The organism is Brachybacterium vulturis, assembly GCF_043641765.1.
Lineage (GTDB): Bacteria > Actinomycetota > Actinomycetes > Actinomycetales > Dermabacteraceae > Brachybacterium > Brachybacterium vulturis_A.
On sequence record NZ_JBHZRO010000011.1, the window covers coordinates 54,384 to 147,565 of the forward strand.

The 93,182-nt window shown below is 71.0% G+C and carries 82 protein-coding genes; 36 read left to right on the forward strand and 46 right to left on the reverse strand.

The window, feature by feature from the left end; all coding sequences use genetic code 11:
- The first annotated feature begins 183 nt into the window (after window positions 1–183).
- Genes ACHUEU_RS10150 through ACHUEU_RS10160 form a run of 3 tightly spaced genes read left to right on the forward strand, consistent with a single transcriptional unit; the run spans window position 184 to window position 3,520 of the window.
- Window positions 184–1,776, forward strand: a complete 1,593-nt coding sequence (locus tag ACHUEU_RS10150; RefSeq protein WP_394215961.1) for a lactate utilization protein B — start codon at window positions 184–186, stop codon at window positions 1,774–1,776.
- Window positions 1,773–2,558 carry a LutC/YkgG family protein gene (locus tag ACHUEU_RS10155; RefSeq protein WP_394215963.1) on the forward strand — a complete coding sequence of 262 codons (786 nt, stop codon included), beginning with the start codon at window positions 1,773–1,775 and terminating at the stop codon, window positions 2,556–2,558. Before ACHUEU_RS10150 ends, ACHUEU_RS10155 begins: the two co-directional genes overlap by 4 nt.
- Window positions 2,555–3,520, forward strand: a complete 966-nt coding sequence (locus ACHUEU_RS10160) for an aldose 1-epimerase family protein (protein WP_394215965.1) — start codon at window positions 2,555–2,557, stop codon at window positions 3,518–3,520. Before ACHUEU_RS10155 ends, ACHUEU_RS10160 begins: the two co-directional genes overlap by 4 nt.
- Before the next feature lie 97 nt (window positions 3,521–3,617).
- On the opposite strand, the gene ACHUEU_RS10165 is transcribed toward ACHUEU_RS10160, so the two are convergent.
- The 15 genes from ACHUEU_RS10165 to ACHUEU_RS10235 all read right to left on the reverse strand — a co-directional run bounded on the left by ACHUEU_RS10165 (window position 3,618) and on the right by ACHUEU_RS10235 (window position 18,020).
- Window positions 3,618–3,947: a histone-like nucleoid-structuring protein Lsr2 gene (locus tag ACHUEU_RS10165; RefSeq protein WP_394215967.1), complete on the reverse strand. Its 330-nt coding sequence runs from the start codon at window positions 3,945–3,947 to the stop codon at window positions 3,618–3,620.
- A gap of 115 nt (window positions 3,948–4,062) precedes the next feature.
- Window positions 4,063–4,245: a hypothetical protein gene (locus ACHUEU_RS10170; RefSeq protein ID WP_394215969.1), complete on the reverse strand. Its 183-nt coding sequence runs from the start codon at window positions 4,243–4,245 to the stop codon at window positions 4,063–4,065.
- A gap of 1 nt (window position 4,246) precedes the next feature.
- The gene (gene lysS, locus ACHUEU_RS10175) at window positions 4,247–5,755 is read right to left on the reverse strand and encodes a lysine--tRNA ligase (protein WP_394215971.1); all 1,509 of its coding nucleotides are present in this window, start codon (window positions 5,753–5,755) and stop codon (window positions 4,247–4,249) included.
- Between the two features lie 42 nt (window positions 5,756–5,797).
- Window positions 5,798–6,673 (reverse strand): pantoate--beta-alanine ligase, encoded by an 876-nt coding sequence (gene panC, locus ACHUEU_RS10180; protein WP_394215973.1) that lies wholly within the window; start codon window positions 6,671–6,673, stop codon window positions 5,798–5,800.
- The gene (locus ACHUEU_RS10185) at window positions 6,670–7,575 is read right to left on the reverse strand and encodes a Rossmann-like and DUF2520 domain-containing protein (protein ID WP_394215975.1); all 906 of its coding nucleotides are present in this window, start codon (window positions 7,573–7,575) and stop codon (window positions 6,670–6,672) included. Before ACHUEU_RS10185 ends, panC begins: the two co-directional genes overlap by 4 nt.
- Window positions 7,572–9,200 (reverse strand): PH domain-containing protein, encoded by a 1,629-nt coding sequence (locus ACHUEU_RS10190; protein ID WP_394215977.1) that lies wholly within the window; start codon window positions 9,198–9,200, stop codon window positions 7,572–7,574. Before ACHUEU_RS10190 ends, ACHUEU_RS10185 begins: the two co-directional genes overlap by 4 nt.
- Window positions 9,197–9,820 (reverse strand): PH domain-containing protein, encoded by a 624-nt coding sequence (locus tag ACHUEU_RS10195; protein WP_394215979.1) that lies wholly within the window; start codon window positions 9,818–9,820, stop codon window positions 9,197–9,199. The genes ACHUEU_RS10190 and ACHUEU_RS10195 overlap by 4 nt, the downstream gene beginning before the upstream one ends.
- Window positions 9,821–9,914: 94 nt before the next feature.
- Window positions 9,915–10,424: a DUF3180 domain-containing protein gene (locus ACHUEU_RS10200; protein ID WP_394215981.1), complete on the reverse strand. Its 510-nt coding sequence runs from the start codon at window positions 10,422–10,424 to the stop codon at window positions 9,915–9,917.
- Window positions 10,421–11,338 (reverse strand): 2-amino-4-hydroxy-6-hydroxymethyldihydropteridine diphosphokinase, encoded by a 918-nt coding sequence (gene folK, locus ACHUEU_RS10205; protein WP_394215983.1) that lies wholly within the window; start codon window positions 11,336–11,338, stop codon window positions 10,421–10,423. Before folK ends, ACHUEU_RS10200 begins: the two co-directional genes overlap by 4 nt.
- The gene (gene folP / locus ACHUEU_RS10210) at window positions 11,335–12,201 is read right to left on the reverse strand and encodes a dihydropteroate synthase (protein ID WP_394215985.1); all 867 of its coding nucleotides are present in this window, start codon (window positions 12,199–12,201) and stop codon (window positions 11,335–11,337) included. The genes folK and folP overlap by 4 nt, the downstream gene beginning before the upstream one ends.
- 11 nt (window positions 12,202–12,212) lie before the next feature.
- Window positions 12,213–12,779 (reverse strand): GTP cyclohydrolase I FolE, encoded by a 567-nt coding sequence (gene folE / locus ACHUEU_RS10215; RefSeq protein WP_394215987.1) that lies wholly within the window; start codon window positions 12,777–12,779, stop codon window positions 12,213–12,215.
- Between the two features lies 1 nt (window position 12,780).
- Window positions 12,781–14,913, reverse strand: coding sequence for an ATP-dependent zinc metalloprotease FtsH (ftsH, locus tag ACHUEU_RS10220; RefSeq protein ID WP_394215989.1), 2,133 nt, complete (start codon window positions 14,911–14,913; stop codon window positions 12,781–12,783).
- Window positions 14,914–14,917: 4 nt separating this feature from the next.
- Window positions 14,918–15,472, reverse strand: coding sequence for a hypoxanthine phosphoribosyltransferase (hpt, locus tag ACHUEU_RS10225; protein ID WP_394215991.1), 555 nt, complete (start codon window positions 15,470–15,472; stop codon window positions 14,918–14,920).
- A 44-nt stretch (window positions 15,473–15,516) separates the two neighbouring features.
- Entirely contained in the window at window positions 15,517–16,611 is a 1,095-nt protein-coding gene (gene tilS, locus ACHUEU_RS10230) for a tRNA lysidine(34) synthetase TilS (RefSeq protein ID WP_394215993.1), read from the reverse strand.
- Window positions 16,611–18,020, reverse strand: coding sequence for a D-alanyl-D-alanine carboxypeptidase/D-alanyl-D-alanine-endopeptidase (locus ACHUEU_RS10235; protein ID WP_394215995.1), 1,410 nt, complete (start codon window positions 18,018–18,020; stop codon window positions 16,611–16,613). Before ACHUEU_RS10235 ends, tilS begins: the two co-directional genes overlap by 1 nt.
- 67 nt (window positions 18,021–18,087) lie before the next feature.
- Here ACHUEU_RS10235 and ACHUEU_RS10240 point away from each other — a divergent pair, with 67 nt between their 5' ends.
- Window positions 18,088–18,600: an inorganic diphosphatase gene (locus tag ACHUEU_RS10240; protein WP_394215997.1), complete on the forward strand. Its 513-nt coding sequence runs from the start codon at window positions 18,088–18,090 to the stop codon at window positions 18,598–18,600.
- Between the two features lie 127 nt (window positions 18,601–18,727).
- Here ACHUEU_RS10240 and ACHUEU_RS10245 read toward each other — a convergent pair whose 3' ends face one another.
- Window positions 18,728–19,495 carry a hypothetical protein gene (locus tag ACHUEU_RS10245; RefSeq protein WP_394215999.1) on the reverse strand — a complete coding sequence of 256 codons (768 nt, stop codon included), beginning with the start codon at window positions 19,493–19,495 and terminating at the stop codon, window positions 18,728–18,730.
- Window positions 19,496–19,681: 186 nt separating this feature from the next.
- Window positions 19,682–20,365, reverse strand: coding sequence for a peptide deformylase (locus tag ACHUEU_RS10250; RefSeq protein ID WP_394216000.1), 684 nt, complete (start codon window positions 20,363–20,365; stop codon window positions 19,682–19,684).
- A gap of 227 nt (window positions 20,366–20,592) precedes the next feature.
- Between ACHUEU_RS10250 and ACHUEU_RS10255 the strand changes: the two genes are divergently transcribed.
- From ACHUEU_RS10255 to yczE, 3 genes are all read left to right on the forward strand, one after another.
- Window positions 20,593–21,678, forward strand: coding sequence for an ABC transporter ATP-binding protein (locus tag ACHUEU_RS10255; RefSeq protein WP_394216002.1), 1,086 nt, complete (start codon window positions 20,593–20,595; stop codon window positions 21,676–21,678).
- Between the two features lie 164 nt (window positions 21,679–21,842).
- Entirely contained in the window at window positions 21,843–23,084 is a 1,242-nt protein-coding gene (locus ACHUEU_RS10260; RefSeq protein WP_394216004.1) for a DUF4032 domain-containing protein, read from the forward strand.
- A 44-nt stretch (window positions 23,085–23,128) separates the two neighbouring features.
- Window positions 23,129–23,857, forward strand: a complete 729-nt coding sequence (gene yczE, locus ACHUEU_RS10265; protein ID WP_394216006.1) for a membrane protein YczE — start codon at window positions 23,129–23,131, stop codon at window positions 23,855–23,857.
- A 97-nt stretch (window positions 23,858–23,954) separates the two neighbouring features.
- On the opposite strand, the gene rlmB is transcribed toward yczE, so the two are convergent.
- From rlmB to ACHUEU_RS10285, 4 genes are all read right to left on the reverse strand, one after another.
- Window positions 23,955–24,917 (reverse strand): 23S rRNA (guanosine(2251)-2'-O)-methyltransferase RlmB, encoded by a 963-nt coding sequence (gene rlmB / locus ACHUEU_RS10270; RefSeq protein WP_394216008.1) that lies wholly within the window; start codon window positions 24,915–24,917, stop codon window positions 23,955–23,957.
- 21 nt (window positions 24,918–24,938) lie between these two features.
- Window positions 24,939–26,384, reverse strand: coding sequence for a cysteine--tRNA ligase (gene cysS / locus ACHUEU_RS10275; protein WP_394216010.1), 1,446 nt, complete (start codon window positions 26,382–26,384; stop codon window positions 24,939–24,941).
- A 111-nt stretch (window positions 26,385–26,495) separates the two neighbouring features.
- Window positions 26,496–26,978 (reverse strand): phage holin family protein, encoded by a 483-nt coding sequence (locus ACHUEU_RS10280; RefSeq protein WP_394216012.1) that lies wholly within the window; start codon window positions 26,976–26,978, stop codon window positions 26,496–26,498.
- 61 nt (window positions 26,979–27,039) lie between these two features.
- The gene (locus ACHUEU_RS10285; RefSeq protein WP_394216014.1) at window positions 27,040–28,161 is read right to left on the reverse strand and encodes a LacI family DNA-binding transcriptional regulator; all 1,122 of its coding nucleotides are present in this window, start codon (window positions 28,159–28,161) and stop codon (window positions 27,040–27,042) included.
- A gap of 148 nt (window positions 28,162–28,309) precedes the next feature.
- On the opposite strand from ACHUEU_RS10285, the gene ACHUEU_RS10290 reads away from it, so the two are divergent.
- From ACHUEU_RS10290 to ACHUEU_RS10300, 3 genes are read left to right on the forward strand one after another with little or no spacing between them, the layout of a single operon-like run.
- Window positions 28,310–29,632: a sensor histidine kinase gene (locus ACHUEU_RS10290; RefSeq protein WP_394216016.1), complete on the forward strand. Its 1,323-nt coding sequence runs from the start codon at window positions 28,310–28,312 to the stop codon at window positions 29,630–29,632.
- The gene (locus tag ACHUEU_RS10295) at window positions 29,629–30,282 is read left to right on the forward strand and encodes a response regulator (RefSeq protein ID WP_394216018.1); all 654 of its coding nucleotides are present in this window, start codon (window positions 29,629–29,631) and stop codon (window positions 30,280–30,282) included. The genes ACHUEU_RS10290 and ACHUEU_RS10295 overlap by 4 nt, the downstream gene beginning before the upstream one ends.
- Window positions 30,282–31,250: a DUF4097 family beta strand repeat-containing protein gene (locus ACHUEU_RS10300; RefSeq protein ID WP_394216020.1), complete on the forward strand. Its 969-nt coding sequence runs from the start codon at window positions 30,282–30,284 to the stop codon at window positions 31,248–31,250. The genes ACHUEU_RS10295 and ACHUEU_RS10300 overlap by 1 nt, the downstream gene beginning before the upstream one ends.
- Before the next feature lie 101 nt (window positions 31,251–31,351).
- Here ACHUEU_RS10300 and acs read toward each other — a convergent pair whose 3' ends face one another.
- Entirely contained in the window at window positions 31,352–33,331 is a 1,980-nt protein-coding gene (acs, locus tag ACHUEU_RS10305) for an acetate--CoA ligase (protein WP_394216022.1), read from the reverse strand.
- Window positions 33,332–33,550: 219 nt separating this feature from the next.
- Between acs and ACHUEU_RS10310 the strand changes: the two genes are divergently transcribed.
- Together ACHUEU_RS10310 and ACHUEU_RS10315 are read left to right on the forward strand one after the other, a co-directional pair.
- Window positions 33,551–34,657: an NADH:flavin oxidoreductase/NADH oxidase gene (locus ACHUEU_RS10310; protein WP_394216024.1), complete on the forward strand. Its 1,107-nt coding sequence runs from the start codon at window positions 33,551–33,553 to the stop codon at window positions 34,655–34,657.
- Window positions 34,654–35,799 (forward strand): AMP-binding enzyme, encoded by a 1,146-nt coding sequence (locus tag ACHUEU_RS10315; protein ID WP_394216026.1) that lies wholly within the window; start codon window positions 34,654–34,656, stop codon window positions 35,797–35,799. Before ACHUEU_RS10310 ends, ACHUEU_RS10315 begins: the two co-directional genes overlap by 4 nt.
- Before the next feature lie 7 nt (window positions 35,800–35,806).
- On the opposite strand, the gene ACHUEU_RS10320 is transcribed toward ACHUEU_RS10315, so the two are convergent.
- Both ACHUEU_RS10320 and ACHUEU_RS10325 read right to left on the reverse strand, forming a co-directional pair.
- Complete coding sequence (locus ACHUEU_RS10320; protein ID WP_394216028.1) at window positions 35,807–37,201, reverse strand: L-serine ammonia-lyase; 1,395 nt, start codon at window positions 37,199–37,201, stop codon at window positions 35,807–35,809.
- Window positions 37,202–37,254: 53 nt separating this feature from the next.
- Window positions 37,255–38,853: a DEAD/DEAH box helicase gene (locus ACHUEU_RS10325; RefSeq protein WP_394216030.1), complete on the reverse strand. Its 1,599-nt coding sequence runs from the start codon at window positions 38,851–38,853 to the stop codon at window positions 37,255–37,257.
- A gap of 68 nt (window positions 38,854–38,921) precedes the next feature.
- Here ACHUEU_RS10325 and panD point away from each other — a divergent pair, with 68 nt between their 5' ends.
- The 4 genes from panD to ACHUEU_RS10345 all read left to right on the forward strand — a co-directional run bounded on the left by panD (window position 38,922) and on the right by ACHUEU_RS10345 (window position 44,950).
- Complete coding sequence (panD, locus tag ACHUEU_RS10330) at window positions 38,922–39,347, forward strand: aspartate 1-decarboxylase (protein ID WP_394216032.1); 426 nt, start codon at window positions 38,922–38,924, stop codon at window positions 39,345–39,347.
- Between the two features lie 137 nt (window positions 39,348–39,484).
- On the forward strand, window positions 39,485–40,411 hold the full coding sequence (locus ACHUEU_RS10335; RefSeq protein ID WP_394216034.1) for an AEC family transporter: 927 nt from the start codon (window positions 39,485–39,487) through the stop codon (window positions 40,409–40,411).
- Window positions 40,412–40,687: 276 nt separating this feature from the next.
- Window positions 40,688–43,648 (forward strand): leucine--tRNA ligase, encoded by a 2,961-nt coding sequence (leuS, locus tag ACHUEU_RS10340; protein ID WP_394216036.1) that lies wholly within the window; start codon window positions 40,688–40,690, stop codon window positions 43,646–43,648.
- 201 nt (window positions 43,649–43,849) lie between these two features.
- On the forward strand, window positions 43,850–44,950 hold the full coding sequence (locus ACHUEU_RS10345) for a hypothetical protein (RefSeq protein WP_394216038.1): 1,101 nt from the start codon (window positions 43,850–43,852) through the stop codon (window positions 44,948–44,950).
- Between the two features lie 17 nt (window positions 44,951–44,967).
- Here the strand turns inward: ACHUEU_RS10345 and ACHUEU_RS10350 are convergent, their stop codons facing one another.
- On the reverse strand, window positions 44,968–47,604 hold the full coding sequence (locus tag ACHUEU_RS10350) for an ATP-dependent Clp protease ATP-binding subunit (RefSeq protein WP_394216040.1): 2,637 nt from the start codon (window positions 47,602–47,604) through the stop codon (window positions 44,968–44,970).
- 293 nt (window positions 47,605–47,897) lie between these two features.
- On the opposite strand from ACHUEU_RS10350, the gene ACHUEU_RS10355 reads away from it, so the two are divergent.
- Window positions 47,898–49,286, forward strand: a complete 1,389-nt coding sequence (locus ACHUEU_RS10355) for a PrsW family intramembrane metalloprotease (RefSeq protein ID WP_394216041.1) — start codon at window positions 47,898–47,900, stop codon at window positions 49,284–49,286.
- Between the two features lie 19 nt (window positions 49,287–49,305).
- On the opposite strand, the gene ACHUEU_RS10360 is transcribed toward ACHUEU_RS10355, so the two are convergent.
- The 4 genes from ACHUEU_RS10360 to ACHUEU_RS10375 are packed head-to-tail and all read right to left on the reverse strand — an operon-like array spanning window position 49,306 to window position 52,074.
- The gene (locus tag ACHUEU_RS10360) at window positions 49,306–49,734 is read right to left on the reverse strand and encodes an RNA-binding S4 domain-containing protein (RefSeq protein ID WP_394216042.1); all 429 of its coding nucleotides are present in this window, start codon (window positions 49,732–49,734) and stop codon (window positions 49,306–49,308) included.
- The gene (locus ACHUEU_RS10365; RefSeq protein ID WP_394216043.1) at window positions 49,731–51,197 is read right to left on the reverse strand and encodes an amidase; all 1,467 of its coding nucleotides are present in this window, start codon (window positions 51,195–51,197) and stop codon (window positions 49,731–49,733) included. The genes ACHUEU_RS10360 and ACHUEU_RS10365 overlap by 4 nt, the downstream gene beginning before the upstream one ends.
- The gene (locus tag ACHUEU_RS10370) at window positions 51,194–51,709 is read right to left on the reverse strand and encodes a low molecular weight protein-tyrosine-phosphatase (RefSeq protein ID WP_394216044.1); all 516 of its coding nucleotides are present in this window, start codon (window positions 51,707–51,709) and stop codon (window positions 51,194–51,196) included. The genes ACHUEU_RS10365 and ACHUEU_RS10370 overlap by 4 nt, the downstream gene beginning before the upstream one ends.
- Window positions 51,706–52,074 carry a GNAT family N-acetyltransferase gene (locus tag ACHUEU_RS10375; protein WP_394216045.1) on the reverse strand — a complete coding sequence of 123 codons (369 nt, stop codon included), beginning with the start codon at window positions 52,072–52,074 and terminating at the stop codon, window positions 51,706–51,708. The genes ACHUEU_RS10370 and ACHUEU_RS10375 overlap by 4 nt, the downstream gene beginning before the upstream one ends.
- A gap of 24 nt (window positions 52,075–52,098) precedes the next feature.
- On the opposite strand from ACHUEU_RS10375, the gene ACHUEU_RS10380 reads away from it, so the two are divergent.
- Window positions 52,099–52,464, forward strand: coding sequence for a DUF952 domain-containing protein (locus tag ACHUEU_RS10380; RefSeq protein WP_394216046.1), 366 nt, complete (start codon window positions 52,099–52,101; stop codon window positions 52,462–52,464).
- Window positions 52,465–52,499: 35 nt separating this feature from the next.
- Complete coding sequence (locus ACHUEU_RS10385) at window positions 52,500–53,135, forward strand: L-threonylcarbamoyladenylate synthase (protein ID WP_394216047.1); 636 nt, start codon at window positions 52,500–52,502, stop codon at window positions 53,133–53,135.
- A gap of 24 nt (window positions 53,136–53,159) precedes the next feature.
- Here ACHUEU_RS10385 and ACHUEU_RS10390 read toward each other — a convergent pair whose 3' ends face one another.
- From ACHUEU_RS10390 to gcvT, 8 genes are all read right to left on the reverse strand, one after another.
- On the reverse strand, window positions 53,160–54,440 hold the full coding sequence (locus ACHUEU_RS10390; protein ID WP_394216048.1) for an MFS transporter: 1,281 nt from the start codon (window positions 54,438–54,440) through the stop codon (window positions 53,160–53,162).
- A 325-nt stretch (window positions 54,441–54,765) separates the two neighbouring features.
- Window positions 54,766–55,023, reverse strand: coding sequence for a hypothetical protein (locus ACHUEU_RS10395; RefSeq protein ID WP_394216049.1), 258 nt, complete (start codon window positions 55,021–55,023; stop codon window positions 54,766–54,768).
- 64 nt (window positions 55,024–55,087) lie between these two features.
- Complete coding sequence (locus ACHUEU_RS10400; RefSeq protein WP_394216050.1) at window positions 55,088–55,831, reverse strand: gamma-glutamyl-gamma-aminobutyrate hydrolase family protein; 744 nt, start codon at window positions 55,829–55,831, stop codon at window positions 55,088–55,090.
- Between the two features lie 138 nt (window positions 55,832–55,969).
- Window positions 55,970–57,115, reverse strand: a complete 1,146-nt coding sequence (locus tag ACHUEU_RS10405; protein WP_394216051.1) for a glycosyltransferase family 4 protein — start codon at window positions 57,113–57,115, stop codon at window positions 55,970–55,972.
- Window positions 57,116–57,200: 85 nt separating this feature from the next.
- Window positions 57,201–58,412, reverse strand: coding sequence for a cobalamin-independent methionine synthase II family protein (locus tag ACHUEU_RS10410; RefSeq protein WP_394216052.1), 1,212 nt, complete (start codon window positions 58,410–58,412; stop codon window positions 57,201–57,203).
- A 71-nt stretch (window positions 58,413–58,483) separates the two neighbouring features.
- Window positions 58,484–61,426, reverse strand: coding sequence for an aminomethyl-transferring glycine dehydrogenase (gene gcvP / locus ACHUEU_RS10415; RefSeq protein ID WP_394216053.1), 2,943 nt, complete (start codon window positions 61,424–61,426; stop codon window positions 58,484–58,486).
- A 71-nt stretch (window positions 61,427–61,497) separates the two neighbouring features.
- Window positions 61,498–61,869: a glycine cleavage system protein GcvH gene (gcvH, locus tag ACHUEU_RS10420; protein ID WP_394216054.1), complete on the reverse strand. Its 372-nt coding sequence runs from the start codon at window positions 61,867–61,869 to the stop codon at window positions 61,498–61,500.
- Window positions 61,870–61,932: 63 nt separating this feature from the next.
- Complete coding sequence (gcvT, locus tag ACHUEU_RS10425; RefSeq protein ID WP_394216055.1) at window positions 61,933–63,066, reverse strand: glycine cleavage system aminomethyltransferase GcvT; 1,134 nt, start codon at window positions 63,064–63,066, stop codon at window positions 61,933–61,935.
- 236 nt (window positions 63,067–63,302) lie between these two features.
- Here gcvT and ACHUEU_RS10430 point away from each other — a divergent pair, with 236 nt between their 5' ends.
- Window positions 63,303–63,875 carry a GNAT family N-acetyltransferase gene (locus ACHUEU_RS10430; RefSeq protein ID WP_394216056.1) on the forward strand — a complete coding sequence of 191 codons (573 nt, stop codon included), beginning with the start codon at window positions 63,303–63,305 and terminating at the stop codon, window positions 63,873–63,875.
- Window positions 63,876–63,929: 54 nt separating this feature from the next.
- On the opposite strand, the gene ACHUEU_RS10435 is transcribed toward ACHUEU_RS10430, so the two are convergent.
- Complete coding sequence (locus ACHUEU_RS10435) at window positions 63,930–65,162, reverse strand: arginine deiminase (RefSeq protein ID WP_394216057.1); 1,233 nt, start codon at window positions 65,160–65,162, stop codon at window positions 63,930–63,932.
- A 189-nt stretch (window positions 65,163–65,351) separates the two neighbouring features.
- On the opposite strand from ACHUEU_RS10435, the gene ACHUEU_RS10440 reads away from it, so the two are divergent.
- Together ACHUEU_RS10440 and ACHUEU_RS10445 are read left to right on the forward strand one after the other, a co-directional pair.
- Window positions 65,352–66,197 (forward strand): aldo/keto reductase, encoded by an 846-nt coding sequence (locus ACHUEU_RS10440; RefSeq protein WP_394216058.1) that lies wholly within the window; start codon window positions 65,352–65,354, stop codon window positions 66,195–66,197.
- Window positions 66,194–66,973 (forward strand): SIR2 family NAD-dependent protein deacylase, encoded by a 780-nt coding sequence (locus ACHUEU_RS10445; protein WP_394216059.1) that lies wholly within the window; start codon window positions 66,194–66,196, stop codon window positions 66,971–66,973. Before ACHUEU_RS10440 ends, ACHUEU_RS10445 begins: the two co-directional genes overlap by 4 nt.
- 65 nt (window positions 66,974–67,038) lie before the next feature.
- Here the strand turns inward: ACHUEU_RS10445 and epsC are convergent, their stop codons facing one another.
- From epsC to ACHUEU_RS10465, 4 genes are all read right to left on the reverse strand, one after another.
- Window positions 67,039–67,626 carry a serine O-acetyltransferase EpsC gene (epsC, locus tag ACHUEU_RS10450; protein ID WP_394216060.1) on the reverse strand — a complete coding sequence of 196 codons (588 nt, stop codon included), beginning with the start codon at window positions 67,624–67,626 and terminating at the stop codon, window positions 67,039–67,041.
- A gap of 17 nt (window positions 67,627–67,643) precedes the next feature.
- Entirely contained in the window at window positions 67,644–68,573 is a 930-nt protein-coding gene (gene cysK / locus ACHUEU_RS10455) for a cysteine synthase A (protein WP_394216061.1), read from the reverse strand.
- A 157-nt stretch (window positions 68,574–68,730) separates the two neighbouring features.
- The gene (gene trpS, locus ACHUEU_RS10460; protein WP_394216062.1) at window positions 68,731–69,807 is read right to left on the reverse strand and encodes a tryptophan--tRNA ligase; all 1,077 of its coding nucleotides are present in this window, start codon (window positions 69,805–69,807) and stop codon (window positions 68,731–68,733) included.
- A complete protein-coding gene (locus tag ACHUEU_RS10465; RefSeq protein ID WP_394216063.1) occupies window positions 69,804–70,823 on the reverse strand; it encodes a LacI family DNA-binding transcriptional regulator in 1,020 nt (339 codons plus the stop codon). The genes trpS and ACHUEU_RS10465 overlap by 4 nt, the downstream gene beginning before the upstream one ends.
- Before the next feature lie 157 nt (window positions 70,824–70,980).
- Between ACHUEU_RS10465 and ACHUEU_RS10470 the strand changes: the two genes are divergently transcribed.
- From ACHUEU_RS10470 to ACHUEU_RS10515, 10 genes are all read left to right on the forward strand, one after another.
- The gene (locus tag ACHUEU_RS10470) at window positions 70,981–72,261 is read left to right on the forward strand and encodes a sugar ABC transporter substrate-binding protein (protein WP_394216064.1); all 1,281 of its coding nucleotides are present in this window, start codon (window positions 70,981–70,983) and stop codon (window positions 72,259–72,261) included.
- Window positions 72,262–72,383: 122 nt separating this feature from the next.
- Window positions 72,384–73,961 carry an ABC transporter permease subunit gene (locus ACHUEU_RS10475; RefSeq protein ID WP_394216065.1) on the forward strand — a complete coding sequence of 526 codons (1,578 nt, stop codon included), beginning with the start codon at window positions 72,384–72,386 and terminating at the stop codon, window positions 73,959–73,961.
- Between the two features lie 20 nt (window positions 73,962–73,981).
- Window positions 73,982–74,881, forward strand: coding sequence for a sugar ABC transporter permease (locus ACHUEU_RS10480; protein WP_394216066.1), 900 nt, complete (start codon window positions 73,982–73,984; stop codon window positions 74,879–74,881).
- Window positions 74,882–74,984: 103 nt separating this feature from the next.
- Window positions 74,985–76,676 (forward strand): glycoside hydrolase family 13 protein, encoded by a 1,692-nt coding sequence (locus ACHUEU_RS10485; protein ID WP_394216067.1) that lies wholly within the window; start codon window positions 74,985–74,987, stop codon window positions 76,674–76,676.
- 105 nt (window positions 76,677–76,781) lie between these two features.
- A complete protein-coding gene (locus ACHUEU_RS10490) occupies window positions 76,782–78,041 on the forward strand; it encodes a carboxylate--amine ligase (RefSeq protein ID WP_394216068.1) in 1,260 nt (419 codons plus the stop codon).
- 20 nt (window positions 78,042–78,061) lie between these two features.
- The gene (locus ACHUEU_RS10495; protein ID WP_394216069.1) at window positions 78,062–79,336 is read left to right on the forward strand and encodes a carboxylate--amine ligase; all 1,275 of its coding nucleotides are present in this window, start codon (window positions 78,062–78,064) and stop codon (window positions 79,334–79,336) included.
- 55 nt (window positions 79,337–79,391) lie between these two features.
- Window positions 79,392–79,877, forward strand: coding sequence for a YbhB/YbcL family Raf kinase inhibitor-like protein (locus ACHUEU_RS10500; RefSeq protein WP_394216070.1), 486 nt, complete (start codon window positions 79,392–79,394; stop codon window positions 79,875–79,877).
- A 192-nt stretch (window positions 79,878–80,069) separates the two neighbouring features.
- Complete coding sequence (locus tag ACHUEU_RS10505) at window positions 80,070–81,320, forward strand: glycosyltransferase family 4 protein (RefSeq protein WP_394216071.1); 1,251 nt, start codon at window positions 80,070–80,072, stop codon at window positions 81,318–81,320.
- Window positions 81,317–82,006 (forward strand): TVP38/TMEM64 family protein, encoded by a 690-nt coding sequence (locus ACHUEU_RS10510; RefSeq protein WP_394216072.1) that lies wholly within the window; start codon window positions 81,317–81,319, stop codon window positions 82,004–82,006. Before ACHUEU_RS10505 ends, ACHUEU_RS10510 begins: the two co-directional genes overlap by 4 nt.
- Before the next feature lie 13 nt (window positions 82,007–82,019).
- Entirely contained in the window at window positions 82,020–83,150 is a 1,131-nt protein-coding gene (locus ACHUEU_RS10515) for a glycosyltransferase family 4 protein (protein WP_394216073.1), read from the forward strand.
- On the opposite strand, the gene ACHUEU_RS10520 is transcribed toward ACHUEU_RS10515, so the two are convergent.
- The 4 genes from ACHUEU_RS10520 to dnaK form a co-directional block, all read right to left on the reverse strand.
- A complete protein-coding gene (locus ACHUEU_RS10520) occupies window positions 83,134–83,571 on the reverse strand; it encodes a heat shock protein transcriptional repressor HspR (protein WP_394216074.1) in 438 nt (145 codons plus the stop codon). The genes ACHUEU_RS10515 and ACHUEU_RS10520 overlap by 17 nt on opposite strands.
- A 41-nt stretch (window positions 83,572–83,612) precedes the next feature.
- The gene (locus ACHUEU_RS10525; RefSeq protein ID WP_394216075.1) at window positions 83,613–84,620 is read right to left on the reverse strand and encodes a DnaJ C-terminal domain-containing protein; all 1,008 of its coding nucleotides are present in this window, start codon (window positions 84,618–84,620) and stop codon (window positions 83,613–83,615) included.
- A 122-nt stretch (window positions 84,621–84,742) separates the two neighbouring features.
- Window positions 84,743–85,420: a nucleotide exchange factor GrpE gene (locus ACHUEU_RS10530; protein WP_394216076.1), complete on the reverse strand. Its 678-nt coding sequence runs from the start codon at window positions 85,418–85,420 to the stop codon at window positions 84,743–84,745.
- Entirely contained in the window at window positions 85,420–87,285 is a 1,866-nt protein-coding gene (gene dnaK, locus ACHUEU_RS10535) for a molecular chaperone DnaK (RefSeq protein WP_394216077.1), read from the reverse strand. Before dnaK ends, ACHUEU_RS10530 begins: the two co-directional genes overlap by 1 nt.
- A gap of 304 nt (window positions 87,286–87,589) precedes the next feature.
- Here dnaK and ACHUEU_RS10540 point away from each other — a divergent pair, with 304 nt between their 5' ends.
- Genes ACHUEU_RS10540 through ACHUEU_RS10555 form a run of 4 tightly spaced genes read left to right on the forward strand, consistent with a single transcriptional unit; the run spans window position 87,590 to window position 92,790 of the window.
- A complete protein-coding gene (locus ACHUEU_RS10540) occupies window positions 87,590–88,306 on the forward strand; it encodes a TnsA-like heteromeric transposase endonuclease subunit (RefSeq protein WP_394216078.1) in 717 nt (238 codons plus the stop codon).
- On the forward strand, window positions 88,306–90,267 hold the full coding sequence (locus tag ACHUEU_RS10545) for a helix-turn-helix domain-containing protein (RefSeq protein WP_394216079.1): 1,962 nt from the start codon (window positions 88,306–88,308) through the stop codon (window positions 90,265–90,267). The genes ACHUEU_RS10540 and ACHUEU_RS10545 overlap by 1 nt, the downstream gene beginning before the upstream one ends.
- A complete protein-coding gene (locus tag ACHUEU_RS10550) occupies window positions 90,264–91,334 on the forward strand; it encodes a TniB family NTP-binding protein (protein ID WP_394216080.1) in 1,071 nt (356 codons plus the stop codon). The genes ACHUEU_RS10545 and ACHUEU_RS10550 overlap by 4 nt, the downstream gene beginning before the upstream one ends.
- Window positions 91,297–92,790 (forward strand): TniQ family protein, encoded by a 1,494-nt coding sequence (locus tag ACHUEU_RS10555; RefSeq protein WP_394216081.1) that lies wholly within the window; start codon window positions 91,297–91,299, stop codon window positions 92,788–92,790. The genes ACHUEU_RS10550 and ACHUEU_RS10555 overlap by 38 nt, the downstream gene beginning before the upstream one ends.
- The last annotated feature ends 392 nt before the right edge of the window (window positions 92,791–93,182 follow it).

Consider the following 93,182-nt stretch of genomic DNA (forward strand, 5'->3'; position numbering starts at 1 on the left):
AGAGGAGATGGCGCCGTGAACACCAGCGTCGGTCGACGAACTGCGAGGAACGAGCGGGAGGAGATGGCGCCGTGAACACCAGCGTCGGTCGACGAACTGCGAGGAACGAGCGAGAGGAGATGGCGCCGTGAACACCAGCGTCGGTCGACGAACTGCGAGGAACGAGCGGGAGGAGATGGCGCCGTGAACTCAGTGGATCTGGGCATCCCGACCGTGCGCCCGCAGCACGCGTCCCCGAGCTCGCTGCTGCGCGGCGATCGCGGCTTCCCCGAGGCGGCCCGAGCGGAGCTCGGCGACCGGACGCAGCGCGAGCACCTCCGCTCAGCCACTTCGAGGATCCAGTCCAGGCGTGCCTCGGCGGTCCGGGAGGTGCGTGACTGGCAGAAGCTGCGCACTGCCGGCAGTGCCCTGAAGTGGCACGTCACCGACCACCTCCCGGACCTGCTGGAGCAGCTCGAGGCGTCCGTGACCGCTGCCGGCGGGGTGGTGCACTGGGCGCGCGATGCCGAGGAGGCCGGCGAGATCGTCACCCGCCTGGCACTCGAGCGCGGTGCCCAGGAGGTCCTGAAGGTCAAGTCGATGGCGACCCAGGAGATCGGGCTCAACGAGGTGCTCGCCCGCGCCGGGATCCGGGCGATCGAGTCCGACCTCGCCGAGCTCGTCGTGCAGCTGGCCGCGGACACCCCGTCCCCTCACCTGGCCTCCGCGATCCACCGCGGTCGGGCCGAGATCCGGGAGGTCTTCCTGGCGGCCATGCCGGACCTCGAGGAGTCGATCACCGACGAACCGGCCGCGCTCGCCGAGGCGGCCCGTCGTTTCCTGCGCGGGAAGTTCCTGGACCTGCCCGGCTCGGTGGCGATCTCCGGGGCGAACTTCGCCGTCGCCGACTCCGGCACCCTGGTGGTGGTCGAGTCCGAGGGCAACGGCCGCATGTGCCTGACGCTGCCGAGGACCCTCATCTCCGTGGTCGGCATCGAGAAGATCGTGCCGAGCTTCCAGGATCTCGAGGTGTTCCTGCAGCTGCTGCCCCGCTCCTCCTCCGGGGAGCGGATGACTGCGTACACGACCCTGTTCACCGGTGTCCACGAGGGGGACGGGCCCGAGGAGTTTCATCTCGTGCTGCTGGACAACGGTCGCTCCGCAGTGCTCGAGGACCCGGAGGGACGCAGCGCCCTGCACTGCATCCAGTGCTCTGCCTGCCTGAACGTCTGCCCCGTCTACAACCGCACCGGTGGGCACGCCTACGGCTCCACGTATCCCGGTCCGATCGGTGCGATCCTCTCGCCGCAGATGACCGGCATGCACGGCAGCGATGACCCGAACTCGACGCTGCCCTACGCCTCGAGCCTGTGCGGTGCCTGCTACGACGTGTGCCCCGTGAAGATCAACATCCCCGAGGTCCTGGTGCATCTGCGGGCGGAGGACGTCGACCGGCGCCGGGAGACCCGCGGCGACTTCCACAGCACCTGGGACGTGGCGCTCCAGGGTGCGAGCACGCTGATGTCCTCGCCTCGTGCGTACGACCTCGCGGTGCGCTCGGCCGGTCCGCTCAGCTCGGTGCTGCCCGGGACGAACATCGGCAAGCTGCCGGGGGTGCTGCCGCTGCTGCCGGGCTGGACCGACCACCGTGATCTGCCCAAGCCCGGGGCCTCCTTCCGCTCCTGGTGGGACCAGCACGAGAAGGATCGGGCCGCAGCGGGGTCGGCGACCGATGTCGGCACGCCCGAGGACGCGCCGACAGAGTGGCCGGACACCGGGGACGAGGAGAGCTCATGAGCGGATGGACGGACTCCCGCCCCGCCCGCACCCCGGGGATGAGCGCCAAGGAGGAGATCCTCGCCCGGGTGCGGGCCGCACTGGCGGTCCCGCGCCGCGATGAGATCACCGAGGCCGCGGATGTGCCGCGCACCTACCAGCGGGCCGATGACAAGCAGGAGCTCCGTACCGCTCCGAAGAAGGCACGCAATGTGCTGGTCCAGCGGCTCGAGGACAGCTCCGCGACCGTCCGTCGTGCCACCGTGGACACCGCGCCGGCAGTGATCGCCGCCGCGCTGGGCGGGGCGCGCAGCGTGGTGGTCCCCTCCGGTCTGCCCGCCGCCTGGCACGAGCAGGTGGATGCCTCGCTGGTGGTCGACGACGGCACCACCGCGCCGCACCAGCTCGAGGCGATCGATGCGGTGCTCACCGGCTGCCATACGGCGATCGCCCTGACCGGCACCATCGTGCTGCGCAATGATGCCCGGGGAGGTCGCCGGGCGATCAGCCTGCTGCCCGACCACCACGTGGTCGTCGTCGAGCCCGAGCAGGTGGTGGTCGGGGTGCCCAGGGCGATCGAGCGCATGGCGGAGGCCCCCGCAGCGGCCTGGACCATGATCTCCGGTCCCAGCGCGACCAGTGGCATCGACCTCGAACGGGTCGAGGGCGTGCACGGTCCCCGACGCCTCGAGGTGATCCTGATCGAGCCGGAGCCGGAGCCGGAACCTGACCCCGCCACCTCCGCGGTACCGGGGACGACGCCCCGCGCCGCCGCTGCCGACCCCCAGGAGAAGAGCCCATGAACGACGCCGCACCGACTGCTGGCCGCGACCTGCCCGACCGGGGCACCGCCCGGGACCGGGGCGAGCTGTTCGCCCTCGAGGCCGGGACCTACCGCGCCGAGATCTCCGCGGTGGGAGCGACCCTCGAATCCCTCACCGTCGGCGGTCGCGACCTGCTGGTGCGCAACCCCGAGACCGGCCCGATGCAGTTCCACCGCGGGGCGATCGTCGCGCCGTGGCCCAATCGGATCGGCGACGGCACGTACACCTGGGACGGCCAGGAGCTCCGCACCGCGCTCACCGAGCCCGAGCGCGGCAACGCGCTCCACGGCCTGATCTCCTTCCAGGCCTTCACCCCGACGACGCTCTCGGAGGACGAGCTGGTGCTGCGCACCGAGCTCTTCCCCTCCACCGGGTACCCCTTCCACCTGCTGCTGACGGTGCATTATGCGCTGGATCCGCAAGAGGGTCTGCTCACCACGGTGACCTCCCGCAACCTCGGTGCCCGGGACGCCCCCTACGGGGCGTGCCCGCACCCGTATCTGGTCGCCGGGACGGAACCGCTGAATACCTGGTCGCTGCAGGTCACCGCTGGGACCGTGCTCACCGTCAGCGAGGATCGGCTGCTGCCCACCGGCACCGCCCCGGTCACCCCCGGCAGCGACGTCGACTTCCGCACGGCGAAGGTCCTCGGCCCGCTGTTCCTCGACCACGCCTTCACCGATCTCGGCCGGGACGCCCGGGGCCGGGTGGTGGTGACCGTCTCCGCCCCCGGCGGCACGGGGGTCGAGCTGGCCGCGGGACCGGAGTGCCCGTGGCTGCAGATCCACACCGGTGACCGTCCGGAGCCGGAGAACGACCGGCTCGGCCTCGCCGTGGAGCCGATGACCTGCCCGCCCGATGCCTTCCGCAGCGGCACCGATGTGGTGCGTCTGGCCCCGGGCGCCGAGCATGCCGCGTCCTGGACCCTGCGAGGCTGGTGACCGGCGGGCCGGGCCCGGACTGCGCACAGGCCCGTCACCGATCGGTGACGGGCCTGTGCCGTGCGCGGTGCGCACCCCTGTCGGGGAGCGCTCGCGATCACTCCGCGTGGGCCTCCTCATACGCCTTGCGGATGGTGCCGGAGATGCGCCCGCGGTCCGGGACCTCGTAGCCGGCCTCACGGGCCCACTCACGGATCCGTGCGGAATCGTTGGCGCTGGTGCGTGCGGGGGCGGTCCCGCGAGAGCGCCGACCGCCCACCCGGCGCGCCTTCTCCACCCAGCTGCCCAGCTCCTCACGGAGCTTCGAGGCATTCGCCTCTGACAGGTCGATCTCGTAGGCGACTCCGTCCAGGGCGAAATTCACCGTCTCGTCGGCCTTGTCCCCGGTCAGATCGTCGATGAGCTCCACGTAGGTCTTCCGTGCCATAGGGGTTCTCCCTTGCTGGTCTGATGGCTTTCGTCGTGCGAACTCCGGTGAGTTCGCCATCCGTACCCAGTATCAACCGAAAGGGACCGGATTTCAATCCGGTTTCGGTATCGTTTCAGGAGGAGTGATTCTGTTCATCATTGTCGTGCAGTGCACGGTATTCCTGCTCCGCCTCGCGTTCGACCTCGCGTTCATGTCTGTCCGCGCGCATCACCGCACGCATCACGAACCAGAAAAGAAGTCCCACGCCGAGGGAAGGGAGCAGCGCCCCGGCTTCGAACCAGAACCCGGAATCCATCTCACACCTCCGGCTTCACGAGCGGGAAGAGAATGGTCTCGCGGATTCCCAGGCCCGTCAGCGCCATGAGCAGTCGGTCCACGCCCATGCCCATGCCGCCCGTCGGCGGCAGGGCGTACTCCATCGCCTCGAGGAAGTCCTCGTCCAGGCGCATCGCCTCGTCATCGCCCTGGGCGGCGAGCTGTGCCTGCTGCGCGAACCGTTCACGCTGGATCACCGGGTCGACCAGCTCGGAGTATCCGGTGCCGAGCTCGAACCCGCGCACGTAGAGGTCCCATTTCTCGACCACCCCGGGCTGCGAGCGGTGCGCCCGCACCAGCGGGCTCGTCTCGACCGGGAAGTCACGCACGAAGGTCGGTGCGTAGAGATGATCGCCGACGCGATTCTCGAACAGCTCCTCGACGAGCTTTCCGTGGCCGAACTTCGGGTGATCGAGATCGAGATCGAGGCTGCGGGCGATCTCGCGAAGCCGCTGCGGGGAGGTTCCCGGGGTGATCTCCTCGCCGAGAGATTCCGAGAGGGATCCGTAAACGGTGATCTGCGCCCACTCCCCCGAGAAGTCGTACTCCGACCCGTCGGCGAGGGTGACGGTCTGGGATCCGGTGGCATGCTCGGCCGCTTCCTGCACGAGCCGCCGGGTGAGATCACCGATCGTGTCGTAGTCCCCGTACGCCTGATATGCCTCGAGCATCGCGAACTCGGGGGAATGCGTGGAATCTGCGCCCTCGTTGCGGAAATTGCGGTTGATCTCGAAGACCCTCTCCAAACCGCCCACGGCCGCCCGCTTGAGGAACAGCTCCGGGGCGATCCGCAGATAGAGATCCAGGTCGAAGGCGTTCATGTGGGTGACGAACGGCCGGGCCGCGGCACCGGAGGGGATCACCTGCAGCATCGGCGTCTCGACCTCGACGAAGTCGCGATCGTGGAACGAGCTGCGCAGCGCATGCATGACCTGGGCCCGCTGGCGCACGGTGTCCCGCGCCTCCTGGCGCACGATGAGATCGACGTAGCGGTGCCGGACCTGTGACTCCTCCGAGAGACCGGCGTGGAGGACCGGGAGCGGGCGCACGGCCTTGGCCGCCATCTGCCAGGTTTCGGCGAAGACGCTCAGCTCGCCGCGGCGCGAGGCGCCCACCCGGCCGTGGAAGAAGACATGGTCGCCGAGGTCGACGTCGGCCTTGAGATCGGCGAGCCGCTGCTCGCCGATGACCGCCTGCGAGGCCATGATCTGCAGGCGCTCCCCGGCTCCGTCCTGGAGCGTGATGAAGGCGAGCTTGCCGGTGTTGCGCTGGAAGACGACCCGGCCGGCGACGCCGACGACGTCCTCGGTCTCCTCACCGGACTCGAGATGGCCGTACGACGCGCGCACCTCGGCGATGGTGGTGGTCACCGGCACCGAGACGGGGTATGCCTCCTCGCCGCGCGCCAGCAGCCGCTCCCGCTTGGACTTGCGGACCGCGACCTGGTCGGAGGTGTCCGTCGTGTCGAGGGCAGGGGGGTTCTCGCTCATGGGCCGATTGTCTCATCACTGGCGCAGGGAACGCCTCTCGGATCAGGGTGCTGTCACCACCGCCACAGCCGCATCCAGCAGGCGGGTGCCCTCGACGGTCCCGGCGAGCACCACCAGCACCTCCCCGCGGTGCTCGGGGCCGATCGGCTCGAGGGTGACCGGATCCAGGGCATGGGCGTAGTCCCAGTCGATCTCGGCGCTCTCGAGGGCGTCGCGCAGCACGGTCCGGAGCGCGCCCGCCGAGGGCGCGGCGGCACGCGCAGCGGCGATCGTGCGGGACAGCGCCAGCGCCTGCTCCCGGCCCGCCTCGCCGAGATAGGCGTTGCGGCTGGAACGGGCCAGGCCCGACGGCTCGCGCTGGATCTCGACGGGTTCGATCCGCACCGGCAGGTCGAGGTCGCCGACCAGGCGCTGGATGATCGCCAGCTGCTGGGCGTCCTTGCGTCCGAAGACGCTGAGGTGCGGGGCCGTCAGCTGCAGCAGCTTGGCCACCACGGTCACCACGCCGTCGAAGTGGCCGGGCCGGGCCGCCCCTTCGAGGATCCTGCCCGCGGGACCGGCGGTGACCGAGACCATCGGCGGCAGCACCGGGTACATCTCCTGGACCGACGGTGCGAAGACCACGTCGACCAGCCCGTCGACCAGGGCCAGATCCTGCTCGAGGGTGCGCGGGTAGGCCTCGTAGTCCTCGCCGGGACCGAACTGGAGGGGGTTGACGAAGTCGGTGAGGATCACGTGGTCGGCGAGCTCCCGGGCCCGCTGCACCAGCGCCAGGTGGCCGGCGTGCAGCGCTCCCATGGTGAGCACCGCGGCGACGGTGCCGTCCATCGCCGACCGATGCTCTCGCAGCTCGTCCTTGGTGGTGATGAGCCTCGTCGATGCGGGTTCGGCGGTCTCCTGCGGCGGGTCCTGGGTCATGCCTCGTCCTCCCTGGGCGGCTGGGCCTCCAGCAGCACCCGGATCCTCTGCCGGGTGTCCTCCGGGAGTCTGGCACGGGACAGCGCCGCCAGCGCCAGCGCCCGGTAGGTGTCGGAGACGTCGCCCGGCTCCCCCGGCGTCCCGGTGGCGTCGAGGTCCGCCAGCGCGTCGAGGTGCGCGCCGACGGTGCCGGCGTCCCCGCGCACGACGGGCCCGGTCAGCGCCGTCGCACCGTGGCGCAGCGACTCGTCCAGCGCCGCCTCCAGCAGCGGGCGCAGATAGGCTCCGGGGTCCTCGATCCCCAGCCGGGACAGCGCCTCCCGGGCCTGGTCCACGAGCACGACGAGATGATTGGCGGCGTGGGCGAGGCCGGCGTGGTAGAGCGGTCGATCACCTTCGGCGATCACCACGGACTCGCCACCGAGCTCGACCGCGAGGGCGGCGGCGATGGGCAGCAGAGCGGGCGGGGCGGTGATCCCCATCGGGCAGCCGATCAGGCGAGCGAGGTCGGACCGGGTGCCGGTGAAGGTCATCGCAGGGTGCAGGGCGAGGGTCGCGCTGCCGGCCCGGGCCAGCGGCGCGAGCACCGCGGTGCCGTAGCGCCCGGAGGTGTGCACGACCAGCTGCCCGCCGGGGACCATGCCGGTCGCCGCGATGCCGGCGGCCAGCGGCGCCAGCTGGTCGTCGGGCACCGCCAGCAGCAGCATCTCGCTGCGTTCGACGAGGGCGGGGACGTCGAGCAGCGGCACGCCCGGGAGCAGTGCGGCGGCGCGGTCCCGGGAGGAGTCGGAGACGGCGTAGGCGCCGGTGATCGCATGGCCCTCGGCGCGCAGCGCGGCGCCGAGCACGGCCCCCACCCGGCCCGCTCCGATCACCCCGATGCCCAGGCGCGGCGGGGTCACTGCGGTCCCCCGGCCGGTCCCGCCGGGGCGCCGCCGACCGCGAGCGCGGGCTGCGGCCAGTGCTCCCGGTCGCGATAGCGGCGCAGGGTGGCGGCGTCGCGGGCGAGCACGGCGTGGAGGGCGAGGACGTCACGGCGGGGAAGGTCCGACAGCACCATGGTCTCGCCGGCGACGCCGGCCTGCAGGTCCAGGACCCCCAGCTTCCGGGCGAAGGGGCCGTCCTGGACGGTGAGCCCCTGGAGCCGTTCCCGGGGGATGATCTCCAGGCGCCGGGTGAGGACCCCGCTGCGCTGGACGAGCGCTCCCGGCAGGAGCACCGCCACGCGGGTCCGCCGGGAGATCCAGAAGCCGCGGACCGGCGTGCGCAGCCCGTCGATCTCCCGGGCCGGGGCGGAGAGCAGCTGCTCGATGGTCCCGGGATCGTCCGGGGTGCCCAGCGGCGCGGCCAGGTGGCCGAGCGTCGCCCGCAGCTCCTCGCGGGTGCCGACCGGCAGCACGTGCGCGGCCCCGTTCTCCTCACTGTCCTCGATACCGGCGACGGTGACGCTCACCCCGGTCCAGTCGGGGCTGCGCCACAGCAGCGGGCGGCGCAGCTCGAAGCGCTGGATGCGCCCCGCGGCGATGTTGTCGGTGCGGGTGGTGGCCAGCCCGCGCCGCATCCGCAGACCGCGCTCGGTGATGCGGGAGACGAAGCCCCATCCGGATTCGATGCGGCCGAAGACGTACTTCGGGATCGCGATCGCGGTGGGCAGCAGGGCCACGAGGATCGCGAAGGACACGCCGTCCTGCCGGATCGTCAGACCGATCGCCGCCAGCACGCCGACGACGCCCCCGACGATGCTGAGGAGGAAACCCGGGTCGCGCAGCAGGGAATGGACCAGGCGCCGGGTCGGGATCCGCGCGATCAGCTCTCCGTCGGTGACGTCATCGTGGAGGAATCTCTCCAGCGGGTGTCCGGCCGGCCGCTGCGCACTCACCTGCGGATCGGCTGCTCCCGGCCCCTCCGACGGAGCTCTCCGATCCCCCTCCGGCGAGGTGGCCTCCGAGCCGGCCGCCGGGTCGTGCTCCGTCTCACGGGCCGGGGCGGACGGGGCATCGAGCGCGGCGACGTCGAGGATGCCGCGGCGCAGCTGCTCGGCGTCCCCGGAGCGGACGTACTCGATGTCGAGATAGGAGTCGCCGCCGCCGGCGACCTCGACCCGCACCTTCGCCAGGCCCAGCAGGCGGGCCAGCAGCGGCCGCTCGACCGAGACCGACTCGATGCGGGCACGCGGGGCGTACTCCCGTGACCGGCTGATCATGCCGCGGTACAGGGAGACCCCCGCCTCGTCGACCGCGTAGGTGGTGAACCACCAGCTGAGCGCCGACAGGACGATGGCGATCACGACGACCACCACCAGCATGCCCGTCCCGATCAGGGCGCGGGTCACGGTGAAGTCCTCGACCAGACGGGCGATGTTCTGTGCGGTGAGCACGGCGATGACGCCGACCACGATCTTCCATCCGGTCACCAACGGGGTGATCGGGTGGGTGCGGCGGCGCACGGCCGTGGCTCCGGGCTCGGCGGGGGCAACCGGCGCGGATGGGGACTCCGGCTCGGCGCCGCCGTGGTCGGGGGTGCTCACAGCGCCGCCATGGTCTCGATGCCACGAGCGGTCAGCAGCGCGCGCAGTCGTTCCGCCTCCGCCTTCGGCAGTCCCGGCAGGACGACGGTCGAGGCGCCGTTGGCCGTGCTCACCGTCAGCTTCGCGAGCCCGTACCGGCGATCCACCGGGCCCTCGTCGATCTTCACCGACTGCACCCGGCCGTACGGGATGGTCTGGATGGAGCGGAACATGATGCCGCTGGCGATGGTCAGGTCCTCCTCGGCGTCGAGGTAGCCGATGGCCCGCACCCGGCGCGGCGTGAGCAGCAGGTGCTGGAGCAGGATCAACAGCGGCAGCAGGCCCAGCGCGGCGAGCCACCACATCCCGGTCAGCGCGGCTGCCGTGATCGCGCCGGCGATCATCAGCGCCCAGATCACGTCGCCGACGATGCCCGCCACATAGCGGGCAGGGATCAGCGAGGTCGAGACCGGCCGCAGGGCGCCCGCGCCGAGCAGCTCCGCGGGATCGTCGGACAGCGCCGGAGACGGCTCCGCGGCGTCGGGGACGGCCGGCGGCGCAGAGGCCCGCGGAGTGTCCGGCACAGGGTCCGACGCCATGGCCGGGACGGTCGGCGCGGCGGGATCAGGGGTGGAGCTCATGGGCACCATCGTGTCATCTCCGGGCCCGCCCGCACCCCTCGCGGGGTCGGCACCGGATCCACCGAAGGTCGACGATCGGCGGCCGTCTGCCGGCTCAGCTGCCGGCCCCCGCGCCCTCGGGTGTCCCTTCCCCGTCATCGGGCGGCAGCTGGCCCCAGCGCTCGACGACCACGCCCAGCACCCCCAGCACGATCCCGGCGAGAGCGGCCGCAGCGGTGGGCAGGATTCCCCGCCACGGGTCCCCGGTGCCCGTCAGGAGCAGGAACAGTGCCTGCCCGACGAAGATCCCGCCGACCACGGCCCCGGTGTACGCGCAGGCCCGGGCGAGCAGCACGGTGCGATAGGCGGTGGGCAGGTCGATCTGGTGGCGGCGCGGGACGAAGCTCGGATGCTCTCTGCGCTCGGCGCTCTCGAGCATGTAGCGCCGCAGCGGCAGGCCGAACAGCAGCAGCACGGCGCTCAGCACCAGCAGCACCACCGTGGTGAGCCAGCCGGCGATCGGCAGGGAGTGGCCGCGGGCGGCCAGCGCCTCCAGCATCTGCGCCCCGAAACCCGCACCGACCACGAGGATCAGCACCAGGACCGGCACATTCAGGGGTCTCACACGATCCCGTACCCCTCGACCTCGGGGCCGGGACGCAGCCCCTCGCGATCCTCGGCGGCCGTCAGCAGCGCGCTGATCGGTCCGTGCCCCGGCAGCTCGGCGTCGGGACGCGCGGCGTGCCAGGGGGCCAGCACGAAGGCGCGCCGGTGGGCGCGCGGATGCGGCACAGTGAGGGTCTCGTCCTCGCTGGTCCAGTCGCCGTAGGTGATCACGTCCACGTCGAGGGTGCGCGGCCCCCAGCGCACCAGCCGTTCGCGCCGGGCGGCATGCTCCGCGCGCTGCGCCGCTTCGAGCAGCCCGAACGGGCCCAGGCTCGTGCGCACCCCGATCACGGAGTTCAGGAACGCGCCCTGCTCCGCCGGGCCGCCGACGGGAGCGGTCTCCAGCACCGGAGCGGTCCACTCCACCTCGATGCCGTCCGTGCCGGCCAGCAGCTCGAGTGCCCCGTGGAGGTGCCGGGCGCGATCACCGAGGTTCGTGCCGAGCGCGAGCACCGCAGCGACCGGCGCGGCGTCCCGCTGGATGCTCACCGTGACGTCCCCCACGGGCAGCCCGACCGGGGCGGCCGGCTTATGGATCCGGACCCCGACCCGACGCACCAGCGGGTGGCCGGTGTCATGGAGGATCCGCTGGGCGATCCGCTCCGCGAGGGTCTCCACCAGCGCATGAGGGCCGGCGGTGAGCTCCTCATGGACGGCGTGCGCCACCTCGGCGTAGTTCACGGTGCGCGTGAGCGCATCGGTGCGGGCCGCCGCTGCGGTGGACAGGTGCAGGGTGATATCGGCGAGGAACTGCTGACCGAGCTGCGTCTCCGCCTCCAGCACCCCGTGATGGCCCCAGGCGCGGATCCCGGTCACCTCGATGCGATCCAGACGCTCCGGGCCGGCGACCGGCCCTCCCCTCTCCGCGCTCATCGGCGGACGCTCCGGCGCAGTCGGTCGCCGACCCGCACCGCGGCGATGGAGAGGGCGACCTCATGCACCCGCACCGCCCACGCGCCGTGCTCGGCGCTGTAGGCGCTGATCGCCGCGGTCGCCAGATCACGGTCCACACCGAGCGCCCCCACGAAGCGCTTGCGGGAGGCGCCGATGAGGATCGGCAGGTCATGGGAGGCGATCGCGTCCCAGTCTGCCAGCACCTCCCAGTTCTGCTCCCCCGTCTTGGAGAACCCCAGGCCAGGGTCCACGACGAGGAAGCGGTCCTCGACCCCCGCCCCGCGCAGCGCCGCGAGGCGCTCGGCGAGCTCGGCCGCGCTGTCGCGCGCCACGTCCTCGTAGCAGGCCAGCTCGTTCATCACGTCGCTGTGGCCGCGCCAGTGCATCGCGATGAACACCGGCGGGGTGCCCAGGCGGGTGCGGAGCCGTGCCGCCTCGCCGCCCATGTCCACGTCCGCACGCCCGGCGGAGACGTCGTTGACGATCAGGGCGCCCGCCTCGACGCTCGCCGCGGCGACAGCGGCGCGCATGGTGTCCACGCTGACCACGACATCCTCGGCGGCCAGCGCCGAGACGACCGGCAGCACCCGTCGCAGCTCCTCGTCCTCGTCGACGCGCGGGGCACCGGGCCGGGTCGATTCCCCACCGACGTCGACGATCGCGGCCCCCTGGGCCACCAGGCGCCGGCCATGCGCGATCGCGGCGGGCGGGGCGTCGTGCGCACCGCCGTCGGAGAAGGAGTCCGGGGTGACGTTCAGGACGCCCATCACCAAGGTGCCCTCACCGTCCCCGCGGTCCGGGAGCCCGGCGGGGCGGCGGAGCGGACTGCTCGGTGTGCTCATGGCCCGTGCGCTCATGACCCGTGGATGAGCGCCATGGCCTCGCCGCGGGTGCTGGGGTTCTCCCGCAGCATGCCCCGCACCGCGCTGGTCACCGTGCGGGCCCCGGCCGCACGCACGCCTCGCATCGACATGCACATGTGCTCGGCCTCGATCACGACGATCGCCCCGCTCGCGCCGAGCTCGTCCATCAGCGCGTCGGCGATCTGGAAGGTCAGTCGCTCCTGCACCTGGGGTCGTTGGGCGTAGACGTTCACCAGCCGCGCGAGCTTGCTCAGTCCGGTGACCGCTCCCCCACCGGGGATGTAGCCGATGTGAGCGGCACCGTGGAAGGGCAGCAGATGGTGCTCGCACATCGAGTAGAACGCGATCTCGCGCACCAGCACGAGCTCCTGGTGATCGATGTCGAAGGTCGTCGACAGCGGGACGCTCGCATCCTGCTCCAGGCCCTGGAAGACCTCGGTGTACATCCGGGCCACCCGTGCCGGCGTCTCCTGCAGCCCGTCCCGGTCCGGATCCTCCCCGATCGCGGAGAGGATCTCCCGGACGGCGGCCTCGATGCGGGGCTGGTCCACGGCCATCTCAGCGCTCCGTCCCCTCGCCGGTGCCGTAGCCGTACCCGCCGCCGTAGCCGCCACCGCCCTGCCCCGGCTCGCCGCTGTGCGGGGCGCCGGGGATCTGCGGGCCGTCGCCGCCCGGGTGGGGCAGCTCCGGCGGGTTCGGCTGCACCGGTTCGCCCGCGTCATGGGACTCGGTTCCGGTCGCGGTGGTGGTGCTGCCGGCCGAGGGTGCGGCCAGGGCGGGACGCTCGGAGCTCGAGACCCAGACGTCGCGCGGCGGCTGCTTCTTCACGTCGCGGAAGATCTCGGCGAGCTCGTGCTCGTTCAGGGTCTCCCGCTCCAACAGCTCCTCGACCAGGCGGTCCAGCACGTGACGGTTGTCCACGATGACCGACCAGGCCTCGTCCAGGGCGGTGTCCAGCAGCTCGCGGACCTCCTGGTCGACCAGGCTCGCGGTCTCGGCGCTGAAGCGGGGGGCCTGCCCCTGCTGCATGCCGACGAAGACCTCGTCCTGCTCGCCCGAGAGAGCCACCTGGCCGACGGTCCCGCTCATGCCCAGCTGCATCACCATGGCGCGCGCGATCTTGGTCGCGTTCTGCAGGTCCGAGCTGGGCCCGGTGGTGACGTCGTGGAAGATGCTCTCCTCCACCGCGTAGCCGCCCATCGCGTAGGCGAGCCGGTCCAGCAGCTCGTTGCGGGACTGATAGTTGCGGTCCTGGGTGGGCACCACCATGGTGTAGCCGCCGGCCCGGCCGCGCGGCAGGATCGTCACCTTGGTGACCGGGGCGGAGTTGTTCATCGCCGCCGCGACCAGGGCGTGCCCACCCTCGTGGTACGCGGTCATCTGGCGCTCGCGCTCGGTCATCACCTTCGAGTACCGCTGCGGGCCCATGGAGACGCGGTCGATGGCCTCGTCCAGGGCCCGGTTGTCGATGATCTGATTGCCGGAGCGCGCGGTGAGCAGGGCCGCCTCGTTCAGCACATTGGCGAGGTCGGCGCCGGACATGCCGATGGTGCGCTTGGCGACATGCTCGAGATCGACATCGTGCGCCAGCGGCTTGCCCTTGGAGTGCACGCCGAGGATGTGCAGGCGGCCCTTCATGTCCGGTGCCTCGACACCGATCTGACGGTCGAAGCGACCGGGGCGCAGCAGTGCCGGGTCCAGGATGTCCACACGGTTGGTGGCGGCGATGAGGATGACGTTCTGGTTCTCGTCGAACCCGTCCATCTCCACCAGCATCTGGTTCAGCGTCTGCTCGCGCTCATCGTGCCCGCCACCCATGCCGGCGCCGCGATGGCGCCCGACGGCGTCGATCTCGTCGATGAAGATGATCGCCGGCGCGTTCTCCTTGGCAGTGTTGAACAGGTCGCGCACACGGCTGGCGCCGACGCCCACGAACATCTCCACGAAGTCGGAGCCGGAGATCGAGTAGAAGGGCACGTTCGCCTCGCCGGCCACGGCCTTGGCGAGCAGGGTCTTGCCGGTGCCGGGCGGGCCGTAGAGCAGCACGCCCTTGGGGATCTTCGCGCCGACGGCCTGGTACCGGCCCGGGTCGACCAGGAACTGCTTGATCTCGTCGAGCTCCTCGACGGCCTCCTCGGCACCGGCGACATCCGCGAAGGTGACCTTCGGGGCCTCCTTGTTGAACAGCTTCGCCTTGGACTTGCCGAACTGCATCGCCTTGCCGCCGCCCTGGGCGTTCATGATCAGGAACCAGAACAGGCCGATGAACAGCAGCAGCGGCAGGAAGGTGAGCAGGAGCGAGGACCACCAGGAGCTGCTGGCGATCTCGTCGGTGAAGCCCTGCTCGGGCTCCGCCTCCTCGACGGCCTGCACGATCGCCTCACCGCGGGCATCGACGTAGGAGAAGCGCACCTGGGTGCCCTTGTTCTCCTCGCCGTCGACGAAGTCCTCGGACAGGACCAGGTCGACCCGCTGCTGGTTGCCGTCGATGATCTTGGCCTGCTCGACAGTGCCGCCCTGCAGCAGCTCGAGGCCTTGCTGGGTGTCGATCTGCTGGTAGCCGTCCCGCCCGAGCAGGGAGAACATGGCCATGCCCAGGAGCAGGGCGATGATGATCCAGAGGGCGAGCCCGGTGAACGGACGGCGCTTCCTGCTGCCCGCGCGCTTGGGGTTCTTGGCGGAATCTGCCACGGGATCAGTCCTCGTAGATCGAGCGCGAGAGCACGCCCACGTAGGGGAGGTTGCGGTAGTTCTCGGCAAAGTCGAGGCCGTAGCCGATCACGAACTCGTTCGGGATGTCGAAGCCGATGTACTTCACGTCGATGTCGACCCGAGCGGCATCGGGCTTGCGCAGCAGGGCCGCGATCTCGACGCTCCGGGGGCCGCGGGAGCGCAGGTTGGACAGCAGCCACTTCAGGGTCAGGCCGGAATCGATGATGTCCTCGACGATGAGCACGTTGCGGCCGGTGATGTCCCCGGAGAGGTCCTTGAGGATGCGCACGACGCCCGAGGACTTCGTTCCCGAGCCGTAGGAGGAGACCGCCATCCAGTCCATCTCGACCTTGAGGTCGATCTGACGCGCGAGATCCGCCATCACCATCACCGCCCCCTTGAGGACGCCGACCAGGATCGGCGGTTCGTCCGCGTAGTCCTCGGCGATCTGCTCTCCGAGCTCGGCGAGCCGTTCGCGGATCTGCTGCGCGTCCAGCAGCACGCGGTCGACATCGGGGTGGGGGTGCGTCTGGGGCACGCGGATCTCCTCCATGGAACGTGGTGGGGTGCGCGAGCCGCGGGTCACGAATCGATGCGGCGCCACACCAACAGGCCGTCGCGGCGAGCGACCTCGATCCTACCCGGAACGGGCACGGCTGCCTGACCGTGCCATGAGACCACCAGGGCGTCGATCGCCAGCACCTGGCGTCGGAGCAGGGACTTCGCGGACCCCGCGTCGGAGCCCCGGGGTTTTGCGCGGTCAGCGGAACGTGAGGCGTCGCGCAGGATCCGGGTGCGCAGCGGGCCGGGTGCGGCCGCCAGCGCATGGACGTCCAGCAGCAGCAGGTCCCGCTCCTCGCGGAGCTCGCCGCCGTCGCGACGCAGCGCGTCCCCCAGCGCGGCCGCCTCGGCGTCCAGGTGGTCGACGTCAGGCCCCACCAGATCGGCGGTGCGGGCGAGGTTCTCGTCGAGGTGCTCCCCGAGGATCTCCCGCAGCAGCGGCAGGGCGCGATGGCGCACCCGGGAGCGCAGCAGCGTCTGGTCGGCGTTCATCGGGTCCTCCCACCAGTGCAGGTCGTGCAGGCGGCAGATCTCCTCGGTGTCGGCCCGGCGCAGGGCGGTGCTCTCGTCCCGCCCGCTGCCCAGGAACGGTCGCAGCAGGGCGCCGCGGGCGCGGGGGATCCCGGCCAGGGAACGCGGCCCGCCGCCGCGCGCCAGCCCCATCAGCACCTGCTCGGCCTGGTCGTCGAGGGTGTGGGCCATCAGCAGTGCGAGCGCTCCGCGCTCCTCACGCAGCGTCTCGAGCGCCTCGTGCCGCCTCGTGCGAGCGGCGTTCTCGAGCCCGCCGGACGCCTCGGCGTCGACCGTGACGGGCAGGATCCGCGCCTCGGCGCCGAGCTGCTGCGCCTGGATCAACGCCCGCTCCGAGACCTGCGCGGACCCCTCCTGCAGGCCGTGGTCGACGATCGCCGCCTCGGTCTCCAGGCCCATCCGTGAGGCCACCCAGACGGTGGTGGCCAGCAGTGCGAGCGAGTCCGCTCCCCCGCTGAGACCGACCAGCACCCGCGGCGCCGTCCGGCCGACGGCGGTGTCGTCGGCGAGCAGCGCGAGCCGGGTGGTCAGCGCGGCGCGGACGGCGGTGCGGGCGCGGGCGACGACGGGAGGAGGTCCGGGCATCAGTCCACCTGCACCATCTCGGCGGCGACCTGGTCGACCGCCGCGCGGGCGGCGACCGCGTCGACGCCGTCGAAGCCATGCACCGCGATCGAGTAGCCGACGGTCCGACCGTCGGGCAGCACCGTCACGCCCGCCAGGGTCGCCGCACCTCCGAGATAGCCGGTCTTGCCGCGCACGAGACCGCTCGCATCCTCGGTCCCCTCCGCCTCGAAACGATCGGCCAGGGTGCCGGACAGACCCGCGATGGGCACGTCGAAGAGGATCTGCTCGAGAGCGGGCACCTCGCCGGAGGCCACCTCGGCCAGGACCGCCGAGAGCAGCGCGGGCGGCACCCGGTTCTGCCGGGAGAGCCCCGAGCCGTCATGGATCTCGAGCGAGGCGACCGCCTCCGGCGCGACCCCGATCTCCGCGGCGAGCTCCCGGATCTCCGCCTCGACCGCGGCGGCGGCCGCGGCCGGGGTGGTCTCCGCGCCGTGGGAGCGTGCCACCAGATGCGCGAGCAGCTCGGCGGTGGTGTTGTCGGAGATCAGCAGGGTGTGGCGCACCAGCTCGGCGAGCGGCTCGGAGTGGACCTCGACCATCGGCGCCTCCTGGGGCGCCCGGGCACCGGTGATCTCACCGGTGACCGCGAGCCCGGCCTCGCGCAGCAGCTCGGCGAAGCGCTCGGCGGCGTCCCGGGCCGGGGAGGCCGACTTGGGGCCGTACTGCTCTCCGTCGAGCCACCCCTCGCCCAGCGCGAGGGAGGCGGTGGGGGTCACCCAGCCGCCGGCCTGGCCGTTGTTCCCCCAGGCCGGGTTGGGGCCGCCGTCGAGATAGCTGTCGTCCAGGGCCACGGAGACCTCGCTGGTGCCCTGCTCCGCCGCCAGCGCCGCCGCCTGGGTCGCGAGCTCGCGCAGATCGTCCTCACTGAGAGTCATGTCACCGCCGCCGACAAGGGTGACCACGCCGTCCTGGACGGCGGCCCGGGTGTCCAGGACCTCCTCGCCGCTGTACTCGCGCAGCACTGCGGCGGCGGTGAGCAGCTTCAGGGTCGAGGCGGGCACCAGCGCGGTGCCCGCTTCGCGCTCGGCGAGGGTCTGTCCGGTCCCGGCATCGACGACGCTGAACGCCAGGCCTCCGGCGACCACCGGCAGCTCCGCTGTGGCCGCCATGCGTTCTTCGAGGTCAGCCGGATCCACCGGGGCCGCGCCCGGGACCGGGGTCGGCACGGACTCCTCGGCCGCGACCCGCTGCCAGTCCTCGGCGGCCGCGCGTGGTCCGAAGCTCGGCCCCTTCTCCGTGCTCTGCACGGTGAGGATGCCGGGGAAGGCGTCGGTGAGGTCTCCGAGCACATAGAAGCTCGTCGGCACCGCCGCGCACATCACGATCGCGGTGGTGCGCCAGATCCGTTCGGTGGCCCTCGTTCCCATGGTGCCCACGATATGGTGTCACGGTCTTTACCAGTGGCCTTCGGGGCCCGAGCAATGGAGCGGTGTCGTGGAATTCGACGTGACCATCGAGATCCCTCGGGGAAATCGGAACAAGTATGAGGTGGACCACCACAACGGACGCATCCGGCTCGACCGGATGCTGTTCACCGCCACCCGCTACCCGGACGACTACGGGTTCATCGAGGGCACCCTCGGCGAGGACGGCGATCCGCTGGACTGCCTCGTGCTGCTCGAGGAGCCCACCTTCCCGGGCTGCCTGATCCGCTGCCGCGCGCTGGGCATGTTCCGCATGCGCGACGAGGCGGGCGGGGACGACAAGATCATCGCGGTGCCGGTCGGGGATCAGCGTCAGGTGCGTCGCCAGGAGCTGACCGACGTCTCCGAGTTCCACCGCCTGGAGATCCAGCACTTCTTCGAGGTCTACAAGGACCTCGAGCCCGGCAAGAGCGTCGAAGGCGCGCACTGGGAGGGCCGCAGCGACGCGGAGGCGGAGATCCGCCGCTCCTACCAGCGCGCCGTCGGCACGGAGCACGCCAACGACTTCACCCAGGAGGTCTGAGCTCCCCGAGCTCCCGGGCCGGTCCCTCGCGGACCGGGTCCCGGCCCCGCGCGGAGGGTCGGTCCCTGCGGGGACCGACCCTCCGTGCGCTCCGCCGTCGTGCGCAGGGCCGTCGGGCGGGCGATCCTCAGCCGACCCGTGGAACCGCTCTGCCCGCGAGCTCTCCTTGCTGGTCGGTGAGCTCGCCCTCGAGCGTCGCGCCGTGCGCGAAGATCTCCAGCATCGCCTCGACCACGGAGCGGGCGACCGCATGGGCGCCGAGACCGCCGAGCACGGCGCCGAGGCCGAAGGGCAGCAGCCGCGCGAGCCAGAGCCCGCCGGCGCGCGCCATGACGCGGCGGCGCACGTACCGGGAGATCTGCGTGCTGAGCAGGCCTGGCAGGAATCCGGCCCGACCCCCGAGCACGATGTTCCACTGCAGACCCCGCCGACCCATCGCCTTGGCGATGATCTCGGCGCCGCGCTCACCGCTGAGCACCCCCATCAGGACCAGGCGACGGGTGCTGGGCGCCGCCATGTCCACTCCATGGATGTCCGCCGCGGCGAGCGTGAGGAAGGCGCACGCCTCCGCGAAGGACACTCCCTCGCCGATGGTCAGGCCGAGCGCGGCCACGGTGCCGAGCCCCGGCAGCGCCGCGACGCCGCCGATGCCCGCGCCGGTGGCCGTGGCGAGGCCGACGAACCGCTGGGTGACGTGCTCCAGCAGCTGGCGGTCGGTCGCCTCCGGATGCTTCTCCCGCAGCTTCACCACATAGCTGCGCGCCAGCGGCGCCTGCACCCTCAGCGCCGCGTCGAGGACCGAGAGCCAGCGCTCGTCGAGCTGTTCGATGAACTCACCGTCCTCGGTCAGCTCGCTCTGCGGGATGGGCGGGGTGCTCTGGTCGCTCTGGGCCACCGTCTGCTCCGTTCTGTCGGGTCGTGAACAGGGTCAAGGTACAGCGTCCGGCCGTGCCCGGCCTGAGGGCTCTGCCAGGAGCTCGAGCCGGCGCCCACTGGCCGCTCTCCTACCGTTCGTCCCTCACGTCGATCAGCCAGCGCCCACTGGCCGCTCTCCTACCGTTCGTCCCTCACAGCACGTCGATCAGCCGGTCACCACCTCGCCCGGGGGGAGGTCGGCGATCTCACCGGTCAGCCCGAGGCGACGGACCGCCTCGGCGAGGTCGGCGTAGTGTCCGCTGTACGCGGCGGCGATGAAGGAGCGGGGCACGGACACGTCATGGCACAGGGTCCCGGCCAGATGGTCGGTCTCGTGCTGGAGGATCCGAGCGGTCCAGCCCAGATGCTCCTCCTCGACCTCCACCAGTCGGCCGTCCGGCAGCAGCTCCACCGCGCTCAGCCGCACCCGGCGCGCGCGCGGGACGATCGACTGCCAGCCGTCGACGGAGAGGCACCCCTCGAAGGCGAAGACCCGCTGCGTGCCCAGCGGCTCCAGCACCGGATCCAGCAGCGCGCGCAGTGCGAGCGGCCGCCGCTCGAGCAGATCGTCGTCCGCGTCCTCGCCCGGCTCGCTGGCGAAGCCGTCCTCGACCACGTAGAAGCTCAGCGGGAGACCCACCTGAGGCGCGGCCAGACCCACCCCCGGCGCGGCGCGCATCGTCGCGGTCATCGCCTCGGCCAGCTCGCGCAGCAGCTCGAGATCGATCCGTCCGCGGGCGGGCACCGCATTCCGTCGCAGGGCGGGGTGCCCGGCCTGCACGATCCGCAGCGGATCCTCCTCCTTCGCACGACGAGCGAGGATCTTCCGGGTCAGCTGGTTGATGTCCACCGCACCAGTATCCCGCAGCCTCCGCCGCGCTCGACGGGTCCACGCCTCAGAAGTCGGTCCCGACAGCTGAGAAGCGCCGTGCGGCATCACCCGTACAGAGGAGACCTGAGCTACACTTCCCCGAGCCGGTGCGAAGAAGCACCTCCCGTGGGAACGACCTCGAACCGGCCGCTCATCACTTCACAACGGACCGTCCGGCACGTACCTGCCGGTGAAGGAGAACCACCATGGCAACAGTCACGTTCGACAACGCATCCCGCATCTACCCGGGCCAGGAGCGCCCCGCCGTCGACAGCCTCGACATCGAGGTCGGCGACGGAGAGTTCCTCGTCCTCGTCGGCCCCTCGGGCTCGGGCAAGTCGACCGCCCTGCGCATGCTCGCCGGCCTCGAGGAGATCGACGCCGGTCGCATCCTGATCGGCGATCGCGACGTCACCGACGTCCCGCCGAAGGACCGCGACATCGCGATGGTGTTCCAGAACTACGCGCTCTACCCGCACATGAGCGTCGCCGACAACATGGGCTTCGCCCTGAAGATCGCCGGCAAGCCCAAGGCCGAGATCCGCAAGCGCGTCGAGGACGCCGCCGAGATCCTGGACCTCTCCGAGTACCTGGACCGCAAGCCGAAGGCCCTCTCCGGCGGTCAGCGTCAGCGTGTCGCGATGGGCCGCGCTATCGTCCGCTCGCCCCAGGTGTTCCTCATGGACGAGCCGCTGTCGAACCTCGACGCCAAGCTGCGGGTGGCCACCCGCACCCAGATCGCCTCGCTGCAGCGGCGGCTCGGGGTCACCACGGTCTACGTCACCCACGACCAGACCGAGGCGATGACGATGGGTGACCGTGTCGCAGTGCTCAACTTCGGAGTCCTGCAGCAGCTGGACACCCCGCGCCGCATGTACGACCACCCGAACAACGTCTTCGTCGCGGGCTTCATCGGCTCCCCGGCCATGAACCTCTTCGAGGCCCCGCTGACCGATCAGGGCGTCGAGTTCGGCGGCGCGGTCCTCCCCGTCGACCGCTCCACCCTCTCGGACACCGATCAGAAGACGGCCACCGTGGGGGTGCGCCCCGAGGACCTGGAGATCGCCTCCGACAACCAGGGTCTCGCCGTCGAGGTCGACCTCGTCGAGGAGCTCGGCGCCGATGCGTTCATCTACGGCCGTCGCAGCGGCAGCGAGGAGACGGACAAGCCGTTCATCGCCCGGGTCGACGCCCGTCGTCCTCCGAGCAAGGGCGAGACGGTGTACTTCCGTCCCTCGCCGGAGCACGCGCACCTGTTCGACACCAAGAGCGGCCAGCGCCTCGGCGACTGACCGCCTCCGCTGCATCGCGCGACGGGCGTCCGGCTTCTGCCGGGCGCCCGTCGCCGTCGTTCCGCCTCCCGGCGACCACAGGCACGAGGTGACCTTCGCGTCGCGATGACGTGAATTCTGGTCCCGGCGGTGCGAAGCTCCTCGGCTCAGGAGACAATGGCCCCATGGCACCTCTGGAGATCACCGCTTCCCGCGCAGATCCGGCCCTGCTGGACCTGCCGTGGGAGACGCCGCTCGAGCAGTGGCCCGACGAGATCCTCGCCGCCCTCCCCCGCGGCATCTCCCGTCACGTCGTGCGCTTCGCACGCGTCTCGGGACGCGTCCTCGCCCTCAAGGAGATCTCCCACAGCCTCGCGCAGCGCGAATACGACATGCTGCGGGTGCTGGGCCGGTTGGAGATTCCTGCCGTGGAGTCCTTCGCCGTCGTCTCCGGCCGGACCACCCCCTCGGGTGAGGAGCTCGACGCGGTCCTGATCACCCGCCACCTGCAGTTCTCCCTGCCCTACCGCGCCGTGTTCAGCCAGGTCTCGCGCCCCGACACCGCCCATCGCCTGCTCGACGCGCTCGCGGTGCTGCTGGTGCGCCTGCACCTGGAGGGCTTCTACTGGGGTGACGTCTCCCTGTCCAACACGCTCTTCCGTCGCGATGCCGGTGCCTTCGCCGCCTATCTCGTCGATGTCGAGACCGGTTCCCTCCATGAGCAGCTCTCCACCGGTCAGCGTCACTACGACCTCGACCTGGCGCGCACCAACATCATCGGCGAGCTGATGGACCTGCAGGCCGGTGACATGTTCGATCCCGAAGCCGATCCCGTCGCGGTCGGCGACGATCTGATCTCCCGTTACGACGAGCTGTGGGAGACCCTCACCTCCCGCGAACGGTTCTCCGCCGACGAGCGCTGGAGGGTCTCCGCCCGGATCGAGAAGCTCAACCAGCTGGGCTTCGACGTGGGCGAGCTGGAGATCACCACCGATCTCGACGGCACCACGCTGTCGATCATGCCGAAGGTCGTCGACGCGGGGCACCATGCCCGTCGGCTGATGCGGCTGACCGGGATCGACGCCCAGGAGAACCAGGCCCGCCGACTGCTCAACGACCTCGACCAGTATCGCGCCGACACCGAGCAGCAGCTCGAGGACGAGGAGTTCGTCGCGCACGAGTGGCTCCAGCGGCAGTACGAGCCGGTGGTGCGGGCGGTCCCCCGGTCCATGCGCTCCAAGCTCGAGCCCCCTGAGTTCTTCCATGAGATCCTCGAGCACAAATGGTTCCTGTCCGAGAAGAAGGGCCATGACGTCAGCCTCGACGAGACCGTGCGCCACTACATCCTCAACGTCCTCATCCACCGGCCGGATGAGAAGTCCCTGGTGACCACCGAGACCTCGGCCCTGCCGATCTTCGACTCCTGAGGCTCGTGGATGCTCAGGACTCCCGAGAGGAGCTCACCGATTCCATGACCCGCGATCCTCGACCGTCGATCGCCCGCCTGGACAACCTCTCCCTGCGCGACCAGCTGCGCGTGGATCGGCTGCCGCTGCGAGCCCTCCAGATGATGGTGGGGCTGACCGGGTTCGGATTCTCCCTCGCCCTGCTGCTCGAGTCCGGCCTGGGCGGAGCACCGTGGGACGTCCTCCACACCGCCCTCGCCGATCGCCTCGGCCTCACCGTCGGCACCCTCAGCATCAGCGTGAGCTTCGTGGTGCTGCTGCTCTTCCTGCCGCTGCGCGAGCGGATCGGGATCGGGACGATCGCGAACGCGATCTGGGTGGGGGTGAGCATCGACCTGGGCATGCTGGTGCTGCCCGAGGCCCGCGGGGTCCCCCTCGCCGTGGCGATGATGCTCCTGGGAGTGATCCTCAACGGCATCAGCGGCGCGGTCTACATCGGCGCCCAGCTCGGGGCCGGGCCCCGCGACGGTCTGATGACAGGGCTGGGCCGGGTGCTGACACGGCCCGTCGGGCCGATCCGCATCGTGCTCGAGGTGATCGTCCTGATCACCGGGACGCTGCTGGGTGGGGCGCTCGGCGTCGCCACCGTGGTCTACGCGCTCGGGCTCGGGCCGATCATCCAGCTGACCCTGCCGTACGTGACCAACCCGGTGCGCACGGTGAACGGCCGGGAGATCGCGGCGCCGAGAGCTCCGCAGTCGAAGCCGGCACCGGGGCCCGCGCAGCTCCGCTGACCCGCTGCTCTCCTACCGGCTCGTCCCTCGCCAGCACGTCGATCAGCCCCGCTGACCCGCTGCTCTCCTACCGGCTCGTCCCTCGCCAGCACGTCGATCAGCCCCGGCCCTGGCCCTCGCGCACGCCGGAGATCTCGTACAGGGCGATCGCGGCCGCGACCGAGGCGTTCAGCGACTCGGAGGGCCCGGCCATCGGGATCGACACCACCTGATCGCTGATCTCGCGGGCCAGGCGGGACAGCCCCTTGCCCTCGGCCCCGACGACGAGCGCGGTCGGCTGGGTGCCCAGCTCGAGCCCGCGGGTGGTGACGTCGCCCTCGGCATCGAGGCCCAGCACGAACACGCCCTTCTCCTTCAACGAGGTCAGGGTCCGGTTGAGATTCGTGACCTGCGCGACGCGGACCCGGCCGGCCGCACCGGCGGCGACCTTCCACACGCTCGCGGTCATCGAGACGCTGCGGCGCTCCGGCAGGATCACGCCATGGACGCCGAAAGCGTCGGCCGAACGCAGGATCGCGCCCAGATTGCGGGGGTCGGTGATGCCGTCCAGGGCGACCAGCAGCGGTGGCTCGAAACGGTCCGCGGCGATCCGCAGCAGCTCATCGACCTCCGCGTACTCGTACGGCGGGATGGTCAGCGCCACCCCCTGGTGGACGGCATGATCGGTCATGCGGTCCAGATCTGTGCGCGAGGCCTCCGCGACCGGCAGGCCACGAGCGGTGGCCAGGCGCATGATCTCGCCCACCCGCTCGTCGGAGTCCAGGCGGACCATCACCGTCAGCCGGGTGGCGGGCACCTCCTCACGCAGCGCCTCGAGCACGGCGTTGCGGCCGGCGACCTGGTCGCTGCCGGGCGCCTTCCGCGCCCCCTTGCCCCCGCGCCGCGGAGCGGTGCCTGCCGAGGACGAGGCGCCCTTGTACGCCTTGTGGTTCGGACGGTCCTCGGCCTTCGGAGTCGGTCCCCTGCCCTCGAGCCCGCGGCGACGCACACCGCCGGAACCGACGGTCGCGCCCTTCTTGCCCTTGCGCACCGCACCGCGGCGCGCGCTGTTGCCTGCCATCGTTCGTCTCCTCAGTCCTGCTCAGTCTCGGTTCTCGAGGGTCCAGCGGGCGCCGTCGGCCCCATCCTCGATACGGATCCCGGCGTCGCTCAGCGCATCGCGCAGCGCATCCGCCCGGGCCCAGTCCCGCTGCGCGCGTGCCGCCTCCCGGGCGGCCAGCTGCGCGGCGATCAGTGCATCCAGCGCCACGTGCGCGCCCTCGGCGGCGCCATCGTCCTGCCCCCACTGCACGCCGAGCGGGTCCAGCCCCAGGACGTCGAGCATCGCCCGGAGCCGCCCCAGGGAGCCGGAGATCTCCTCCGGGCCCGCAGCGCCCCCCGCGGCCAGCAACGTGTTGAGCGCGGACTGCTCACGGTGGATGACGGCGAGCGCCTCCGGGACGGTGAGGTCATCGTCCATCGCGGCGACGAAGCCCTCGGGCAGCTCCACCGCGGCCAGATCCGCGTCGACCGTGGCGAGGGAGTGCGTGCCGAGCCGCTGGGCGGCCCGCACCGCGGTCGCCCGGAAGCGCTCCCAGACGGTCTCCGCCTCGGCCATCGCGGTCGCGTTGTACTCGACGGTGGCGCGGTAGTGCCCGCTGACCAGCGCGAGCCGCACCGCCGGGGTGGGGTGCTCGGCGAGCGCACGGGCAGCGGTGACGAAGTTGTCCAGGCTCTTGCCCATCTTCAGCCCGTCCACGGTGAGCACACCGGAGTGCATCCAACGACGAGCGAAGCCGTAGCCGGCGGCATGGGACTGCGCCTGCTCGTTCTCGTGGTGCGGGAAGCGGAGATCCAGACCGCCGGCGTGGATGTCGAAGGTCTCGCCCAGGTACTTGCGACTCATGGCGGAGCACTCGAGGTGCCAGCCCGGCCGGCCCCGTCCGAAGGGGGTGTCCCAGGAGGCGGTGTCCGGTTCCGTGGGCCTGGCGGCCTTCCACAGTGCGAAGTCGCGGCGGTCCCGCTTTCCGGGCTCCATCTCCTCCCCGGCATCCTGCATGTCCTCGAGGGACTGGCGGGTGAGCGCGCCGTAGTCCGGATGGGAGGCGACGTCGAAGTAGACCGAGCCGTTCCCGTCCGCATAGGCGTGGCCGCGCTCGACGAGCCGCTGCATCAGCTCGATCATCTCCGGCACGTGCCCGGTGGCGCGCGGCTCGTAGGAGGGACGACGGTTGCCGATGCGGTCCAGCACGTCCTGGAACTCACGCTCGAAGCGGAGTGACCAGGCCCACCATTGGTCCCCCGCCTCAGCGGACTTCACCAGGATCTTGTCGTCGATGTCGGTGACGTTGCGGATGTGGGTGACGTCCAGACCGCTGCGCTCGAGCCAGCGCACCAGCACGTCGAAGGCGAGGAAGGTGCGAAGATGACCCAGGTGAGGGGCTCCCTGCGTGGTGGGACCGCAGACATACAACGACACCGCCCCCTCACGCACCGGGGTCAGCGGTGCGGTGGTGCGGGTGGCGGTGTCGTGCAGATGGAGAGTCACGTGCCCCAGGGTACTGCCAGGTGGGTCGACCGACGGTCCACGGCGCGCACAGCAACCGGTCGCTCGGCGGTGCCTGTCTGGCCCCGCCGCCGCTGCCGGCCCGGTGGACCCTCACTCGGTGCGGGCGCTGACCTGCTTGCCGTAGAGCTCCTCGAAGGTGTCGTCGTAGGTGACGGCATTGTGACGACGCTTGCCCTGGACCGCCTGGACCGCCGACTGCGCGGTCTCGATCGTGGTCTCGGGCGCCTTGAGCTTCTTCGAGACCAGGAACGCGACCAGACCGAGGACGGCGCTGATGACGACGAAGACGCCCGCGACGATCAGGTACGCCCCCCAGTAGGGCAGCCCCAGCGCCTGGAGCCCGGTGGCCGCCGCGAACAGCAGCATCACCCAGGCCGAGAGCAGGAGGAACAGCAGCACCGCCGCGCAGGCGGCGATGATGCCGGCCTTGACCGCAAGGGCGGTGACCTCCTTCTTCGCGATGTCGATCTCGTGGTGGACGACACCGAGGAGCTCGTCGCGGATGGACTGGACGAGCTCGCCGATGGACCGCTGGGTGGGCGGCGTGCTCGGGTCGTTCGTGGTGTTGATCATGGTCGGAGCCTATCGCAGGGAGAAGATCGTTCGCAGGTCGGGCGCTCGGAGCCGTCGACGATCAGTCGACGGAGACCCGTTTGCGCCGGGTGGACTCGGGGCGCGGCCCCGCAGAGGTGGAGCGACGCACCACGATCGAGGGTGCCACGGCCACGTCACGGGTCGTGCCCTCGTGGCCGGAGACGCGCTCGACGAGGAACTGGGCGGCGAGTGCTCCGAGGCGGTCGGAGTTGGGGTCGACGCTGGTGAGCTGGGAGACCCCGGAGGACGCCAGCGAGGTGTTGCCGTAGCCGGCCACCGCGAGCTCCTCAGGCACGGAGTGGCCGGCATCGCGGGCAGCGGAGAGCACCCCCACCGCGGTCACGTCATTGGCACAGGTGACGGCGGTGGGGACCTGGCTGCCGCGCAGCAGCATCGAGCCGGCGGTCTGGCCGACCTGCTCGGTGAAATCGCCGGGCTCGACCCGGGCCAGCTCGCCGAGGCCGTGCCGCGCCATCGCCGCGCGGAAGGCGTCCGCCCGCTCCCGGGCGACGGCCGCACCGACCCCGCCGACATGCGCGATCTCGCGGTGGCCGAGTCCCACGAGATGGTCGACCAGCAGGCCCTGGCCCACCTCGTCGTCGATGCGGACGGTGTCGAACCGGCCGGTGAAGCTCTTCGAGCAGCCGATGCCGACGAAGGGACGGCCGGCGGTGGATTCGAGCACATGGTCCATGTCCGCCAGGTCCGAGACCATCAGGAAGCCGTCGACCCCGAGGTGGACCAGGTCCTCGATCGCATCGGTATCGGCGGCGACCGGGTGCTCGGGGATCCGGCGCCGGGTCGGGACCACCACGGCGGTGCGCCCGGTGGCCGCCAGCTCGATGCGGATGGCGCGGACCAGATCGGAGATCCAGGTGTTGCGCATCGTGTTCACCAGGACGGCGACGACACCTCGATGCTCGGTCTCGGCGCTGAGCTCCTCGAGCGGGAAGCGGAGCCGTTCGGCGGTCTCCCTGACCCGTCGTGCCATCTGGGGCTTGATCTCGTCGGAGCCGCGCAGGGCACGCAGCGCGACCGCGCTGGAGATGCCCAGGGAGTTCGCGACGTCGCGCAGGGTGCCGCGGTCCTCGCCAGCGGCGGAGGATCCGGCGTCGACGGCGGGATCGAGGGAATCGTCGGAAGGAATGGCGTCACTGCTCATCTCCCCATTGAACCGCATCTGTCCGCCGCAGCCTGCTGAATGACCACCGATGTGGGTCACGATTCCGCGCCGCATGGGGGATTTCCCCCACACCCCCGGAGGGCGGACCCGGTGGGAGAGGTCACCCCGCGGGGCCTAGTGTCAGGGGATGACCGCCTCCCTCACCGGGCCCGGGGACCGACCGCGACCCCGGCTGTCCCCCGCCTCGATCGCCTCGGTGGCGATCGGCGGGCTGCTGCTGTGCACCTGGTTCTGGCTCAGCATGGCACTGCTCGTGGCGGGGATCAGCACGCTGCCGGCCCTGGGCAGCGGTCTCCTGCTGCTGCTCCCCTGGCTGCTGCTGATGCAGCTGATCGCGCGCATCGAGCGACGTCGAGCGGTCGCCATCCACGGCCTGCGGGTGATCCTGCCGGCCCAGCGCCGCTCCCGTCGCCGGGGTGCCGCGGGCTGGCTGCAGAACCGCTGGTACGAGCTCGGGACCGGGGCCTTCTGGCGCGGAATCCTGCACCACCACCTGGCGATCCTGGTCACCGGCCTGTTCTTCCTCGCCTTCGTGGCGCTGCTGTGGTGCGGCTGGAAGGGCGCGGAGCTCTCCCTCATCCACGGTCCGGTGGAGCTGGGGTCGCGGGAGCTGTCACGAGTCGCTCTCGCGGCGCTCGCCTCGGTCAGCGTGCTGCTGGCCGCGGTGATGCTCGGCCTGGGGGCGCTGGCCGATCGGGGACTCGCCCGCGTCCTGATCTCCGGCTCGGAGGAGGATCTGCGCGAGCAGGTCGCCGAGCTGGCCGAACGCCGCCAGGGCGCCGTCGACGCCGCCACCCAGGAGCGCCTGCGGATCGAGCGCGACCTCCACGACGGCGTCCAGCCGCGCCTGGTCACCCTCGCGATGACACTCGGGGTCGCCCGGAACGCGATCCGGACCGACCCCGACCGTGCCGAGCGGCTGGTCGGTGACGCACATGCGGAGGCGAAGGCCGTGATGACGGACCTGCGCCAGCTGGCCCGCGGCATCCACCCCGCCGTGCTCACCGATCGGGGCCTGGACGCGGCGCTGTCGGCACTGGCCGCCCGCTCGCGGATCCCGGTCGCGCTGGAGGTGGACCTGAGCACGGCCGAGGGGCCGGTGCTGGATCGGGAGCGGGAGGCCGTGGCCTACTTCGTGGTCGCCGAAGCGCTGACCAACATCGCCAAGCACGCCGGGGCGACGCGGGCCGAGGTCACCGTCACCCGAGGGCCGGAGGTGCTGCACGTGCGGATCCGGGACGACGGGCGCGGCGGGGCACGGGTCCACCGCGACGGGCTCTCGACCGGGCTGGCCGGGCTCACCGACCGGGTCCGCGCCACCGGCGGCGTGCTCGAGCTGTCCAGCCCGCCCGGCGCCGGCACCGACCTCCATGCCGAGATCCCCCTGACCAGCGGACCGACCACCGCCCGTGCCCCGGTCCGACCCACCACCGAGGAGAGGTCCCGATGAGGATCGTGATCGCCGATGATGCCGTGCTGCTGCGCGCAGGTCTCGAAAGGCTGCTGACCGAGGCCGGGCACGAGGTGGTCGCCGCCGTCGGCGACGGCACCGCCCTGGTCTCCGCCATCTCCCGTCACCGGCCCGACCTCGCGGTGGTCGACGTGCGGATGCCGCCGACCTTCACCGACGAGGGCGTGCGGGCCGCGATGCTGATCCGTCGCCAGGATCCGGAGGTGGCGCTGATGGTGCTCTCGCAGTACGTCGAGGAGCGCTACGCCTCCGATCTCATCGCCGACTCGCCGCACGGCCTGGGCTACGTCCTCAAGGATCGCGTCGCCGATGTGGAGGACTTCCTCGGGGTGGTGGCGGATGTGGGAGCCGGCGGCACCTGGCTGGACCCCGAGGTGGTCCAGCAGATCTTCGTGCGCTCGAGGCGCCGCCGGACTCTCGAGGGCCTGACCCCGCGCGAGCGGGAGGTGCTCTCCCTGATGGCCCAGGGACGGTCCAACCAGGCGATCGCCGACACCCTGTTCGTCTCCGCCGGCAGCGTCGAGAAGCACATCTCCTCGGTCCTCACCAAGCTCGACCTGCCACCGGTGGACGGGGAGAACCGCCGGGTGATGGCGGTGCTGCGCTACCTGGAATCCGAGGAGCGATGATGGCCGACGCACCTCCCGCACCGCAGACGGTCGCGGACCCGCGGAGGGGACAGCATCCGGGCCCCGCGCCGGACCGGCCCTCCGCACCGGACCCCCTGCTCATCCCCGGCCACCGCCTGGCGCCGTCGCCCGACGGCGATCGCCGCCTGCGCCGGGCCACCACGCTGGTCGGGGCGGGGATCATGCTCCTGGTCGTGCTGGGGCTCGCGCTGCTCTCGACCGCGACCTGGCTCGCCGGTCGCGGCTTCACCGCGGTGCCTGCGATCTCCGAGCTCGGCAGCCCTGCCGCATTGACCCTGACCTCCGGCACCGGCACCGTGCGCGTCCTGCCGTCGAGCGACGTCGATGAGCTGACCCTGGCCCTGGTCGCACCGGGTGTGACGACGCTCCCGACCGCCGACGCCCAGGTCCCGGCCCGGGTCACGCAGACCGCGGGTGCCGACCGGACGGCGGTTCAGGTGCGTCAGCCCACCCGCTCCTTCAGCCCCCCGTGGTCGGAGGAGACCCGGGACGTCCTGCTGCTCGTCCCGACCGGCCTGGAGCTCGCGCTCGCCGTGCACACCGATGTCGGTGACGTGCTGGTCGACGGGGATCTCACGTCGCTGGACGCCCACAGCACCGCGGGCGACCTCCGCCTGGGACCGCTCTCGGCCCCCGATGGCGTGAGCGCGACCACGGAGGTCGGGAACATCGACCTCGAGCTCGGCTCCCCCGCCCCCGTCGAGCTCGCCGCCGCGGTCGGCGACGTCGACCTGCTGCTGCCCACGGATGCCGGCGGCCAGGTCTCCATCACCACCGATCTCGGCGATGTCGAGGTCGCGGTGCCGGGCACCGCACATTGGCAGATCCGGGCCGAGTCCGAGCTCGGCGAGGTGCACACGGCACCGGGCCTGCTCGATGGCGCCGGCGAGGCGGTCGGCACCCTCACCGTGGACTCCGAGCTCGGGACCATCACCATCACCCGCTGAGGCGCCGTTCCGGGGCGCACCGCGGAGGGGCGGGCGCCCCGATCGATGACCGCAGCGCCCGCCCCCCTGTCACGCCGCGGGGCCTGCCCACGACGTCCGGCTCAGCTCTTGCCGCTCAGCCCCTGCTGGATCAGATCCATCACCGAGGCGTCGGCGAGCGTCTGGGTATCGCCCACCTGACGGTTCTCGGCGACATCCCGTAGCAGCCGCCGCATGATCTTCCCGGACCGGGTCTTGGGCAGCTCGGTGACCAGGAGAACCTTCTTCGGCTTGGCGATCGGGCCGATCTCCTTGCCCACATGGGCGCGCAGCAGCTCGGAGATCTTCTCGTCGCCGCCGGCTGCGGCCAGCTCCTCGTCGTTCCCACCGCGCAGGATCACGAAGGCGACCGGCGACTGTCCGGTGGTCTCGTCGTTCGCCCCGACCACGGCGGCCTCGGCGACCCAGTCGTGGCTGACCAGCGCGGACTCGATCTCCATGGTCGACAGGCGGTGCCCGGAGACGTTCATGACGTCGTCCACGCGACCGAGCAGCCAGATGTCGCCGTCGTCGTCACGCTTGGCACCGTCACCGGCGAAGTACAGGCCCTCGAAGCGCGACCAGTAGGTCTCCTGGAACCGCTCCGGGTCTCCCCAGATGCCGCGCAGCATGCCCGGCCACGGCTTGTCCAGCACCAGATAGCCGCCCTCGCCGTTCGCGACCGACTCTCCCGCGTCGTTGACCACATCCGCGCTGATGCCGGGCAGTGCGACCTGCGCGGAGCCCGGTTTGGTGTCGGTGATGCCCGGCAGCGGGGAGATCATGATCGCCCCGGTCTCGGTCTGCCACCAGGTGTCCACGATGGGGCAGCGATCGCCGCCGATGACGCGGCGGTACCACATCCATGCCTCGGGGTTGATCGCCTCACCGACGCTGCCCAGCAGGCGCAGCGAGGACAGGTCGTACTTGGCGGGGATGTCCTCGCCCCACTTCATCGCGGAGCGGATCGCCGTGGGCGAGGAGTAGAACAGCGAGACCTTGTGCTTCTCGATGATCTCCCACCAGCGGCCCTGGTGCGGAAAGTCCGGGGTGCCCTCGTAGATGACCTGGGTGGAGCGGTTGGCCATGGGTCCGTAGACCACGTAGGTATGACCGGTGACCCAGCCGACATCCGCGGTGCACCAGAAGACGTCCGAGGACGGCTTGAGGTCGAAGACGTTGCGATGGGTGTACGCGGCCTGGGTGAGGTACCCGCCGGTGGTGTGGACGATGCCCTTGGGCTTGCCGGTGGTCCCCGAGGTGTACAGGATGAACAGCGGGTGCTCCGCCTCCACCGCCACCGGGGCGTGCTCGGCCGAGGCGCTCTCGCGCGCCTCGTGCCACCACACGTCGCGGCCCTCGGTCCACTCGACGTCGCCACCGGTGCGGCGCACCACCAGCACCTTCTCGACGCTGGCTGCGCCACCGGCGAGCGCCTCGTCGACCGCGGGCTTGAGCGGCAGCTGCTTGCCGCGCCGGTTCTGCCCGTCGGCGGTGATGACCACGCGCGCCTCGGCGTCCTCGATGCGGGAGCGCAGCGCCTCGGCGCTGAACCCGCCGAACACCACCGAGTGGGGGGCACCGATACGGGCACAGGCCAGCATCGCGAACACCGCCTCGGGGATCATCGGCATGTAGATCGCGACCCGGTCGCCGGTCTTCACCCCGAGATCGGCGAGGACGTTCGCCAGCTTCGAGATCTCGTCCTTCACGTCGGCGTAGGTGAAGGTGGCGTCGGAGCCGTCCTCGTACTCAGCCAGCAGAGCGACCTGCTGACCGTGGCCGGACTCGACGTGGCGGTCCACGCAGTTGTAGGCGACGTTCAGGGTGCCGTCGGCGAACCAGCGGGCGAAAGGCGGAGTCGACCAGTCGAGGGTCTCGGTGAAGGGCGTCTCCCAGCTCAGCAGGCTCGCCCGTGAGCGCCAGAACGCGAGCTGATCCCGCTCGGCCTCCTCGTAGATCGCGGGACGGGCCACCGCGTTCTGGACGAACTCGGTGGGGGGAGAGAAGGTGCGGGTCTCCTGGGAGAGGTTCTCGATCCCGGTGGCGGCGTCGTCGGACATCAGTACTCCTGCTTCGCGGGCCCCGGCTCCCCGGGGCGGATGGACGCGGACACCGTATCGCAAGAGATGCACGTCACGCGTCCCCGGCACACTCCGTGGTCACCGCGGGGCAGGCGCTCGGCGTGCCCGTCCCGGGCCCACCCGGACATCCTCGGCCACCGGGGCCCCACCGGGGGACGTGCAGGCGGGAGCCGGTGGAGGCGGTTACCGTAGGGGACCATGGTCCCCGATCCCACAGACGCCCCGCGTGCCCTCCTGGCCCCGGCACGTCTGGGCACGCTCGAGATCCGCAACCGCATCTGGCTCGCCCCGATGTGCCAGTACATGGTGGAGGAGCAGGACGGGATCCCCACCGACTGGCATCTGGTGCACCTGGGCGCGCGGGCCACCGGCGGCTTCGGCCTGATCGTCACCGAGGCCACCGCCGTCACCGCCGAGGGACGGATCAGCCCGCAGGACACCGGGCTGTGGAACCACGACCAGGTCGCCGCCTGGCGCCGCATCACCGGGTTCTGCCAGGACCAGGGCGCGAAGATCGCCGTCCAGCTCGCCCATGCCGGCCGCAAGGCCTCGACCTGGCCGGCGCTGCCCCGGTTCCGCGGACGGCGCGGCACGGTGCCGGAGTTCGCCGCCGGCTGGCGCGCCGTCGGTCCGACCTCGGACCCGTACCCGGGGCTCGACGCGCCCGATGCCCTGAGCCCTGCGGACATCGCCGGTGTGGTCGAGGACTTCGTCGACGCGACGCGGCGGGCCGAGGAGGCCGGCTTCGATGCGGTCGAGCTGCACTTCGCCCACGGATACCTGGTCCACGAGTTCCTCTCCCCGCTGGTGAACACCCGCACCGACGACTACGGCGGCGACGGTCCGGGACGTCGCCGCCTCGCGCTCGAGATCGCCGCCGCGGTGCGACAGCAGTGGCCGGCGGAGCGTCCCCTCATCGTGCGGCTCAGCGCGACCGACTGGATCGACGGCGGCTGGGACATCGAGCAGTCGGTCGAGCTCGCACGGGAGCTCGAGGGGGTCGGGGTCGATGCCCTCCACGTCTCCACCGGGGGCGCGGTGATCGCCGACATCGCCGTCGGCCCCGAGTACCAGGTCGGCTTCGCCCGCACCCTGCGTGATGCGGTGACGATGCCGGTGGCCGCCGTCGGCCTGATCACCGAGCCGACCGGTGCCCAGGCGGTGCTGGACCGCGGTGACGCGGACTTCGTCGCGGTGGGCCGGGCCGCGCTGCGCGAGCCGGGGTGGCCCCAGCGGGCCGCGCACGAGCTCGGGGTGCGCGATGCCGCGCTGTACCCCGGGGCCTACCGGCGGGGCTCGTGGTGAGCGCACCGGTCGGCCCGCGAGGAGGGCTGGTCCCTGCGGCGGCCGTCCTGCGCGCCCGCGTCGCTCTGCGCCCGCGGACGGTCGTCCTCGAGGACAGCCACGGGACGCTGGACGCGGGCGAGCTGCTCGATCTGGTGCAGCTGCACCGGCGTCGCCGCCGCCGGCCGCACACCGCCCTCAGCGCTCTGCCGACCACCGCACCGCTGCGGCAGGTGCTGGTCACGGTCCTGGCGGGCAACGGCGTGCTCACGCACCGCTCGGACGGCGGCGCCGGTGCTGCCCGCCTGCAACGACGGGGACCGCTCACCCCCGCCCAGCTCCTGACCCTCGCCGATCTCGCCCGCCGCATCGGACTGGCACCGGGACGCCGCGTCGCCTGCCTCACGCCCGGAGTGCACGGTCATGGCCTGCTGGTCGCCCTGGGCGCCCTCGCCATCGGCGCGCCGATGGTGGACCTCAGCCATCTGCCGGGACCCGAGCGGGTCGCGCTCCTGCATCGCGCCTCCCCGGACCTGCTCTCCGGCATCCCCGTGCACCTGAGCGACCTGCTGCGGGCGGAACGGGAGCAGGATCGCGGCCAGCCGCTGCACATCTCCCGCGTGGTCGCGGGCTCCGATGCCCTCTCCCCCGCCCTGCGCGCGGATCTCGCCCGCCAGTTCCGGGCCCGCGTCCACGACGTCTACGGCAGCGATGCGACCGGACCGCTGGCGGTCGACGGCCGGCCGCTGCACGGGGTGCACCTGCGCGAGGTCGACGGCCTCCTCCGCGCCCGGACCCCCTTCACCGGCAGGCGCGAGCTGATCACCGCTCCGGGCACGCTCACCGCCGGGGTCATCACGCAGGTGCTCGACGACCCCGAGGGGGCACCGTCCATGTCGACGATGCCGCCCGACCCGGGCGCGGTGGTGCGCGTCCTGCGCTCCCATCCGGCCGTGACGCAGGCGCACCTGCGGATGGTCGGGGATGAGCGCACCGGGATGCGCCCGATCGCCGAGGTCGAGCTCGCGCCCGCGCTCGAGAGCCGCTCGCTCCCCACTCCGGAGGCGCTGCAGGCGATGGTGCGGGACCGTCTGGGCCCGGCCTCGGTGCCGCGCGAAGTGCGTCTTCGTCGACCGCGGACCCGGTGGACGGGACCGGGATGAGCGGTTCTCAGCAGTCCGGCACGCTGACCGGGACCGCGGTGACCGCGAGCCCGCCCGTCGCGGTCTCCTTGTAGCGCTCGTTCATGTCCTTGCCGGTCAGGCGCATCGTCTCGATGACGGTGTCCAGGGACACGAAGTGCTCGCCGGTGCCGCGCAGCGCGAAGCGCGCCGCGGTGATCGCCTTGACCGCCGCCATGGCATTGCGCTCGATGCACGGGATCTGCACCAGCCCGCCGACAGGGTCGCAGGTCAGGCCCAGATTGTGCTCCATCGCGATCTCGGCGGCGTTCTCCACCTGAGCGGGCTTCCCGCCCATCGCCTCGCACAGGGCCGCCGCCGCCATCGAGCAGGCCGAGCCGACCTCGCCCTGGCAGCCCACCTCGGCGCCGGAGATCGAGGCGTGCTCCTTGTACAGCGAACCGATCGCCCCGGCGGTGAGCAGGAAGCGCACCGCGATCTCGGCGGGGTCCACGCCCTCGATGTACGTGGTGGCGAAGTACAGCACTGCCGGGACGATGCCGGCCGCACCGTTCGTGGGCGCGGTGACGACACGGCCCCCGGCCGCGTTCTCCTCGTTGACCGCGAGGGCCGCGAGGGAGACCCACTCGAAGGCGTTCATCGGCAGGCGCACCGGGTCCTCGGCCGAGAGCGAGTCGTACCAGGAGGAGGCACGACGCTTGACCTCGAGGCCACCGGGAAGGATGCCGCCGGTACGGGTGCCCCGTTCGATGCAGTCGTCCATGGCGCGCCAGATGGTGAGCAGACCCTCGCGGATCTCCTCGTCGCTGCGCCACTGCCGCTCCCGCATCAGCATCGCCTCGGAGACGGAGATGCCCCGGTCCTCGCACACCCGCAGCAGCTCGTCCCCGGTGGTGAAGATGGTCCTGCCCTCGTCCTCGGCGGCGACCTCGGCGATCGACCGCTCCATGTCCGCCTCGTCGACCACGAAGCCGCCGCCGACGGAGAACATCGGCCGCCGCAGCAGCTCCTCGCCGCTGCCGTCCAGGGCGATGAAGGTCATCCCGTTGGAGTGCTGCGGCAGGAAGGTCAGCGGATGCAGCACGATCGAGGAGGGCCGCAGGCTGATCGGGAGCGTCCCGTCCAGGCGCAGCCCGCCCTGCTCCTCGATCTGCGCGACCCGTTCGAGGCCGGCGACGGGGTCGACGGTCTCCGGGTCCGCTCCCTCGAGCCCCATCACCACGGCGTTCAGGGTGCCGTGGCCGGCGGCGGTGGCCGCCAGCGAGCCGTACAGATGGACCGCGACGTCCGCGACGCGCGATCCGAGCTCGGGGTCCTCGAGCACCTCCCGGGCGAACATCGCCGCAGCGCGCATCGGTCCCACGGTGTGCGAGCTCGACGGTCCGATGCCGATCTTGAACATGTCGAACGTGCTGATGCTCATCGCGTGCCTCCTCGGCGTCCCGGCCGCTCGTCAGTGCGCGACCGCTCGTCTCCTCATCGTCCGCCCCGGCGGCGCGGGGCGCGCGACGGCGCGCCCGGGCGACCGCGGCCCTTCCCGGTGCCCGTCGAGCGTCCTCGACCCCCGCCACCGGTCCCCGAGCGCGCCCCGCCCTGCCGCGAACCCGCCGCCGCGGCGCCTCGGCCCCGGCCGCCGCCGGCGGCACCGCGTCCCCCTGCAGTGCCGCGTCCACCCGGCGCGGAGCCACGGCCGCCACCGGGACCGCCACGCCGGCCGCGCTGTTCCCGGCCGTCGGGCTCCTCCTCCCAGGAGGCGCGCCGCTCCTCGTTCGCGCGGCGCTCGTCCGCCTTGCGCGCGTCGGCACCGCGGGTCTTGGTGAGGTCGAGCTTGCGGGGTGCGCCCTTGTACTTCACGGCGGCCGGATCCGCAGCCGGCTCCCCGAGCGGGGCACGACCTCCGAGCTCGGCGAGCGCCGGATGCGCGGCGGAGGAGACGTCCTCGACCCAGCGGGGCTCGACCTCCGCCTCAGCGAGGAGGCGTCGTGAGGAGCGCAGCTGGTGGGGCAGTGCGAGCGTGACCACGCTGCCGGCCGCACCGGCGCGGGCGGTGCGGCCGGAGCGGTGCACGTACTCCTTGACGTCGTCGGAGGGATCGACGTGGACCACCATGGAGATGTCGTCGATGTGCAGACCCCGAGCGGCGACGTCGGTCGCGACCAGCACCGGGAAAGCACCCTCGCGGAACCCGGCCAGCACGTTGGTGCGCAGGCCCTGCTGCTTGTTGCCGTGCAGCGCCGCGGCGGGGACGCCCACCTCGATGAGCTCCTGCGCCACGCGCTCGGCCCCCAGCTGGGTGCGGGTGAACATGAGGGTGCGGCCCTGGCGGGCCCCGAGCTGGGCGGTGACCGTCCGCTTGGCCTCGGGGGCGATCGCGAGCACGTGGTGGTCCATGGTCTTCACGGCGGCGGTGACCGGTGTGGTCTCGTGCGTGACCGGATCGACCAGGAAGGCGTCCACGATTCCCTCGACCTGCCCGTCCAGGGTCGCGGAGAAGAGCATCTTCTGGGTGCCCATCGGGATCGCGGCGAGGATGTCCCGCACGTCGGGGAGGAACCCGAGATCGGCCATGTGGTCGGCCTCGTCGATGACGGTCGTCTCCACCAGGTCCAGCTGGAGGGCTCCCCGCTCGGCGAGGTCGATGAGGCGGCCCGGGGTGGCGACCACGATCCCGACCCCGCGGGCCACGGCGTCGGCCTGCTTCTCGATGTTCATCCCGCCGGAGACCAGTTGCGCGGAGGTGCCCACGGCCCGGGCGAAGGGGTGGATGGTGTCCACGACCTGCACGGCGAGCTCGCGCGTGGGGACCAGCACCACGCCCAGGGGTCGACGCTTGTGGACCTTCCTGCCGCGGAAGCGGGCGGTCATCGCCAGGGTGAACGCCAGCGTCTTGCCGGAACCGGTCTCGGCCCGTGCCAGCACATCGCGCCCGGCGAGGGCATCGGGCAGGATCGCCGACTGGATCTCGAATGCGCGCTCGAGCCCCTGACCGGCGAGGACTCCCAGCAGCTCATCGGGCAGCGCCATGTCCTCGAACCGCTCGGAGCGGTGAGCTGAGCGGCGACGGGCCTTGGGCATGGTGATCCTCCTGACGAATCGGACACCCCCATCATCCAGCATCGACCATCAGTGGGATAATGGAAGCGATGTTGCGCACTCTGATGTCCTCGAAGATCCACCGGGCCACCGTCACGCAGGCAGACCTGCACTACGTGGGCTCGGTCACTATCGACCCCGTTCTCACCGAGGCCGCAGGCCTTCTCGAGAACGAACAGGTCACCATCGTCGACATCACCAACGGTCACCGCCTGGTCACCTACGTCATCGAGGGCGAGCGCGGCACCGGCGTGATCGGCATCAACGGTGCGGCGGCCCATCTGGTGGCGCCCGGCGACCTCGTGATCATCATCGCGTACGGGCAGCTGGACGAGACCGAGATCGCCACCCATCACCCCCGGGTGGTCCACGTGGACCGCGACAACCGCATCGTCGCGCTGGGCGCCGACGGCGCTGAGCCGGTCCCCGGCATGGTCGACCAGATCGACGGTCGCACCTCGCACGGCATGCGGTGACTGCCCCGGGTGCGCACCCCGCAGCCGCAGACCGCACGGCCGGAGAGCGCAGGTCCGGGTGATGACCCCGGGGAAGACCCTTTCCGTCGGCGGGCTAGGATCACTCGGATGATCGCCCGCCGCTGCTCCGCACCGCTGTGACCGGAGTTCTCGCCGGGTTCTTCATCGTCTGGTCCATGATCGGCGTGGGCTGGGTGGTGGGCCGCACCGGTGTGCTCGGACCGCACGGCCGCTTTGTGCTGAACCGGTCCACCTTCTTCATCGCCTCCCCGGCCCTGGTGCTGGTGGGTCTGCTCGAGTCCGATGTGGGCGAGGTGCTCTCGCTGCCGATGGCCGTGGCCGGGATCTCGGGCCTCGCCACCGGCGGCATCGTGCTGCTCCTCGTGTCCCTGTTCACCGCCCGCCGCGGACCCGACCTGGTGATGACGGCCATCAGCGGCTCGGTGGTCAACGGAGCGAACATGGGCTTCCCCATCGCCCTCTACGTGCTGGGCGACATCTCCCACGCCCTGCCCGTGATCCTGTTCCAGCAGGCGGTGTACACGCCGCTGTACCTGTTCGTGCTGCACCGGGTCACCGAGGACGACGCCCCCGGAGCCGGCGGCGTGGTGCGCAGCATCGTCGCCAACCCGACCATCATCGCCTCCGCCGTGGGCCTGCTGCTGGTGGTGGCGGGGGTGAGCATCCCGGACCTGGCGCTGGAGCCCGTGCGCTCGTTCGCGAACATGGCGATCCCTGCGATGCTGCTCGCCTACGGGCTGTCCCTGTACGGCTCGCGACCGCTGGCGAAGGACGACGGCTATCGCGGGCTGATCGCCCTCGCCTCGAGCACGAAGCTGCTGCTGATGCCGATGATCGCGCTGGGGGTGGGGCTGCTGCTGGGCCTGCGCGGCAGCTCCCTGTTCGAGGTCGTGGTGATGGCCGCCCTGCCCACGGCGCAGAACGTCTACGTCGCGGCGGCCCGCTACCGGGCCTCGGAGAACCTCGCCCGCGACACCGTGCTGATCACCACTCTCGGCACCGTGCTGGTGCTGCTGCTGATCTCCGCCGTGCTGGGGGTCTGAGTGCTCGGGGCGCGGGCGCGCGGTGTGCGGGATCCCGGCGTCCGGGCCCGATCCGGGGGCACCGTCCGCGGCGCGGTAGGATGGCCGGGTGACTCGACGGCTCCTGCTTACGCAGCCGCGTCGGACAAGGCCCGCGCCCACCCCGCGCTCCTGAGAGCGTGATTGGTGCGCACGTGAGGCACCGATGCGGCTCCCCTCGCCTGCGCGAGGGTTTTTTCATGTCACGAGACGCCTGGCGGCATCTGCCGCACTGATCCTTCGGAGGACGATTCACCCATGAGCGAGGCCCCGCACCGATACACCGCCGCCGTGGCGGACGAGATCGAGCGCCGCTGGCAGCAGCGCTGGGACGAGGACGGCACCTTCCACGCCGACAACCCCGTCGGCGCGCTGCGGGGCTCGGCCGAGTCGCTCGAGGAGGCCGCAGCCACCTCGGGCGGCGCGGCCGCCGAGAAGATGTACATCATGGACATGTTCCCCTACCCCTCGGGGGCGGGGCTCCATGTGGGGCATCCGCTGGGCTACATCGCGACCGATGTGGTGGCCCGCCACCAGCGCATGCTGGGCAAGAACGTGCTGTACACGATGGGCTACGACGCCTTCGGACTGCCGGCCGAGCAGTACGCCGTCCAGACCGGGACCCATCCGCGCACCACCACCGAGTCGAACATCGCCACCATGCGCCGCCAGCTGCATCGGCTGGGACTGTCGCACGACCCGCGCCGGAGCCTCTCCACCACGGATCCCGAGTTCGTGAAGTGGACGCAGTGGATCTTCCTGCGCATCTTCGACTCCTGGTACGACCCCGAGGCACCGAACGCCGACGGCGACGCGGGCCGCGCGCGCCCGATCGCCGAGCTGCGGGACGCACTGCGAGCGGGCACCGTCGATCCTTTCGTCCTCGCCGACCGGCAGGGCATCGAGCTGCCCGCCGCGTGGACCGATCGCAGCGCCGCCGAGGTTCCCGCGGCCCCCGCCGACGAGATCGCGCAGCTGGCGGACGCCTTCCGCCTGACCTACATCTCCGAGACCCCGGTGAACTGGTGCCCGGGCCTGGGCACCGTGCTGGCCAACGAGGAGGTCACCCCCGAGGGCCGGTCCGAGCGCGGGAACTTCCCGGTGTTCAGGCGGCGGCTGCGGCAGTGGAACATGCGCATCACCGCCTACGCGGACCGCCTGCTCGAGGATCTGGACCGGGTGGACTGGCCGGAGTCGATCCGAGCGATGCAGCGGAACTGGATCGGTCGCAGCCACGGCGCTCAGGTGACCTTCCCCGCCTCCGGCCTGGCGGACGGGGCGGAGGCGAGCTTCGACGTGTTCACCACCCGCGCTGACACCCTGTTCGGTGCGACCTTCTGCGTGCTCTCGCCCGAGCACGCGCTGCTGACCGAGCCGGCGGCACTGCCCGCCCGGTGGCCGAGGGGCACCAAGGACGCCTGGACCGGTGGCGCGGACGGTCCTCGCACCGCGGTCAGGGCCTATCAGGACCGAGCGGCCTCGATGGACGAGGACGAGCGCACAGCGGAGGACCGCGAGAAGACCGGGGTGTTCACGGGGCTGTTCGCGACCAACCCCATGGACGGCCGCGAGCTGCCCGTGTTCACCGCGGACTACGTGCTCACCGGGTACGGCACCGGGGCGATCATGGCCGTGCCGGCCGAGGACGAGCGGGACTTCGAGTTCGCCGCCCGCTTCGACCTGCCGGTGATCCGCACCGTGCGCCCGCCCGCCGATTTCGCCGGCGGCGCCTGGACCGGCGAGGGCGAGAAGATCAACTCCGCCAGCGCCGGCCTGGACCTGAACGGCCTGGACCAGGAGGAGGCGAAGCAGCGGGCCACCGCGTACGCCGAGCAGCAGGGCTTCGGCCGCGCCCGCACCACCTTCCGCCTGCGCGACTGGCTGTTCTCCCGCCAGCGCTACTGGGGCGAGCCCTTCCCCATCGTCTACGACCCGGACGCGCCCGAGGTGCCGATCCCGCTGCCGGACTCGATGCTGCCCGTGGATCTGCCGGAGGTCGCGGACTTCTCCCCCACGACCTTCGATCCGCTGGATGCGGACACCGAGCCGCAGACCCCGCTGTCGCGCGCGACGGACTGGGCCGAGGTCGAGCTGGATCTGGGCGAGGGCCCCAAGCGCTATCTGCGCGAGACGAACTCGATGCCGCAGTGGGCGGGATCCTCCTGGTACCACCTGCGCTACATCGACCCCACCGAGGACGAGGTCCTGGTGCGCCCCGAGAACGAGAAGTACTGGCTGGGCGCCCGTGAGGACGGCGGCGTGGGCGGGGTCGACCTGTACGTCGGCGGGGCGGAGCACGCGGTGCTGCACCTGCTGTACGCCCGCTTCTGGCACAAGGTGCTGTTCGACCGCGGGGACGTCTCCAGCCAGGAGCCGTTCCACCGCCTGTTCAACCAGGGCTACATCCAGGCTTTCGCCTACACCGATGCCCGCGGCGTGCACGTCCCGGCCCAGGAGGTCGTGGCCGAGGCCGACGGCACCTTCACCTACCAGGGCGAGAGCGTCACCCAGGAGTACGGGAAGATGGGCAAGTCGCTGAAGAACGCGGTGGCCCCCGACGACATGTACGAGGAGTACGGCGCGGACACGCTGCGCGTGTACGAGATGTCGATGGGCCCGCTGGATCTGTCCCGGCCGTGGGAGACCCGGGCCGTGGTCGGTTCCCAGCGCTTCCTGCAGCGGCTGTGGCGCCTGGTGGTCGATGAGGAGACCGGTCGCCTGACCCTCTCCGAGGAGCCTGCGGATCGCGCCACGATGCAGGCGACGCACCGCGCCATCGACGGCGTCGCCCGCGATATGGAGCGGATGCACTTCAACACCGCGATCGCGAAGCTCATCGAGCTGGTGAACCAGCTGACCAAGCAGCTGATCGCGACCGGATCCACGCCCCGGGAGGCGGTCGAACCGCTGGTGCTGATGGTCGCCCCGTTCGCGCCGCACCTGGCCGAGGAGCTGTGGACGCGACTGGGGCACTCCGGGAGCATCGCCCGCGTCGCCTATCCGATCGCGGATCCGGAGCTGCTCAAGGCCGAGCGCGTCACCTGCGTCATCCAGGTCAAGGGCAAGGTGCGCCACCGCATCGAGGTCGACCCGGAGATCTCGGAGGCCGAGCTGGAGGCGGCCGTGATGGCCGAGGCACGGGTCCAGGAGCTGTTGGAGGGTCAGACCGTCCGGAAGCTGATCATCCGGGCCCCGAAGATCGTCAACATCGTGGTGTGACCACGGTCTGACCGCGTGCGCGGTCGCCGCGGCCCCGGAGGCTCCGTCGAGCTCCGGGGCCGCGTGCCGTCCGGGCACCGCCAGCAGGTGCCGACGGGCGCCTGGGGTCTGCTGCGGAGACGGTTCCTCCACACCGCTGGGCCGTCCACATTCCCCGGCAGCGCCCGGTGTCCGGGGGCCGCGGGTGCCTACGGTCGCGCCATGAACACTTTCTGGGGATGCGAGACCGAGCGCCTGACCGAGCTGTCCACCGTCTTCGATGCCCGTGCCATACGGCTCCGAACCCTGATCCAGCAGGTGGCGCTGTGCACGCGCATCACCGACTGGTGCGGCCCCGACGCGGAGGAGCACCGCCGGCGCACCATGGAACTCGTCGAGTTCATCATCGATCTCATCGAGAGGCTCCGGGAGCTCGGGGAGCGGCTCGGGGACGAGGCCGCGGAGCAGGACCTCTGCTCCCAGGCGGAAGGGTCCCCCGCCCGGTCCGGGGTCGGGGATCCGCTCGGGGTGCGTGCCGCCCCGCCGTGGGACCTCGACGACGTCGATCCCCTGCCGCACCTGAGCGGCCCGCCTGCGGACGATCCCGGCCCCGTGATCGGCGGCCCCGTCATGGCCGAGGACCCGCAGGAGCTGCTCCGCAGACTGAGATCCCTCCCGGACGGTGAGGACTTCGCCCTGGACCCGGAGATCCTGGCCGAGGCGGAGCGGCAGCGCGAGCTGCTGCTGGGCGAGGTCCCGGTCGTGGGGATCGCTCAGACGCTGATGAGCGGCCATGAGGCGGTCGGCGACCTCTACGACCGGGCGGAGGCCGCCCTCGTGGACAACGGGTACGGCGCCTTCACCCCGTTGGTCTCCCTGGCCCGCGTTCCGCATCACCTCTCCGAGGCGCTGCTGGGCGAGAAGTCCGTGCTCGGACAGGTGACCTCCGCCGTGGACCGCGGACTGGCCAATGTGGCCCAGACCGGTGGGGAAGTGCTCTCCGAGATCGGCGAGGGCGATGCGGGCGGTGCGGTCCGTGCCGTCGAGCGCGGGGGGTTCCGGAACGCCGGGATGTCCGCGGACATCCTGACCGCCACTGCGGGCCCTGCCATCGCGGACACCGCCTCGGATCTGATCGGGACCGGCGCCGATCTGGCGGAGCCGCTCAGCCCCGGGACGGCCGAGACCCTCCGGGAGGCGGAGGAGTCGGTCCGCGAGGTCGGTGAGGGCTGGGAACAGGGCCAGGAAGCGCTCACCGATCCCGAGTTCTACTACGACCTGCGCCGGACGTTCGCGCCGATGCCCTGGGACCCGCAGGCCTGAGCCGCCGTCCCGGAGCCTCACTCCCGCCGGGCGGGCTCCGCGTCGCCGTCGTTCCCGGCCACGACCAGCCGCAGGCCGTCGTCCCGCTCATCGACGGTGACCTTGACGCTCTGTCCGTCCTGCACCTCGCCGCGCAGGATCAACCGGGCCAGACCGTCTCCGATCTCCTTCTGCACCAGGCGCTTGAGCGGACGCGCCCCGTACAGCGGGTCGAACCCCTCCGCGGCGAGCCAGCGGGTGGCGGACTCCTCCACCTCCAGCGAGATGCGGCGCTCGCGCAGACGCTCGGCGACCTCCTGGACCTGCAGCGCGACGATGCTGCCCAGCTCGTCCCGATCCAGGGCGTCGAACATGACGATGTCGTCCAGGCGGTTGAGGAACTCCGGCTTGAAGGAGGCCCGCACCACCTGCATCACCCGCTCGTGCTTCTCCTTCTCGGTGAGGGTCTGGTCCTGCAGCGCGACGGCTCCGAGGTTCGAGGTCAGGATGAAGATCGTGGAGCGGAAGTCCACGGTCCGTCCCTGCCCGTCGGTGAGCCGGCCGTCGTCGAGCACCTGCAGCAGCACGTCGAACACGTCCTGGTGCGCCTTCTCGATCTCGTCGAGCAGCACCACCGAGTACGGCCGGCGCCGCACCGCCTCGGTGAGCTGCCCGCCCTGGTCGTAGCCCACATATCCCGGAGGGGCGCCGACCAGCCTCGAGACGGTGTGCTTCTCGCCGTACTCGGACATGTCGATGCGGATCATGGCCCGCTCGTCGTCGAAGAGGAACTCGGCCAGGGCCTTGGCGAGCTCGGTCTTGCCCACGCCCGTCGGTCCGAGGAACAGGAAGGAGCCGGTGGGCCGGTGCGGATCCGAGATCCCCGCCCGGGCCCGGCGCACGGCGTCCGCGACCTCGGCGACCGCCTGCTGCTGACCGATCAGGCGCCGACCGATGATCTCCTCCATCTGCAGGAGCTTCTCGGTCTCGCCCTGCAGCAGCCGGCCGGAGGGGATCCCGGTCCAGGCCTCGACCACCTCGGCGATGTCATCGGGCCCCACATGATCGGCGACCATCGGTCGCTGCTGCTCGCTGTGCTCCTCGGACTCCTGCTCCTCCGCATCGCGCAGCTGCTCCTTGAGCGCCGGGATGTCCCCGTACAGGATCTTGGAGGCGGCGGTCAGATCACCGTCACGCTGCGCACGGTCGGCCTGCATGCGGAGCTGCTCGAGCTGCGCCTTGAGGTCGCCGACGAGGTTCAGGCCGGCCTTCTCCCGCTCCCAGCGGGCCGAGAGCTCGTCCATCTGCTCGGTCCGGTCGGCCAGCTGCGAGCGCACGGACTCCAGCTGGGCGAGGCTGCCGGGGTCCTCGCTGCCGGCGAGCGCGAGCTCCTCCATCTTCAGCCGGTCCACCTGGCGGCGCAGGATGTCCAGCTGCTCGGGCGAGGAGTCCAGCTCCATCCGCTGCCGGGAGGCCGCCTCGTCGACCAGGTCGATGGCCTTGTCCGGCAGCTGGCGGCCGGAGATGTAGCGCGAGGACAGGGCCGCGGCCGCCACCAGGGCGGCGTCGGTGATGGTGACCTTGTGGTGCGCCTCGTACTTGTCCTTGAGACCGCGCAGGATCGTCACCGTGTCCTCGACGCTGGGCTCGCCCACCAGCACCTGCTGGAAGCGTCGCTCGAGCGCGGGGTCCTTCTCGATGTTCTCGCGGTACTCGTCCAGGGTGGTGGCGCCGACCATCCGCAGCTCGCCGCGGGCGAGCATGGGCTTGAGCATGTTGCCGGCGTCCATCGAGCCGTCCCCGGACCCGCCTGCGCCGACCACCGTGTGCAGCTCGTCGATGAAGGTGATGATCTGACCCTCGCTGCTGCGGATCTCGTCGAGCACGGCCTTCATCCGCTCCTCGAACTCGCCGCGGTACTTCGAGCCGGCGACCATCGAGGAGAGGTCGAGAGAGACCAGGCGCTTGCCGCGCAGGGAGTCCGGGACATCCCCCGCGACGATCCGCTGGGCCAGCCCCTCCACCACGGCGGTCTTGCCGACGCCCGGCTCACCGATCAGCACGGGGTTGTTCTTGGTGCGACGCGAGAGCACCTGCACCACGCGGCGGATCTCGCCGTCGCGGCCGATCACCGGGTCCAGCTGTCCCTCCCGGGCCAGCTCGGTGAGGTCGACGCCGAACTTCTCGAGGCTCTGGAAGGTGCCCTCGGGGTTCTGGGTATCCATCTGGGTCATGCGGTCATCTCCTGTGGTCAGTTCCTGGACGGCATCGCGCAGGGCTCTCGGCGTCGCGCCGCCCGCGGTGAGCAGTCGGGCGGCCGGGTCCTTGCCGAGCGCGATGCCGATCATCAGATGCTCGGTGGACAGGTAGGTGCGGTGGGCCGCATCCGCCTCCCGGCGGGCCGCCTCGAGCGCGTCGAAACCGGTGCCGACGAAGGTGGGGGACGCTCCGCCGCTGGCACGGGGCAGCGACTCGATCGCCTCGGCGCTGCGGCGGATCACGTCGGCCGGATCCGCGCCGACCTTCTCCAGGGCGGCACGAGCGATGCCGTCGGCCTGTCCGGCCAGCGCCCACAGCAGGTGGAGAGAGCTGATCTGCGGATTGCCGAGCTCGACGGCCTTCTCCGCGGCGGCGGTGACGGCCTCCTGCGAACGGGTGGTGAACTGGAATTCCACGGGGCTCCTCTCCTGAGCGCTCTGGCGTCGCGGACCGGGGCGCCACGACCTCTGACACGATCAACGACAGGCAAGTTGAGTCTATTCCACTCAACCCCGGAGTGGTCCGGCAGAGCTCCGCGCGCTGCTGTCCCTGTGTCCACATCCCGTCCCCCGCCGATGTTCCTCTCGGCGATGACGGAGCGCACGCCTGTAGCATCGCATTCGCATCGTGGGCCGACGGCCAGCGGCACCACCGACGCCGACCTCGCGCCCCCTTCCCTCGTCCCGCCGCCGTCGAAAATGAGGCCCCGATGACTCAGCCCCCGACACCGCCGCAGCACGGCCAGCACATGCCCGACGGTCGGCCGCGGCCCGGTGCCCCCGGGGGCGCTCCTGGTGGGCCGTCCTCCCAGCCCCCGCCGCGCTACCTCGACTACGGCAGCCCCCGCGCGTACGACAGCTCGGTGCGGCCCGCCTCGGGCCTCACCGCGGCCCGCTTCGCACCGGCCCAGATCCAGCGCCCCGATCGGGCCCAGCCGCCGTCCGCCTGGTCGACCCAGACCCGCCGGGTCCAGGACGTCACCCAGAATGCCACTCGGACGCCCACCGTGAACATCATGGTGTGGCTCGCCGTCCTCGTGCTCGGCATCTCCCTGCTGCTGGTCCTGGGATACCTCTTCCTCCAGTTCGTCACCACATCGAGCGCGAACCCGGTGTGGTGGCCGGTCACCGCATTCCTCGCCTCGATCTCCCTGCTCACCATCGCGCTGGTCATGGTCCTGGCGGATCGCTGGGATCCTCAGCCCGTGGCGCTGCTGCTCGTGGCGGTGTTCTGGGGTGCGGCCATCGCCGCCGGCATCAGCTACATCCTCAACACCCTGAACGGGTTCCTGGTCTACGTGGTCACCGGCAGCGACGCCGCCGCGGAGTTCGCCGGCCCCGTGCTCAGCGCACCCCTGGTCGAGGAGACCACCAAGGGCCTCGGGCTGCTGCTGCTGATGCTGCTCGCCCGTCGCTACTTCAACGGGCCGCTGGATGGCCTGATCTACGGCGCGCTGATCGGAGGCGGCTTCGCCTTCACCGAGAACATCCTCTACTACACCCGTGGACTCGAGGGGGCCGGCGCCGAAGGTGTGCTGTTCAGCTTCTTCTGGCGCGGCGTGATGGGGATCTTCGGCCACGCGATCTACACAGCGGCGACGGGCATCATCGTCGGCCTCGTCGTGCGCAAGTGGGGCGGCATCATGGGTTTCCTGGTGTTCCTGCCGGCGCTGATCCCCGGGATGCTGCTGCACGCGGCATGGAACTTCTCCGCCGTGCTCGGGTTCCCGACGGTGCTGATGTACGGCGGGCAGGGCCTCCTGGTGCTGCTGTGGCTGATCGTGATCGGCGTGCTGATCTGGGACGAGTCGCGGCTGACCAGGGTCCGGCTGGGCGACTACGCCAACCAGGGCTGGCTCACCCATGAGGAGGTGGACATGCTCGCCACCTGGAAGGGTCGGCACGAGGGCAAGCGCTGGGCCGCGCAGATCGGCGCCAGGCCCGTGATGAAGAGATTCATCCGGGAGAGCGCGGATCTCGCCTCGATCCGTCAACGACTGCTCGCCGACGGCGCGAATCCGAAGGTCGTCGGGATCGAGCGGAACCTTCTGCTGCGGCTCACCGCGAATCGGCAGGAGCTGCTGGCCTTCGCACGCTGAGTCCCGGGCCGATCAGCCCTCAGTGCTCGTGGCGCGGATCCGATTCCGGGCCGCGAGAGGAATCGCGGCCGCGCAGCCGGTCGAACTGCCGGCGCTCACGCTTGGTGGGCCTGCCGGTGCCGCGCTCCCGGCGGGGCGGTGCCGCGGCCAGCTGGGGCGGCGGCTCCGGGCTGTGGTCCTCGTAGGCCTCGCGAGCGATCGGCGCTCCCACCCGGGTGGTGAGGATCCGGGTGACGATGACGATCCGCTCGCGGCCCCGGGAGCGCACCCGCAGCTCGTCCCCGACCAGGATCTTCTGCGCCGCCTTGACCGGCTCCCCGTTGCGGCGCACGTGCCCGCCCCGGCAGGCCGCCGTCGCCGCGGAACGGGTGGGCGACAACCGGGCGCTCCACAGCCACACGTCCAGGCGGATGGTCTGCGGCCCGTCCGCTCCTGCGGGCCCGTTCATGCGCCGTGCGGCGTGCGCACCAACGGCCACGGGTCGTGGGCCTCCAGCTGCGCGGCCACGGCCAGCAGCAGGGCGTCCTCGCCGTGCCGGGTCGCGCCGAGGTGCACGCCGAACGGCAGCTCGGTCCCGTCGACGACCTCCCGGTGCGACGGGATCGCGATCGCGGCGGCACCGAGCATGTTCCAGGTGCTGGTCCAGGGGGTGAAGGCGCGCTGGGCATCGAAGTCGGCGCCGCCCTCGGCCAGCTGCAGCTGTTCGGGGCGGGCAGGTGGACCAGCCAGTGCCGGGGTGATCACGACGTCGTAGGGGGCGAAGGCCTCCAGGGTACGCCTCGACAGCGTCTGCACGCCGGCGAAGGCCCGGGCCAGGTCGACGCCGCTGTAGCTGCGGCCGCGCTCCCGCAGCCAGCGGGTGAGCTCGAGGAGCTTCCCCTCCTGCGCCTCGTCCAGCGGGATCGAGGCGGCGCCGACGGTCCACAGGGGCATGAAGGCGGTCCAGTCCTCGGGGGTGAACGGGGCCGGGATCTCGGTCAGCTCATGGCCGAGCCCGCGCAGCACCTCGAGCGCTCGCTCGAGGCCGCGCAGGGCGGCCGGGTGGACGGTGGTCTCCGCGGCCAGCGGTGCGCGCAGCACGCCGATCCGCAGCGGCGTGCTCTGCGCGCCCGCACCGTCGAGGCGGGCGAGGTAGGAGTACGGAGCGGGGGCGGCGGGGGTGAAGTCCCCGATGCGCGGACCGGCGAGCAGATCGAGCCCGGCGGCGGCGTCCCGCACGCTGCGGGTCAGGATCCCGTCGGTGACCAGGCCCATCCCCTCGCTGCCGTGCGGGCCCGGGGAGATGACTCCGCGCGAGGGCTTCAGGCCGACGATGCCGCAGCAGGCGGCGGGGATGCGCACCGACCCGCCGCCGTCGGAGCCATGGGCGAGCGGGACGATCCCGCTGGCCACCGCTGCGGCTGCACCGCCGCTGGACCCGCCGGCCGTGCGGTCCAGGTCCCAGGGGGTGCGGGCGGGAGCCCCGGTGGCCGGCTCGGTGTAGCAGGGCAGTCCGAACTCCGGGGTCGAGGTCTTGCCGATGGTGAGGGTGCCGCCGTCGAGGATCTGCTGGGCGACCCCGTCGGTCAGCGTCGCGATGTTCCCGGCGAGCGCCGCGCTGCCCGCCTCGAAGGGTGCCCCGGCGAGCTGGGTGAGGTCCTTGATCGGCAGCGGCACCCCGAGCAGCGGCAGCCGGTCGGCGAGCTCCTGACCGCTGCCGGCGCGGCGGGACTCCTCGAGCCTTTCGGCCACGGCGCGGGCCTGCTCGCGGGTGAGCTCCTCCAGGAGATGGGCGAAGGCCCCCACCTCGGCGCCCGTCGATCGGGCGGCGTCGAGGGTGCGCTCGGCGAGGTCCTCGGCCACGAGCTCCCCGGTGCGCAGCGCGGCGGCCGTCTCCAGCGCGCCACGTGGCGTCTCGGGCTGGGCGCTCACCGCTGCTCCCCCGCGCTGCGCCGCTCCGCCTCGGGCACGGCGGTGCGCACGTGGTCGACGATCCCGGCGAGCGCTTCATCGATCTGCTGCCAAGCGGTGTCGAAGTCGTCCTCGTCCCCGTACCAGGGGTCCCGGATGCCGGTGTCCTCGACGGAGCGCGGCGCGAAGTCCCGCACCATCCGCACCGTCTCCCCGGCGCGGGAGGTGCCCAGCGCCTGCTGCACGGGGCCGACGTGGTCGTGGTCGAGCGTGAGCACCAGGTCCGCCGCCTGCAGCTCGGCGCTGTCCATCTGCCGGGCCCGGTGGTCGGAGGAGTCGATGCCGTGACGGCGCAGCAGGTCACCGGCGCGGGGGTCGATCGGGTTCCCGACCTCCCAGCCGGAGGTGCCTGCGGAGGCGACCTCGACGTGCTCGGCGAGGCCCGCCTGCTCGAGGGCCTCGCGCACGGCGTACTCGGCCATCGGGGAGCGGCAGATGTTGCCGGTGCAGATGGTGAGGATCCGGTAGGTCATCGTCCGTCTCCGTCCCGCTGGTGGGCAGTGGTCTCCAGCAGGTCGGCGTACTCGCGGTGGCGCTGGATCCATCCGCGCACGAACCAGCAGGTGGGACGGACGGTCATGCCCAGACCACGGATGTCGTCGAGGGCGAAGCGCACGATCGCAGAACCGATCCCGGCACCGGAGCGCTCGGGGGCGACCACGGTGGAGCGCAGGTCCCGCAGACGCACACCGACGGCCAGGCCGTCGCCGTCCGGCGGGTCCTCGTCCTCATGGGCGAGGACGGCGACGACCTCGTCCCCGTCCAGCGCTTCGTAGCGGTCCCGATCGGCATTGTGGACCAGGCGCACCGCGCCCGGCTCGGCGGAGGTCTCATCCATGCCGATCACGGTACACTGCCGGTCATGCCCGCGCCCCTGATCTGGCACATCACCGAACTGTCCGCCTGGGAGGCGGCGGTCCGGTCGGGCTCGTACACCCGCGCCACGCGCGATCGCGACCTCGCCGACGAGGGATTCCTCCACGCCTCCTGGCCCGAACAGGTCTCGAAGGTCGCCAAGCGCGTCTACCCGGATCGCCCCGCGGATCTGGTGATCCTCGAGATCGATGTGGGCCGTGTCGAGGCGGCCGGCATCGCCGTGGACATCGAGGCCGATGTGGACGGCAAGGGTCGCGGCTACCCGCACATCAAGGGCCCGCTGCCGGTCAGCGCGGTGGTCCGGCTGCGCCGCACCAAGTGGATCGGCCGAGAATTCGTGGTCGTCGCCTGATCGACGTGCTGCGAGGCTCCGGCGTACCATCGGGTATGGCCAGGTCACGTCGCTCCGCGAAGTATCTCGATATCCATCCGCAGGACCCGCAGCCACGCCTGATCGAGCAGGCGACGCGGGTGCTGGAGGAAGGCGGCCTGATCGCCTACCCCACGGACTCCTGCTATGCGCTGGGCTGCGCGCTCGGCAACGCTGAGGGGCTCGAGCGCATCCGGCGGATCCGGCAGGTCGGCAGGGACCACCATTTCACCCTGGTGTGCGCGGACTTCTCGCAACTGGGACAGTTCGTGCTGGTCTCGAACCCGACCTTCCGGCTGGTCAAGAACTCCACCCCCGGTCCGTACACCTTCATCCTGCCGGCCACCCGGGAGGTGCCGCGGAAGATGGCGCATCCCAAGAAGCACACGGTCGGGGTGCGGATCCCGGATCATCGGGTGGCGCATGCTCTGGTCGAGGCGCTCGGCACCCCGATCGTCTCCTCCACCCTCATGCTGCCGGAGCAGGAGGAGCCGCCCACGGAGGGCTGGGTGGTCCAGGACCTGCTGGGCGAGCAGGTCGAGGCGATCATCGATTCCGGTGAGGTGGGCACGGAGCCGACCACGGTCATCGACCTGTCCGGCGGAGATCTGGTGATCGCCCGGGAGGGCGCCGGGGATGTCAGCCGGTTCTGAACGCCCGGACCGGGAGCGGGCCGCTCAGGCCGCTGCGTTCCGGTCCCGGGTGCTGAGCACGCCGGAGAAGAGCATGATGCCCAGCGCGTACACCGGGACCATCCACAGCGCATAGCGCAGGGTCATGGCATCTGCGAGGGCTCCCACCAGGGGCGGCGTGAGGAAGAAGCCGAGGCGCGCGAACCAGCCCACCACGGTGATGCCGACGCCCGGTGGCACGCCCGGGAGCTCGTCGGCCGCGCGGAGAGCGGCAGGGAACAGGGTGGCCACACCCCAGCCGGCGGCGGCGAAGCCGATCACCGCCATGGCGGGCGAGGGCATCAGCAGTGCGAAGCTCATCCCGGTCATCCCGACCAGGGCCCCCAGCCGGGCGGTGGCACGGTCCCCCAGACGGTCCACGACGGCGTCCCCGGTGAAGCGGCCGATGGTCTGTGCTCCCTGCATCGCGACGAAGGCCATGCCGGCCAGGAAGGGGGCGGCGCCGAAGGTCTCGGTCATGAACAGTGCTCCCCAGGTGCTCCCGGCATCCTCGGTGGAGCCGGCGAACACCAGCACCATGCCCAGCGCGCTCACCAGGGCGAGCGCGTGCAGGCTCATCCCCGCGATGCGCAGCCCGTGCGGGGAGGCATCGGCGGGCACCTCGCCCGCGGAGGCGGCCGACGGGCCCGCGGTCCCCGGCGCGGACGCACGCTCTGCAGCGTCGTGACCGGGCAGCAGGAAGCGGAAGGATCCTGCGGCCAGGGCGCCGAAGAGGAGCAGCCCGATGATGCCCTGGCCCCACAGCGGGAGCCCGAGCTGCGCGGCCGCTGCACCGAACAGACCGCCGACGACCGCCCCGAGGGACCACCAGCCGTGGTAGCTGTTCATGATCGAGCGGCGGTAGCGACGCTCGACCCGCATCCCGTGGGAGTTCATCGAGATATCGGTGATCGCATCGGCCGCGGCCGCGAGGGCGAGGGAGAGCGCCAGCCACCACCAGCTCCCGGCGGTGTAGACCAGCAGGTGGGAGGTCGAGGCGATGATCTGTGCGGCCACCGCGACCCGCGCCGAGCCGAAGCCGCCCATCAGCCGCGCCGCGAACAGGCCCGAGAGCAGCCCGCCGAGCGGTCCGAGCCCGATCGCGAGTCCGAAGGCGGTGTTGCTCAGCCCGATCGTGTCCACCAGCTGCGGGTAGCGGGGCATGATCGCGCAGAACGAGGCGCCGTTGAGGAAGAAGATCAGGGAGACGGCCCAGCGGGCACGGCGCACCGCGGCGGGGACGGCGGGGCGGGTGAGGCCGCCGGAGGGCGGTGCGTGAGCGTTCACGGGACACCATTGTGGACCATTCGCTCGTCGTCGAGAAGCGGGTGGGGGCCTCGTCGCCGGTGCCCGGCAGCACCGGCACCTATCACGGCATCCGGGTCTCCGCCCAGGGCTCGGGGATGGGGCGGCCCTCGCCGGCTACGAGGTGCTCGGGGTCGAGATGGAGACCGCGGAGCTGTCCACGCTGGCGGCGCTGGAGTCGATCGTGCGTCTCGAGGCGGCGCGACCCTCTCGCTGATCCGCAGCCGCCGCGCCCGGGGACCTGCCCCGGACATGCTCGTGCCCGGTCGCCATGAGGCGCCGGGCACGAGGGAGGTTCACCGGGTGGTCACCGGTTCAGGAAGCGCGGCACCAGGTCGAAGGTGGCGTACAGCGCGACCAGGCACATCGCCATGCCGCCGCAGAAGACGAGCACATGGGGATCCTCCATCGTGATCAGGCTCATCACGTACAGTCCACCGGCGAAGAGGCCGAACAGCACGGCGAACAGCACGATCGACAGGCCGACGCTGTTGCCCTTCGAGGTCACGTTCTCGTCCTCGTGCACCTGTGCGCGGGGCGCGTCCGTGACGTGCTGGTTGCTCATGATCCCTCTTCTTCCGACTCAGATCCGCTCGATCCCGCACGTGCTGCGGGTGACCGTCCCCATCCTAGACCAGGGAGCCCACGGGAGCGGACACCTCGCGGTGGTGGATCGCCGTGAGCAGGCTCTCGAACAGCGCTGCGCCGCACTCGCCGTCGATCTCCGGATGCCACTGCACCCCCAGGACGCTCGAGCCGGACTCCGCCTCGACGGCGAGCGGGAGACCGCTGGCGTGGCGGGCCACGATCCGCAGGTCCCCGCGCACGGCACGCACGCCCTGGTGGTGGAAGGCGGTGACCTCCGCGTGGGTGCCGAGGGCGAGGGCGAGATCGCTGGCGACCTCCACCTCGGCCTGGACCGCGGTGGGCTCCAGCCCGGTGGCGGGGTGCGCCGGCAGATCCACGGGCAGGTGGCGGTGCAGCTCACCGCCCTCGGCGACGACGATGATCTGCAGTCCGCGGCAGATCCCCAGCACGGGCACATCGTTGCGGCGGGCGGCGCGGTACAGGGCGGTCTCGAAGGCGTCCCGCTGCGGGTCCGGGATCATGTCGGTGGCCAGGGCGTCCTCACCCCAGGCGGACGGATCGAGGTCGGTCCCGCCGGTGAGCACGAGACCGTCCAGCTCGGCGATCTCCTCGTCGCTCCACTGGTCCTGCACAGCGAGGATGACGGGACGGGCGCCGGCCTCGCGCAGGGCGCGCACGTACTGCTCGTTGACGGTGACGGCGTCATGGCCCGACCAGGCGCCGGACATCATCGTGCTGGACCCCGCGGTCACGCCGATGAGCGGGCGACGAGTGCGCTGCGCCATGATGTTGTCCTTTCCGCAGAGGAGCGATGTTCCGGGCCGCCGGTCGACGACTGGACCCAGTTCACCGCAGCTGCGGCACCGCGGGCGAGCTCTGTGGCGGAATGTGACAGCGGGTCGGGGCAGCGCTGGCCGAGGGAGTCAGCGGAGCGCGCCGACCCGCCCCTGCTGCTCGATCGCCTGCAGGTAGTGGCCGCGCAGCTGCTCCGCCAGCACCGGCCAGGTGCGTCTGCGCACGGACTCCTCGGCGGCCCGGCCGAAGGCCCGCCGCATCGCGTCGTCGAACAGCAGGTCGCTCGCACGGTCCCGCAGCTCGTCGAGCATCCCGGGGGTATAGAGCCAGCCGGTGCGGCTGGGAGCCACCAGGTCCACCGGTCCCCCGCGGCGCGGGGCGATCACCGGCAGCCCGGAGGCCATGGCCTCCTGATGGGTCCGGCCGAAGGTCTCCCGCTCACCGGGGTGGATGAACAGATCGGCGCTGGCGAGGTGGGCGGCCAGATCGGTGCCGGTGCGGAACCCGGCGAAATGCGCCCGGGGCAGCAGGCGCCGGAGCCTCTCCTTCTCCGGTCCGTCACCCACGATCAGCAGACGCACCCCGGGCATGTCATGGATGATCTCGAGGTCCTGGACCTGCTTCTCGGGAGCGAGGCGACCCACATATGCCACCAGCTTCTCCTCGGGCCGCGCGTACGCGGCGCGCAGCGATCCGCTGCGCAGCGCCGGCGAGAACAGCGAGGTGTCCACACCGCGTCGCCACAGGTCCACCCGCTCGATGCCGCGGCCGAGCATCTGGTCACGGGTCGCGTGGGAGGGGGCGAGGTTCACCGTCGCCCGGTTGTGCACATCCCGCAGCAGCTGCCAGGTGGTGCTCTCCAGGAACGGCATGCCGTACCGCGCGGTAAACCCGGGGACATCGGTCTGGTGGACGGCGACCGTGGGCAGGCCGGCCCGCTGCGCCGCGACAACGGCGCGGCCGCCGAGGATCATCGGGGAGGCGAGGTGGATGACGTCGGGCCGGAACTCATCGATGCGTCGGCGCAGCGCCGCGGCGCTGGTGGTGGCGATGCGCACGTCCCCGTATCCGGGCAGGGGTGCGGAGGCGATGCGGCGCACCGGCACCCGGCGGCCGCAGGAGGTGCGCAGCCAGGTGCTGGCACCCGGCCACTGCGGGGCGATGACCGCGAGGTCGTCGCCGGTGGCGGCGAAGTAGTCGAGGACGCGGAGCACCGAGCCCGTGACGCCGTTCATGTGCGGTAGGAACGATTCGGAGACGAAGAGGATCCTCACGCCCTCGATGATGCGCCGGCCGTTGGTCCTCCGCGCCACGTCCGGATGACGACCGGGTGAACACTTCGCCGTGCCCCGGCTCCCGTCACAGGCGCCGCGAGGCGATCTTCGCGCCCTGCACCAGGGACTCCAGCTTCGCCCAGGCGATCTGGGGGTGGATCCGCCCGCCCAGGCCGCAGTCGGTCGAGCCGATCACGCGCTCGGGCCCGACGATCCGTGCGAAGCGCTCCAGGCGCTGGGCGACCAGCTCCGGGTGCTCGACGACGTTGGTGGCGTGGGAGACGATGCCGGGGACCAGCACCTTGTCCTCGGGCAGGGTCAGTTCCTCCCAGATGGTCCATTCGTGCTCGTGGCGCACGTTCGCGGCTTCGAAGGAGTAGTACGCCGCGTCGATCTCCAGCAGCAGCGGCGCGAGGTGGCGGAACTCGATGTCCGTGGTGTGCGGTCCGTGCCAGGAGCCCCAGCAGAGGTGGAAGCGGGTCTGCGCGGTGGGGACGTTCACCAGGGCCCGGTTCACGGCCTCGACCCGCTTGCGGGTGAAGGCGAGGTAGTCCTCGACGCTCGGCTCGGGGTTGATCTGGTCCCAGTTCTCGGCGATCGAGGGGTCGTCGACCTGCACGGTGAGGCCGGCGGCGGCGATCGCCTCGTACTCGGGCCGCATCACCTCGACCCAGGCGTCGAGGAAGGCATCGACATCACCGTAGTGGGCATCGACGATGCGGCTGCCCGAGCCGGGCGAGAGGGAGTTCAGGAAGCCGTGGCCGTAGCCGGCGGCGTCGAAGGCCGCCCGCGCATTGGCGATGTCCTGGGCGATGAGCGCACGCCCGGTGTCCGAGTAGGCGACCGGACCGGTCGCGGCCGGGAAGGTGGGCTGGGAGCCGACGGTGATCCCAGAGCTCGGATCCTGGTAGGCCTCGGCGAAGAGCGTCCAGTCGCGGCGATCCGGGAAGGTGGTCAGGCGCACGTCGCCGGGCGCGGAGCGCACCGGCTCGGAGGAGAAGATGTCCTCCCCGGTGATCTCCAGGCCGCTGACGCGGTCGAAGATGTAGGACCACCAGGAGCCGTAGTTCACGGCCGAGCCCATCAGGTGCCCGTACTCGCCGTCGTTGGGGATCGCGATGCCGATCTCCCGCTGTCTCGCCACCACGTCCACCACAGCCTGCCGCAGCACCTCGCGGAACTCGGCGGTGGGTTCGGGGGTGAGTCCGTCGGCGCCGACGGGGCGGGCGGCGTTGGCCTCGATCAGCTCGGGGCTGCGGGGGAGGGAGCCGGCGTGGGTGGTGAGGATCTGGGTCATGGACCGAGCCTACGAACCGTGACGCCCCGGTCGGAAACCGGGGCGTCACAGGTGTTCACACGGGCCCGGCCTCAGTCACGCGGCCAGGTGGGCACCAGGTTGCGGTCGCCGAAGGCCTGCTCGACACGGCGCACCGGCGGCCAGTACTTGGACTGGATCCGCATCTGGGCGCTGTCGTGGACGGAGTCGTCCTCGAGCGCGGTCCAGCTGCCGGGGTAGACGGCGACCTCGCGGGAGTAGGGGTGGGTCCACTCCCCCGTCGCGATCGAGGCCGCGGTGTGCGGGGAGTTGACCAGCGGGTTGTCGTCCTTCGGCCAGGTCCCGGCCGCCACCTCCTCCGCCTCCTTGGCGATCATCAGCATCGCGTCGACGAAGCGATCGATCTCGGCGAGGTCCTCGGACTCGGTCGGCTCCACCATCAGCGTGCCCGCCACCGGGAACGACATGGTCGGGGCGTGGAAGCCGTAGTCGATCAGCCGCTTGGCCACATCGTCCACGGTGATCCCGGTGCGGTCGGTGAAGGGGCGCAGGTCCACGATGCACTCATGGGCCACCAGGTCGTTGTCCCCCGTGTAGAGGATCTCGAAGGACTCGGAGAGGCGGCGGGCCATGTAGTTCGCCGCGAGCACGGCGGCACCGGTGGCATGACGCAGACCGTCCGGCCCCATCAGCCGGATGTAGGTCCAGGTGATCGGCAGGATCGACGCGGAGCCGTAGGGAGCCTGCGAGACCGGCGGGCCGCCATGGGGTCGGCTGCCCTGGCCGATCACCGGGTGCTCCTCCTGCTGCATCGCCGGGTGCCCGGGCAGGAAGGGTGCCAGGTGCGCCTTCGCCGCCACCGGGCCGACACCCGGGCCGCCGCCGCCGTGCGGGATGCAGAAGGTCTTGTGCAGGTTCAGGTGGGAGACGTCGCCGCCGAACTCGCCGGGGCGGGCCACCTGCAGCAGTGCGTTGAGGTTCGCCCCGTCGACGTACACCTGGCCGCCGGCGTCGTGGACCAGCTCGCACACGGTGCGCACCTCCTCCTCGTACACGCCGTGCGTGGAGGGGTAGGTGATCATGATCGCGGCGAGCTCGTCGCCGTGGTCCTTGATCTTCTGCTTCAGGTCCTCGAGGTCGATGTTGCCCCGGGAGTCGGAGGCGACCACCACCACCCGCAGCCCGGCGATCACGGCCGAGGCGGCGTTGGTGCCGTGCGCTGAACTGGGCACCAGGCACACCTCCCGCCCGCTCTCCCCGCGGGAGGCGTGATAGGCCCGGATCGCGAGCAGTCCCGCGAACTCGCCCTGGGAGCCGGCGTTGGGCTGCAGGGAGACGGTGTCGTAGCCGGTGAGGTCCGCGAGCCAGGTCTCCAGCTGGGTGATCATCTCCAGATAGCCGGTCACGTCCTCGCGGGGCGCGAGCGGGTGGACCGCGTTGAAGCCCGCCCAGGTGATGCCAGCCATCTCGGTGGCGGAGTTGAGCTTCATGGTGCACGAGCCCAGCGGGATCATCCCGCGGTCCAGCGCGAAATCGCGGTCCGCGAGGCGGCGCAGGTAGCGCATCATCGCGGTCTCGGAGCGGAAGGAGGAGAACACCGGGTGCTGGAGGAAGGGGTCCTCCCGCACCAGACCGTCCCAGCCGCTGCCCGAGTCGACCTCGGCCAGCTCCTGGCCCGGGCTCGGGGCGTGCGGGGCGAAAGCGGCGGCGATCTTCTCCAGGTCCGCGGCGGTGATGGTCTCGTCCAGCGAGAGGTGCACCAGGTCGTCGCCCACGGTGTGCACGAGGAACCCGGCGTCCTTCAGGGACTCGGCGATCGCTCCCGCGGTGCCGGTGGCGCGCACCTCGAGGGTGTCGAAGAAGCTCTCGCCCACCAGCTCGAAGCCGCTGCGGCGCAGCAGGTCCGCCAGCGAGGCGGTGCGATCGGCGACGGCGCGGCCGATCCGGGTCAGTCCCTCGGGGCCGTGGTAGACGGCGTACATGGCTGCCATCACGGCCAGCAGCACCTGGGCGGTGGTGATCGCGCTGGTGGCCTTCTCCCGGCGGATGTGCTGCTCGCGGGTCTGCAGGGACAGCCGGTACGCAGGGTGTCCGTCGACATCCTTCGACACGCCCACCAGGCGGCCGGGCAGCTGGCGCTCGAGACCCTTGCGCACGGCGACGAAGCCGGCGTGCGGGCCGCCGAAGCCGAGCGGGATGCCGAAGCGCTGCGAGGTGCCGACGGTGACGTCCGCGCCGAGCGAGCCGGGCGAGGCGAGCATGGTCAGGGCCAGCAGGTCGGCGGAGACGATCGCCAGCGCCTTGGTGGACGTGATCTCGGCGATGACATCGCGTGGATCCCAGACCCGTCCGGAGACGCCGGGATACTGGATCAGCGCGCCGAAGTACTCGCCCTCGGGGGCACCGTCGACGGCGAAGTCGACCTCGCGCAGCTCGATGCCGAGGCCGTCGGCCCGGCCCTGCAGCACCGCCTTGGTGGCGGGGAGGGTGTCGGCATCGACCAGGAACACGTTGCCGTTGCGCTTGACGCTGCGGCGGGCGAGCAGCATCGCCTCGGCGGCGGAGGTCGCCTCATCGAGGGTGGAGGCATTGGAGATGTCCATCCCGGTGAGGTCGCAGATCATGGTCTGGAAGGTCAGCAGTGCCTCGAGGCGGCCCTGGGAGATCTCCGGCTGGTACGGCGTGTAGGCGGTGTACCAGGCGGGGTTCTCCAGCACGTTGCGCTGGATCACCGCGGGGGTGTGGGTGCCGTGGTAGCCCAGGCCGATCAGGGAGCGGTGGACCGTGTTGCGGTCCGCGAAGGTCGCCAGCTCGTCGAGCGCGGCGGTCTCGGTGATGCCGGCGGGCACCACGGACTCGATGCTCCGGGACCCGGTGCCCTGGTCCAGCAGGATCGTGCCCGGCACGGCGGCGGTGAGCATGGCGTCCAGGGACTCGTAGCCCAGGACCTCGAGCATGTGACGCTGCGCGTCGGGATCAGTGCCGACATGGCGGCGGACGAAGGACTCGTGAGCGTGCGCAGACGATGCGGTCATGGAGTGGGGCCCCTGGGAGTGTCGTGTGAGTGGCGATGCGTGGCGGCGGCGCGCGGCACCGGCGGAGGCGGTCAGGACTGGGTGAAGGCGGTGTAGTCCGCGGCGTTCATCAGGTCCTCCGGGAGGGCCTGGTAGCTGACCTTGACCAGCCAGCCCTCCTCGAAGGGCGAGGAGTTGACCAGCTCCGGGGCGTCGACGACGGCCTGGTTGACCTCGGTGACGGTGCCGGAGATCGGTGAGAAGAGATCGGAGACCGACTTGGTGGACTCGATCTCGCCCATCTCGGTGCCGGCACTGATCTCGTCGTCGACCTCGGGCAGATCGACGTAGACGACGTCACCGAGCTGCTCGGCCGCGAAGTCGGTGACGCCGACGACGGCGACGCCCTCGGAGTCGACGCGGACCCACTCGTGGTCCTTGCTGTACAGGAGTTCTGCAGACATGGGAAAGGTCCTTTCTGGGGACAGGAGATCTCGGGGAACGGTGGGATCAGTCGGGGGAGTGCATCAGTCGCGGGAGTAGAACGGCGGTTTCACGACCCGCACCGGGAGGTCCTTGCCGCGCACATCGGCCACCAGAACGGTGCCCACCTCGGCGGCGCTCGCGGACACGAAGCCCATCGCGATGGGGTGGCCGAGGGTCGGGGACAGGACGCCGGAGGTGATCGCTCCGACCTCGTGTCCGTCCGCATCGCGCACCTGGGCACCGGCTCGTGCGGCCCGACGGCCGTCGGCGACCAGGCCCACCAGGACCGGTCGGTCGGACAGGTCTGCGGCCTCGATGGCGGCGCGGCCGACGAAGTCGCCCTTGGACTTCAGCGCCACCACGCGACCCATGCCCGACTGGGCGGGGTACAGGTCGCGGCCCAGCTCGTTGCCGTACAGCGGCATCCCGGCCTCGAGGCGCAGCGTGTCGCGGCAGGCGAGTCCGCACGGGACCAGGCGATCGCCGCCGGCTGCGGTCAGCTGCTCCCACAGCCCGGTGGCGAGCTCGTTCGGGACGTACAGCTCGAAGCCGTCCTCGCCGGTGTAGCCGGTGCGCGCGATCAGCATCGGCTGCCCGCGATAGGTGCTCTCGGCGAAACGGTAGTTCTTCATCCCGGTGAGGTCCTCGGCGGCCAGGGCCTCGACCCCGCTGTCGCTGCTGAGCAGTGCCTCCCGCAGGATCTGCTCGCTCGCCGGGCCCTGCACGGCGATCAGCGAGGTGCGGGCGGAGGCGTCGTCGACCTCGACGTCGAAGCCCTGCGCACGGGCGCTGAGCTCGGCGGAGTCGACCTCGGCATTGGCCGCGTTGGCGACCACCAGGAAGTGCTCCGCGGAGAGCCGGTAGGTGATGACATCGTCGATCACGCCGCCGTCCTCGGTGAGCAGCAGCGAGTACTTCGCACGCCCCACGGACATCGCCGAGAGCTTGCCGGCCAGGGCGTGGTCGAGGGCGTCCCCGGCCTGGGGCCCGCGCAGGTGGATCTCGCCCATGTGGCTGAGATCGAAGATGCCGGCGCTCTCGCGCACTGCTCGGTGCTCGGCGAGATCGGAGTCGTACCGGACGGGCATGCGCCAGCCGGCGAAGTCGGTGAACGTCGCGCCGAGCGCCTCGTGGACCGCCGCGAGGGCGGTGCTGCGCAGGTCCTGGTCGGGCATGTGGCTCCTTACTCGTCCATGGGCGGTCGTCGGGCAGGATCGTCTTCGCCCGTCACGCAGTCGCGGCGACCGGTGCGCCACCTCGCTGTGCCGCAGACTCACCATACCGTTCGCACGCGGTCCTCGTGGCCGGTGCACCCGGACCGCTGCGGAACGTGAGCCGGCGCCGGGGAGGAACGGCCTCGCCGACCGAACGGCCTGCGGTTCCGGGCCGGGAAGCGAGTACGGTGGGGACCGTGACGACGGAAGGCACCGCTGAGTGGCCGGTACGGATCCACAGCCCGCGGCTGGTGATCCGGCCGCCGGGCGACGACGATCGCGGATCGATCATCCGGCTGATGACCGATCCGGTGACTCGTGAATACCTCGGCGGTGCCGTGGACTACGCGTCCCGGCAGGCGCTGGAGCTCTCACCGCTGGGCCTGACCTGGGGACGCTGGGTGCTCGCCCTCGCGGAGGACGACACCATGATCGGCTCGATCACCCTCGGCTACGACCGCGGGGAGCTCGAGCTCTCCTATGCGCTGCTCCCGGAGTGGACCGGCTTGGGGTACGCGGCGGAGTCGTGCATCGCCCTGCTCGGCTGGGCACGCGGCGAGCTCGAGGACGAGCAGGTCATCGCCATCACGCAGACCCGCAACAAGCGCAGCGTGGCCCTGCTGCGCAAGCTCGGCTTCAGCGTGCGCAAGGGGCTCGAGGAGTTCGGCGCCCAGCAGCTGCTGCTGGAGCGTGATCTGCACGATCCGCTGCCGGCATACGCCCAGCCGCTGCAGACCGCGGCCGATCCGCCGCCTCCGCGGCGGCGCTGAGTCCCGGCTCCGAGGATTCGCGGCCGGCCGTTCCGCACCGGGCCGCAGCGGCTCTCAGCCGCGCGCGACGGGACAGCTCATGCAGCGGGGACCGCCGCGACCGCGCCCCAGCTCGTCGCCGTTGAACTCGAGGACCTCGACGCCCTGGGCACGCAGGTACTCGTTGGTGGCCGCGGCGCGCTCATAGGCGACGACCTTCCCGGGGGCCAGGGCGAGCACGTTGCAGCCGTCGTCCCACTGCTCCCGGGCCGCGGCGTACGCGTCCAACGGCGGGGTGAGCACGCGCAGCGCCTGGACCCCGAGTCCGCGGGCCAGCACCTGGTCCATCTCGTCGGCGGAGCGCGCGCGGGAGACCAGCCGGTCCCCGGGACGCTCGATCTCGAAGGTCTCCAGCGGCTCCAACGACCCGAACCGCAGCATCGACTCCTCGTCGACGACGGTGGTGACGGTGTCCAGGTGCATCATCGAGCGACGGTGCGGCAGGGCGATCGCGACCACCCGCTCCACGGAGCCGTCCGCGAGCAGATCCGCGGCCAGCCGTTCGACGCCGACGGTGCTGGTGCGCTCCGACATCCCGACCGCGACCACCCGCGGGGACAGCATCATCACGTCGCCGCCCTCCACCGTCGCGGCTCCCGCGCCGTCCCGGCCGACGATGCGGCGGGGCGCGGAGGCCCCGGCGAACTGCGGATGGTGGCGGTAGATCATCTCCAGATGCAGGCTCTCGCGGCGCCTGGCCGGATGGCGCATGGGGCTGACGGAGACCACGTCCCCGATCCAGGCCGAGGGATCCCGCGTGAACATATGGTTGGGCAGCGGGTCCAGGACCAGCTGCTCCTCCCCCGCCCGGTGCAGGGCGATCGAGCGCGGCCTCACCCCCAGGGCGCCGAGCTCGCCGACGGTGATGCCGCCGATGAGCACATCGACCAAGGGACCGGGCGCGAGATCGGCGAGGGCCTCGTGGAGATCCTGCACGGCGATGTCCCCCAGGACGCCCGGATCCAGGGCGCGCATCAGCAGTTCCTGACGCAGGACGGGATCATCCAGGAGATCGGTGAGCAGACGCGTCAGCTCGAGCACCTCGACGCCCTCATCGCGCAGCAGATCGCTGAACTGCCGGTGCTGGGCCTGGGCGCGGTCCAGCCAGAGCACCTCGTCGAACAGCAGTCCTTCCCGGGAATCGGGGGTCAGCCGCTCGAGCTCGGGCCCCGGTCCGTGGACGAGCACGCGGCGCAGCGGTGAGATCTCGTCGTGCACACCGGTCCGGGGTTCTGCTGCCACTGCCATACGAACTCCTCAGTTCTCGACCTGCGCACGTTCTCGACCTGCGCGCCCTCGGCGGTGAGGGCGCGTCCTCTCGGCGCTGCGTGCACGCTAACAGAGCACAGCACAGGCCGCGGGCGCCCCGGCGTGCACGGCCCGCCGCACGATGGCTAGGCTGATCGGGTCCACAACCATCCTTCCCAGGAGGTCCCCGTGACCGCGACCGCGCTGTCCATCCCCACCACCACGCTCGCCGACGGCACCGATCTCCCGCTGATCGGCTTCGGCACCTCGAGCATGAAGGGCGTCGAGGGTGCCCGCGCGATCGCCGCGGCCCTGCGCGCAGGCTACCGGCTCATCGACTCGGCGGCCCAGTACGGCAACGAGGCCGCGGTGGGCGCGGGGCTGCGCGACAGCGGCGTGGATCCCGACCAGGCACTGGTGACCACGAAGATCGCGGGAGGGGACCAGGGCCGGGAGGCCGCTCGCGAGGGGTACCTGGCATCGCTGCGCCGACTGGGTCTGGACCGGGCCGCGCTGGTGCTCATCCACTGGCCGAACCCCTCCCGGGGCCTCGCCCTGGAGACCTGGCGCACCCTGATCGACCTCAAGGAGGAGGGACGGGCGCTGCACATCGGGGTCTCGAACTTCCGGCCGGAGCAGCTGCAGGAGCTGATCGACGCCACCGGGGTGAGCCCCGAGGTGAACCAGATCCAGCTCTCCCCCGCCCTGCCGCGGGCCGAGGCCGTCGCCTTCCACCGCGAGCACGACATCGTCACCCAGGCCTGGGGGCCGCTGGGCGGGCGCGAGGGGCTCTCGGGGCAGTTCGCCCTGCAGCGCATCGCGCGCAAGCACGGCGTCGCCCCCTCGCAGGTCTCGCTGCGCTGGGCGATCGATCAGGACATCGTGGTGATCCCGAAGTCCCAGGATCCCCAGCGCCAGCGGGACAACGCCTCCCTCGACGGGCTCCGCCTCGACGAGGAGGACCGCAGCCTGCTGGCCTCGCTCGATCTGGGCGAAGACGCCGCCTGGGACTCCCGCGAGCACGAGGAGTGGTGAGCGCGGGCGGCCGCTTCACCCCGGGTGCGGCGCACCGGGAGATCGTCTTCCTCACCGGATCCGGGATCAGCGCCCGCACGGGTCTGGGCACCTTCCGGGGCCCGGAGGGGCTGTGGGCCCTCGAGCCCGAGACCGAGGAGGCGATGCACGCCGAGCTGCTGCCCGGCTCGCTGCCGCAGCTGTGGCGGGTGTGGGGCCGGATGGCCCGCATCGCCCGTGGGCACGGTCCCACCCCGGGCCATCGGGCGATCGCCCGGCTGGGCGCCCCGGTGATCACGCAGAACATCGACGGCCTGCATCAGGCGGCCGGCAGCGAGCTCGTCGCCGAGCTGCATGGCAGCGCGCTGCGTGCGGTGTGCCTCGAGCTGCGCTGCACGTGGTCGGCGCCGCTGGCGCCGGGCGAGGGACCGCGTGCCGAGGACCACGGCGTGCCCGGCGCCTGCCCCCGATGCGGCGCGCCGACCCGACCTGACGTGGTGCTCTTCGACGAGCAGCTGCCGCAGGACGCCCTCGAGCTCGCGATGCGACTGGCGCAGCGGGCGGATCTCTTCGTGGCCGTCGGCACCAGCGGGGTGGTGTTCCCCTCCGCGCAGCTGGCACCGCTGGCGGCGTCCCACGGCGCCACCACGGTGCTGATCGACATCGCTCCGCCCAACGGCTCCCGCGCCCTCTTCGACCACGTCATCGCCGAGGACGCCCACGAGGTGCTGCCGGACTGGGAGCGACGGCTCCATCGTGTGGGCGGCACCTCGTTCCTGGATCCCTTCCCGCGCTGACCGGCCCGGCCCCGGGGTATCCAGCGCAGGCGGATACCGTCAGGGTCCCGACATCCCCGAGCGCCTCAGATCCAGATCGCGGGATCCATCTGCTGCTCGGGATGGGCGCTCCCCGCCCGCACGATGGCGGGGATCCCGACGGCGGTGGCCCCGGCAGGCACATCCTTGACCACCACGGCGTTGGCACCGACCTGCGCGCCCTCACCGAGGACCACCGGTCCGAGCACCCGGGCGCCCGCCCCGATGGTCACCCCGCTCTCGACCGTGGGATGGCGTTTGACGCGATCCATCGAGCGGCCGCCGAGGGTGACCCCGTGGTAGAGCATGACGTCGTCGCCGACCTCGGCGGTCTCCCCCACCACCACGCCCATGCCGTGGTCGATGAAGAAGCGGCGGCCGATCCGCGCCCCCGGGTGGATCTCGACCCCGGTGACCGAGCGGGCGCCCTGGGCGAGGACCAGCGCCGGCAGCCGCGCTCCGCGCCCCCACAGCCGATGCGCGATCCGGTGGGTCCAGATCGCGTGCAGCCCGGGAGAGGTCAGCAGGATCGCCAGGTCATCGGTCGCCGCGGGGTCGCGGCGGTGCGCCGCCGCGAGGTCCTCCCGGACCGTCGCGACGGCGTCCATCACCCGATCCAGCGGGTTCGTCGCCATGGATGCCGAGCCTCTCGTCAGTCCGCGTACTCGGCGTACAGCGGGGTGGAGAGGTAGCGCTCGCCGAAGGACGGCACCACCACCACGATGGTCCTGCCGGCGAACTCCTCACGGGAGCCGACACGGACGGCGGCCTCGATGGCGGCGCCGGAGGAGATGCCCACCAGCAGACCCTCGGTGCGGGCCACCGAGCGGGCCCGGTCCATGGAGGCCTCCGCGTCGATGTCGAGGACCTCGTCGTAGATCTCGCGGTCCAGGATGCTGGGCACGAAGTTCGCGCCGAGGCCCTGGATCTTGTGGGGGCCGGGCTGGCCGCCGGTGAGGATCGCGGACTCCTCGGGCTCCACGGCGATGATCTTCACCTCGGGCTTGCGCTCCTTGAGGACCTGGCCGACGCCGCTGATGGTGCCGCCGGTGCCGATGCCGGCGATGACCGCATCCACGGTGCCGTCGGTGTCGTTCCAGATCTCCTCGGCGGTGGTGCGGCGGTGGACGTCGACGTTGGCGGGGTTGTCGAACTGGCGGACCTGGACCGCGCCGGACTCGGCGGCGATCTCCTCGGCCTTCTCGACCGCGCCCTTCATGCCCTTGGACGCCTCGGTGAGGATCAGCTCGGCGCCGTAGGCGCGCAGCAGCATCCGGCGCTCCTTGGACATCGACTCGGGCATGGTCAGGACGACCTTGTAGCCGCGGGAGCCGCCGATCATCGCCAGCGCGATGCCGGTGTTGCCGCTGGTGGCCTCGACGATGGTGCCGCCGGGCTGCAGCTGCCCGGACGCCTCGGCGGCGTCGATCATGGCCACGCCGATGCGGTCCTTGACCGAGCTGGCCGGGTTGTAGAACTCGAGCTTGGCGACGATCGTCGCCTTGACCTCGTCACCGAGGCTGTTGAGCTTGACCAGCGGGGTGCGGCCGACCAGTTCGGAGACGTTCTCGTAGATGGGCATGCTTCTCCTCGACGTTGCGGGAGCCGTGGGCTCAAAGGTGAACTTGGCTCGATCATAACCTTGATGGGTGAGCAGAAGCTGGGTGTCTCAGGATCTGCCTGCCCGACGTCGTGGGCACTCGCCGACGAACGTCTAGGACACCCGACCGGTCAGAGGCTCAATAGACCATCCCCATGAATTCGCGGACCTTCGCGAGCGTGGCCTCGGCCTCGGCGTTGGCCTTCTCGTTGCCCGCACGGAGCACGTCGAAGAGGTAGCCGGGATCCTGCTCGAGCTCCGCCCGGCGGGCGCGCACCGGCGCGAGGTGCTCGTTGAGCACCTCGGCCGTGTAGAGCTTCAGGGTGCCCGCGCCGCGATCGCCGATCTCCTCGGCGATCTCCTCCGGGGCCCGTCCGCTGGCCTGCGAGGCGATGGTCAGCAGGTTGGCGACCTCGGGACGGCCTTCCGGATCGAAGGTGATCCGGCGGTCGGCGTCGGTCTTGGCCTTCTTGAGCTTCTTCAGCGTCTCGTCGGCGTCCATCCGCAGCATGACGGTGTTGCCGCGGGACTTGCTCATCTTGTGCTCGCCGTCCAGGCCCAGGATGGTCGGAGCCTCGGAGAGCAGCGCATCGGGTTCGGGGAAGTAGGCCTCTCCCCCGGCGTAGCGCTCGTTGAAGCGGCGGGCGATGACGCGGGTCTGCTCGATGTGCGGCAGCTGGTCCCGACCCACCGGGACCAGGTTGCCGTGGCAGAACAGGATGTCCGCGGCCTGGTGGACGGGATAGGTCAGCAGCAGCCCGCCCATCGCGGACTTCCCGGCGGCGGCGAGCTCGGTCTTCACCGTGGGGTTGCGCTCGAGCTCGGGCTGGGTCACCAGCGAGAGGAAGGGCAGCATCAGCTGATTCAGCGCCGGCACCGCGGAGTGGGTGAAGATCGTCGAGCGCTCCGGGTCGATGCCGACGGCCAGGTAATCGGTCAGCAGCTCCCGCACTGACCCCCTGATGTCCCCGATGACCTCGCGGTCGGTGATCACCTGGTAGTCCGCGACGATCAGCCAGGTCTCCACCCCGGCGTCCTGGAGACGGACGCGGTTGCGCAGCGAGCCGAAGTAATGGCCGATGTGCAGGGCGCCGGTGGGACGATCACCGGTGAGCATGCGCAGCCCCGAGGGGTCGGACTCGATCTGGGACCAGATCTTGTCGCTGCGCTGCTGGGCGGTGTCGTAGCTGGTGCGGGTGTCGTTCGGTGCGGTCACCACACCATGCTAGCGGCCTCGTCGGGGGCGGCTGCGGTCGAGCCGCGCACGATCAGCTGGGGCCGCACCACGACCTCCGTCCGCGCGGGCCGCCGCGAGTCCTCGCCGCCTCCGAGCGCAGTGCGCACGGCGGCGCGGGCGATGGAGCCGACGGCCTGGCGCACGGTGGTCAGCGGCGGGTTCGTCAGCGACGCCCAGAAGACGTCGTCGTACCCGGCCACGGAGACGTCACGGGGAACGCTGAGGCCTTGGGAACGCACGCCCTCGAGGGCGCCGGCGGCCATCACGTCGGACCCGCAGAGGATCGCCGTGGCCCCGCGGTCCACGAGATCCCGCGCGGCCTCGTACCCCCCGGCGTAGGAGAAGTCGGTGAAGGAGACCGGCTGCGGCTGCTCGGCCCATGGGGACGTGACCGCCTCGAAGACCCGCAGCTTCTCGCGCACCGGCCAGGTGTGCTCATCGCCCACCGCCAGCCCCACCCGCTGGTGCCCGAGCTCCTGCAGATGCGTGAGCACGGCCCGCACCGCATGATCCTCGTCGCTGGAGAGGAAGGCGGCGTCGAGCTCCTCGCGCACGCCGTTGATGAGCACCAGCGGTGTGCCGCCGGCGATGATCTCCCGGTAGTGGTCGACCGGTCCGCGGTGCTGCGCGTGATGCCCGGAGACGACGATGATCGCGTCGACCCCGCAGTGCAAGAACCTCTGCAAGAACTCTCGCTCCCGCTCCACGGTGCGGGCCCGCATGGCCACCAGAGCGGTGGCGCCGCGCTCGAAGAGCTCGGCCTCGATGCGCTCGGCCCAGGCCGCGAAGACCTGGTTGTCCAGGTCCGGGACGAGCACGCCGACCAGCGGCCCCGAACCGATCGCCCCCGGGCCCAGATCCCGTCCCAGACGACGTGCCACATCCAGCACGGCCTGGCGGGTCGCCTCGTTCACCCCGGCCTTGCCGTTGAGCACCCGCGAGACCGTCGCCTCGCTGACCCCGGCGGCCCGGGCGATGTCGACGAGTCGTGCCATACCCTCCCCCTCCCGGACCGCGCGCGTCGTCGCCCGTGGCCGAATCGATACCTGCAAGTTCTTGCGCATTCTTGCACAGGAAGGGGTTCTCGTTCTAGTGTGGGGGCATCGAGCGCCGCCACGGGAGGCGGCAGCTCCACGATTCAAAGGAGAAGACGTGCAGATTCGTCGAAAGAGCTTCCTCGCCCTCGGCGGCCTCGCCGCCGGCACCACCCTGCTCGCCGCCTGCGGCGGCTCGGACACCGATGGCGGCGCCGGCGATGGCACCGGTGGCGGTGCCTCCGACGGCGGCGGGGCCGGCGGCGGTTCCTCGGCCGGCCAGCTGGTCATCTGGGCCGACGAGGAGAAGGCTCCCGCGCTGGAGCCCTCCGCCAAGGCCTGGGGCGAGGAGAACGGCATCGAGGTCGTCGTCGAGGTCGTCCCCGGGGACGAGCTGCAGGCGAACTTCATCACCGCCAACCAGGCCGGCAACGGCCCGGACGTCACCATGGGTGCCCACGACTGGATCGGCAACCTCGTGCAGAACGGCGCGATCTCGCCGGTGCAGCTGCCCTCGAACGTGGCGGACACCATCGCCCCGGTCGGTGTCGACGCCGTCACCTACGACGGCCAGACCTACGGCGTGCCCTACGCGGTGGAGACCCTCGCGCTGTTCGCCAACAACGAGCTGACGGACGTCGCGGAGCCCGGTTCGATCGAGGAGCTCATCTCCGCCGCCGAGGCCGGTGGCGCCGAGAACATCCTCTCGCTCCCGATCGGCGAGTCCGGCGACCCGTACCACATGCAGCCGATCTACACCTCGGCCGGCGGCTACCTGTTCGGCAAGGACGCCGAGGGCAACCTCGACCCCTCCGACCTGGGCGTGGGCAAGGAGGGCTCCCTCGTCGCGGCGGACAAGATCTCCGAGCTCGGCGAGAAGGGCGTGCTGAAGAACTCCATCACCGGCGACAACTCGATCTCCCTGTTCGCGGAGGGCAAGGCGGCGTACCTGATCTCCGGCCCGTGGGCCCTGGCCGACGTGCGCGACTCGGGCATCGATTTCACCGTCTCCCCGATCCCCGGCTTCGAGGGGATGGAGCCGGCGGCGCCGTTCGCGGGCGTGAACTCGTTCTACGTGGCCTCGAACGCGGCCAACGCCGGTTTCGCCCAGCAGTTCATGACCGATGTCGCCAGCTCCCCCGACGTCGCCAAGGCCATGTACGAGGCCAACCCCCTGCCCCCGGTGAACCTCCAGCTGCGGGAGGAGATCGCGAGCTCGGACGAGCACGTGATGATCTTCGCCGAGGCCGCCGAGGCCGCCGCTCCGATGCCCGCCATCCCGGCGATGGCCGCGATCTGGGGACCGCTGGGCATCGCGGAGGCCAACATCGTCGGAGGCGCGGACCCGCACCCGACCATGGAATCCGCCGGTGAGGAGATCGCCGCCGCGATCGGCTGAGCCGACCGGAGTGATCCGCCGCCCCCGCCGCTCTGCGGCCGGCGCGGCGGATCGCTCCGCTGCCTGCGCCACCACCCGCCGCCCTGACTCCTCTCCTGTTCCTCGAAAGGCAGAGTCGCCTCATGACCTCGACGCATGCCCCCGCGCACCGGACCCGGTCCACCTCGGTCCCGGCCGTGGTCACCCGCATCGCGGTGCTCGGCATCACCCTCGCGGTGACGGTCTTCATCGCACCGGTGCTGATCTCCCAGCAGTCCTGGATGTGGCTGGCGGTGCTGGTGCTCGCCGCCGTCGGCATCTTCGCCCTGTACTCCACGAAGCGCTTCGTGCCGGGCAAGTACCTCTTCCCGGGCACCTTCTTCCTCTCCGTGTTCCTGATCCTCCCGATCGCGCTGACGATCGGGTACTCGTTCACGAACTACGGCGACGGCACCCGCGGGACCAAGGAGCAGGCGATCGGCTCGATCGTCGCCAGCTCCGTCCAGCAGTCGGCCGACTCGCCGCGGTACACGATGACGGTGGCGACCTCCGGCTCCCCCACCGAGGGACCGTTCGAGCTCTACCTGGTCGATCCCACCGACGGCACGGTCTACCACGGTGATGCCGAGACGCCGCTCGAGGAGGTCGACTCCGGAGCGGTCACCGTGGCCGACGGCCGGGTCACCGAGGTCCAGGGCCTCACCGTGCTCGACGCCGGCCAGGTGAACACGATCTACAACGAGCTGATGGAGCTCGCGGTCCCGGTCGACGAGTCCTCGGCCGTCCGCCCCCTCGGCGTGAACCAGGCCTTCGTGGGCACCACGGTGCTGCAGTACGACGAGGCGACCGACACCATCACGGACACCTCGACCGGCGAGGAGTACACCGTCGGGGAGGTCGGGGACTCCCAGTACTTCGTGGACTCCTCGGGCGAGCGGGCGTTCTCCCAGGGCTGGCTGCAGAGCGTGGGCCTGTCCAACTACGAGCGGCTGTTCACCAACTCCACCGTCGCCGGGCAATTCTTCTCGGCCTTCGTGTGGACCCTGGTGTTCGCGGGCGGCTCGGTGCTGCTGACCTTCGCACTGGGCTTCGCCCTCGCCGTGATCCTCAACGATCAGCGGCTGAAGGGTCGCCGGTTCTACCGCTCGGTGCTGATCATGCCGTACGCGATCCCCGGCTTCATCTCGCTGCTGGTGTGGTCGAACTTCTACAACCGCGACTTCGGCCTGATCAACGAGATGCTCGGCCTGGACCTGGACTGGTTCGGAGATCCGAGCCTCGCGAAGGTCGCGGTGCTGCTGACGAACCTGTGGATGGGCTTCCCCTACATGTTCATCGTCTCCACCGGCGCACTGCAGGCGATCCCGGACGAGCTGACGGAGGCCGCCAGGATGGACGGCGCCTCGCCCCTGCAGGCCACCAGGAAGATCGTGCTGCCGCTGCTGCTGGTGGCCGTGGCCCCGCTGCTGGTCTCGTCCTTCGCCTTCAACTTCAACAACTTCAACGCGATCGAGCTGCTCACCGAGGGTGGTCCGTTCCCCGACGGCTCCGGCCGCGGCGCCACGGACATCCTGATCTCGATGGTCTACCGCATCGCCTTCGGCGGCTCCGGAGCCGACTTCGGCTTCGCCTCTGCGGTCTCGGTCTGCCTGTTCGTCCTCACCGGCGTCCTGGCCGCCATCCAGTTCCGATTCACCAACGTCCTCGAAGACGTCAACTGAGCCCGCGGAAGGGGTCCACCATGAGCTCCACCACAGCTCCGCAGCACGGCGCGAAGCATCGCATGCCCTTCAGCCGCTGGTTCGCCGAACTCGGCTGGCGCCACGTCGTCGGCGTGCTGGCGATCGCCTTCGCCATCTTCCCGATCATGTTCGTGATCTCGGCGTCGCTGAACGAGAGCGGTTCGATCGCCGCCGCCGGCCTGCTCCCCACGGAGGGGGTCACCCTCGAGCACTATGTCGCGATGCTCAGCGGCGAGCGCGCGAGCTTCCTGCGCTGGTACCTCAACACGATCATCGTGTGCGGCGTCGTCGCCACCGGCCAGGTCTTCCTCTCGCTGCTGGCCGCCTATGCCTTCAGCCGCCTGCGCTTCCGCGGTCGACGCGGCGGCATGCTCGCGGTCCTGCTGATCATGATGTTCCCCGCGATCCTCGCGATGATCGCGGTGTACACGATGATCGCGGGCCTGGGCGAGGCGGTGCCGCTGCTCGGCCTGAACACCCTGGCCGGCTACATCGCCGTGCTGATGGGCGGCGCCTTCGGCCAGGTCTGGCTGCTCAAGGGCTTCTTCGACACGATCCCGAAGTCGCTGGACGAGGCCGCGATCATCGACGGGGCCTCCCACTGGCAGACCTTCCGCAAGATCCTGGTGCCGTCCATGACCCCGATCCTGGCCACGACGCTGCTGCTGGCCCTGGTCGGCTCCATGAGCGAGTTCCTGATCGGCTCGATCTTCCTCACCGATGACTCGAAGAAGACCCTCGCCGTGGGCATGTACGGCATGTTCTCCTCGGACCGCTCGAACAACCTGGGCATCTTCGCCGCGGGATCGGTGATGGTCATGATCCCGGTGATCGTGCTCTACCAGTTCCTGCAGCGGTACATCGTCGGCGGTTCGACCGCCGGCGCCGTGAAGGGCTGATCGACCCCAGCCTCCCCTCGAACCTCGCCGTTCCTCCCGACCCGCCGCCCGGGCCGGGAGGACGTGGCGCCCTGCACCCCCTGCACCACCGGAAGGACCCCTCATGACCACTTCGCCCCTCACCGCTCGGCTGACCACCGAGCAGGAGAGCACCCCGGACCGGCAGTGGTGGCGGGACGCCGTCGTCTACCAGGTCTACCCCCGCTCCTTCGCCGACTCGAACGGCGACGGCATGGGTGACCTGCCCGGAGTGACCGCGCACCTGCCCTACCTCCGCGACCTCGGCGTCGACGCGATCTGGCTCTCGCCGTTCTATACCTCGCCGCAGCGCGACGGCGGCTACGACGTCTCCGACTACTCCGACGTCGACCCCCGCTTCGGCTCCCTCTCCGACGCCGACGAGATGATCGGCCGCGCCCACGAGCTGGGCCTGAAGGTCATCGTCGACATCGTCCCCAACCACTCCTCCGACCAGCACGAGCTGTTCCAACAGGCGCTGGCGGCGGGCCCCGGCTCCCCTGAGCGCGATATGTACGTCTTCGTCGAGGGCAAGGGCGAGAACGGCGAGCTGCCGCCGAACAACTGGACCTCGATCTTCCACGGCCCGGCCTGGACCCGCGTCACCGAGGCGGACGGCACCCCCGGCCAGTGGTACCTCCACATCTTCGACACCAGCCAGCCTGACTGGAACTGGGAGAACCCGCGGGTGCACGAGCTGTTCCGGGACGTGCTGCGGTTCTGGCTGGACCGCGGTGCCGACGGATTCCGCGTGGATGTCGCCCACGGGATGGTCAAGCCCGAGGGCCTGCCCGATGCGACCGTCAACGCGCAGGGGCTGATCGACATCCCCGAGGGCGAGGTGCCGATCTACTTCGACAACGACGGGGTGCTGGAGATCTACCGCGAGTGGCGGCCGATCCTCGACGCCTACGAGGGCGACCGCATGATGGTGCTGGAGGCGTGGATCCCCGAGCAGCGGCTGCCGCTGTACATCGGGGACGACAAGGCGCACCAGTCGTTCAACTTCGGGTTCCTGCAGGCCCGCTGGGGCGTGCAGACGATGCGCGCCGCGATCGAGAAGCCGCTCGCCCTCGCCGACGCCGTGGGCTCCCCCACCACCTGGGTGCTCTCGAACCATGACGTGGTCCGCCACGCCAGCCGCTACGGCTTCGCCCCCGATCACGTGTTCGGCGAGGGTCTCTCCCGCGACGAGGTGCCCGATGCGGAGCTGGGACTGCACCGGGCCCGCGCGGCCACCCTGCTGATGCTGTCCCTGCCCGGTGCGGCGTACCTCTACCAGGGCGAGGAGCTCGGCCTGCCGGAGGTCAGGGACATCCCCGACGAACTGCGGGAGGACCCCGCCCATCGGCGCGCCGGAGTGCCCGGCCGCGACGGCTGCCGCGTGCCGCTGCCCTGGGTCCAGGACGCCCCGGCCTTCGGTTTCTCCGCCACCGGTCGGAGCTGGCTGCCGCAGCCGGAGGTCTTCGGTGAACTGGCCGTCGACGCGCAGGAGGGCGTGGCCGGTTCGACGCTCGAGATGTACCGCACCGCGCTGCACCTGCGTCGCGAGCTCGGCCTGGGCCGCCCCGACGGCGGGGTCAGGTTCCTCCGGGACCTGCCGGGTGGCGTCCTCGGGGTCTCCCGCGGGGAGGTCACCGTCCTGGTCAACACCACCGACGCCGCCGTCGTCCTGCCGCCGGGGCCGCTCGCCGCGGCCGAGGTGCTGGTGGCCTCCGCTCCTCTCGAACCGGGCACCCTGCCCGCCGATACGACGGTCTGGCTGCGCACCGCGTGAGCATCGGGCCCGCCTCCCGCCGCCGGAGTCGGACCGGTCACGCCGGGCCGCGGAAGACCGAGCGTCTCCGCGGCCCGAGGTGCTCACGCCGCTAGGATCGCCTCCATGCGCCCGCCCTCCTCACCGGTCGATCCCGGGTTCGACGTCGTCGTCCTCGGGGCCGGACTGAACTCGTTGAACCTCACCATCGCCTTCCACCGGCAGTACGGCATGCGGTGCACCACCGTGGTGCGGGTCCCCGTCGCGATGAACCAGCACACGGTCACCAGTGACCAGCTGGTCCTCGGCGCCGACGCCACCGACGAGCAGATGCGCGATGCGCTGCTGGAGCTGGCCGCCGGGCGTCCCGCCGGACGCCCGGCCCTGCTGCTGACCAACGCCGACTCCCTGATCGAGTTCATCGACCGCTTCCGCAGCGAGCTCGAGGAGCATTACCTGCTCGCCCAGGTGGACGGCGCGCTGCTGTCCCGCCTGGCCGACAAGGCGGAGTTCGCCGAGATCTGCGCAGAGCTCGGCATCGGCACGGTGCCCACCGTGATCGTCGACTTCGCCCGCGCGGAGGAGACGGGCTGGAACGGGGAGCAGGAGCTGCCCTGGACCTTCCCGGTGGTCGGCAAGGCCGCGAACACCGCCGAGTACCACCACGTCGACTTCCCCGGCAAACGCAAGGTCTTCTTCTTCGAGAGCCGCGAGGAGCATCTCGACCTGGTCCGCCGACTGCGCGGATCCGGGTTCACCGGGCGCTTCCTGTTCCAGGAGCTGATCCCGGGGGACGACACCGCGCAGCGCTCCATCACCGCCTACCGCTCCTCGCGCGGAAAGGTGACGCTGCTGTGCGCCGCCCAGGTGCTGCTGGGCGAGCACACCCCCGAGGCGCTGGGGCGCCCTGCCGCCATGATCACCGGCGACTTCCCCAGCCTCACCGCGGCCGCCGAGCGCTTCCTGGACGCCGTGGACTACGTCGGCTTCGCGAACTTCGACGTGAAGATCGATCCGCGGACCGGCGCCGAATGCTTCTTCGAGATCAATCCCCGCATCGGTCGCAACAACTACTACGTCACCGCGGCCGGGGAGAGCGTGGCGCGCCACGTGGTCGCCGACCGCATCCACGACCGGGACCTCGACCGGGTCGTCGTCACCCGCGAGATCCTCTACTCGATCCTCCCGGTGGCACTGGTGCTGCGGTACCTGCGCGATCCCGCCCTGCGCGAGCACATCCGGCGCGTGGCGCGCACTGGGCTGCGCAATCCCTTCCGGTACCGTCCGGAGGGCCTGTGGATGCGTGCCTACTCCGTCGTCTCGGGCCTGAACTTCGTGCGCAAGTACCGCGCCGTCTATCCCCGACCCACCGACACCGGATTCTGATCCGGGAAGGACCCGCTCCGATGCCCGATACCCCCGCCCCCTCCTACGCCGATGCCCCCACCCCGGGGGTGGACCTGGTGCTGCTCGGCGGGGACATCGGGATCTACGCCCTCGCCCGTGCCTTCCACGAGAAGTACCGGACCATCGCCACGGTGGTCACCCGCAAGGTCGCCGGTCCCGTCGCCGATTCCGCGATCCTGCGCACGGTCGAGCTGGGCATGGACGCCACCGAGGACGAGATGGTCCAGGCGCTGGTGAAGGTCGGTGCGGACAAGGCCTCCCGGCCCGGCGGCACCCGTCCGATCCTGCTGGCCAACGCGGATTTCCTGGTGGCGCTGCTGGCCGCGCACCGGGAGCTGCTCGGCACCTACTTCCATCTGCCGCTGCTGGCCGACGAGGTGCTGCATGCCGTCGCCGACAAGGCGACCTTCTCCGAGGTGTGCACGGAGATCGACGTGCCCACCCCGCGCACCGTCGTGCTGGACTTCGCCGATGGCACCGCCCCCGAGGTGCCGGAGCTGGACCTGGGCTGGCCGCTGGTGGCGAAGGCGTCCCGCTCCTCGGCGTACAACGCCGTCTCCTTCCCGGGCAAGCGCAAGGTCTTCGAGATCGCGGACCGTCCGCAGCTGCTGGACCTGGTGCAGCGGCTGACCACGGCCGGATACCGGGACCGCTTCGTGCTCCAGGAGATGATCCCGGGCGACGACACGGCGATGCTGTCGGTGACCGCCTACGTCGACACCCGCGGTGAGGTGACCCTGCTGGGCGGGGCGCAGGTGCTGCTCGAGGAGCACACCCCCGGCGCGCTCGGGAACCCGGCCGCCATGTTCACCACCGACCTTCCCGAGGTCTTCGAGCAGTCGGTGCGCTTCCTCGAGCACACCGGCTACCGCGGGTACGCCAACTTCGATGTGAAGATCGACCCGCGGGACGGGGTGGCGAAGTTCTTCGAGGTCAACCCGCGCATCGGCCGCAACAACTACTACATGACCGCGGCCGGGGCGAACGTCGCCGAACCCGTGGTCGCCGATCTCCTCGAGGATCGGCCGCTGACCCGGATGCTCACCCACCGGGAGGTCCTGTACTCGATCGTGCCCTGGGCGCTGCTGCGCCGGTACCTCCTCGATGCTGACCTGCGGGCCCGCGTGCGGGCGATCGGCAGGCAGCGCACGGTGCACCCGCTGGCCTACTCCGTCGAGGGCGTGAAGCGCCGCGCATACGTGCTCGCGGCCCAGGCCAATCAGGTCAAGAAGTTCCTCCAGCACTACCGGCGTCCGTCGGCCGACGGGTTCTGAACCGACTGCTCACCCACCGTTCGCACGCCGGTGTGGCGATGGTTACACTGCAGACATGCCTGCTCAGGATTCTTTCGCCCTCCGTTCGCACGCCACACCCGACGGCTCCGTGGTCGCTCCCCAGCAGCTGGTGGAGTCGCTCGGCGGGGAGAACCTCTCCCCGGACCTCAGCTGGTCGGGCATCCCGGAGGGCACCCGCTCCTTCGCCGTGACCTGCTACGACCCCGACGCCCCCACCGGCTCGGGGTTCTGGCACTGGGTGGCCTGGGACATCCCCGCCACGACCACCTCGCTGCCCCTCGGTGTGGCCCAGGACGACGCCTCGATGACCCAGGCGCTGAACGACTTCGGCAACGCCGGCTACGACGGGCCCGAGCCGCCGCCCGGCGGCCCGCACCGCTACCAGTTCTCGGTGCACGCCCTGCCGGTGCGGACGCTCGGGGTCACCGCGGACTCCCCGCACATCGCGGCCCGGTTCGCGATCTTCTCCCAGCAGCTCGCCTCGGCGACGTTCACGGCGCGCTACCAGGTATCGGGGTGAAATGCTAGGGGGAAACTCTCCGCGACCGCTCGGGCGTGCCACGTGTCCCTCCCCGGGGACCGATCGTAGGCTCGACGCATGGAGGCCAGGACTACCCGCAGCAGGCGGCGAGCGCAGAGATCAGACCATGGTCTGAGTCCTCTCATGCGCTCGGGGGACGCGGCGCCCCGCACCGGGTGCGACGCTCGAGGGGTGAACGTGAACAGGATGCGCCCCGACCCATCGGCGACCGGCTCCGGGCGCCCGTTGCGGGTGCTGCTGACGACGGACTGGTGGGAGCCCGTCGTCAACGGTGTGGTCGCCTCCGTCCAGACCCTGCGGCGAGAGCTCCTCGCACTGGGCTGCGACGTCCGGGTGCTGACCCTCTCGCAGGGGATCCGCACCCGGAACGAGGAAGGGGTCTACCGCCTCGGCTCGGTCTCCGCGTCGATGGTCTACGACCGTGCCCGCATCGGCATGCCCTCCGGTCGCCGCGCTCTGCGCGACATCCTGCGCTGGAGCCCCGATGTCATCCACTCCCAGGCCGAGTTCTCCACCTTCGTGTGGGCTCGTCGCATCGCCCGCACCCTCTCGGTGCCGCTGGTGCACACATACCACACCATCTACGAGGACTACACGCACTACTACTCCCCCAGCCGCACCATGGGCCGCAAGGTCGTGGAGTCCTTCTCCCGCCGCGTGCTCTCGAGGACCGATGCCGTAATCGTGCCGACCACCAAGGTCGCCCGGCTCCTGGTCGGCTACGGGGTGCACCGCCCGCTGCACGTCATCCCCACCGGGCTGGACCTGGACCGGTTCCGGCCGGCCCGCAGCGAGGAGGAGCATGCCGATGCCCGCGCGCTGCGCGCCGCGCTCGGCATCGCTCCCGGGCAGCGGGTGCTGCTGTCGGTCTCGCGCCTGGCCAAGGAGAAGAATCTCGACGAGGTCCTCGAGCTGATCTCCGTCGCGGACCGCACGGACACCGTGCTGGTCCTGGTCGGCGAGGGGCCCTATCGGGGCGAGCTCCAGGCCCGTGCCCGGGCGCTCGGCATCGCGGACCGGGTCCGCTTCACCGGGGTCGTCGCCCCGGCCGACATCCCGCGCTGGTACCGGATGGGGGACGTGTTCGTCGGCGCTTCCCTCAGCGAGACCCAGGGACTGACCTTCATCGAGGCGATGGCCAGCGGTCTGCCGCTGCTGTGCCGTCGCGACCCCTCGCTCGCGAGCGTCGTGGTCGAAGGCGTCACCGGCTGGCAGTTCGAGGGTCCCGCACAGTTCACGGACCGCCTGAACTCGCTGCTCGATGATCCGCGCGGTCGCACGCAGATGGCCCACGCGGCCCTCGACCACGCTCGGGCCACCTGCGGCGCGCAGGAGTTCGCTCGCAGCGTGCTCGGGGTCTACCAGCAGGCGCGTGAGCATCGGGCGCCGCTGCTCCTCGGGCGCGACGCCGTGCCGGCGTGAGCACCTCCACCGGGACGATCCCCCGCCTCCGCACGGCGCCCCCCGCCGAGACCGGCGCGGCGGCGCGGCCCGCCGTCCCGTCCGACACGGCAGCACCCGACCGCCGCGATCCGCTGCGGATGGCCGCACAGCTCTCCCCGCTGCTGGGACTCGGGCTCAGCATCGCCCTGGTGTGGTGGGGTCTGCAGACCGGGGTGCTGCAATCGCTGGCGAACCTGCAGGCGTTCATCGATTCCCTGGGCGCCTGGGGGCCGGTCGCCTTCCTCCTCGCCTCCGTCGCCTCCGTGGTCTTCCCCATCGTGCCCGCCGGGCTGCTGGTGATCGCCGGCCCCGTCCTGTTCGGGCCGCTCGAGGGGACCGTGTACAACTACCTCGCGGTCAGCGCCGGCTCCCTGCTGAACTTCGCGATCGCCCGGCACGTGGGGCTGGGGCTCATCGAACGGCTCTTCCGCCGCCGCACGCTCGAGAAGTTCCTGGGGTGGACCCGCAGCGGCCACTTCACGCGCGCCTTCGCCCTCGCGATCGCCCTGCCGGTCGCCCCCGACGACCTGCTCTGCTACATCGCCGGCACCACCCGGATGCGGTGGCGCACCTACGTCCTGATCATCCTCCTGTGCAAGCCGTGGGCCCTGATCGCCTACGGACTCGGCGTCAGCGCCCTCGTGCTGCGCGTCCTGCCCTGGTGAACGGAACCACGTCATGCTCATGAGATCCCGCGCCCGTCGGCGCACCGCACCCGCCCGCCCCCTGTCGGAGCACGCCGCGCCCGAGGACCCGCCGCTGCGGGTGCTGCTGCCCCGCGGCCTCGCCGCTCTCGCCCGCGAATCCGGCATCGGCGCAGCGATCCGCCACCAGGAATCGGCGGTGCGGTCGCTGGGCCATGAGGTGGTCACCAACCCGCTGCAGCCCTTCGACGTGGTCCATCTGAACACTCCGTTCCCGGACACGCTGCTGCTGGCCCACTGGGCGCGGCTGCGCAGGCGGCCGGCGCTGGTGTGGGCGCACTCCACCGAGGATGATTTCCGCGACTCCTTCCCCGGCTCGAACGCCCTGGCGCCGCTGTTCCGGCGCTGGATCGCGCACCTCTACCGCCGCGGGGACACGGTGATCACGCCGAGCGCGTACTCCCAGGAGCTGATCTCCGCGCCGAAGTACGGCCTGCGGGCACCGATCCGGGTGCTCTCCAACGGGGTCGACACCGGCTTCTTCCGCCCGGATGCGCCGGCCCGGCAGCGCCTGCGGTCCTCCCTCCATCTCGCCGCGGACGCCCCGGTGGTGATCAGCGTCGGGATGCAGCTGCGGCGCAAGGGGATCCTGGACTGGGTGGAGGTGGCCCGGGCGATGCCCGAGGTCACTTTCGTCTGGTACGGGCGCACCGATCCGCGGCTGCTGACGGCCGAGGTGCAGCGGGCGCTGGCCGGCGCTCCTGCGAACGCGCTGTTCCCGGGGTACGTGCAGGCCGCGCAGCTGCGTGAGGCCTACTGCGGCGCCGATGCCTTCTGCTTCCTCACCACGGAGGAGACGGAGGGGATCGTGCTGTGGGAGGCGCTGGCCTGCGAGATCCCCGCCCTGGTGCGCGGCATCCCGCTGTATCGCGAGGCAGTGCCGGACGGAGTGCTCACGCACCAGGTCGCCGGGGCCGGGCCCGAGTTCGCGGGCCGCGTCGTCCAGAAGCTGCGAGCCCTGCTCGACGGGGAGCTCGCGGATCTCACCGCGGCCGGTCGCCGCGCCGCGGAGGGAGTCGACCTCGACCAGGTGGCGCAGCAGCTGCAGGAGATCTACCGCCTCACCGGGGTGCTCCCCGCGAACCCGATCACGAGCGACGCGTAGGCCGCCACAGCACCAGGGCGCTGCTGCTGCGACGCTTCGGCCGCTCGCCGCGGCGCAGGGCGTTGATCTCCCCGTCCCGGTCGGCGGAGAACACCCTGCGCTGGGCGGGGGTCATGTTCTCCAACCGCTCGCGGACGCTCTCGAGCTGATCCTGCATCGCGCTGACCTCGTCCTGCAGCTCGAGGATCCGCTTGATCCCGGCGAGGTTGATGCCGTCCTCCTGGGAGAGGCCCTGGATCTCCCGCAGACGCGCGATGTCGCGGGTGCTGTAGCGGCGGCCGCGGCCGCGGGTGCGCTGCGGGATCACCAGCCCCAGCCGGTCGTACTGGCGCAGGGTCTGGGGATGCATCCCGGAGAGCTCCGCCGCCACCGAGATCACGAACACGGGCGCCCGGTCGTCCAGGCGGTGCGAGCTGTGCATCGGGGTGCTCCTCTCGAGGGTCCGGTGGTGGCGATCGGGGCTCAGCGGGCGGCGGCCTCGCTGAGCCCGGCCCGCGGGTCCTCCTCCGCCAGTGCCGTCCGCAGGTCCTCGACGGCCCGCTTCGCGGCACCCTCGACATGGGCGGGGACCGCGACCTGGACGGTGACGTGGAGGTCCCCGGTGGACTTCTTGGTCACCAGTCCCTTGCCGCGCACCCTCAGGGTACGGCCGGAGGGGGTGCCCGGCGGGACCTTCACCGAGACCGTCCCTCCGTCGAGCAGCGGGACGGCCAGCGTGGTGCCCAGCACCGCCTCGTCGAAGCTGATCGGCACGGTGATCTTCAGATTGGCACCGTCGGCGCTCCACACCGGGTGCTCCTCGACGTCGAGGCTCAGCAGCAGGTCGCCCGCGGGGGCGCCGCCGGGTCCGGGCCGTCCCTTGCCGCGCAGGCGGATCTTCTGGCCGTCATGCACTCCGGCGGGGATGCGGGTGGTGACCGCGCGGCCGTCGACGGTCAGCCGCAGATCAGTGCCCAGCGCCGCATCCCGGAAGCTGATGCGGGTGCGGGCGGAGGTGTCCGAGCCCTTCGCCGGGGCGCGGTTCGGGGCGAACCCGGCCGGGCCGCCCGCGCCGCCGAAGCCGCCACCCTGGCCGCCGAACATCTTCAGCAGATCATCGAGGTCGGGATTGGCGCCGCCGCCGGGAGCGGGGCGGGCTCCGGAGTGTCCACCGCCGCCGAACATCGAGGAGAAGACGTCCTCGAAGCCGGCCCCGCCGGGGCCGCCCTGGCCGGCGGAGAAGCGGGCGCCGCCGGAGCCCATGGCGCGGATGGCGTCGTACTGCTGGCGCTGCTCGGGATCGTTGAGGACCGAGTAGGCCTCACCGATCTCCTTGAACCGCTCTTCCGCCCTGGCGTCGTCGGGATGGTGGTCGGGGTGGTACTTCCGGGCCTGGGTGCGGTAGGCCTTCTTGATCTCCGACGCGTCGGCGTCCTTGGAGACGCCGAGGACCGCGTAGAAGTCCTTGTCGAGCCAGTCCTGTCCGGACATGTGCGTCTCCTTCCGGGAGCCTCAGCTGCGGGATCGAATGTGTGGGAGGGGGCGGGTGCGGGGCCTGCCGGGGACCGACAGGCCCCGCACCGTGGGTGCGCGGCTCGCTCGGGCGGTCGCCGTCAGGCAGGACCGCGGGTGCCGACGCGAGCGGGTCGGAGGATCCGCTCGTTCATCGCGTAGCCGGGCTGCATGACGAGCGAGATCGTCGTGGTCTCGGCGTCGTCGGCGTCCTCGTGCATCAGGGCCTCGTGGCGGTTCGGATCGAACTCCTCCCCGACCGCGCCGAAGCGCTTCAGGCCGTGCGAGCCGAGCACCTCCTCGAGCTTCTGCGAGATGGCGTGGAATGGGGTGCCCTCGGCGATGTCGCCGTGCTGGCGGCCCAGCTCCACGTCGTCCAGGACCCCGATCAGCGAGCCGAGGACACCGGCGATCGCCGCTTCCTTGCTCACCTGGGCGGCGCCCTCGATCCGGCGACGCGAGTTGACGTACTCGGCCTGATCGCGCTTGAGCTGCTCGGTGAGCTCGGTGACCCTGCCCTCGAGCTCGGCGACCCGTCCGGCGTCGGCCGGGAGCGAGGAGTCCTCCCCGTCCTGGGCCGCCTGCTCGAACAGCTCCGCCGCCTCGGCGTCGAAGGGGTCGACCGGTACGTCGGCCCCCTGACCCTCGGCCGCGGGGGTGGCGCCGGAGGGCCGGACGGTGCCGTCCTCCGGGTTCACCTTGCGCTTGTCGGTGAAGGAGAACCTCGGCTCGTCCTCGGGACGCTGCGGGTCCTCAGGCGTGCTCGGGTCCTCGGTCATCACTTCTTCTCCTCGTCCTCGTCCACGATCTCGGCGTCGACCACGTCGTCATCGTCGGACGACGCTGCGTCGGCGTCCTCGGCACCCGCCTCGGCGCCCTCAGCGCCCTCGGCCTGCGAGTAGATCGCGGTGCCGACGGCCTGCAGGGCCTCGTTGAGGGAGTCGCGCTTGGCCTCGAGGTCCTCGGTGGAGGCCTCCTCCTTGGCCAGCTCGTCCTTGGCCTCCTGGATGGCGTCCTCCGCCTTGGTCTTGTCCGCGTCCTCGATCTTGTCCGCGTTGTCCTTGAGCAGCTTCTCGCCCTGGTAGACGAGCTGTTCGAGGGTGTTGCGGGCATCGGCGTTCTTGCGACGCTCCTCGTCCTCGGCGGCATGCGCCTCGGCATCCTTCACCATGCGGTCGATGTCCTCGTCGGAGAGGGCCGAGCCGCCGGTGATCTGGATGGACTGCTCGTTGCCGGTGCCGCGGTCCTTGGCGGTCACGTGCACGATGCCGTTGGAGTCGATGTCGAAGGTGACCTCGACCTGCGGGATGCCGCGCGGGGCCGGCGCGATGCCGGTCAGCTCGAAGGTGCCGAGCATCTTGTTGTCCCGGGTGAACTGACGCTCGCCCTGGAACACCTGGATCGCGACGGAGGGCTGGTTGTCCTCGGCGGTGGAGAAGACCTCGGAGGTCTTGGTGGGGATGGCCGCGTTGCGCTCGATGAGCTTGGTCATCACACCGCCCTTGGTCTCGATGCCGAGGGAGAGCGGGGTGACGTCCATCAGCAGCACGTCCTTGCGGTCGCCCTTGATGACCGCGGCCTGGAGAGCGGCGCCCACGGCGACGACCTCGTCCGGGTTCACGGACTTGTTGGGCTCCTTGCCGCCGGTGAGGGACTTGACGACCTCGGTGACGGAGGGCATGCGGGTGGAGCCGCCGACGAGGACGACGTGGTCGATGTCGGAGACGGAGATGCCCGCATCCTTGATCACCTGGTGGAAGGGAGCCTTGGTGCGCTCGAGCAGGTCCGAGGTCATCTCCTCGAACTGGGCCCGGGTGAGCTTCTCGTCGAGGTGCAGCGGACCGTTCTCGGTCATCGACAGGTACTGCAGCGAGATCGAGGTGGAGGTCGAGGAGCTCAGCTCCTTCTTCGCCTGCTCAGCGGCCTCCTTGAGGCGCTGCAGGGCGATCCGGTCCTTGCCGAGGTCCACCCCTTCCTTGTTCTTGACCTGCGAGATCAGCCAGTCCACGACCTTCTGGTCCCAGTCGTCGCCGCCGAGGCGGTTGTCACCGGCGGTGGCCTGGACCTGGATGGTGGAGCCCTCGTCGTCCTTGCCCACCTCGAGCAGGGAGACGTCGAAGGTGCCGCCGCCGAGATCGAAGACCAGGATCTGCTCGTCGTCCTTGCCCTTCTCCAGCCCGTACGCGAGCGCCGCAGCGGTGGGCTCGTTGATGATGCGCAGCACGTTCAGACCGGCGATGGTGCCGGCATCCTTGGTGGCCTGACGCTCGGAGTCCGAGAAGTACGCCGGGACGGTGATGACCGCATCGGTCACGTCCTCACCCAGGTAGGACTCGGCATCCTTCTTGAGCTTGCCGAGGGTGCGCGCGGAGATCTCCTGCGCGGTGTACTTCTTGTCGTCGATCTCCTGGCTCCAGTCGGTGCCCATGTGGCGCTTGACGGAGGCGATCGTGCGATCGACGTTGGTGACGGCCTGACGCTTGGCGACCTCGCCGACGAGGACCTCGCCCTGCTTGGAGAAGGCCACGACCGACGGGGTGGTGCGGGAGCCCTCGGCATTCGCGATGACGGTGGGCTGGCCACCCTCGAGGACGGCGACGGCGGAGTTGGTGGTACCGAGGTCGATTCCGACGACACGGGACATGGGGGCCTGCCTTTCTGCGACGGTTGCGCCGCAACGGGTTCGTGCACGGCCGACCATGGGGCCGGCGGCGCGACGTGAGCTGTACGGGCTCAAGTAGAGAACTCCGGATCGATGTTGTCAATCTGAAGAGCACTGAACTTGAGTACACCCGACTCAACTCCGCGTCGGCCAGGTTCATTCCCGAATGCCGAGAAGGTGATGGAGAGCACTGTTGTGGATTCTCAGAAAACCTGGCCGTGTCTCATCTACTTGGCCACGGCGTGTCCGTGTCTCAGAGAACTTGGCCGTGGTGGATCGTAGAGCCATGTCCACGGGTGTGGCGTCCGCCACGATCCGATACTGCGACCGACTCGGGGTCGAGCGGGTAGCGCAGTGGGGCGAAGTCGCGCCGAATGAGCTTGCCACCGCGATGCCAGTGAGGGTTCCGCCGACGTTCGCCGGCCAGCGAAACTATCCGGGGCTGTTCTGGTCGGTGCGTAGCCAGCGGCACTTGGTCTACGAGAGCCTGCTCGAGCTGTCCCACTTGTGGCTGCTGGATTTCGCGTCGACGACAGCGGCTATCGCGACCCAGCCGTTCCAGCTGACGGTCGTCGACTCGTCGCACGTCCCGGATCTTCTCGTGCTGGATACGGCGGGTGGCGTAGAGGTCCTCGACGTCAAGCCTGTCGCGTTCCGGTTCCACCCCCGCTTCCGCTCCCAGGTAGAGATCTCCGAGCGGCTGTGCACGATGGTGGGCTGGCGCTACCGGGTGGCGACGGAGCCGGATCCGGTGTTGGTGCGCAACATCCAGTTCCTTGCGGTGGGCCGGCGCCCCATCGCGGAGGCAACAGGCATCGATGACGACGACGTCGTCGCGGTCGCGGCGGGTTACTCGCTGGGCCACGTGCTGGAACGCCTGCGCACAGGGGTCGCGCCGAAGAGTGCATTCGCTCTGGTCGCTGCGTTGATGTGGCGCGGCAGGCTCACGGCTGACCTGACTCGGCCCTTGACGAGGGAAACGATTCTCGAAGGAGGCAGCTGATGGCCGAGGTGCTGGACGTGGCGGTGGGCGGGAGTATCTGGTGGGAGGGGGCAGCCTGGCAGGTCGACGAACTGCGTGATGGTGCTGCACTGCTGTCGCGCGGGGGCAGTGTCCGGCGCATGACTCTGTCCGCGCTGCTGCGGACCAAGGCCACCGCGATCGATGACGGTGAGACCGTCAATGACGGTTCGATCCCCAGTGTCGAGCTGCTGGCGAACCTGGACCCGCGCGAGCGACGCCGTCTGGAATCAACTATCAAGGCCATCACGGAAGCCCTGGAGCAGCGGCCGCAGGATCCAGCCACTCATCTTGCCCACGCCGCGGGCCTCTCGGAGCGCACCGCGCGGCGCCGGATCAGCGCCTTCACGACTCATGGCCCTGCCGGGCTGGTTGACCAGCGGCGCTCGGCATCGGGCCGCAGCAACGCCATCCCCGAGGAGTGGAACCGGGCATTGCGGGATGTGCTGGCTCGTCATCGGGATCTATCGACGCCGTCGCTGAGCCTGGTCATCGATCAGGCCAACTCGTTGGCCGAGACGCGAAGTCCTGGCTTGGCGCTGCCGGCTCGAGCAACGGCCTACCGGCATCTGCGCGAGGTCACGGCGGGGACGGCGGCGTTCGGTTCGGCCAAGCGGCGGCGTTCGGATGCGGCCCGTCCGCAGGGGGTGCTGGGCAGTCTGCGGGCAGATCGCCCGGGACAGTACGTCGTGCTGGATACCACGCCACTGGACGTGTTCGCCGCGGAGCCGGCTACCGACCGGTGGGTACCGGTGGAGCTGACGGTGGCGATGGATCTGTATTCCCGGTGCATCACGGGGCTGCGGCTGCGTCCGATCTCGACCCGTTCACGGGAGGTCGCGGACGTGCTGTATCAAACGATCACTGCCCAGACCTGGGGGCCGGAGGCGAGCGAGGGCCCCTACGTGGGGGTGCCGGACGTGGTGGTGTTCGAAACAGGGGCGGTGCCGGATACGATCATCGTCGATCACGGCCGGGCCTACCTGTCCGAGCACGTCAAGGCCGTCTGCGCCCGACTCGGGATCAGCATCCAGCCCGCGACACCGAGAAAGCCGACGGACAAGCCCACGATCGAGCGGTTCTTCCGCACTCTGCGCCAGGGCTTCCTGGAGCGTCTGCCGGCCTACAAGGGCCCGGATGTGTACTCCCGGGGCAAGGACATCGAGAAGCAGGCGTTCTTGTATGTGCCGGAGCTGGAGCAGGCGCTGCGCGAGTGGGTGGGGATCTATCACGACACGCCGCACGAGGGGCTGTGTGATCCGCGCCTGCCGCATGTGGAGCTGACGCCGGCGCAGATGTTCCAGCGCGGGGTCGCGATCGCAGGTCGGATCCGGTTGCCGGCCTCGACCAGCTTGGCGATGGAGTTCCTGGAGGTGGCCTGGCGCAAGATCCATCACTACGGCATCACGATCGACGGGCGCCGGTATGACGGGCCGGAGCTGAACCTGTACCGCGGGCAACGCTCCGAGCACGGCGGCCTGCATGCGGGCAAGTGGCCGTTCTACGTCGATCGCAACGATGTGCGCGCGATCCACTTCCAGGACCCGGTCACCGAGCAGTGGGCCGCGATCGGCTGGGACCGCGCCCGGGACCTGGATGCTCCGTTCTCGGCCGAGGCGGCCGACTATGTGCGCGCCCTCCAGCTGGCCAGCCCCGACCGGAGCGTCGATCCCAAGGAGGCGGTGGGTGAACTGGTCGAGCGCTATTCGCAGCAGAACGTCACCATGCGCCGGGCGGAGAAGAACCTCGCCCGCCACATCACCACCACCGCACCCGACGGTGATCGGGATCCTCGCCGGACACCTGCCGGGGCGGCGGGAGAGCTGAGCGTGTTGCAGGAGCATCTGGAGCGCCGCGCCCGGGTGCGGGTCACGGATGACATGGACGTCTTCGAACGCTACGGCAATGATGACGAGGACCGATTCGAGGTGTTCGAGGGATGACGACGAATCCCTGGACGGCGTGGATCCGAGAGCACGGGACCGACCGCAGCGGTATCCACACCAAGGACGACTGGCTGGAGCTGGCCCACAGCAAACCCCGGCCCCGGCCGCCTACGCCCGCAGATCCGCGGGCTCTGGGGACCGAAGAGGGTGAGGACTACGAGGAGACGCGCCGGATCTGGAACGCGAACCCGGCCACGATCAAGACACCCCAGCTGGCGGGGGCATTCGCGTTGATGGACCAGGTCATGGCCTCTAACTACCGCGATGCGGGCCAGCTTCGCGGCTCGGTCGTCCTCGATGCCGAGCCGACCCTGGGCAAGACGACGATCGCGGTGCAGTACGCGAGAGGGTTCCATACCCGTACGATCCGCCGCTACGGGGAGCGGACCCGCGATGGCCATCAGCGCATCCCCGTCGCCTACCTGAGTCTGTCGGCCGCCACCACTCTCAAGGGTCTGAACCAGAAGCTGCTGCGGTTCTACGGCCACCCTGCCGCTGCCCGGCACACCCGTAGCTCGCTGGCCTCCCTGGCTGTGGATTGCGTCCGCAGTTGCCACACCCAACTGATCGTGATCGACGATCTGCACTTCGTCGACTTCGCCCACCGCGACGGACGCGCGGTCTCCGACCATCTCAAGAGCCTGGCCAACGAGATGTCGGCGACCTTCATCTACGTCGGCGTCCAGCTGCGCCAGCGTCGCTTCTTCGACGAAGGCTCGCTGCCCCACGGCGGATCGACCGCGCAGACCGCCCGCCGTGCCACGCGATGCGAGATCCAGCCCTTTCAACTCGACACCGGCACCGCCGCACGGGCCTGGCGCAAGGTCCTGGCCACCTACGAGGACCACCTGATCCTCCACCGCAAGAGCCCGGGGATGCTCGCCGACCGTGCGGATCTCCTCTTCGAACGCACCCAGGGATACATCGGATCGCTGACCAACCTCATCGACCGCGCCGCCTACCTGGCCATCGTCACCGGCATCGAGGAGATCACCGACGACATTCTCGACGAGGTCGTGATCGACAATGCCGCCGAGAGCCAGCACCACGCCGCGGTCCGCTGACCCTGCACCGGCCACCGATGCCGGGGTGCTGGGACGGTGTCCTCCGCCGGTGCGCGCCGGTCAACTCCCGCTGACGGTGCGCCCTTTGGCGGGTGAGTGGACGATCTCCTGGTTGACCCGTACCGCACACCGCTTCGCCATCACCCCGCGTGCTCTTCTCCAGGCCACCGGCGTCATGCGCCAAACGGTCTCCACCGCAGCGGCGCAGCGTCGCGCGCTGGCACCACAGCGCCTGCACGTCTTGGGACTGCCGGGGGCTGACGCGACCGAGCTCGGCGCGCCGCACCCCACGGCTGACGCGTTGCGGCGGAACCAGACGCTTTACGAGCGGCCTACGCGGCGAATCGAGCTGCCGCGACTGCGCTACTGCCCGGCCTGCCTCGCCAGCGATGTTCCGGCCTGGCCCAAAGCGTGGAACCTGACGACGACGATGGTGTGCATCGAGCACCACCTGGTTCTGGTCGACGCATGCCCCGGCTGCGGAAGACGGCCGTTCAGTCGCGCGGATTGGCTGGCCACCACCGCCGCGATCTACCGATGCCCACATGCCCTCCCCGATGACGAAGAGCGTTCCGGGCGGCGCGTGCGACGACGCTGCCGCACCGACCTGCGCACCGCATCAGCATCCCGCGCGTCACGCGAAACCGTCGCGGCCCAACGATTGTTCGACGCGACGGCCGCGGCGGACCCTCGTGCTCTGACGCCCGCTTGCGGCACCCACGTCGAGGAAACCATCCTGTTCGGAGCCATTCTCGATCTCACAGACGCGCTACAGGCCCAAGGGATTCCGTCACCGGCAGCACGGTCGCGCGCCATCGCCGCGCTGCAAGAGCTCTCGCCCTCCGCGGCTGCCAGTGTCCTGGGCTCACTTGAACGAGTTCCGATGGCCAGAGGAGTTCCCAATCCCTTAGCCGAAGCGCTGCGCCTGGAGACCTTCCGCCACCAGCTCTCCCCGACCCGACAGCTCGAGCTGCGAGCGGCACGCACCTTCCTCGCGTTACCGATGCGCGACGGCCACCGACAGCGGCAAGCACACGCTTTGCCCGAACACCGCACATCGCGTCCCACGCTCAACCAGCTTCGCAACGCACCGCTGCCGACCATCTCCGATCGCGACGGAGCACCGCTTCCCCCCGATGTGGTCAGACTCCTCCTGGCCCGCGTCGGCAGACCCGCCACGTGGGCCCACCTTGCCAAAGATCTCGACCTCCCCAGCGATCTCGTCTTCAGCCTCAGCCCCACCCTGCGCGCACTCCAGAGATCAGGCACCTGGGCGACTCGCCTGGACGAGCTGGAACTCGCCCTCCAACAGCTCGCGGGCAGGTGCAACCTAACGACGTCCCAGCACACCGGTTCGCGGTCAAGACCGAAGGTGCCGGCCCCGTCAACGCCCACGGTCCATTCGCCAGAAGTTCAGCGTGGCCAGGAGAGAGATGATGGCAGCGCCGACGCTTAAGACGCCTCCGGCTGCCCCCAAGGCTCCGTAGGCGGCGCCCATCGCAGGCTTCGAGACGGCCCCGCCAGCTGCACCACACAGGGTCTGCACGCTCAGCACCCGGCCCAACCGCTCTGCCGATACCTCTGCGGCGATGCGTGCAAAGACAACAGCTCCCGAACTGGGCGAGAGCAAGATCGACAGGGCCAACGGAACCGCCATCATCACCGTCCCGGTCAGGACGGCTGCGGCACCAAGGGCGAGCACAGTCGTCACACTCGAGACGATCAGCACCGCATGGAACGACAAGCGCCGGGTGACGACGGGGACGAGGATGGGGCCTGACCCTTGTTCGTGGACACGCTGATTCCAGCATTTGCTGGGGAAGCGAGATCATGAACCATGGCCAGGAA

Coding starts and splice junctions, on each gene's coding strand:
- ACHUEU_RS10155 (WP_394215963.1), top strand. CDS start 1,773: ATGAGCGGATGGACGGACTCCCGCCCCGCCCGCACCCCGGGGATGAGC.
- ACHUEU_RS10160 (WP_394215965.1), top strand. CDS start 2,555: ATGAACGACGCCGCACCGACTGCTGGCCGCGACCTGCCCGACCGGGGC.
- ACHUEU_RS10165 (WP_394215967.1), bottom strand. CDS start 3,947: ATGGCACGGAAGACCTACGTGGAGCTCATCGACGATCTGACCGGGGAC.
- ACHUEU_RS10170 (WP_394215969.1), bottom strand. CDS start 4,245: ATGGATTCCGGGTTCTGGTTCGAAGCCGGGGCGCTGCTCCCTTCCCTC.
- lysS (WP_394215971.1), bottom strand. CDS start 5,755: ATGAGCGAGAACCCCCCTGCCCTCGACACGACGGACACCTCCGACCAG.
- panC (WP_394215973.1), bottom strand. CDS start 6,673: ATGACCCAGGACCCGCCGCAGGAGACCGCCGAACCCGCATCGACGAGG.
- ACHUEU_RS10195 (WP_394215979.1), bottom strand. CDS start 9,820: ATGAGCTCCACCCCTGATCCCGCCGCGCCGACCGTCCCGGCCATGGCG.
- folK (WP_394215983.1), bottom strand. CDS start 11,338: ATGAGCGCGGAGAGGGGAGGGCCGGTCGCCGGCCCGGAGCGTCTGGAT.
- folP (WP_394215985.1), bottom strand. CDS start 12,201: ATGAGCACACCGAGCAGTCCGCTCCGCCGCCCCGCCGGGCTCCCGGAC.
- folE (WP_394215987.1), bottom strand. CDS start 12,779: ATGGCCGTGGACCAGCCCCGCATCGAGGCCGCCGTCCGGGAGATCCTC.
- tilS (WP_394215993.1), bottom strand. CDS start 16,611: ATGCCCGGACCTCCTCCCGTCGTCGCCCGCGCCCGCACCGCCGTCCGC.
- ACHUEU_RS10235 (WP_394215995.1), bottom strand. CDS start 18,020: ATGGGAACGAGGGCCACCGAACGGATCTGGCGCACCACCGCGATCGTG.
- ACHUEU_RS10255 (WP_394216002.1), top strand. CDS start 20,593: ATGGCAACAGTCACGTTCGACAACGCATCCCGCATCTACCCGGGCCAG.
- ACHUEU_RS10260 (WP_394216004.1), top strand. CDS start 21,843: ATGGCACCTCTGGAGATCACCGCTTCCCGCGCAGATCCGGCCCTGCTG.
- yczE (WP_394216006.1), top strand. CDS start 23,129: ATGACCCGCGATCCTCGACCGTCGATCGCCCGCCTGGACAACCTCTCC.
- rlmB (WP_394216008.1), bottom strand. CDS start 24,917: ATGGCAGGCAACAGCGCGCGCCGCGGTGCGGTGCGCAAGGGCAAGAAG.
- ACHUEU_RS10280 (WP_394216012.1), bottom strand. CDS start 26,978: ATGATCAACACCACGAACGACCCGAGCACGCCGCCCACCCAGCGGTCC.
- ACHUEU_RS10285 (WP_394216014.1), bottom strand. CDS start 28,161: ATGAGCAGTGACGCCATTCCTTCCGACGATTCCCTCGATCCCGCCGTC.
- ACHUEU_RS10290 (WP_394216016.1), top strand. CDS start 28,310: ATGACCGCCTCCCTCACCGGGCCCGGGGACCGACCGCGACCCCGGCTG.
- ACHUEU_RS10295 (WP_394216018.1), top strand. CDS start 29,629: ATGAGGATCGTGATCGCCGATGATGCCGTGCTGCTGCGCGCAGGTCTC.
- ACHUEU_RS10300 (WP_394216020.1), top strand. CDS start 30,282: ATGGCCGACGCACCTCCCGCACCGCAGACGGTCGCGGACCCGCGGAGG.
- acs (WP_394216022.1), bottom strand. CDS start 33,331: ATGTCCGACGACGCCGCCACCGGGATCGAGAACCTCTCCCAGGAGACC.
- ACHUEU_RS10310 (WP_394216024.1), top strand. CDS start 33,551: ATGGTCCCCGATCCCACAGACGCCCCGCGTGCCCTCCTGGCCCCGGCA.
- ACHUEU_RS10320 (WP_394216028.1), bottom strand. CDS start 37,201: ATGAGCATCAGCACGTTCGACATGTTCAAGATCGGCATCGGACCGTCG.
- ACHUEU_RS10325 (WP_394216030.1), bottom strand. CDS start 38,853: ATGCCCAAGGCCCGTCGCCGCTCAGCTCACCGCTCCGAGCGGTTCGAG.
- panD (WP_394216032.1), top strand. CDS start 38,922: ATGTTGCGCACTCTGATGTCCTCGAAGATCCACCGGGCCACCGTCACG.
- leuS (WP_394216036.1), top strand. CDS start 40,688: ATGAGCGAGGCCCCGCACCGATACACCGCCGCCGTGGCGGACGAGATC.
- ACHUEU_RS10345 (WP_394216038.1), top strand. CDS start 43,850: ATGAACACTTTCTGGGGATGCGAGACCGAGCGCCTGACCGAGCTGTCC.
- ACHUEU_RS10355 (WP_394216041.1), top strand. CDS start 47,898: ATGACTCAGCCCCCGACACCGCCGCAGCACGGCCAGCACATGCCCGAC.
- ACHUEU_RS10360 (WP_394216042.1), bottom strand. CDS start 49,734: ATGAACGGGCCCGCAGGAGCGGACGGGCCGCAGACCATCCGCCTGGAC.
- ACHUEU_RS10370 (WP_394216044.1), bottom strand. CDS start 51,709: ATGACCTACCGGATCCTCACCATCTGCACCGGCAACATCTGCCGCTCC.
- ACHUEU_RS10375 (WP_394216045.1), bottom strand. CDS start 52,074: ATGGATGAGACCTCCGCCGAGCCGGGCGCGGTGCGCCTGGTCCACAAT.
- ACHUEU_RS10380 (WP_394216046.1), top strand. CDS start 52,099: ATGCCCGCGCCCCTGATCTGGCACATCACCGAACTGTCCGCCTGGGAG.
- ACHUEU_RS10385 (WP_394216047.1), top strand. CDS start 52,500: ATGGCCAGGTCACGTCGCTCCGCGAAGTATCTCGATATCCATCCGCAG.
- ACHUEU_RS10395 (WP_394216049.1), bottom strand. CDS start 55,023: ATGAGCAACCAGCACGTCACGGACGCGCCCCGCGCACAGGTGCACGAG.
- ACHUEU_RS10400 (WP_394216050.1), bottom strand. CDS start 55,831: ATGGCGCAGCGCACTCGTCGCCCGCTCATCGGCGTGACCGCGGGGTCC.
- ACHUEU_RS10410 (WP_394216052.1), bottom strand. CDS start 58,412: ATGACCCAGATCCTCACCACCCACGCCGGCTCCCTCCCCCGCAGCCCC.
- gcvP (WP_394216053.1), bottom strand. CDS start 61,426: ATGACCGCATCGTCTGCGCACGCTCACGAGTCCTTCGTCCGCCGCCAT.
- gcvH (WP_394216054.1), bottom strand. CDS start 61,869: ATGTCTGCAGAACTCCTGTACAGCAAGGACCACGAGTGGGTCCGCGTC.
- gcvT (WP_394216055.1), bottom strand. CDS start 63,066: ATGCCCGACCAGGACCTGCGCAGCACCGCCCTCGCGGCGGTCCACGAG.
- ACHUEU_RS10435 (WP_394216057.1), bottom strand. CDS start 65,162: ATGGCAGTGGCAGCAGAACCCCGGACCGGTGTGCACGACGAGATCTCA.
- epsC (WP_394216060.1), bottom strand. CDS start 67,626: ATGGCGACGAACCCGCTGGATCGGGTGATGGACGCCGTCGCGACGGTC.
- cysK (WP_394216061.1), bottom strand. CDS start 68,573: ATGCCCATCTACGAGAACGTCTCCGAACTGGTCGGCCGCACCCCGCTG.
- ACHUEU_RS10465 (WP_394216063.1), bottom strand. CDS start 70,823: ATGGCACGACTCGTCGACATCGCCCGGGCCGCCGGGGTCAGCGAGGCG.
- ACHUEU_RS10475 (WP_394216065.1), top strand. CDS start 72,384: ATGACCTCGACGCATGCCCCCGCGCACCGGACCCGGTCCACCTCGGTC.
- ACHUEU_RS10480 (WP_394216066.1), top strand. CDS start 73,982: ATGAGCTCCACCACAGCTCCGCAGCACGGCGCGAAGCATCGCATGCCC.
- ACHUEU_RS10485 (WP_394216067.1), top strand. CDS start 74,985: ATGACCACTTCGCCCCTCACCGCTCGGCTGACCACCGAGCAGGAGAGC.
- ACHUEU_RS10490 (WP_394216068.1), top strand. CDS start 76,782: ATGCGCCCGCCCTCCTCACCGGTCGATCCCGGGTTCGACGTCGTCGTC.
- ACHUEU_RS10495 (WP_394216069.1), top strand. CDS start 78,062: ATGCCCGATACCCCCGCCCCCTCCTACGCCGATGCCCCCACCCCGGGG.
- ACHUEU_RS10500 (WP_394216070.1), top strand. CDS start 79,392: ATGCCTGCTCAGGATTCTTTCGCCCTCCGTTCGCACGCCACACCCGAC.
- ACHUEU_RS10515 (WP_394216073.1), top strand. CDS start 82,020: ATGCTCATGAGATCCCGCGCCCGTCGGCGCACCGCACCCGCCCGCCCC.
- ACHUEU_RS10520 (WP_394216074.1), bottom strand. CDS start 83,571: ATGCACAGCTCGCACCGCCTGGACGACCGGGCGCCCGTGTTCGTGATC.
- ACHUEU_RS10525 (WP_394216075.1), bottom strand. CDS start 84,620: ATGTCCGGACAGGACTGGCTCGACAAGGACTTCTACGCGGTCCTCGGC.
- ACHUEU_RS10530 (WP_394216076.1), bottom strand. CDS start 85,420: ATGACCGAGGACCCGAGCACGCCTGAGGACCCGCAGCGTCCCGAGGAC.
- dnaK (WP_394216077.1), bottom strand. CDS start 87,285: ATGTCCCGTGTCGTCGGAATCGACCTCGGTACCACCAACTCCGCCGTC.
- ACHUEU_RS10540 (WP_394216078.1), top strand. CDS start 87,590: ATGTCCACGGGTGTGGCGTCCGCCACGATCCGATACTGCGACCGACTC.
- ACHUEU_RS10545 (WP_394216079.1), top strand. CDS start 88,306: ATGGCCGAGGTGCTGGACGTGGCGGTGGGCGGGAGTATCTGGTGGGAG.
- ACHUEU_RS10550 (WP_394216080.1), top strand. CDS start 90,264: ATGACGACGAATCCCTGGACGGCGTGGATCCGAGAGCACGGGACCGAC.
- ACHUEU_RS10555 (WP_394216081.1), top strand. CDS start 91,297: ATGCCGCCGAGAGCCAGCACCACGCCGCGGTCCGCTGACCCTGCACCG.